The following is a 115,343-nucleotide window of genomic DNA, read 5'->3' as shown; positions in this document are numbered from 1 at the left end:
AATCGTCAGGAATAGTCAGAAAGAACTGCCTGAACAGAAATGTTGCAGTTGCGGAGGCGATGATCGGCAGGATCAGCCCGGGATAGGTGTTCACCATGTTCCAGTTCAACTCGACTGAGACACCGAGCCACGCGAAGATGATATTCAACGGCAGCGCCATATTGGCTGCGGATTCATATGTTGGGACAATGCGCACCTCAATCGGCAGCATCATTGATATGAATATCAGCCAGAAGGCGGTCATTCGGAACGGAAAGCGGAAATAGGTAACGGCAAAAGCGGCAAGCACAGACAGTACCAGCTTACCGATGGTGATGCCGAGGGCCACGATAACCGTGTTCAACAAAAGCTGTCCGAAATTGATGGTTGTCAGAACTTCGAGCGAATTGACCAGAAACTGATCGCCCGGCAACCAACTCATCGGAACCTTCAATACGTCCTGCTGACTCAAGGAACCCGTGACCACCACGAAGTAAAGTGGCAAACAAACCAGCACGATTCCTACTATGAGAACCGCATGGCAAACTGCATCCAGAATCGGTGTGCGTTCATTCATGATTTACACCGCATAATTGACGCGCCGTTCGACCAGACGAAACTGCGCGAATGTGAGGGCAAGAGCGAGTATCATCAGAATGACTGACTGCGCAGCAGACGATCCCATATCCAGATTGACGAAACCATCCTGATAGACCTTATAGACGAGGATCGAAGTCGCCCCGGCCGGGCCGCCTTGTGTGGTGGCATCAACAATCGCAAATGTGTCAAACAGACCGTAGACGAAGTTGATTACAATCAGGAAGAACAGCGTGGGCGCGATCATCGGCAGGGAAATTCGCTGGAAACGACGAATTGGCCCGGCACCGTCAATGGCAGCAGATTCCAGGATCGAGCGCGGCACAGCCAAAAGTGCAGCTACAAGAAAAATATAGTTGTAGCAGATGTGCTTCCACGACGCCGCAAGGATGATGAGGATCATCGCATCGTTGGAGTTTTTCGTGGGGTCCCAACCGATACCCAGCATATGCAGCATTTGTGCGATTGGTCCGACACGTGTGTTGAACAGAAATGCCAACATAATGCCTGCAACTGCGGGAGCGATTGCATAGGGAAGCAGCAGGATCGTGCGATAGGCGCCACGCGCACGAATGACATGGTTGGTCGCAAAAGCAAACAGCAAGGCAACTGAAAGCGTGATTGCGTTCTGTGCCAACGTGAACCAGAGCGTCATTTTGGCCGACATCCAGTAGGACGGGCTGGCGAGCAATGCCGCAAAGTTCGAGAAGCCAACCCATTGCACCGAGCCACCAAACGGATCATTGAGCTGAAACGCCTGAATGAGTGCTCTGAATGACGGAATGAAGAAGAAGAACAGCAAGACGAGCATTTGTGGCGCCAGCAATAGGACTGGCGTTTTCCATTCTCGAAAATGCGCGCGCTTCAGGCCGCTTTCCTGCCGCTCCCCCAAAGGGGAGCGCAGACGGAAAGCACCTCCACCTTGTGCTTTCATTGCTTTATTTTCCTGCGCTCAGCTTTTCAAAGCGACGAAGCACTTCGTTGCCGCGGGTGACAGCGGAATCCAACGCTTCCTGTGCCGGCTTCTGCCCCAATGAGGCAGCCATCACTTCTTCCATAATAAAGATGTTGGCCTGATTGGAATTTCCGAAACGGAAGCCCAGCGAATTATCGGAGTTCGGCTTGCGCATAAGCTGTTCAATCGCAATGGCACGGGTGGGATGCTGCTCGAAATAGCCTTCGCTTTTCAACGCCTCATAGGCTGTCGTCGTAACAGGAACATAACCGGTGTTTTTGCTCCACCACACCTGAGTTTCCGGCTTTGCTAGAAAATCAAAGAATGCGGCAGCGCCTTTATATTCGTCATCGGAATGTCCCTTCATTGCCCACAAAGCGCCGCCGCCGATAACGCTGTTATGTGCGGTACGGTCTTTTTCATGAGGCAGAAATGTTGCGCTCCACGGAAACTGCGCGGAAGCTTCAACGGCAGCATGAGACGCGGTCGATGCAATAATCGTCGAACAGGTGCCAGACGTGAACAGCTGAACCGGCTGAATTCCCTGCCCCGCAATTTCCATCACCCCACTCGAAACGAGATCATGCATACGCTCCACTTGGCGGGTCAGAGACTTGTTGAAAACAAACTCGGTATCGATACCGTCAATGCCATTGCGTTTTGTGCCATAGGGGTAGTCATTTACCGCCGCGTAGTTTTCGAGGAAACTCCACTCATAGTCGCCCGGCAGAGACATTGCGCATTTCGAAACGCCCTTGTCGTGGATCGCATGAAGTTGTTGCGTCAACTCATCCCAGTTATCGGCAGGCTTTTCAAAACCTGCCGCCTTGAAATGATCCTGATTGTACCAGAGGATTGGCGTTGACGAATTGAATGGCAGTGCCTGCAGCTTGCCCTTGTCGGTGTAATAAGCAGCAACCGGCGCAATTACCGTGCTCCAGTCGATGGTGTAACCTTCCTTGGCCATCAGATCGGCGACAGGTATAATCGCTGATGAGTTCAGCATGGTCAAAAATGCGCGCTCATTGGTTTGCACGATGACCGGCGCGCGCTTTGCGCGATAGGCTGCAATCATCGCATTGATGAGTTCTTCATATTTGCCCTTATTGACCGGGACAATCTCATACTCATCCTGAGATTCATTGAACTTCTTCGAAAGTTCATTCACGCGATCATTGAGCACGCCTCCCATTGCGTGCCAGAATTCGATCTGCGTTTTTGCCTCAGCTGTTATGCTGGATAGCATCGAACAGCCCAGCATCAAGGAAGCTACTAAAAGACGCTTCATCGTTTCCTCCCATCTCGATCAAGTGCTTTTAATGTGAGCATACGCTCCGACAAGCGTTTGTCCAGCCCATAATTTGAAACAGCCCGATGATTACGTATTATCACCATTTATATGCATATCTCCATGTCGTCGCGCAAAGGGATATTGCTCTTCCGGGCGCGCCGTGTTTATCATACGCTCACATATCAATCATTTTCTCATGAGTCGTGCGATGGACATTACCCCAATCAACCCTTCGTCACTCGCCTTTGATCTGGTCATTTTTGACTGTGACGGCGTGTTGGTAGACAGCGAAATCATCAGCTGCGGCGCAGTTGCCGATGTGCTGAGCAGACACGGCGTACCAACGGATCTCGATCATGCCTTGCGCACTTTCCTGGGACGCCCGGCATCGGCGGTGACGGATGCCTTCACTGAACAAACGAACAAGCCACTCCCCGACACATTTGTTTCAAGCTGGCGAGAGTATCTTTTTGCGCGCTTCGATCAGGAGCTTGTCGCCGTCGAAGGAATCCGCTCCGCAATCGAAGCCATCCCGCTGCCCCGCTGCGTGGCGTCATCTAGCGATGAGGAACGACTTCAGATATCATTGGGGCAGACAGGTCTGCTTCCACTTTTCGAAGGCAATATCTTCAGTACAACGATGGTTAAAAACGGCAAGCCCGCTCCGGACCTCTTTCTTTATGCGGCCAGACAGATGGGCGTGTCGGCCCCACGATGCGTCGTTATCGAAGACAGCCCCAGCGGCGTGAAAGCCGCCAAGGCTGCGGGCATGACGGCTGTCGGATTTACCGGTGGGAGCCATTATTCGGTACTGGACAATACTGAAACATTGCGTAATGCCGGAGCGGATCACATTTTAACCCATGCTGCCGACCTGCCTTCCTTACTAAGAGATATTTCCGCCGATGGCCGATAACGACAAACCCAGACTCGACGATGCCGCAAGAGCGGGTTGGCTTTATTATATTGCTGGCAAGACCCAGGACGAGATCGCCCAGATGCTGGGCGTTTCACGCCCAACGGCACAGCGATTTGTTTCGCAATGCCGATCCGAAGGGCTGATTACCTTTCGGATGAACCACCCAATTGCAAATTGCATGGAACTTGCAGGGAAGCTGTCGGAGAAATTTGACCTGGCTTACTGTGATGTCGTCCCTTCGGAAGGAACCTGGCCAGAAGGCTCGACGACAGTTCCTGAGGCGGCGGCTGTCTTCATCGAGCGTCAATTGCGATCCAGAACTGCAATTGTGATGGCGCTTGGCACCGGCCGCACCATGCGTGCCACCGTCCAGCGCGTTTCTCCGCTCAATGGCTCTGTCCATCGTCTGGTATCGCTGGTGGGGCATATCGGTATTGACGGATCGGCAAGTCCCTTCGATGCGCTGATCAAGCTTTCGGAAACAGTCAGCGCACAGCATTACCCGCTTCTCTTGCCGCTCTATCTTTCTTCTGTAGAAGAAAGGGATGCCTTGCTAGCGATTGAACCAGTGCGGCGCGTCCACGAACTGGCATCAACCGCCGATCTTTGGCTGACAGGCATTAGTGATCTGGCTGCGGATTCACCACTTGCAAAAGAGGGTTTTCTCAGCCGCGATGAGCTTTTTGAGCTCAACAGGCTCGGCGGCGTTGGCGAAATTTGCGGCTGGGCATTTGATATTGACGGGAAGATCGTCAACGGCGCCACAAATCTGCGGATCACCAGCGTCGCACCGCAGATCAATGTCAGCAGACAGCGCATTTGCGTGGCGTCTGGCGCGCGCAAAGTGCAACCATTGCTGTCGGCGCTGCGTGGCCAAATCATCAACGGACTTATTACCGACGAAGAGACCGCGATGAAGCTATTGGACTGATTTCCCGACTATATGCTGTCGGAAATATCAGTTGAGCCGCAATTCGGTCTCAGGATCAAAGAGATGGACGTTCTCGAGGTCGAGCATGACGTCGAACTCTTCACCGGGTTGGACTTTGTGGCTTGGCGGTAAAGCTGCCACGAGCCTTTGTGAACCCACCGTCCCGGTGACAATCAGTTCTGGCCCGGTGAGTTCTGCGATATCGCATTTCATACGCAATGCTACGCTGTGATCCCTGCGTTCCCGCCCGATTGCTTCTGACCGCACGCCCAGCAGGACCCGCTTGCCATGGGCAACGTTTGGTAGGCTGTTCACTGGAATGCTGGTGTTCGTTCCATCGATCGTCAGCCGATCCCCATTGAAAGTAGCTTCCAGCATGTTCATCGGTGGCGCACCGACAAATGTCGCCACATAAAGGGTTGCGGGTCGGTTATAGACATTTTCCGGCGTATCCAGCTGCTCGATGCGCCCATTGCGCATCACTGCAATGCGCGTCGCCAATGTCATCGCTTCGATCTGATCATGCGTGACATAGACCATGGTGGTCTTCATTAATTGATGCAGGCGCTTCAGCTCGGCGCGCATTTCCATGCGCAGTTTGGCGTCGAGGTTCGACAGGGGTTCATCGAACAGGAATAACTTCGGATGCCGCACCAGTGCGCGACCGATAGCAACACGCTGACGTTGCCCACCAGAAAGCTGTGCAGGCTTTCTATCGAGCAGGTTTTCGATCTGGAGAAGGCGCGCCGCCTCCAGAACAGCTTTTTCCCGTTCTGCTGTCGGCACTTTGCGCATTTCGAGACCGAAGCCGATATTGCGTCTCACATTCAGATTTGGGTACAGCGCATAGGACTGGAACACCATCGCCGTGTCCCTGTCCTTGGGGTGAACACCAACGATAGACCGCTCATCGATGCGAATATCACCGCTCGTTGGCTCTGCCAGACCCGCGATGATGTTGAGCAATGTCGATTTGCCGGAACCGGAAGCGCCCAGCAAAACCAGAAACTCACCACTGGCCAGCGATAGATCGATACCTTTGAGGATATCCGTCGGCCCAAAGCTCTTGCATACATTGCTTATAGTCAGGGTGCTCATGCAAGCGCTCCTTCGATATCTGATGTATAGGCCCGCGGGCTTGTGGAAATTGCCCTGGAGGCGCTGCGTGTGGCGGCGCGCAAACTTGCTTCAACCGGCTGCCCCTTGGCGAAAGACGCAAGGAAAGCCGCATTGAAGACATCGCCCGCACCAATGGTGTCGATAACCGTCACCTGCGGTGCATCCACCGATATAACACTGCCATTACGCTCGACCGCAAAAGCACCATTCGGGCCGCATTTGACGATAAAAAGGGCGCCGTTCGGCATAATCTGCGCTAGACTGCGTGCAGCCTCTATAGGATCAGCCGAATTTCCAAGATTGACCGTCTCAACCTCGTTGAACATAGCGAACTTGCAGCGTTTCAACCATGAGAGCGCGCGGCTTCGGTTCCGTTCAGTCCAACCTTCAACGGGCCAGCCAGTATCAAGGGCCACGTCGATATTGTGATGATCAGCCCAATCAAAAAACTGGTCATATGCATCGGCTAACCGGTCTGTCAGAAAGCTTCCGCACAGCAGCGCCAGACCGCCAGACAAGGCCTGCCCATCAAGCGCTGACAACGTGTCTTCATAGGAGAAATGCGGCAGATGACCGAGCGTCGTGAAAAACGTCCGCTCGCCATCTGGATGTGTGAGGCCGACTGACAGAGTGGTCTTGCCTGAAAACACCGCCCATTGTCGGGCATGATCACCGAAATTCTCGGCGAGCCAACGTCCAAACTGGTCCGAGCCGATATTTGCGGCCATCTGAAACGGCACATCCAGCGCCATAAGCGTCAGCGCGGAATTGCCCGCCGAGCCGCCGACGCGCAACTCATCATGACTGACGATGTTCTCGGTTCCCGGCTGCGGCCAGGCCGCAGTCGGGCCAAGGATCATGTCGACGTTGACGTTGCCGATAATTGCGATTGGCCTCACTCACTCGCTCCGTGTGATCTTGGAAGAGCGTACCGGCGTACCGGCATTTTCGACGCGCTCGTCGGCGAAAGCCATCATAAGCCGCTGTGCCACGGGCAGGATCTCAAATATCGCTGCAATCCCACTCGCTGCTGGTAAGGAAATTGTCACTGCTCCGGGAACAGGCAGCTCACCCGAAGCGTCGAACAGCACCAGTTTCGCACCGGCCTCGACAACAGACTGCGCCATTGCTGTCACCAGCGGTGCGGTCGCATCATCGGCTTTGAACAAGACGATGCCAACCTTTGGCGAGAGCATTTCCATCGGACCATGGCGCAACTGACCGCCTTCCAGAGAATAGCTCGGCACGCGCGAAAGCTCTGTAAAGCCGAGAGCGATTGCCTCCGCAACGCCTTGAAGACTGCGCCCTGACGTTACAATCGTACCGACGTCGGCTATGCTGGCAAGTGCTGTATCAATCGCAACAGTCTGTCGCGATTTCAATACGCTCAGCGCTGAATCCGGATCGTCTCCCAGCGCCGCAAATATGGCCAGATGCAGAGCAAAGCTGATTGTCAGGCTGCGGGTGGCGGCAAATGCCAGCTCTCCGCCGCCATGTCCCACCAGACAATCAACCTGCTTGCCAAGGAACGACCTGGCGTCGAGCGTAAGGCCGAAAATATCGCCATCGCCCTTTTTCTCGGCAAACCAGCGCACGACCTCAGCGCTTTCTCCAGACTGTGATGTGACCAGAACCGTCTTGCCCTCGATGGGCAGGGGCGCACCAAGTTGTTCCGAAAGCGGTATCGCGATTGCATCAATCTTATGGGCGCGATAAAGCGGCTCCACTGCACGACTGACAGCATGCGACCCGCCCATGCCCAACAGCAGCAGCTTACCCGTCTTGCGCAAACTCCGGGCGATCTTTTCAGCCTGCTCCCGATTGTTCTCGAAGGAAATCAGAGCATCGGCGAATTGACGTGCCATTTCCTTATCGATTGCGACAAGTCCTTCAGGACGCTGCTTTTGTGTATTCATTATCATCCTTTCACACCGCCGCTGGTCAGGCCGGATATAAGTGCACGCTGCATCAGAAGGCCGACAATAACCGGTGGCAATGCAGCCAAAACGCCTGCGGTTGCGATCAGACCGTAATCGGAAACACGTCCGCCAGCGAGATCGGCAATGGCAACTGTCAGTGTTCGCGCTCGCTGATCAGAAGTGAACAAAAGCGCATAGAAAAACTCATCCCAGCCGAGCAGGAATGCAAACAGTGCCGATGTTGCAACAATAGGCAATGCGAGCGGCAAGGTGATGATGCGCAATGTCTGGAAAAGACTTGCACCATCAATCATGGCAGCCTGTTCGATTTCCTGCGGTATGCCATCGAAGCCAGATTTCATCAGCCATGTGGTGAAAGGCGCGAGAATGGTGAGATAAACCAGCGAGAGACCAAACACCGAATTAAGCAAACCAAGTTTTGCGAGGACCATATAGAGCGGCACGGCAAGCGCCACCGGGGGCAGCATGTAGGTTCCAATAACCAGTGTCAGCGACCATCCTATGCGCGAGGTTCGCGAAACGGCCCAACCGGCGGGAATTGCAACGAGGATCGCGACCAATGTCGCCATGCCCGCCACTCTGAGACTATTGTACATCGATGCCACGAAGGCTGCGCCAGCGCTGTTCGGCACAGTGGACAACAGAGCCTGATAACGTGAAAAGTCTACCGTCGTGGGCCACCATTTGAGCGGACGCACAGACAAATCCGCCATTGGCGAAATGCTCATGACAAAAAGCCAGAACAATGGCGCGAGGATCACGACTGCCAGCACCAGTGCTGCGAAGTAAACCAAGAGAGTAGCGATTGGGCTTCGACGTTCCATTACGTTGCCGCTCCAGCCGTTTTGCGCACCAGAAATCCATAACCCAAAGCCAGAACCGTAACGATCAGCGTCACAATGAGCGCCAACGACGCGCCCGACCCGGCCCGCTGGAAGGAAAAGGCTTCCTGATAAACCAAAATAGAAAGTGTTCGTGTTGAATTGGCCGGGCCGCCACGCGTCATAATCCAGATGATGTCAAAGACCTTGAATGCCTCAATCGTGCGGAGCACCAAGGCCACCATCAATGGTCCTGCGAGATATGGCAGAATGACAAATCGGAAGCGGTTCAACGGACCCGCGCCATCCACAAGCGATGCGGCCGTTATGTCTCGCGGAACTGCTTGCAGCGCGGCCAATGCAATGAGGGCTACCAGCGGGAAATTCTTCCAGCAGTCGGCAACGATCAGGGCCGTCATTGCTGCTGAGGGTTCACCCAGCCATGACTGGTATTCCGAAATGATGCCAAGCTGGGTCAGCAGTGAATTGAGAGCACCATATTCAGGATTATAGATGAGGCGCCAAAGCGTTGCATTGACCACCGTTGGTAGCGCCCAAGGTAGAATGAGCAAGGCACGTAGAATAGTGCGCCCATAAAACTGCTGGTTCAACAAAAGTGCAGCCAGAACACCAAGAACCATTTCAGCCGTGACCGAGATGAGGGAGAACCAGGTCGTCGTCCAGAAGGCTCGCTGGAAATTAGAGCTGGACAGCATCTTGACGTAATTGGCGATGCCAACAAATTCGCCGCCAGTGCCGACAAGCTTTGCATCTGTGAATGACAGACGAACCGTTTCAAACATTGGCCAGCCGATCACACAGATCATGACGGCGAGTAACGGGAGCATCAGCAACCACGCTCGCGTTGTCATCCAGTTGCCGGACATTGTTTGCACCTCAGCCTGTATAAAAGAAGGGAGTGGATGCATGCGCACCCACCCCCGTCAGCATCTTAGAGTCCGCTGTTTTCAGCTGCGGATTTGAGGGCGTCTTCAGGCGAAGACTGTCCAAGCAAGGCTTCCTGAATGGACTGCTGCAAAGCCGTGGACATTTCTTGATACTTCGGTGTCGTCGGGCGCGGATACATGGCAGCCAGACCGAGCTTTGCAGCTGCAATCAGCTCTTCCTGACCCTTGGCCACAGCCGGATCATCATAGGACGATGCCCAGATTGGCAAAGACAGTTTCGCATAGTCGTTCTGGACTTTTTGCGATGTCATGAAGACGATGTACTTCCATGCGTCGTCGGGATGTTTGCTGGTGGTGGTCACACCTAGCCCCATTGAGCCGTTGACAGCCGAAACCTTGCTCTTGCCATCAACACCCGGCGCAGGCACGACACCCACTTTGCCAACGACCTTGCTTTCTGCAGGATCATTGACCTTGCTGTACATATAGGTCCAGTTCAGAGCGAAAGCGGCGTCGCCATTCTGGAACACCTTGCGCACATCTTCTTCAAGGAACTCTTTCGAATTCGGGTTGCTGAGGCCGGATTTATAGCTGTCCACCATATATTTGAGGGCGTCCAGTCCACCGTCCTTATCGAAGGCAGGCTTGCCGTCTTTCAGGAAGTCGCCCCCATAAGCACTCACCAATGTGGTGTAATCGCAAATTGCGGCTTCCGCCTGCGCCCAGCTCCAGGCAATCGGCGATGCCAGCAAGCCCTTGTCCTTGATGATCTTGGCCTGATCGTTAAGCTCGGCCCAGGTCTTTGGCGGATTGGTGATGCCAGCCTTCTCAAGGATTTCCTTGTTATAGAACAGATACTTGGTGTCCAGGATCCACGGCATGCCGTAATATTTGTCCTGATACTGAACCGTTGTCCACGCACCCGGCAGAACCCCCTTCTTCATCTCGTCCGTAATGCGCGACGAGACATCAACAAGCACATTGTTGCTTGCATATTCGGCTGGCCAAATCACATCGAACAGGACAACGTCATAGCCCTGCCCCGACCCTTGGGCCAGAACCGTTTTGTCATGCAGGCCTTCATAGGGCACGAATTCGAGATTGACCTTCACATCCGGATTGGCGGCCTGAAAGGCGTCCGTCATCGCGCGCACATCTGCTTCGCTATAAGCGGCCTGCGCCATGAACAGAGCGTTCAAGGTCGTCTCGGCAAAAGCGTGAGGGACGGAGAAAGCGGATACGGCCAGCGTACCCAGCAGGATCGTGTGAATTGATTTAAGCATGTTACCTCCCGTTAACTTGACTTAGGCCCGTGCAAAGTGCCCCGCACATTTGCCTCACTGCCACGAATTCAGAGCTGTTGTTCCACCGTTAAATGTTCATGTTCTTTATTAAGTCAAATCCATTGACTTAAACGTGTTATAAATATCTATTGGTGTCAAGAGGGATTGAGGATGCCAAGAAAGAGCGACATTCGGGCCACGAGCGGCACCAACCATGAAGGTACGAGCGCGCATAATCGCCGAGTGATTATTGACGCGCTGCGTCAGAACAGATCGCTTTCACGCGCCGAGCTTGCGCGTGCCACAAACCTCACAAAACAAACCATTTCCAACCTGATTGAAGGCTTGGAAGGCGACGGATTGGTGAGTTCGGAAAATGTCGTCAGGCAAGGTCGCGGACAACCGGCGACACCCTATCGGTTGGTGCCGGAGGGAGCCTTTGCATTGGGCGTCCAGATCGACCGTCATTTGACGCGGATTGTCGTCGTGAACTTGATCGGTGATGAAGTGATGCGGCGGGAAGCCGCCCTGCCCCCCGACAACCCTGAAGAGGGCTGCACTATCATTCTGGAGGAAATTTCCAAAGTACGGGCTGCACTCGCACTTAAGTTTCCTCATGGACACTATCGAATGTCAGGGCTTGGCGTCGCGATGCCCGGGCCCTTCGGCACCCCGGTTCCTGAAGATGACCGTTGGGTGATGAGTGCATGGCAATCTTTCCCATTGATCGACAGGCTCACCCAAAGCACTGGACTGACGGTGACGTTGCAGAACGATGCCACCGCCTGCGCACGTGCAGAAAAAATGGTCGGTCTCGCCGACGGGCTCGATAACGTTGTCTGCGTTTATATTGGATATGGCGTTGGTGCTGGTCTGATATTGAATGGAGAAATCTATACAGGCAGCAAGGGCAATGCGGGTGAAATCGGTACCATGCTGATGGCCAATCGCGGTCCGGGAACGCCGCTGGAACACCACGCCTCTCTCTCGTCACTCTACAAACATCTGCAACTCGATGAAGCGTTGCCCGATCTGTCTGCCGAACTTGAAACCATATTGATGCAGAACGATCCTCGCGTGGAAGCGTGGCTGGAACGGGCTGCTTTGGAACTCAGATCCGCCATCCATACGATAGAGGCGATCTTCGATCCCCAAACCGTTATTCTGTGTGGCGGAGCGCCGAAACTTTTGGCCAATCGGCTGGTAGACCGGATCGAGCCGCTTGTATCTTCCAGCGTTGACTATCCAGTTCGCACGCTGCCGCGTTTATTGGTCGGGATAACCGATATATGGGCGGTTGCTCGGGGAGCGGCATTGGAGCAGATCAGCAGACATTTTGACCCGCGCTTTGCTGCTCTTTTGAAAAGTGGAGCTTCTGCTTAAGGCCAGAGTGACAGGCTTTAGGTTGGGCAAATTGCCATGCAAACCGGCTATAGCCTTATCTTGAACAAACATGCGGTTTCAACTGTTCACATCCAACCATTTTGGCAAACCATGCGCTACGCGACCTGTCTGGGCTGCCAGCGCACAACTTTCAAGACTACCGAAACGCACAGCGCGGCCGGACAGTCCTGGACCGTAATGCGCGTATTTGCCGGAATTGGTCATCAGTGCCTTGGCTGTGACCGGGAAAACCGGCTCCGAAATCGAACACCAGCAGAGATCCGGAATGACCTGAACCCCTGCCGCTTCCAGTCTTTCCAGCGTGCCGTCCTCCCGTGCCATGGCGATAATCTTACGGCCTGCGGTTATGATGGTGGTTGTGATCGCTTTACCGCCTTGTAATGCCTCGGCAAAAGCGCGGCATTCTTCAAGCGAGGCATGTGGGCTGCCGATTGCGATGAGGTCCACAGCATCGGGACCATCGTTCAAAAGCTGCCATCCCGCCGCCATATCGGTTTTCGTGATACGTACCATGTCGGCTGCATGTGAAACCAGATGCGCTTCCGGCGTGACGCCTTCGACATGCAGCATGGGCGCAGCAGAAGTCGTGCCAAACGCGGCACATAAGGCCTTCAAATTCTCTGCTGTCGGCTTGGCATCCTCCAGCCCCCTCAGGAGCGGAATCCGGTCCGGCGAAACCTTGCCCGCCAGATAACCGATCAGTGGCCAGAATGCGTCATCACATGCTTTCGGCATCTCAATATGAACAATGCGCTCCGCAAACCGATACTGATCGAGATAGACACCGGACAGTGGTGCGCGCCCGGTAATCGCAATGCAAAGATCAAGGAAATCCGGATGTTTTGCCGTACGTGCCCCAAGCACAGTATTGGCATAAATGACCGCATTGCTTTCTGCCCATGCGATCATTTCACCCTGTTCCGGAGCCGTATCCAGAAGATATGGCGAGCAGGTAAACGTGTTCTGGCATCCCATCCGCACATAAGCGTCGGCAAGTCGGGCGGCAGGCCGTCCAAAACTTGCAGACACGCCTTGCGCCTGCCAATGCTCGTGATCGACGGAGATGGCATTCATCGTCGTCGGCACACGGACCTTCGCGCCCAAATCCGCCATTTTCTCGGCAAAGATCAAGTTGGCTGGGCTTGCATAAATGCAACCGTCGATATGAGCCTGTGCGACGTCGATCAGGCATTCGGCCCCTTGGTTTGCAGCCATGGCGCAGATGATTTCCATGGCAAGTTTGGTGACTTCCCCTTCTGCGCCCGCCATCATGGCTTGATCTGCATCAGTAAGAACGGGCCCCACTTCCTTCGACGTGGAAAGAGACAAACGAAAACCGGGCGCAGTTATTGCCGCTGGCGTGATCGCGACCTCAGTCTCGTTTCGCAAACGCTCCCACTCATCAGGCGCCAGACGCAGGACAGGCAATGAATGACCAAACATCTTGTCCGCAATCAACGCTCCAAGCGTCACCACGTCTTCAGCCTGGCAGAAGACAAGCGCAGCGGGCGCCATGCCGTTCAACGCAAGATCAAGCAGCACGCCGGAACCCGTGCAGGAACCGCGCGTCGATGGCATCATAAGCACAACGCCCTTGATGCTCTGCCCATGGAGCGGATGGTGCACGTCAATGATCTTGCCCGAAGCGGGATCGACACCGCCCCAGAAGCTGAGCGGCTCAGTTGTCGCGAGGATCGGCCCCTCGGCAGTTCCGGCCAATATGCTTCGGGCTGTTGTGTTCATAGTGAATAACCGCTTGCTGCTGCTATCGTTGAATGGATGCGAAGAACCATACTGGTCTTCCAATTTGGAAAGCGGGTCAAGCGGCTTGTTGTAGGAACTTCCAACGCTCCGATAAGACGGATGCGCAATCAAGCAATCTGGCCACCGGCTTTCAGGACTGCATCTCTCGTATCGACGTCAATTCTGGCGGCCTCGCCGATTGAAACGTCAATAATAGGAATTCCACTCGCCTCAATGACATGCCTTGCACCAATATCGCCGTGAAGAGCAGAAAGCGCCTGAAAAAGCTGGCGTGGTAGAATGCAAGGATTACCCCGCTCGCCCGCGTCAGTGACCGCGCGAATAACAGCATTTCCTTCAAGCTGACGAAAGCAATCAATCATTGTGCGGATGTGATGCGTATTGACCGCGGGCATATCGCCTAGATGGATCATCAGTCCGTCAGACTCTGACGGCATCGCCAAAAGGGCTGTCGTGATCGAACTCGCAATACCAGTTGCGTAGAGCGGATTGTGAACGATTGCGACATCCAGCCCCTGTAGCGCTACCGCGATATCGTCCGCCATATGGCCGGTGACGACGATGACACTGCCGCTGTCGGCTTGCATTGCAACCTCAACGGAACGGCGCACCAATGGTTTGCCGTCAAAAATGGCAAGCAGCTTGTTTGCACCCCCCATGCGTGAGGATCGCCCGGCAGCTAGCACGGCAACTGTGACCGTAATATCCCGCTTCATTTTCGTCCTGCCATCCCGGCGCAGTGCGTGCCGGGATGGCAGCCACTTATCCTAACCTTTGCGTACCACGCTTGTAACGCCCATGGCCATCACGAAACGCATCCACCAAACTGGGAACAGGCAAAAATTCCCGCTCTATTTCCGGCACCGTTGCAATTTCCGCCGACCGACAACGATCCCGAGGTGTTCAGCATCGCCGCAGTTGCAAACTGAAGACCGGGGGCAGATTAATCCAAATCAACACAATAAGTTAGAAAGTAATAAATCCAATTATATAGCATGAACCGGAAATTGCATAAATCCGGCCTCTGCCTTTCATGGTAAGATATGGCGTTAATTTCGTTCACTCAGAACGCAATATGAACCTGCTTTATTCCGACATAATCCAGCATTCGATAGATCTCGTGAGCGATGGAAAAGACCTCCGGTCATTGGAGAAGCGGAGCCTGTAGTGTCAACCGATCTTGAGAAAAAGCAGCGCAGAATGCGCAGTCTTCCGACCATGATCATTGTGGCCAAACATACGCTTGCACGCACATGTGTCGTTAAATTCCTCGCTCACGAACTCGCCGGATGGGACTTCATCGATATGGCTTCGACCGCCGAACTGGCCAAAGCGATTGGCAGGGACGTCGCCCTTATCGCTCTGGATCTGGCGGAGCGTGCAATCGATAGCCCAACCCTGCTGGACGATTTGTTGGCGGCTCAAACCCATTTTCCGGCAGCCTCCATTGCCTTGCTCTCTAATCGGGATGATATCCTCATGGAGTCGGAAGCGATCAAAATGGGAGTACGAGGCTTCTTCACATCGTCTCTTCCGGTGGAAATCGCCTTGGCCGGTGTACGGTTGGTGCTCGCAGGCGGCGTATTCTGTCCGCATCCGCTGGGTGCACAGACCAGCTTTCAGCCGACAATCTCCATCACTGGCAAATCAGCTCTGGAAGAACCAAATGTCAATGATAATGAAACCATGAACCACACTCCCCGACAGGCAGCCATAGCGGGTTTTACACCGCGGGAAGTCGATGTACTTACCGAACTTCAGCGCGGTCATTCAAACAAGATTATTGCGGAAAAGCTCAACATGTCGGGCAATACCGTGAAGATGCATCTGCAACATATCATGCGGAAGCTGCGCGTGCAGAACCGAACAGAGGTAGTGCTTCTGCTTGGCTCAAGAACCTCTCCCGGTATGAACACAGTGCAATAGACAAAGCCAATTTCAGTTCTCGCGGAAAGCGCGATGGAAACTATCAAGCAATGGCCTGACAGCGTAAAGAGCGACGCTGCTCTCGCCAGTCTCGATCAAAGCTTGTACTGGCATTCCGGGGATCATCTCTATGTCCCCTGCCTGCATCAATTCATCATCGGTGACACGGATGGTTGCGGCATAGAAGGGCTGACCCGTCACCTTGTCCAACAGACGATCAGCCGAAACATAAGTGACCTTCCCTTTCAAAAGCGGCACGCGCCGCTGATCATAAGGCAACAGATGCACTTGCGCATTCAGACCCGGATGCACAAGATGGATATCTTCGGGTCTGACATGGGCAGACACGACCATATTGCCGTCCTGCGGCACCAGATCGAGCAACGGTTCACCTGCACCAATCACTCCGCCTGTAGTATGAATGCGCAGATCCATGACAATTCCCGTCTCTGGCGCCTTGATCGCCGTGCGGTTCAACTGATCATCAATGGCGCGATATCGCTCGTTCAATAAAAACAGCTGGTTTTCAGTGTCACGCAGTTCCTTTGCGATCTCATTTTGCCGGTCGCTTTCCAGCTTGATGAGATTGGCCTGCGCCTCATTGATAACCTGATAAGCACGGGAAATCTGAGCCGTCGTTTCTCCGAATTGTCCGTCAAGGTCGGCTTTTTCCCGCGCGAGGTTCAACAGGCTCGTTTTGCGTTCAAGACCTTTCCTGACCAGTGGATCGATCATGTCCAACTGCTGACGTGTAATTTCCACCCGCGACGACAACGCCAGTTTCTGGGCTACCAGACCGGTGATCTCCTGCTTCACCTGCTCCATTTTTTCATGCGTGATGGCGATTTCAGATTGATAGACATCGCGCCGTGCTTCGAAAATTCTGCGTTGCCCCACCACAATCGCGTTTACTGCCGGATTTTTCGAGACAAGCCGCACCAGTTCTGGTGAAAAGGCGAGCTGCGCCTCATTTCCCTGCTCCGCGACCAGCCGTGCGCGGCTTGCCTCAGCATCCCACAATTGACCTTGTACGCCAACAAGCTCCGTCCGCGGCTTGGTATCATCAAGCTTGATCAACACCTGCCCGGAAAAAACCAGATCTCCATTATGGACATAAATCTGCTGGACGATGCCGCCTTCCAGATGCTGAATGGTTTTACGACTGGTCTCTGCTTCGACGACACCCACAGCAACCGCCGCACTTTTGAGCGGTGCAAGAATTGCCCATAATCCAAACCCGGCTAAGAACGTCAGAACGAGCAAGTTTCCTGTCCAGGCAACCCCGCGCAGCCTTGGTCGGGACGTCACAGGTGCTGGCAATGTCTTGCGTTGATTCAGAAGTGTCGGCGGAGACGCGAGCCGCCACAACATCAGCTGTAGCGCAAACAACTCCAGACGGGATTTGAGAACGTTTACGACCCTCAATGGAACGTCGAGATGGACCAGTGCCATGGCATTGCTCCTTCATGGCCCGGTTTTCGCGGGAACGCGAAGGAAAGCGTCGAAAATTTTCTCGCTATCGCCAAAGGCGCTGACCATACCATCACGCATCACGGCGATCTTGTCGGTCACGGGCAAGATGCCCATTCGATGGGTAATGATGACAATTGTAATCTGCCTGCATTTCATGCGCTCTATCGCGTCAAACAGCAGACGTTCGCCTTCATAGTCGAGACTTGAATTCGGATCGTCGAGCACCACGAGAGGTGGATTTCCATAGGCAGCACGGGCCAATCCCAATTGCTGTCGCTGCGCCCGGAGGAGAAGAGCGCCGCCTTCGCCGATATCCGTCTCATACCCTTGCGGCAACCGCATGATCGCTTCATGCAGCCCAACCAGTTTTGCCGCCTCGATCACCTTTTGTGGGTCCGAACCATCAAGCCGACCAATGACATCCTTGATCGCACCGCCGAAAAGCTCAATGTCCTGAGGAAGATAGCCAATGTGACGAGCATTGTCGCAGTGTCGTAGCAGGGAAATGTCGATACCGCCCAAAAGGGCGCATCCGCATGTCGGCCGTGAAACGCCCGCCATAATCCGCCCCAGTGTGGATTTGCCTGAGCCGGAAGGGCCAATCAGTGCCACACAATCGCCCGCCGCCACCTGAAACGACACGCCCCGCAGAATGAAACGATCCGATGTCGGCAACCGATAACCGACATTGTCGAGAACCAGCTGGCCCCTGGGTTCTGGCACAAGAATTGTTCGCCTGTCCTCCCCGGGGACAATCAGCGTGAGCATCCGGTTCAGGCGACTGAACGCGCCGCGAACAAAAGCCAGTGCCCGCCAGGCCCCGATCGCTCCCTCAACCGGTGCCAATCCACGCCCGAGAAGCAGGCTGGCTACAAAAATAATTCCGGGATTGCTGTTGTTTTGAAGCACGAGCCATGTGGCGGCACCCATCATCACAATTTGGGTCAATGTCCGCACTGATTTCGAAACCGCCAGAACCACCTCGGTTCTTCGCGCCACACTGTCCTGAGCAGCTCTGACAGCTTCCGCGTCCCGGTAGATGAGGTGCGCCGCACCGTGCTGCATGCCCATGGCGCGAATAACGCCGATATATTTCAGCGCCATTGTGAAGCGAGAGTGGCTTCGTGCCTGTGCAAGGTTTGCCTGTTCGTTCAATTCCCGTGTCACAAACTCGTTGAGCATCGCCAAAAACAGCAAGATCACAGCGCTGCCCAGCCCGATAGAACCAAGCAGCGGGTGAACCAGAAAGAGCAATGCAAGGAAAACCGGAGCCCATGGGAGGTCGAACAACAACGCGCAGGAGGGTGAATCCAGAAACTGCCGCAAGACCGAAAGGTCCCGATAATGTTCGGCGGCGGCTCCAGCGTCAGCACGTGCCGCATATTCGAACGAGGCGTTCATGACGACAGGGCGCAACTGGTGATCGAGCCAGCTACCAATCCGGGACAAAGCGGCGCGCCGCACGATATCGAGTAGAGACCCAACCACGACTGCCACGGCGATGATGAGCGTCAGCATCAACAGGGTGTCGACACTGCGGCTCGATAGAACGCGATCATAAATCTGGAGGAGATAGATGGAAGGTGCGAGCAGGAAAATATTGTATCCGCAACTATAGGCAAACACCAAACCAAAGGCACCGTAACACCGACGCAGCGCTGCGACCAAAGGGGTCACCATATAACGAGGTTGCGCGAATGCCGCCGTCATCGTCCAATCTCCGTTGACATACCGGGCTTGCACAATCGGTGCGAATGCTCGCAACGCATCTTCAGCTTAGGGGCATAGTCCGGTAAAACGGGAGAGCAGCGGCCTAAGCCGTTGCTCCCGGATCGAATTTCTCTTGTTCCAAGCGAAAACCAACTGCCGATCAGATCGGCATGTGGCTCAGATCAATATCGTGGAAATTGTCGTTAAAGCTATTAACAAAGCTCGCGATATCGTTGGTGGTCGTCGTTGTGGTGTGGGTTTCTGGATTTGAGTGCACGAGTGCAGCCGAGATATCGCCACCACGAGCCATGTTTCCGTTACCACCATTACCGCCAACGCCAGCAAGAATAGTGGCGTGCTGGTCGGCAAGAAGCGAGGTATATTGAACAGCGCTTGTATCGGCAGTCGCAGCGCCTACGTTGCCACCACTGGACGAGCCAAGGCTGCCATTGGAGTTTGCATCACCACCAGCTCCGCCATCACCGTTATTGGTGATATTGGCGAGGAAACCATTGGCTGCATCGGCTCCGCCGCCATGACCGGCATGGCCTGCGTCCCAACTTGCGCTTAACCACGGGGAATCGCCGCTGTGTACATCTACAGTAGCGCCTGCCACGCTTTGGGTATTGGCCACGACTGCACTGGGGTTGTAGTTGATATTACCGTAGTTATAGCCATCAGCACCGTTACCGGCATTGGCGTCACCGGCATGCACGTCACTGAGATGAATTGTGTCGGATACTTGTGGAATAGGCATCGCTTTATTCCTCCCTGTTTTGGCCCCTGCCCTGTTTCGGTTGAACCCCGGTCCTGGTCTCCCAAAGCGCCCATAAGTTGGCGTAACGAAATCGGGCGGCCGACCGCGCTTAAAGAGTGCGCGTATTGTACATGTGCGAATAGCTAGAAATTCGGATATCTACTTTAGGGTGGGTCCGCTTAGGCGGATCATGCATGCAGAAGTGCAAGAATATCGTGAGCAAGCATATCGTGGCTTGTATCCGATAGATTGTCGTGACCACCCGCGCCACCAATGCCAGCCAGTTGAAGTGCATGCTGGTCGACAAGCAGATGATCTACCTGTTGGGCATCAGCCGTTCCGCCAGCTGGAACCGCAATATTGATCGGATGGAAATAGCCGACATTCACATCCACCAGACTTCCGGCCGAAACCCCATTCCCACCGCCTCCCGCAGCAGAATTACCCGTAAAAATAGTATCTGACGCCAGGTTGAACCCGCCGCCACTACCGCCAATTCCGGCGATCTGCGTACCACCCTGATCGAAAATCACATTATTCGTCTGATGTGCATCCGCATTGCCACCAGCGGCTGCGACGGCGATGTTAATGGGCGAGAAGATCGCCACATTCACGTCGATCATGGTGCCTGCGAAAATGCCCGCACCACCATGTCCGGCATAGTTGTCGCCAGTAAATACATAGGTACTACCCGTATCGGTATGCATCGGCGATGCGGATACCGACCCGGCATAGTTATGATCACCGCCAGAGCCGCCAATACCCGCCATCTGGTCTGCACCTTGCAGAAAGGCGGCGTTGTTGGTCTGGTTGGCGGACGCGACAGAATGCGCCCCGCCCGCGACTGCCGTATTGACCGGGGCGAAAACTGCGACATCGGAGCTGACAAGTCCGCCAAGAAAGATACCGTCGCCGCCGCTTCCCGCGTGGTTGGATGTAGCCCCTTCCGTGCTGCCGATAGCGGCATTGCCGCTTCCGCCATCACCGCCCATCCCCGCCATTTCAGCAACATGCTGATTGATCAGGGCACTGTTGAACTGGTCAGCACCAGCTTCGGCGCCCGGACCAGCAATTGCGGTATTTGAGGGCACGAAAACAGCAGAAGCATCGCTACTGATCACACCGACGCTCAGTCCCATTCCGCCACTTCCTGCCGAACTACCGGGGGTACTCGATGCGACATCGAAAGGCAGCCACGTCGGAACGAGTGCCAGATGCCCCGCAGCTGTACCCAACGCTGTGTTTTGCACACTACCGGCATTCAGGCTATCATTTTCGTTGGATATGGGACGCAGCTCAGTCATCACCCTTTCTCCTCACCAGCTTTCGGCCCTCGAGGCTCTCAAGGATCCTTTGTTCCACAGCTATTGTGCCTTGAATTGCCACAAAAGAAGAGCCGGCAATCCGTCTACATCCATATGGGTAGGGTATGTATCGCGGTCGGAACCGATAACGCGCCTGAAAAATATCGTCGGCTAAAAATAAGTTATCTCTTAAGTATTTCCGCTTCCTACAACCTAGGATAATGTAAAAATTGCAAGTGCCGCTTTGAGTAAAGGGGAACGGATATGTGTATATTGCATCTGATCGCTACGGCGGATGTCCCCTTTAGCCCTCTTCGAATTCGGCACTCATTATCTGATGCTCCACATTCTGGGGAATAATCCATGAGCCAATCAGTTCACCCACTTTTGCGTCTGCGAGACGGCCATCACGCGCATGTTACATATGAGGAGCTTTTCTTCGATCTCGTTTATGTCTTCGCGGTTACACAGCTTAGCCACACGCTGCTTCATCACCTGACAGCCTGGAGTGCACTAGAAACACTCGTTCTCTGGTTCGCGGTCTGGCTCGGCTGGCAATATACCTGCTGGGTCACAAACTGGTTTAATCCCGAGCAACCAAAATTGCGCTTTGTTTTGTTCTTCTGTATGGCGCTGGCGCTGGTTATGGCGGCCTCGATACCAGACGCATTTGGCAAAAGCGGTCTTATTTTTGCCGGTTGCTATGTTGCAATGCAACTTGGGCGGACAGGCTTCATCGTCTGGCAATTGGGGAGTGACCACCCGCTGACGGCCAATTACCGGCGAATGCTGGGCTGGCTTGTCATCTCCGGCTGCTTCTGGATCGGCGGAGCCTTGGCAGAAGGTGAATTGCGACTGGCCCTTTGGGTCGTCGCGGCACTTTGTGAATATGTTTCACCGATGATTGGCTTTGCTCTGCCCGGCATGGGGCGCTCGCAGGTCAGCGACTGGACCATCGAGGGCGGACATCTTGCGGAGCGTTGCCAGCTCTTTGTTATTGTCGCGCTGGGTGAAAGCCTGCTGGCGACGGGAGCCACACTTGCAGGTGCAGAAAACTGGAACATTGCCGAGCTATCCGCGATGCTCGCCACTTTTCTCGGCACCATCGCCATGTGGTGGCTTTATTTTGGCACCTCAAGCAAAGACGCGACCGCGCGTATCACGCGAGCCCGCGATCCAGGGAAGATAGGCGCCTATTTCCACTACATTCACGCCATCCTGATATTCGGTATCATCGTGAGCGCCGTGGGCAATGATCTTGCCATGGAGCATCCTGCCGAACACGCCAGCCTCGCTGAAACTCTCGTCATAGCAATCGGTCCCGCCATCTATTTGATCGGCAGTGCCATCTATAAATATGTCGTCTATGGCCGCGTGCCCCTTTCCCATATCGGGGGTGTCATCTTGTTGGCGCTCATTGCACCTTTCGGGCAGAGCGCCGATCTACTCACCCTTGGATGGCTGACAACAGCCATTCTCTTCGGTATCGGCTTGTGGGAAAGTCGCACAAAAAGCCAGAACGCCTTGCACGAAAGCGGCGCCCACCCATGAGGGTGGCCGCCAAGTTCGCCATAACATAGCTGCCTTACCGGATTGCTGCGGCGCATCAACGAATGCGCCGCAGTAGCCTTTCACGGTAAGTATCGACAATTACGGCAAGTATAATCACTGCACCAATGATGATCGGCTTATAATTGTCACCGATGCCGAGCAATTGCAGGCCGGTGGCCAGGACTTGCAAAATGCATGCGCCCGCGAGTGTGCCAACAATGGAGCCTTTTCCTCCGAACAGACTGGTTCCACCGATAATGACCGCTGCAATCGCGTTCAATTCGTAACCAATACCGGCAATCGGGCTGCCAATATTCAAACGCAACAGATAGACAATTGCTGCAATGCCGGCAGTTACCCCCGAAATAACAAATGCAGCAATTTTATACGTATCGGGATTATGTCCCGACAGACGCACTGCCTCGTCATTGGCCCCGACCGCATAGATCATGCGACCGAAGACGGTAAACCGCAGAATGAACCAGCCAACAAAAATCACGGCAACTGCAACGAGAAAGATAGAAGGCAGAAAACCACCGATTATGAGATTACCGAAATCGACGAAGCCTTGCGGCAGTCCGGTAATCGTCGAGTTATTGGACACCACGCGCGCCGCGCCAGCGGCGATATTGAGCATGCCAAGCGTCACAATGAAGGAAGGTATCTTCCAGAAAGTCGACACCTTTCCATTGATAAACCCACAAAGCCCGCCAACTGCAATACAGGCTAGTATAGCAAGCGGGATCGATAGAGCAGGCTCCATACCTGACGTCATGATAAGCGCGCCGATAACCGTACACAACGCCAGTACCGAACCAACCGAGAGATCAATCCCCCCCGTTAGAATGACGAAGGTCATGCCTGCCGCAAGCACCGTATTGATGGCGATCTGGACGAATATCTTCAACGCATTGCCCGGCGTGGCGAAATAAGGCGCGGTGAAGGAAAATACCAGCGTGATCAACAAAAGAGCCAGAAAGACGCCTGCGTCTCGCAACAGGAAACGCTTCAACCTCTGGCGGTCAGTCGCAACGGGCTTCTCGGAGATAGACGGCTTATCTGTCATGCTTGAACATGCTCCTGATAGGCAAGTGAGAGAATACGCTCCTGGTCAAACTGCGACCGCTGCAATTCTCCCACCAGCTTGCCGTTGGAAAAAACGATTATGCGGTGGCACATGCCGATGAGCTCCGGCAAATCCGAAGAGATCATGATGATCGCTTTCTGGTTTGCGGTCAGCATCCAGAGTAGTTGATAGATTTCGCGTCTGGCACCGACATCGACGCCTCGCGTCGGCTCATCCAGTATCAGTGTAGAGGAGCCGCGAAACAGCCATTTCGCAAGAACGACCTTTTGCTGGTTTCCGCCTGACAGATTGCGCACCGAAGTGTCTATCGAGGCCGTTTTAATCCGCAGCTGTTCGATCAGTTTCGTAACGGCAGTTTTTTCCGCGCCTTTGTCCAGCAATCCCCCATGAGAGATTTTTTTCAGATCGGTGATCGTCGCATTTAGGTCCACGGGCATGTCGAGCATCAGCCCCTGGCCCTTGCGGTCTTCGGTCAGAAAGCCAAGCCCATTTCTGACGGCATCCTTGGGGTCGCGAATATTCACCGGCCTGCCGTCTACACGGATTTGCCCGCCGCCTTTTGGATCAGCGCCAAAGATCGCGCGCATAATCTCGGTTCGGCCTGATCCAACCAGACCTGCCACACCAAGAATCTCGCCCCGGCGCACTGTAAAGGACACCGCGATAGCTTGCATCGCTCGCGTGACGTTCTCAACCTCCAAAGCGACCGAACCCGGCCTGATAGACGGATCGAAGCTGTATTCATCCGCGATATCCCTGCCAATCATCATGCGAACCAGATGGGGCACGGTAAGCCCCTGTAATGATCGCGTTTCGACCAAACGACCATTGCGCAACACAGTGACCCGATCGCCGATTTCGAAGACTTCATGCAAGCGGTGCGAAATGTAAATGATCGTTACGCCCTTGGCCTTCAATCTTCCGATAATGGCAAAGAGCCGCTCGATTTCCGGTGGAGTCAGTGTCGCCGTCGGCTCATCAAGGACCAGAAGCTTGCTGTCATAGCCAAGCGCCTTTGCAATTTCGACCAATTGCATTTGCGCGACGCCCAGTTCGGAAACGAGTGTGCGCGGATCGAGGGCCAGACCAACCTCGTCCAGCAACTCAGAAGCACGCCGGTTTAGCGCTGTGCGATCCACAAGACCGTAGCGCCGCGGAAGACTCTCCAGCATCAAATTTTCTGCTATGGAAAGATGTGGGAGCAGGTTGAGTTCCTGATGAACAATCCGAATGCCCTGGACCTGCGCATCATGCGGCGTTTTCGGCTTATAGGGCTGATCATTCAGGAAAATTTCGCCCGTATCCGGTTGATAGATGCCAGCGAGCAACTTGATGAGCGTGGACTTACCGGCACCGTTTTCACCGAGAATGATATGTGTTTCGCCGCGCATCAGTTGCAGGTTGATACCATCCAGAGCGACCACGCCCGGAAAGATCTTGCCAACGTTATCCAGTTTCAAGATCGCGTCGGCTGATTGCATGACTGCTCCTGCCTGCTCCGATAGCGGAAAGCCGCAACGAAATAATCCGCTGCGGCCTCACTATCTTACGCGTTTCTAGAGATCCTTGGCGGTAATCAGCTTGATATCCGTCTTGACCCAACCGGAGAATTTTTCACCCGCCAGCTCTTTAAGGCCATAATCGATACCCATCGCCGCCATCTGAGCGCCAAACTGGTCGATTGTGGCCAGCATTTTGCCATCCTTGATCAGCGGTTGAACAGCAGGAATATTGTCAAAACCGACGACCTTGATCTGGCCCGATTTTCCTGCTGCATCGAGCGCTTTGACAACGCCAAGAGCCATCGAGTCATTAGCCGCCATAACGCCTTGAATATCCTGATACTGCGTCAGGAAATTCGTCATAAGCGTATTGGCTTCTTCCGTTTCCCAATGTGCTGTCTTGGAGTCCAACAGCGTCAAACCGCCTTCGGCAACCGCGTCGTCGAAACCCTTCTTGCGCTCCTTGGCATTGTCGGCCTCTGGATTGCCTTCCAGGATAACCACTTTGCCACCCTTGCCCAGTTCTTTGGCCAGAGCCATGCCGGACAGTTTTGCGCCTTCGCGATTGTCAGGTCCAAAGAAAGCCAGATCAATACCGGCCTGCTTCTTCGCCTCTTCATCAAGCGCAACGTCGATATTGATGACCTTGATACCGGCTTCCAATGCCTTTTTTACAGGTGTGACCATGGCCTTGGAATCCGCCGGTGCCAAGACAATCACATTGAACTGCTGCGTAATGAAATTTTCCACCGCATCGACCTGGGCAGCGAAATCACGCTCGTCTTTCATGCCAACCGCAGCAAAGCTAAACTTATCTGTATTCTTGGCAGCGTATTCTTCCGCACCCGCCTGCATTTGCTTGAAAAACTCGTTTGCGAGCGATTTCATGACAAGGCCAATTTTCGGCTTGTCTGCTGCAAAAGACGGTAAGGACGGCAAAAGCAGCGCGCCTGCTCCGACTGCGCTGGTGGTTAGAAACTGGCGTCGCGAAATCGAACCTAGACCCAGCCCATTAAACATTGAACCTTTAGTCATGAATTCCTCCCCTCGCTTCAGCGTTGAGCTTCAGCATGACTTCAAGGTAGAGCCGGAATCGGAAAACTGTCAAGACTACAGAAAGTGGGGGCTCATAAGTATCGCGCCAGCCTTATCTCATCTCGCAAACCAGAATATTAGCTATTGTCACAAGCTACTGATTGAAAATGCGTACCCTACAAATCTGTCGGGTTTGCCCCAGAATCTGATGCGTAACAGATGGGCGCGCCCATTCTTTGCATAAAACCTCGTTCCGCCTCACGTCAATAAAACCGATCATGCTGGAAAATTCCTTCATCATCAGTATTGCTGAAAATTGATCTCTATCAACAGCTCAATCGTATCGTACTTATTATATTCTATAATATATATAACTTTTATTGTCTCATTTCTTCTTTCTGTAGAGCCGCACTGTTGGTCCTCCGAATAGCAACCCCGTATATTCAAGCGAGACACGGCTACGAACACCAGTCTTCGGGTCAACCAAACGGTCTTCATTACACCGATGTGCTTTAACGTCGCAATAGACACCGTTGGAAAGAGTGAAGACCTTTCGGTCAAACACGCCTTGCGATGCTAATTTATCAGATGCTTTTTGTCCTAGATACTGAGTAGTCAACCCATCCGAGATACCATCTTGATCGGCACAGAAAGACTGATTACACAAAACACCGTTCGCAGGCGAGAACACCGTATCATGCTGAGCAGCGTAGATGAACGGCGAATAAAGGCACGACAAGAGTAGAGTGATGGCCGCCGGGATTATGATTTTCATATCGCAATCCTTCCTTATATCTCAATCGATGGAAAAGGCCTTCCCCGGAAGCGCCCAATCAAAGGAGCTTCCGGGGAAAACGGTACTACCACTTCACACGTACACCGACATTGCCCGTAACCGAGTAACTGTCGCCAAAGTTCTGCAAGCTGGACGCTGTCGCCATCTTCCCGAACACGGAGTACACATCGTTGGCCCACGAGTAATTCGCGGTGACTCCAATTTCACCCCAGGTCTTGTCGATGGAACCTGTGGCAACGCGCTCACCAGACACCATGATGTAGTCCGCTCCGCCTTTCAGCTCCTGATACACATTGATGATACCACCAAGCGTCAACTGGCTCCCAGTTCCATCAGCTGCCTGCCAGTTCGTTGCATAATTGGCGGCCAGCCCAAGCCGTCCAGTCAGGCTCTGCACTGATGGTGTATTCACCGACGCTTTGAAGATGTCGTCATAGTCATCCGTATTGAGCGAAGACCATATCAGCTGCGCCTGTGGCGTCACGCTCCAGCGATCATTGAATGTGAACTCTTTGCCTGCTTCAAGGCTCATGGCATAACCAAAGCTCTTGACACCTGATGCAACCTCCTCGCTAGCAATGTCGGAGTTCATGTCGGATGTATACCAAGTCGCCTTGGCCTGACCGTCCACATAGATGCCGTTATCACCGTACCAGGTCAGCGCACCACCAATGCCATAACCATTGACGTTCACTCGACCGTTACCGACTTGCGACGAAGTATTGATCTGGCTGCGCGTGTAATCCACCCAGGCACTGCCGATCAGAGAGCCGTTATCACCTTCCATGAACTGCCCGTCCACGCCGGCCTCTACTGACCAGTTATGCGAGCCGTAAGTGCTGCCGGTGGCATTGCCATTCGGCGTGTAGAAACTGTAGCCGCCCTGGACTCTGCTCCAGAAATAGGTTGAACGGGTTAAATCGTCAGCATTCTGTCCCTGCGTATCACCCGACTTGGAACCACCGTTCTCACCAGCCTTATAACGTGTGTTGAACGAGGCGAAACCCGTACGGTTCAATGAAGCGAGCGCGCTTGTCGCTGCCGAATAGAGTGGCACACCTGCCTGATATTCCGGTGTACCCGGGTTTGACGGCTTCGTCGGTGTCGGATTGTCCTGAGTTGGATTATCCGGGGTTGGGTTATCCTCCGTCGGCGTATCCGGCGTCAGCTCTGGCGGCTGGTAACCTTGCATCTGGCTACGGAGATACCAGTTGCCATCTGAACCAACTGCCCTGCCTTGCGCATCTGCGCCGCTGCCCTTCTCCAGGGTATAGGCATAAGCACCGCCCACAACAGCCTGTGCGCCACGATAATTCACATAATTACCAATCAGGTTAAACTGGCCGTCTGAGTTTCCTCCGACCGTAATTACCTCAATGCCTTTGTCCGTCAACTCGCCATGAGTACCCGGCTGCAATGCAACAACCTTCACATCCGTCGTGCCGGAGGTGTTGCCTGCGATATTCAAGCGATCACCGGGAGAATTAGTATCGCCATTCAGATTTTCATGCAGAACGAGCCTGCCGCCTTCGCTAGAATAATTCCCATTAACCTCAAGCGTACCAGGCTTGTCGCCGATACCGGGAGACACCTCGCCCTTATTCAGCAAATTGTTCATGGTGCCATCACCGGACAGAATGCCTTCATTTGTGACGTCACTATCGATTTTACCAGGATGCTGATCATTGCCAAGCTGCAACTCGCCATCGGGCTTGATAAGCGTTTCTCCCGTATATGTGTTTTCTCCAGAGAGAATCTGCTTGCCTTGTTCTACGGTAAAGCCGCCATCGCCTTCGATTGTGCCAGAGAATTCGCTGCCATCGCCATTGGTAATGACAATATTCTTGTCGCCAAGGTCCACAAGGCCGTCTTCGCCGCCGCGCAGATGACCAATCTCGATATCGCTTTTGTTGCTATCCTTAACATCGAGCGTGCCATCAACTGTGACGCCATCCGCGTCACTGATATCTCCATCACCTTTCACAATGATGGTATTACCTGCTTCAATTTCCAGCTCGCCAGTGAACTGCTGTTCCGTATCAATCGTAGCAGCGCCGCCGCCTTCGAACTTTACATCGCCATCTCCAGTGATCGGATTGACGACGAATGGATCCGAACGGTCGTATATAAGTGTACCATCGACGACGATATCACCCTTGACACTGCCGTTCGTACCACCATCGCCGATTACGAGCGTGCCGGTTTCGTCGATCTTGGTTCCACCCGTATATGTGTTATCACCCGTCAGATGCTGTGTTCCACCACCGATTTCCAATCTACCATTGCCCTCAATGATACCGGAGAAGACATCACTGTCCTTTCCGTCAGCGATGATCAGCGTCTTGTCGCCAAGTGTCACGCCACCGCCGCCGCCAAGGCTCTGGATGGTGGAGCTATCACCGTTGACTTCGCTGATATCGAACTTGCCATCGTTGGTCAGGCCCGACGAAGCTTCGATGCTGCCGTCACCCTTCAGATGCAGTTCACCGTCTGAAATCACGGTCTGGCCAGTATAATCATTGTCACTGGTCAGCGTCGTAATGCCAGTGCCCTGCTGTGTCAGTCCACCCGGCCCGGAAATCGTGCCGTCAAGCGTGATATCGCTGGACAAATCAACAATCAGCTTGCTGTCTGGATTATCAATATGCACATCGCCAACGATGCTGCCTGTTGCGCCCCTGTCCCCGATCTGCAGATTGCCATCCGTGATGAACGTGCCTCCCGTATAGGTATTATCGCCCGTCAATATGGTCGTGCCGGTTCCGGCCTGTTCCAGAGTACCCGTTCCTGAAATCACCTGACCGAAAACCGGATTATCCGAACGATTGATGACCAGATGAGCGTCATAATCGTCACCTGTACCGACGGTGATATCACCCGTCACGCTGCCCGAGCTGTGACCGTCACCAAGCTGAAGCGTTCCCGCCTCAATCTTTATGTCGCCGGTTATGTCGTTGTCATGGGTGAGGATAAGTGTTCCAAGATCGGTTTTCTCGAAGCCGTGATCACCGGTCAGATTGGAATCGATAGTCGCAACGATGTTGACACTATTAACCGTACCGTCGCCAACGCGAATAATTGGTGTATCGGTGTTGCCAGATGTCGCGAGCTGGAGATCACCTCCTTCAATGAGATAGCCATCATTCGCGTCACCAGAGGCAAACTGCAGACCGCCAGCAACGACCTGCCCATTTGCAGTATTATCGACGGTGACAGTACCCGGCGCGCCGTCAAATTCAGCGAAGCGATTGTTAAGATAGCCGTTGTTCGCACCATTACCGTCTGTCCAGTTGGTTGCGCTGCCAGCGTCCCACGTGCCATCACCACCACCCTGCAACTGGTCACCATTCCAGCGTGCATTGCCGTCCAGCAGCTGTGAATCCAAGCTTACATAGTTGCCGGACGTCGTGATACTCAAATCAACCGGATTAAACCCGCCGGTATCACCAAGTGTCCAGGAACCAGTCACTGAACCACCATATTTGATAATGTGGTAGATACCGGGTCCGAAGCCGCCCAGATTCTCCACATTCAGCACACCGCCGAGAGTCAGATTTCCAGTCACATTGAACAGCTCTGACGAGCTGGCATTGTAGGTGCCAAGAGAAATGTCGGTGATGCTTCCTGCACTCAGTGTCAGATTGCCGCCAATGTTCAGCGTCTGGCCCTGTGTACCCTTAAGATGGCCATTGCTCTGAACCGTCACATTACCAGCAATACTGCCGCTGCCGCTGAGATCGCCGTTACTTGACACAGTGACCGCGCTCGCCCCCAGAGAGTTGTCGACAACCAGCGAGCCGTTGGCTTCAACCGTGCCCGTGAAGCCGCTGCTGTTACCCTTCATTACATAGGCGCCAGGGCTGTCAACCCTCAGAAGGCCAGCGCCGCTGAGTGTATCTGTATCGATTTCGCGGCTCGAATGATCGAATTCCAGCGTAGCACCGCTGGCGATGTCAATCGCGCCCTTGATGTCGCCCTTTGTACCGCTATCACCAATCCTGACTGTTCCCTTCTGGATGGAGGTATCGGCGACAATATCGTCGAGCACCACTAGCGTGCCGTCACCGATTTTGGTCAGACTGCCTTCGGCAGCTCTGACGAGGCTGCTCTTACCCGCAACTGCGTTCGACAAAGTCAGCGTCGTTCCCGAACCCTGGGTATCGATAATGCCGCCGCCAGCGCCCAGCTTGATCTCCTGATCGAGCGTGAAGGTGTTCGTTGCCTGTAATGTGCCGCCAATGAGAAAGAGGTCATTCGATGCGGACCCCAGATTGTTTGCGGCAGCAACCGAAATTGTGCCTCCGTTGACAGTTGTACCGCCCTTATAGGTGTTGACACCGCTCAATGTGAGCGTGCCTGCGCCGGACTTGGTCAGCGACCCGTTGCCGCTGATGATCGCGCTCAGTGCCTTGTCGTCGGAACGGTTGACGATCAGTACACCATTGTCGGTGATAGAGGTAGCTTTGGTGAGCCAACCGTTTGTGCTGCCATTTCCGAGCTGCAAAGTGCCATTCGAAATCGTGACTGCATACGCACCGATATCACCGGTCGCAGTGAAGACGCCATTGCCCTGTTTGTCGAATGCCGACCCCGCTGTACCAGTCATGGCGCCAGCGAATGTCGTATTGCTATTGCCGGTCAAGGTGAGCTTTTTGGCGCCCAGCGCAACCGTGCTGCCAGCAGCCGCTTCAATACCCGACAGGCTGATATCGTTGCCATTAAGGTCGGCGGATGTGCTGGCGGCAAGGGTGAGCGCTCCGCTGCCGAAGGCCGTCGCGCTGCCTGCCTTCACCGAACCGGCCTGAACATTCAGCCCACCGGTGAAACTATTGGCGCCCGACAGGGTCAGAGTTCCGGCAGCCATCTTGATGAGCTGGCCTGCGCCACCGATTGCGGCCGCCGCCGCATATGCATCGCTGCGATTGAAGGCCAAAGTGCCCGCGTTGCTGACAGTACCCGTACCAAGCGCGCCAGTGGTGCCGCCGCTGCCGATATTCAGCCTACCGCTGGCATCGATCGTTGTGGTTCCGGTATAGCTATTGATACCGGTTAGAGTCGTCGTTCCGCCGGCATTTTGCAGAAGATTACCTGCACCTCCGATGGCATTGGCGACCGTGAAACCGCTATCAGTCCGGGAGAAGGACAGTTTGCCGCCGTTGGCAACAGTCACAGCGCCCGCTCCGAGCGTGCCAGTCGTGCCATTGTTGCCAACCTGCAACGTGCCGGCGATGGCAGTTGCCCCAGCATAGGAGTTGTTGCCCGTGAGGACGAGCGTACCATTGCTCATCTGATTGAGACTGCCCGAGCCACTGATCGCATTCTGCAATGTCACGGTGCCGGACCGATTTATCGCCAGCGTGCCATTGTCCGTCACCGCGCTGCTGGTAGCGATGGAACCTGTGGTTCCGCCATTGCCAAGCTGCAAGGTGCTGCCAGCCGCGATGGTCGTCGCGCCTGTATAGGTGTTGTCGGCCGCAAGGATGAGCGTGCCCGTGCCCAATTGCTGCAAACCGCCATTGCCAGTAATTGCTGCAGACTGGGTCACGGCATTGGAATGATTGAAGGCCAGCGTGCCTCCGTTGGCCAATGTGGAATTGCCAATCGAACCCGTAGTGCCACCATCGCCGAGCTGCAAGGTTGCGCCTGTACCGATTGTCGTCAGACCGGTATAGTCATTATCGGCGGTGAGGATGAGCTTACCGCCTGTTCCGAAAACATCAAGCTTGCCGTTGCCGCTGACCTTGGCTGCCTGCGTCAGAGTCTGGGTGGTGTTGAATGCCAGTGTACCGTTGTCAGTTACCGCAGTGGCGTTGGACATGGTGCCGCCATTGGTAAACTGGAGCGTGCCGCCGGAAATCGTCACACCGTAAGCGGCAAGATTGCCTTCCATAATGAAGGTTCCGGTGCCCTGCTTGACGAAGGTGGAGCCAGCCGAAGCGGTGATATTGCCGGTGAAGGTGGTCTGGGTGGTGGAATTGACAGTCATGCCCTTGCCACCCAGCGCAATGGTGCCGCCGCCCGTCAACCCACCCATTGTGACGTTATAGCCGCCGACATCGACAGTTGCGCCGGTGAAAACATCCATCGTGCCAGCGCCGGTGCCGAAAGCGCCCGTACTGCCCGCCAGAAGCGTGCCGCCTTCCACCTGAATATTGCCGGAGAAGGTGTTTGCGCCGGAAAGGGTCAGCGTGTTGCTGCCCATTTTGGAAAAGCCGCCGCTGCCGCTGATGGCAGCCGAAACTGTCAAATTCGCAGTCTGGTTGAAGGCCAGAGTGCCGTTGTCTTGCAGACTGGTGACGCTGAACGACCCGCCATTTTCGATCTGCAACATGCCCTGATCGATCTTCACCGTATTGGCGACAATTTCACCCGTCACTTTCCAGGTTGCAGCACCCGTTTTGGTGAAATTTTCAAAACCATTATAACCCGACATGCCCGCAAACGTGCCACCTGTCGTGTCGCCACCCAAAGCAAGGGTTGCGCCCGTGACACCATCAGCCACCGTAATGCCGCCAACGATGTTGGAGCCATCCCGCAATTCCAGCGTGGCGTTGTCACCAACAATCATGATGGCGCTGGTGGCAGGGCCCGTACCATAGGATGCACCTGCCGTCACCGTGCCAGCATTGACCACATAGGCATCATGGCCAATGCGAATGCCAGCGCCACCGTTGGCGCTATAAGAGGCATCAGCTGTATTCTGTCCACCAGCACCACCGGTAACTGTACCATAATTTTCGAAACGAGAACCAACTCCAACAACCGCGACACCATCGCCACCGCCACCTGCGCCTGCATTGGATTTCGCGGTGCTCCCACCATTGCCACCTATAATCGATGACTTTTGAACGTTGGTCAGTATACCATTGATAAGTGCACCGGCACCTCCACCGCCGCCGCTGCCTACGTCGGTCGTACTACCGCCAGCACCACCCGCGATGGTCAAGCCATCATGCGTAGAGGCTGAACCATTTCTAATAAGCAGCCCGGCTCCGCCTCCACCAGCACCGCCCGCAGCTTTGTTAGTATAAATAGAATTTCCGCCTGCGCCACCCGCTATCGAAGCTGCGCTAGGGTTGACTTCAAGTGCGCCGACACCACCGCCACCGCCGCCGCCGCCAGTGGCTCCACCAGCACCACCGCCGCTTATACCACCGGTACCGCCGCCAAAATCGCCACTCGAAGCGCCCCCGCCGCCGGCACCGACACCAGCACCCGGATCTCCACCATTTCCTTTTTGCCCTCCCGTCTCACCGGCACTACCCCCTTGTCCACCAACTCCAGTTGAGGTACTGCCACCACCACCGCCGCCATCGTAACCAGCCCCACCAGCACTCACTACACCGCCACCCCAGCCATTACCTGCGCCACCCTGCGTCGCGCCCGAGCCACCACCCGCTGTCCCCCGCAAATCCTCAGCACTCGCATAGCTGGTCGGTGCCAGCAGGATAGGCGTGGCAAGGGTGGAGGCGGTGAGCAGCGCCCAGAGAAGCGTGGCGGCCAGAGACGAACCGGCGCGCGTGGTGGGCAAACGGGAGCCATCGGGAACCGCCGTGAGCGCCGACGAAGAGACAAGGCCGCGCGTGTGGCTTTGCAGCGCGCCCGCGACCGGCTTTTGACGAAGCTTGCGCCGTGGCTTTGGCTGAGACTGGTTCATTATCTGCTCCTGATATGTATTCGTTCTTCAAATTGGTGGTGTCAGTGTCGCGCCCCTCTACGGGCATCGGGCACTGACGGTTTCGGCGAGGCTTTCCGGCACTGCCGGGCCTCAAAATTCGACTACTCGCTCACGCCTACGCACATGGTTGCGCGCGCAAACACGCGAAAGCAGCCCGCCGCGACAGGCCCCGCTTTGCGCTTGCGCATGAATGTTCTGATATTAGCGCCAGCGCACCGTCTGGCTGGCCCTTGAGGCGCACCTCGAAAACGGCCAAAAAAACACGAAGACCGCGCATGGCAAAAGCAGCGCATGGCCAATCGTGCGGCCCAAGCGCCGCATCTGCATTATCCCTCAATAAAAATCCCAAACCGGGCCGCTGCAATCTCTCACCTCAAAAACCAAACCGAATGCGGGCGCATCCATCTCCACCGGCACCGGTGGCAAATTTCGCACTCACACCCGGCGTTTTCTTCCTTTGGAATCAACCGCCATCACCTGAACGCGGCCCGCTAAAAGCAATTCTTCCCACGCTTATTCAAGACTAACTTTAGTAAAAAAACTGTGACTATGTTTAGATTCCCTTACAAAAACTGTCAATATTACAACATTTCTGGGTAAGTTATTTGATATTACTAATTTATTGACATAAGTATATTTGGGATTTATGTTGTGTATACTAAATTAGGTTCTGTGAAACATCGTTGTTTCCATTAAGGAATTGGCTTTCGATGACATGGGCCATGATGCCGCGCAGGCGCGCGCTCGGTGCCGGGCATATCTGCCAAAAGGTCGTTTCGCCTGTCGCTTTTCCGCAACAGCGACCGAAGACGAACAGAATCACAGAAAAATGAGGGCGGGTTTGGCTTTGGTTCCGGCACGAAGGAACCAGTTCGCCAGTGCGATTGCCGGTGTTGAGCGCATCAACGCCGATGGGTCCGGCAGTCAATGGTATCGGTGGTTAGATATCGCGGTTCACAAGCGCGCAATAAAATGCGCCGGTCTCACGACCAGCGCGCATATCGCAGATTTTTCAATGACATTCAGGCGGCCAGCCGCATCTCAGGCTGACGAAGGCACTGGACCAGCCGCGCCAGAATGGAAACCGCAATTTCCGCCGGGTTGCTGGCGCCAATAGCAAGGCCAATCGGTCCTTCAATGCGCGCCAGCATGGCATGATCCATACCCGCTATTTCCAGCCGTTGCAGGCGCTTCGCATGGCTTTTGCGGCTGCCCAGCGCTCCGACATAAAAGCAACCCGCCTGCAAGGCAGCAATCAACGCGGCGTCGTCGATCTTGGGATCGTGGGTCATAACCGCGACCGCCGTATAAGGATCGAGCGGATGCGCCGCAAACACATCCTGCGGCCATTCGGCATATAGCGTGCTATCAGGGAAACGTTGCCGCGTGGCAAAGGCCGTGCGCGGGTCGATGACTTCGACATCATAACCCACCATGCGCGCCATTGGCGCCAGCACCTGTGCTATATGCACCGCGCCTATGATGACAAAACGCGGGCTGGGAAGATGCATGTTACAAAACAGCGTTTTATTATCCGCTTCCACAAGGGCCGATACACCATGCGCAAAACTGCGCCCGATGATCGGTTGAAATGCGGGTGGCAGTTCGTCGCCGCTGCGAATAAGCCGGTTCGCGCCCGTTTCCAGATCGGTCAGCACCGCAACAGCCCGCCGCGCCCGGCGCTCTACATTAAGTGCCCGCAGCAGATCGCGGTCGGCGCGCTCGAGATAGATGCGGATTGATCCGCCACAGGACAGCCCTGCACGCCATGCCGTTTCATCGGCAACGCCGGATTCAACCATATCTGGCTTGCCCGTTCTGATGACATCGGCGGCTCTCGCCAGCACCTCCGCCTCCACACAGCCGCCTGAAACCGACCCCTGAAACGCGCCATCGGCATCGACAATCAATTGACTGCCCATCCGTCGCGGTGCGGAACCCCATGTCTGCACGACCGTGGCAAGCGCGACCTCCCGCCCCATCCGCAACCAGTCTTCCGCCAGACCAGGAACATCCTGACTTTCATTGGTCGCGCTAGATATATCAAACAGGTCCATGCGCGCCTCTATCCCAGTTGTTGCTTGATCTTTTCAGGCGTGATCGGAAATTCGTAGAACCGCTTGCCCGTGGCATGCGCAATGGCATTGCCAATGGCCGGAATGATTGGGATCGTCACAACCTCCGCTATGCCTTTGGGCGGCGATGTGTCGGAAAGTGGCGTCAGATATTCCGCCGTCTGGTTCCACACGGCAACGTTTTTCGACCTTGGCAATGTGTAGCGATTGAAATTCCACGTTCCATCGCCCGGCCCATCTTCATAAAGCGGCAACTCCTCCATGAGTGCATGGCCGATCCCCATGGCCAGACCACCCTGCTGCTGGCCCGAAACAAGTTCGGGCACGATGATCTTGCCGGGATCAAGAATACTGTGATGCTGCATGATCTCGACCGCGCCGGTGAAGGTATTGACGTTCAACTCGACAAGGCAGGAGGCAGGAGCATAGGTCGTCACGCCTGCATTGTTGCGCTGCACCGGCGGGAAATTGACCTTGCTGCGATTGATGTATTCATAGCCGCCAGTGGTCATCCGCCGCTTCGTCGCGGCGGAAGCGCCTTCGCCATAGCGGACCGCCAAGGCGTCGATCGGGAGTTCACGCATGCCAGTGCCAGGTATATTGAATTGCGCAGTGGCCCATTCCCAGCGGCTGAAGCAGTGAAGCGCCACGCCTGTTATCAATCCCAGATCATGAGCCTTGCGAGCGATACGCTCAAAGGAAAGCGCCTCCATTCCTCCGCCTACGACACCCCCCGATACAACGCGCATATCGGCAAAGCTGACGTCACCGGCGGATATTTGTCCACCTGCCGGGCCTTCGCTCCAGATGGCGCGGGCCGCTGGCCAGATGGCGTTTTCCAGCAGGAACTGTGCCGCCTGACGTGTACCAAAACTCAGGAAATAGGCGCTGTTGGAAGCGCTCATCGCAGGCAAGGTGGCGGGTACCCAGAACGGGTTTTTTTCCGCTTCATCCTGCTGGGCTTGGGAGATTGTGTAGGGCGAGCGTTCGGCGATGATAGGAAGCTGCGGGAAATCCGTGACACCGAACTCGACATCATCCGGCACCTTGCCGATAATATCACGCACCAGCACCTGCTGGGCGGTGGTCGCTCCGGTGCCTATTTCCTGCACGCAATGCCGCATGGTCAGCCGCCCCTGCGCATCGAACTCCAGTGCAAGCGCGGATGTATCGGCTCCCGTGCCGTAATCCTTCTGTACCTGCGCGAAGCCGATGCCGTAGAGACGCCCCGGATGCGCCGCGTCATAGTCCTTCTTGGCCTGTGCCCGATTGACCCATAGCGGATTGGCTGCGGCTTTCTCCAGCATTTCGGTATTGCGCGGGTCACCCAGCGGTTGCGCGCCTTGCGTGTTCAGATAGCCTGCTTTCGTGGCATTGCGCTGGCGCAGTTCGATGGCGTCAATCGCGAGTTCATTCGCCAGTTCATCGACCATCAATTCGGTCACCGACATGACCTGAAGCGCACCATAGCCGCGCATGGAGCCGGCATCCACGGCTCGGCTCGCCAGAGCGACAGAACTGAAATCCGACTTCGGCAGATAATAAATCGACTGCGCCGCTGTTGCGGCGACCTGCGCGACGGAAAAGGAGTAATTGGCCCGCCCGCCGCCATTGGCGACATACTGACCCTTCATGATTTCAAACTGACCTGTCTTGCGGTCCGCGACGAGAGAAACATCCATATGCATGGAGTGTCGTTTGAGCCCGAGCTGGAATTGCTCATAGCGATCATTGGCGAGGCGCACGGCTTTACCACCGCCATAAAAGGCCGCCATCACGCAATAGAGTGGGAAGATCGAGTGATCCTTCGAGCCGTAACCGACTGTGGTGCCGGAAAGGAGTTTGATCTCATCGACCGGAAAATGCTTGTTGCCCTTGACGATCATTGCGGCAAAACGCGCCGTATCATAGGGCGATTGTACGGCAGCGATGATATGCAGCGTCCGTGTTTGCGCATCGTACCAGGCATTGCCATTGTCCGCTTCCAGCGCAGAAGGGTCAACAGACTGGGAAAATGCCTTGCGATCGAGAACGATCTTGTCGGCATTCTTTCGCGCGACTTCAATCTCTCCGGCTAGTTCATGCGCCGCATTCATCCCGCGACGCATGGGTTCATAAGTCTCGCGCGCCACCTGTTCGAGATCGCGCGCACCTCCACCACGATGCCTGGTCTGTACGGAACGCGGAACGAAGAGACCCGTCTGGCTTTCGTCCGGCCAGACAGGCTCGTCACCCTTGAAATTGCCAAAGATGGTCGCATCCTGAAAAGAGGAATAAACAGAAGGCGACGTCGGGGTTTCACCGCCGATACGCACATAACGGGCGGCACCGTAATGCTTCGGCGGCTTGGGACCGGTTTGCGCGCCATAACGCACGATATCCGGTTCAAACCGCAGCGTCCGTTTTGCGAGTTCGAAGCGCTCGAAATCGTCATAAACGAGCAGAGCCACCGGGTGGCCCAGCAACGGCGGTGTTTCACCTTTCGGAACGAGAAAGTTCCTGCCGAAAAACTCTTCCGCCAGATCGGGTACTTGCGGAACACGGAGACCATGCCGCTCCAGATCTTCATGCATGACCAGACAGTCGGGCTGGAGGTCTTTGCCCAGTGACGATAGATTCAGACCTTCGAACGTGCGGTCGGCATTGGTCGCCTTGATGAAAAACGCGTGCCCCTGATCCTTCGTCCAGCCAGCGATGTCTTTGGCGCGATAATCACGCGCAAAGGTTTTGCCCCCGGTTACCTTGCGTATCGCATCCCAGCGATAGCGTGCCTTTCCGTCGGCACCGATCCAGTCTGCGGCAGCCGGGCCGGATTGGACCTCCAGCGCTTGAGCATTGGGAAGACGCGCAAAGAGGACCGAGATGCCCGCGAACGTACCCAATTTGATGAAATCACGGCGTGACAATCCGGCAGCCATGTATCTATCTCCTTAATCAACCGTGGCGGGATACCATCCGCGATACGGTCAAATCAGTTCCACACATTATCGAACGGAGCGTCGGAATGCTTTGACTTCCCCACCGGTAACCGGATGCCCGCCTTGTCCGCCCCATTGCGCGCGCATCCAGCTGACAAGGGCCGCGATCTCGCTCTCGTCCATCGTATCGGCAAAAGACGGCATGGCGTACATGCGCTGTCGGTCCGTGAATGTCTGGGTGGCGATGCCGTTCAAGATAGTATTGATCAGCGCGTTTGGCCGATCCAGTGCCACGATACCGTTGCCTTTCATGGCAGGCGCGACATTGGGTATGCCTTCGCCTTTCAGGCCGTGACAGCCCGCACAGGCCGAAATATAGGACATTCGCCCTTTGTCCATTTCGCTGCCGGGCGCAGCCTGAAGCGCCTGCGGCAGAGCTTCGGGCGCCGACTTTGCGGCCGGGATATTTCCGTCTTTGTCCGTCAGAAGGTAAGTGGCAATGGCGCGAATATCGTCATCCGCCATGACATTGGTGGAGAAATGGGTCACCGTATTCATATCAGCGAAGGATGTCCCCTGAGGGGCGATACCGGTCTTCAAATATTGGCTCAAGGCGCGGATATCGAAGCCCTGTCGTGTCAGCATCGGCTGGGTAATGTCAGGCGCAACCATGCCTTCCAATATGCCGCCTTGCAAATTGCGCGCAAAGTCGGGTGCCATCATGAGATTGAGCGGCGTGTGACATCCTCCGCAATGAGCCAGCCCCTCAACCAGATAAGCGCCTCGGTTCCAGTCGGCGGAGCGCTGGTCATTGTACGGCGCTTCGCGTTTTGGAAAATTGAAAAGTGCCCAGAAATTTACGAAAGGACGGACAGGCAGACGAAAGATGGCGCTATTACGCTTATTGGCAATAGCAATCGGCGGTATCGTCATCAGATAGGCATAGAGCGCGTCGATATCATCCGGCGTTGTCACCTGGGTGAACAGGAACGGCATGGCTGGATAAAGATTGCGATGCCCCGGTGCGATGCCATACTTCATCACACGATGGAAATCCGCCCGGCTGTACTTGCCGATACCGTAGGTGGGATCTGGCGTAATGTTGGTCGAATGAAGTGTGCCGAATGGGGTTGAAATTGCGACGCCACCTGCAGCCATAGGCCCCTCAGGCAAGGAATGGCAGCCGAAGCAATCGGCAGCTCGCGCCAATTCCTGTCCTCTAGGAACAAGCGCATGCAGTTGTTCGGCAGACAGTGGCGTTTTCACATCGGGAGTGAGGGATGAAGCTCGAAACACTCCAAGAAAGACGGAAAACCCCCCCGCACCGACAATCAGCAGGGCGGCTAAAGCAATGTAATAAAGACGCTTATGTTTCATGCCCCCGCCACTCCGCCCCGATCAACCGACGACACAGCCGGGCGTCGCCAGAGCAACATCGCGGATCGCCTCATAGTAACGAACGTAGCCGGTGCAGCGGCAAATATGGACATCAAGCGCATCTTCAATCGCCGCCTCCAGATTAGCACGCTTCACTGGTTGCCGTTTAAGCTGCTCGATAAAAACGGTTGCGCCGGCAACAAAACCGGGCGTGCAATAGCCGCACTGAAAAGAAAAATGGTCGATAAATGCCTGCTGAATCGACGTCAAAACGCGAACATTACCAGTAGCGTCTCGCTCTCCATGCCCCTCAATCGTAAGGATCGATTTGCCGTCAAAGAAGTGCGCGTCATAGATGCATGTGCGGCTTTCAGTTTTGGTACCGTCAGGCTTCACCTCGATCACGGTACAAGCATGACAAATGCCTTGACCACAACCGAAATGCGTCCCCGTCAAATCGAGATATTCATGTAGAAAATCGACCATTGGCATACCGAGCGGGACATCCATCGGTCCGACCGTGACGCCATTGACCGTAAGGGTAAGTGGTCGTTTCTCCATACTCATCCCAGAACCTGTTGATGATCATCCTACGGGGCATTATTAAGCAAAATCTCAATATTGTATTTGTCATTTCTAATTTAGTTAAATATAATACTATTCCTTTAAATATTATAGGAATTCATCTCGATGATTCACGAAAATAAATTCGATTGGATATTTATTCAATAGAGAAATAACAATTTCGAACTACTGCCAATAATACGGAAAAGCCAGCCCGCGCAGTGAATGTGTCGGATGCAGCTCAGCATATTCAATCGCTCGCCAAGCTTGAAAGGCGCCCATAATGGCGCTCCCCGCCACCAAGTAACAAGATGAAGAATTTCTAATAAAATTCTTTTCTGAATCTGGACAGATAGAAAAACATCAATATTATATTAGATATGCATCACGTATAGAATATAGATGCGACAAGATAGGGATTAGCGATGTATTTTCTGAAAGACCCTGTCGTCGCGCTCTTTGTCTCACTCGCGATTGGTTACCTCATTGGCAAACTGCGCATCGGCCCCGTTCGATTGGGTGGGGTTTGCGGAACATTGTTGGTGGCACTGACCATAGGGCAGCTCGGCGTTCGCATGTCAGCAGACCTGAAAGACAGCGCATTCACCCTCTTTATTTACGCGTTGGGGTTTACAGCAGGGCCGCAGTTCTTTGCCAATATCAGAGGCGGATGGCGTTATGGAATATTTTCCCTAATCGAGGTTGTATGTGTCACCATTCTGGTTGCGACGGCTATCATTCTATTCAAGCTCGATATCGGAACAGCCACTGGTCTATTTGCTGGATCTGCAACGGAATCTGCTGTCATCGGAACAGCGTCACAAGCAATCTCACATCTGGTGATCTCGCCGGAACAAATCGAACAATTACAGGCCAACGTCGCTACGGCCTATAGTCTTACCTATCTGTTCGGCCTCATCGGAATTGTAGTGTTTACCACCCAGCTTGCGCCGATGCTTTTGAAAGTCGACCTCAAGACCGAAGCGCAGGCGCTCGCCCGCAGACTTGGTTCTGAGGACGATGACGAGGATCAGGTTGAGGGCTTGCCCATGTTTGTTGCCCGGGCTTTCAGGGCAGGTTCGCTTGCTGGGCAGACTGTTGGCGACCTGGAGAAAGATTGGAACTGGGCAGTCACGATTGAACGTGTTCGACGACATAGGAAAATTCTTCAAACAGATCCCAGTTTCCTGTTGAATCCAGATGACATTGTCATTGTGCATGGCCGCCGTAACGCGGTGATAGCAGTTCAGGATTTCTTCGGAGAGGAAGTACCTGTACCTGATGGAACCAGCCTGGCGCTTGTTACCCGGGAAGTCGTTCTCATTCGAAAAGAAGCTTTCGGGCGTCAGATCCGTCAATTGCGACAGTCAGCTTCGCCCGATCTAAAACGCGGAGTGTTCATTTCTAACGTGCGACGTTTGGGTCAGACTGTTCCGGCATTGCCGGGTACAGTTCTCCATGAAGGCGACGTCTTGACACTTTACGGGCAGGACAAACCGGTCTCCCGAGCTGTTGAAACTTTGGGCAAGCCGCTGCCAAAAGTCGGCAGTACTGACTTTGTATTTCTCGGCCTCGGTATCGTCGTCGGCCTTCTTTTGGGCCAATTCTCGCTCAGTATCCGAGGTTGGGAGCTATCGTTGGGATCTGGCGGCGGCGCGTTGATTGCCGGCCTTGCTTTTGGTTGGCTCAACATGAGAAATCCAGCACGCGGCGGATTCCCGGTTCCGGCTGCGGAGTTTGCGAAAGATTTTGGACTGGCCGTTTTTATAGCCGCCATTGGACTGAGTGCCGGACCCGATGCAATCGCGCTCATTCTCGAATACGGACTTATCCTCCCACTGCTGGGTCTGGTAGTTTCGTTCGTGCCTGCGTTGGTGTCGCTTTTCGTTGGCTCAAAATTGATGAATATCGATACGCCAATCCTTCTTGGTGCAATCGCCGGGCAGCATTGCAGTACGCCAACGATTAGCGCACTCGTATCACAAGCGGGAAACTCCACACCTGTGATCGGGTACACAGTTACCTATGCCATCTCAAATGTGCTCTTGCCTCTTATGGGACCAGTGATTGTGGGCATTGCTTCGACACTGGGAGGTTAGTTTCATTTCCATACAAGGGAAAGAAATCCGCCTCGCCCCCCCAAACCGCTTACCTGAGAACTTTCTGGTAGCGCTTGATCAACCTGTCACGCTTAAGTTTCGACAAGCGCTGAAGCCAGAAGATGCCGTTAAGCTGATCAATTTCATGCTGATGGCACACCGCAAGCAAACCATCGGATTCTTCGGTCTGCTCATTGCCGTCAATATCCTGATAGCGAATTCGGATGCGAGCATGCCTTTCGACCTTCTCGACAATACCGGGCATGGATACGCTTCCTTCGTCATGAACGATTTTCTCGTCGGACGCCCAAACGATCTCGGGATTAATATAGGTCTTCTCGCTGCCATTGCCGGAAAGTTGCAGCACAACCACCCGTGCCGATACGCCAATATGAGGCGCAGTGATACCGATCCCCGGTGCGGCGCGCATCGTATCCAGCAAATCGCGCGCAAGAACACGCAGATCATCGCCGAAGGTCGCGACAGGGTCGGCAAGCGCTCGCAAACGCGTGTCTGGATATTTGATAATCTCTCTAACAGTCATGTCGCTTCTTTACCCGACTGTTCGGTTCGGCCGCAACCTAATTCGGGTCCGCTCCGACATTCGGTGGATGTCATCACGCCGCAGAAATCACGCGGGAATTTGGCTTTGCAACCCGCCCACCGACAAAGAGAACAAACGCATTCGTATGTTAGCACCGGGGACACGAAAAGGCTCCGGCGCCAGTTCCTGCAAACACAAAATTACCTTCCAAGCCCTACTTCACTTCCTCGAAGTCGGCAGGTTTCCAACTTCCATCGAAAGCGGGCTTGTCTGGTCCATAGATGCGGATATAGGCGAACCAGCCACGACCGGGGACTGTCTTGATCCAGCGACCTTCCTGACCGGCAGGTGCGGTCGGTCCAAAATATAGTTCGGTTGGTTCGCTCTTGCTTGCATCTTTCAATTCAAAGAGCGACCGGAGAGCCGCCTTGCTCTGATCGGTCTGCACTTCCGAACGGGTCTGCGCATCATAGGCTGTCACAGACCAGAAGAGCTTACCGGGTACCGGCTGTGGGATCGAAAGCTTGTAGGTTTTACCGCCATCGAGCCAGGCCCCGGTGCCGTCGCGAGCGCCAAGCCAATAGAGCGACCCTGCGCCGGGCGAACGGCGGAACATGGCGGGAGACGTTACAATAGCTTGGGCAAACCAACGGTCGCGCGCTTCCAAATCGATCCCTGCTGGCGTTTCAAACTGGGCGCTTCCAGGAACAAGGCCGACCCATTCCCATTTGCGGTCGGGCCAGGCAAGCTTGTCAGTGCGCGCTGTGTCGAAAGCTGAAACCAGCATCTGATCCCGGCCCTGGCGGGCGGCCTTCTCCAGAATTTCCTTCATTCGGTCGTCCGGTTTGAACGCCTTGCCCTTTTCAATACCAATTGCCTGAAGCAGGCCGTACATGGGTTCGAACTTCGCGACAATCGGCTCTTGTTGGATAATGTCATTCAGCTTCTGCCAAAACTGGATATTGTCCTCCCATTTGAGAGAAGTGCTATCCAAGTCCATATTGGTCGTATCAACAAATTTGAGTCGCTGCTTCGGATTGGCTAAAGGATAAATCTTGATTGCTTCCAGAGCCTTGAGGGCTTTGTCTTGATCGCCTCCAACAGGTAGCGCCCTTACGGCAAGCAGATTTTTGTAGGTTTGTGTCTTGCCGACGAAATATCCTTTCGGAATCTTGCCCTTATAATCCGGCCCGACGATCAGATGCTTGCCACCTTTGCCCGCATCGGGTCCCGGTATACCCATATCAAGCACCCAGCTTTGATTGTGATCGTTGACGAGACCAATGTAAGCCCCGGCTGGCAACTCCACCACCATCGGCCCCTTGGACACGTCGAGTGTCGCCGAGCCATATGGCGTATCGGAGTTGAGTGTAAAGCCGACCTGACGCGGCCCCGCAGCAGCGCCTCCATAGGCGGCGTTGTCCTCGATCCCGGCAGCGCGATTGCCGTTGAAGATGCCCTCGACCGAAACGGTCGGATACCAGAAGCGATAGGCCACCACTGCCCGCTGCAAACCGGCGTCATCCTGCGCACTCTTGGTCGTTGCAGCGGTGGGATATCCGTTCTCGAACTTGTATGTCGTTGCATCCTGCGCGAAGGCGACGGATGAAAGCGATGCAGCCAGAAAGGCCGCGACAACGATGCGGTTCTTCATCTTCTTCTCCAGGTTTCGATACAATTCAGGTTCACTTCACTTCGGCGAAATCCTCAAGTTTCCACGACTTGTCGAACCATGGCTCCAGCGGGCCATAAAGACGGAAAATCGTGAACCAGGATTTGCCGGGGATCGTTTGAATCCAATTGGATGTGTCGGTTGGCTGTTCAGGCGAGAAGACGATGTCGGTGGAACCATCAGCGTTCTTCTTTAGGTTCTTCTCGCTGGACAGGCTTGGAAACTGCTGGTCTGTCTGCAGCATGGAGCGTGTCTGAGTATCGTAAACGACGACTGACCAGAAATCCTTGACCGGCACATTTGCCGGAACGTGCAGGCGATAGGTTTTGCCGCCATCAAAAGGATTTCCATCCTTGTCGAAGTTTGTCGCCGCATATTGGGAACCTATTCCCGGCATGGCCACTGCCATGGCAGGCGTATTGATCGTTGCAGCATAGTAGAACAGCGTGCGCGCATCGAAGTTTCGTGCCCCGCTTTTGGTCATCCACTCATAACTGCCACCGATGAAAGGTGTTGTCCATTTGCGATCGGGATAGATCATCACCGCTGGATCGCGCGGACGAAAATCTATGTTTCGGGCTGCCGCATTGCCGACCGCGACTGAATCCTCAAGAATCTTCTTCAGTCTCGCATCAGGGGCGAATGGCTTCCCCTTTTCCATGCCGATGGCAGCGAAGATGCCCGTCATATCAGGTCCATACACGCCCGCCGGTTCTTCCTGAATGATCTGGTTGACCTCCTCGAAGAACTTGAAATTATTGGCATGGACAGTGTTCATGGCCCGACCCGACAGATCGATGAACTTCGTTTCTGGAGGGGTGGTGCGCTTTGCCCAAGGATAGGTCCGCAGCTTGGCCTTGAGACTGGCCACGCCCGGCGCTGGATCGCCGTCGTTCATGAAAGCGCGCCCAAACAGAAGATTGCCAAAGGTTGGAGACTGGATCACGAAGTAGCCCTTTGGCTTCTCGCCTTTCCAGCCTGGCGGCACGAATAGATACTTCCCACCCTTACCCTTGTCAGGGCCCGCATTGCCAAGATCGGTCACATAGCGGAACCAGAAGTCATTGATAACGCCCAGAATACCGGGCGGGCTTTCAACCACAACGGGTCCGTCCTTGAGGTCCATCCAGCTAAGAAAGTAGATCGTCTCGGAGTTAGCCGTCAGGAACAATGACTTAGAATCCATCAGCGTCGAAAAGACACCGATAGTTCCGTGTTCAGCGCCGACCTCACGCAGCCCAGTACGGATCGCCACCATGGAGGCGCCGGGAATTCCGTTGAGGAAGGCTTCAATACCGCGACTGAAATCAAGCTGATCCCAAACCTTCTCCGCTGTCTCCACCGTCGGCACACCGTCATTGAACTTCAGCGTGCCGATGCGCGTATCGACTGAATCTGGCGTGACGATCTCATCCGGTATCGGCGTCGTCATCTTGTAATCCTTGGCCAATGTCTGGCTTGACGCCAGACAAAGGATTGCCGCGGTAATCAGAAATTGCTTTCTCATAGCTGTGTTCTCACTTGATGTTCACGACGGGGTCAGGTTTCCAGGTCTTGTCGAAGAAAGCTTTCGTCGGCCCGTAACGGCGTAAAATCGTGAAAAAGCCCTTGTCTGGAATTGTCGCAATCCGCTTCGCATCGACACCCGGATTTTTCGATCCAACGTAAATGTCCGTGGAGCCGTCACTGTTCTGCTTTGCAGTATGCGTCTTGGCTGCGAGGTCAGTGTAGTCTGGCGAATACAATGCAGCGGTGGAGAGCTTAACCCCATTGATGAGGCGAGAAAGACAGAAGATATCCGTTTCAAGGTTCAATCTCCTCAGTTTTGAATAAACTGAGCGGAACCCGGTTAAAAATGAAGCACGTTACGGTAACGAATGCCAGTTCCCCCATACCAATGACTTTAGCTCGCACGTCAAGCGACACAGGTGCACCGTACATCTGAAGAAATATCGCGTTTGTTACTGTAACAAACTTCATTTTCAGCACTTTTTAGATACGATTTTAGCAATATGAATTTAGGGGAATTTTGCTATGTCGGTGTTCATTCGTACAGGTCTTGGTCTGCTGTTCTCCGTCGTCGTGACTAACGGCGTCATGGCGCAAGAACATCAGTCGGTGAATGATGCCAACAATCCTCTGACACCGAAGATTACTGTTAACTTCCATAATTACTATTCAGCCGAGTTATTCGGGTTACCCGGACGTCGGGCCAATCAGTTTCTTCTGCGCGGATTGGTGCCAGCGGACATAGCCGGCCTGCCGCAGTTGTTGCGGTATACATTGCCCATCGCCACGGCCCCTGAGTTTCCCGATGGGTACGTAACGGGATTGGGAGATCTCACGCTGATGGATATTTTCATCCTTCCCAAGCACGGCGACATAACCTTGGGCGCCGGGCCTATACTGGTTATACCGACCGCCACGGACGACGCACTCGGCAACGGCAAATGGCAAATTGGTGCCTCGGGTGTCATCGTTGCCCCACAGAGCTGGGGCCTTTTAGGTGGTCTGGTAACCTATCAGGCATCGTTCGCAGGCCACGGCGACAGAGACAATGTCAGTTTGGCAACCGTCGAGCCGATCATCAATTACAATTTGAAGGACGGCTGGTATCTCCGCTCGACAGCAACATGGAGTTTCAATCTGGAAGACAATGAGGGTTATATCCCGGTTGGCTTCGGTATCGGCAAGGTGTTCGAGCTTGAAAAAGGCATTACAATGAATGCGTTTATCGAACCGCAATATACAGTTTGGCACCAAGGCGACAGTTCGCCGAAGTGGCAGATATTTGCAGGCGTCAACTTCCAGTTTCCAGTTAAGAAGTGACCTCATCACCGCTTTTCGGAAGTGCGCTGCTCGGTCCGCAAGCGCAGCGTACCTATGACGCAATTTCTTTTATGCGGTCGACATGCGGCAAACTGGGCGGTCAGAAAACAGCCGCCAAGTCTTGTTTTAGAATCTCACCGCAAAGCTTGCCTTAACGCCGTGCTGCTGCGCTTTTTCCGCGAGCTGTCCTTGATAATAAAGGCCGAATGATGCCGATAGTGAGAGGCTCATGTCCAGCCCGGCCTCAACCAAGGCGGCTTCTTGTGCGATGGTCGTGCCAGCCACTGAAAAAGCGTCACCGCCTGTGAAGGCCAGCGCAGAGGCGGGCGTCACGTCGCCGAACGCATGGCGCCAACCCAATGTTCCACGTGTTGCAACCTTCGTGTCGCCAACCAGAAACGCACTCGAAGCCCTCAGTCCAAGCGTCGTGAAGCTCGTTTCCGTTGTCTCGTCACCAGCATGAAGCGCAGCAGCCAGACCATTTTCCTCAAAGCTGTCGGTTCGCAAGCTCACATAAACAAGATTGGCAAACGGCTCAAAGGCTACAGCATTTGCATCAAACCGGTAGCCGAGGTCGCCAAACGCCTGAAACGTGCCAGCATGATAAGAGCTGTCCGTATGATCCGAGAAACCGGGGAAAGAAACTGAGCGGTTGAAATCCATCTCATGCCACGTATAGGCAAGACCAGTTCTGATACCCAATGCGCCGGGGCCTCTATCGAAACTCGTACCGCTATAAAGGCCGAGATGGTAATTATCGCTGTCTGCGGAAGATGACCGCGCATCAACCTTTACGCTGGTATGGCTGTAACCAGCCATGATACCGAGACGCCACGCATCAAGCACTGGGGCATCCGCACCAAACAGGAAACCGCCCGTAGAATGGTTCAGCTTTGCGGCATTGCCATTGCCGTCATGGTCGCTCCAAGCACCAAAACCTTGCCCCCAGACAGCCAAGCCCTCACTTTTAAATGCTGCTTCGTCGCTCTGACCGGCGGATACGACGGCCATGGTTGGTGACGCCTCGTCGCTGAAAGCGTAACGCATACGGTTGATGGCCGCATCCCGCACAAAATGACTGTCCTCAATCAGTGCTGTTTTCGCCGAGGCGTGAATTTCCCCAGAAAGCTGATCGAATGCGTTGCGCGCGCTATCTTCGTCAGGGAGTGCAGTAACAGCGGCGTAGGCGGAATTATCACCACCGACGCTTTCAAGCCCTCCGCCGGTCGCACACTGATTTGCAGAATGAGCTACATCGCAGAAAGAGACGGCATTGCGCGTCGCATCGATATAGACATGCGTTGGATCATAAGCGAGCGCCAGGTCAACGAAGGGCATATTCTGATCAAGCGCATCGAATGTTCCGTTAACACCATTATCCGCGTTGATAATGGTCCAACGGCTGTCGGGTGTATAAACGCCAGCGGCTTTCAAAGCGTAGACCGTTCCACCGTTAATCGCGGCCGTTCCAGTTATATTCAACAGATCGCTTTGCAGTGAGGGGTTGATCTCCGCCTGAAAATTCGATCCCGCGTCGAAGATAATATCCCCATCGATCGTCAATGTGCCAATGGAATTGCCGGGTGCAAGTGTGCCGCCAGAGGCTATTGTCACTAACGACCCCGCTCCGGAGCCGACCGTGCCATGACCACCCAGCGTGCCGCTGTTTTCCACATTGAACGTACCGCCCAACACCGCAGCCGACATGCTGCTCTGCGAACCGATAATCAATCCGCCGGCAAGAATCTCGGTCGTACCGGCGAAAGAGGCACTATCACCATCATAGACAAGCTTGCCTTGTCCCGCCTTCACGAAGGTTCCGGTCCCGCTCAGCGTACCCGCATAGGATGCATCCCCTACCTGATCAAAGGTAAATGAAGCTAGAGCACCAATTTGCGCATTCCCTCCGAAGCGTTCCGCAGCCGTGACAAGACCACCAGCATCGATCGACCAGTTCAGCGAAGAGGTGCCGCCAAGGGAGAGATTACCCGAGCCCTGCTTGACCATCGTACCGGATGAACCATTGAGACCGCTTATATTCCCGGCAAAGCTCGCATCGGTAACCTGATCGAAGACTACGATGCCTGAGTTGCCGATGTTGCCGGAAATCGATTGTGCATCACCGATCAGACGACCAGAAACCACCAAACTGTTGCCATAACCATTCTCTGCAACCAGCCGTAAATCACCGTCGCCGATTTTAATCAGGTTCCCTGCGCCCGTGACAGCGCCGGTGACAACAAACCCCGTGTTCGCTGCAACGTCGAAACCGCCGTCTCCGTTCAATCTGATCGCACGTGCAGTTTGCATACTGCCTGTTGTTGCAAGCGTTCCGCCATTAAAGGAAATCGCGCCACCATCGCCAAGAGCGGCGTCATTGGCAACAGACACGGCTCCATCAAGAAGATTTGTTCCCCCACTATAGGTATTGTTACCCGTCAACACGAGCGTGCCCACGCCAACCTTGGTCAAACTGGAGCCAGTACCATCGGTCAGCACCGAGTCTATCCTGGTAGTAACGCCTGCCGACACATTGATCGTGCCTCCGGCTGCAACTCCAAACTCCAGTGTACCGCCGTCGAGCACATAACCATCAGTGTTGAATTGCAGCGTATCGAAACTTTGACTTCCAGCAATGGTGACTGTCCCAGCGGCACCTTGAAAAACACCGACCGAACCCAGCCAGATCGAGTTGAAGCCTCCCGGACCGGGGGTGCCTGTCCAATTGGTGCCATCGCTCGACCAAACTCCCGAACCACCATTGCCATTGCCATGTACGTCCGAACCACCCCAGAATCCCATATTCTGGCTCGAACCGACCACCGCAAGATTAACCTGAGTCGGCGTATCGGATGGGCTGCTATAAACAACACCTTCTGCACCCGTTACCGATGGAGCCGAAATAGCTACCGTATTGAAACTGCCGCTAATCGTTCCGCCACCCGTGACATCAAACAGGCGGTAATATCCCGCAGAAGCAACGTTGGCTGTCAACGTGCCGCCGAGCTGCAGATTACCGGACGCACCCAAGCCATTGAGTATAATATGATCATTCGTGGCACCGCCAACGATGCCGGGCGTATTTAACTCGAATATTGTATTGGAACCGCTGTTCAACGACAGCGACTGAACGGTCAGCGTTCCTGGACTGTTGCCCGCTGAAAGTGTTCCTCCCGAAGCAACAGTTACCGCGCCTCCGATCGTTCCGGAACCACCAAGTAACGCACCGTTACCCACAGAAACCGTCGGAGAGGTGATTGAACCGATTACGATCAGCGAACCGCCGTTCAGTGTTGTTGGCCCTATATAGGTATTGTCTCCCGTGATTGTGGTGATTCCGAACGACGTTACCAAGGCGGTCGTTCCGCCCAAGCCGCTGATGGATCCACCGAAAGACGTAATCGCTCCGGTCAGATTGCCATCGGTGAGCATACCGCCAACGAGCGAAACCGTATTGATCGCTTGGTCGACCCCACCCAAACTCAATATACCCCCGGCATTGATCGTAACGGCGCTGGTTGCACTGAAGGCTTGAGCACCACCGCCGTGCAAAGTGCCACCATTAATGGTGGTCGCCCCGGAAAACGTATTGACCCCAGAAAGCGTGGTGGCTCCAGACGACACAGTGAGCGCGGTTGCTCCATCCAGTTCGCTGATCGATCCACCGAATGACAGAACAGTTCCAACGACAGAACCATCTGTCAATGTTCCACCTCTCAATGCGATGTTGTTCGATGTCTGGGCGACACCGCCAAGATCCAGTGTGCCCGTGGTCGCAACGGTTATATTGCTGCTGCTACTCAACGCATTTGTATTGCCTGCGAGGAGTGTTCCACCATTGACGGTTGTCGTACCAGTATAGGTATTTGATCCTGAAAGCTTAGTTGTTCCAGATGATAAATCTATTGATGCTGCGCCACCCAGTTGAGCAATCGTTCCACCCGATGAATCTACTGAACCTGCCAGCGCGCCATTTCTCAAAATGCCGCCTGAGAGTGAGATATCGTCAATAGCTTCAGCATACCCGCCGAAATCCAATATACCATACATATTGATCGTTGTGACGCTGGTCTTGCTTAACCTATTTGCTCCATCCGCCTGCAAAACACCGCTATCGATAACAGTATCACCGGTATAGGTGTTTGCTCCAGACAGAATTACTGCGTTGGCCCCGGTTTTGATAAGTCCGCCGTCACCTGAAAGCGCTCCGGAAAGCGTATATTCATTGGTGCCACCGGCGGTTAATCCGCCCACGCCAAGCGTGATATCGTTACCGATGTTAAGGCCCGCAGCCGAAGCACGGAGAGCAACGCCATTGCTGGCCGTAATCGACGCAGTACCAAATGCAGAACCATTATCGATTAGGACCGCGCCCCCACTCAAGTCAACGGTTGATACGCCCGTTGCGCCACTCAGGGTCCAGATTCCTTCGAGAACGTTCAGTTTACTAAAATTTATATAATTGGAGAGATTAAGCGAGCCAGTAGAAGGACCGATAATTTCCTTATCGAGTTGTAATGTATTGGCGCCCCCAAAACCTCCATCAACAATCCCCGCCGGGGCGAAACTCAGATTGTAGCCGATAACTCCAAGAGAATTTCCAATCGCCCCAATACCGGCTGTAACGCTGGAGCCAGTATAAGCCGTAAACAGATTTTTACTATCAGCGCCAAGAGACACGCCACCAATAATGTTACCCGAATTGTGGAAGCTGTTGCCAAGACCGGAAATGCCGGAAGCCTCAAATGCAACTCTGCCGTTGATGGTGCCGGAATTGGCAAAAGCGATCTGACCACCACCATAAACCGCGACGGCTGGGCTGTCGCCTGACGCAACGGTTACGCCGGCGAGTGCTGTAGTCGAGATAACTCCGGTATTCGTAATATTGGTTGTGCCTCCAGCGCCATTTTGGACTGCAAGCGCCATCCCAGTCAAACCGGCAAGATTGAATCCCAATAACCCAACCGTGCCTCCAAGTGTTCCGTGGTTCGTGACATTGACATCACTGGCAGAAGCATTACCAACTACCGTGCCTGAACTTAGGACACTCAGTAGACCGAGGAGTGATGGATTGATCGTTCCCGAATTATTCAACGAAACGTTATCACCGGTCAGTGAGAATGCCGTGCCGCCAACCCCTAGAAGCACACCAAATGATGCGGTACTGTCTACGTTCACAGTTATATTGTTCGCTGCTGCGGTATAGCTCGGCGCAAGAGGATTGGCTGGATTGGAGCAGGCAACCGTCGCCCCCGCAGTAGGAATGCCAGGCGCACACGTCGCTTCAGCTTCCTGACCACAGAAAATCGTTAAAATCAGCGCCAGAGCCGAACTCGTGAAAAAGTTCACTCGACGCGACCGAAATGCAACGACCGCAACCTTCAAAATGCCCCCTCGCTCAACAGAACGCTGAGCTTCATTATTCCACTCGCAACTGATCAGACACTTCAACAACTATCGATTGCAGACAATACTCGAAGAAAAGCCCGGCAGGTCGAGTGACCCCGAGGCAAAAGCACGGTCATATTCATAACGCCATGTCAATGCATTCTATACAGATTTCACAATATTCTTATTAGAATGCACCATTACAGAACATATATTTGGACCTGCAAGTTACGCATCCTTATTGGATCGAAATTCGGTCCGTAGCGATCAGAGCAATAATAATTCCAATTTTATGGCTTCCGCCCGATGCAAAGCTCTGTAGCAACCTAATTCATATGCTCATTTTCAGGGATATCTGAGCTGATTTACTCAAAAAGCCTTTGCCGGTTCCTCAACCAGCATGTAGACCCGGCGCTTCCTGCCCCGTGCTCTCAACATATTCGGTATAGCCACCACCATATTGCTGAATTCCATCCGGAGTGAGTTCCAGCACACGATTGGAAAGCGCCGCCAAGAAACGACGATCATGCGATACGAAAAGCATCGTGCCTTCATAAGATGAAAGCGCTTTGATGAGCATTTCCTTGGTATCGAGATCGAGATGGTTCGTCGGCTCATCGAGCACGAGGAAGTTTGGTGGATCAAACAGCATAGCAGCCATAACCAGGCGGGCTTTTTCGCCACCGGAAAGCACGCGGCATTTCTTTTCGATATCATCGCCGGAAAAGCCGAAGCAGCCAGCAAGAGCGCGCAACGGCGCCTGCCCAGCCTTTGGAAAGCGCTGCTCCAACCATTCAAGAATGGTGCTGTCACCGTCGAGAATATCCATCGCGTGCTGCGCAAAATAGCCGAGCTTCACGCTGGCGCCGAGGTTAACAATGCCCTGATCAGGCTCTGTCGCACCGGTGACAAGCTTAAGCAGCGTCGATTTACCCGCACCATTGACGCCCATAATGCACCAGCGCTCACGGCGGCGGACCATGAAATCCAGACCATCATAGATTGTGCGACTGCCATAGGCCTTGTTGACGCCCTTGAGGCTGACCACATCTTCGCCAGAACGTGGCGCTGGCAAGAAGTCAAAAGCCACAGTCTGACGGCGACGCGGAGGCTCCACACGATCAATTTTTTCGAGCTTCTTCACACGGCTCTGCACCTGCGATGCATGGGACGCGCGCGCCTTGAAGCGTTCAATGAACTTGATTTCCTTGGCCAGCATTGCCTGCTGACGCTCAAACTGGGCCTGTTGCTGCTTCTCGTTCAGCGCGCGCTGGCTTTCATAGAATGCGTAATCGCCAGCATAGGAGTTCAGCGAGCCGCCATCGATTTCGATAATCTTGGTCACGATGCGGTTCATGAACTCGCGATCATGCGATGTCATCAGCAAGGCGCCATCGTAATTCTTGAGGAAGGCTTCAAGCCAGATCAGGCTTTCAAGATCAAGATGGTTGCTCGGTTCGTCGAGCAGCATTACATCGGGCCGCATGAGCAGAATACGGGCAAGCGCAACGCGCATTTTCCAGCCGCCAGACAATTTGCCGACGTCACCGTCCATCATTTCCTGACTGAAGCTTAGACCGGCGAGCACTTCGCGTGCTCGTCCATCCAGCCCGTAACCGTCAAGTTCTTCATAGCGGGCCTGAACCTCACCATAGCGTTCGATGATGGCGTCCATCTCATCGAGACGATCAGGATCGCACATTGCCGCTTCAAGCTCGCGCAGCTCTGCCGCCACAACACTGACGGGTCCTGCCCCATCCATGACTTCGGCAACAGCCGAACGCCCACCCATTTCACCAACATTCTGGTCGAAATAGCCAACCGTTACGCCTTTTTCGACGGTGACCTGGCCCTCATCCGGCAATTCATCGCCGATGATCATCCGGAAAAGCGTTGTCTTGCCAGCACCATTCGGCCCGACGAGGCCGATCTTCTCGCCACGGTTCAACGCGGCGGAAGTTTCGATAAATAGAATGCGATGGCTATTCGACTTGCTGATATTGTCGATACGGATCATGAGTGTGAAGGCCTTGTGATAAGTTGGCCTCCCTATGGCATGCCTTGCTCGCGCTGTCACGCGGCATGGTTACTCAGCGACCGGATCAGATCGTCATCAAAGACCATTACATATGCGGCTTTGTAGAAATCGGTACTGTTATGACGTCCGAAACAGGTTCAAAGCAGCATATTGCAGAAGCATGATCGTCTTGCCGTCCCGGATTGTGCCGGAAGCAATCATGCTCAATGCCTCGTCGATATCGACTTCGAGCACTGCAATATCTTCGCCTTCGTCTTCCTTGCCGCCGCCCTGTGAAACGCGATCTCCTGGCTCATATTCTCCAACGAAAAAGTGGAGCCGTTCCGTCACCGACCCGGGGCTCATGAAGGCATCGAAAACCTGCCGCACATCACGTACGCGAAAGCCCGTTTCCTCTTCCGTTTCCGCACGAATGCGCACAGCCGGTTCCGCATTATCCAGCAACCCTGCGGGCGCCTCGATCAGGAGATCGTCGTGCCCGTTCACGAAAGCTGGATATCGAAACTGACGGGTGAGAATGACAGTTCTGCGATGCGGATCGTAGAGGAGAATGGTTGCGCCGTTACCACGGTCGTAGGTTTCTCGCGACTGGCTCTGCCAACTTCCGTCGGCCCGCTGGAATGAAAACGTCGTTTTCTTGAGAACATACCAGTCGTTGGAGAGAAGGGTGACGTCTTCCACCCGAACACGATGCGCAATACTCACAATAACCTCCACACAGACACAATAAATGGCTAGCCGCCGCCAGATTGACGTGTTATTCGTGCAATCTCATGCAGAGTCAAGGATTTTCGTGCAATGAGCGATAGATATGCTGACGACTGAACGGAAGGCCTTGATACTTGAGGTGCTGCGCCGCGATGGTCGAATAGTCGCCAAAACATTCAGCCGGGAATTAGGCGTTTCGGAAGACACAATTCGCCGCGACTTGCGCGAACTTGCCGGCGAAGGTCATCTCTTGCGGGTGCATGGCGGAGCCTTGCCCGCGTCAGCAGCCACTGCGGATTTTGCAACACGTGAGGACGCTGCTTCGGCTGCCAAGCCAATGCTTGGCAGCATTGCGGCTCGACTGATCCGGCCCGGTCAGATCGTCTTCCTCGATGGCGGCACAACAAACATGCAACTGGCCCGCCAATTGCCACTCGACCTCAAGGCAACCATTGTCACACATAGTCCCAATATTGCCGTTGAGCTGACACGTCATCCGCTCATTGAAGTCGAGTTGATTGGCGGCCGCTTGTTCAAACATTCCATCGTTACGGTTGGCTCAGTGGCCGCTGAAGCAATCTCCCGGGTTCGGACAGATGCCTATTTCATGGGTGTGACGGGCCTGCATCCAGAAACCGGCGCGACCACCGGGGACGGCGAAGAAGCCGCCATCAAAAGGCTGATCGCCCGCCAGTCCGCGGAAACCATCGTATTGGCGACCCGTGAGAAACTTGGTGTCGCGTCGCCTTATCACGTCATACCCTTGGCAGAAATCACTACTCTTGTGACCGAGCCGAATCTGCCGCAAGAGATGCTGCGTCCCTTCAAATCCCAATCAATTGATATTGTTCAGCTTTGATGGATGGCATTGCCGGGCGTACCGCTACGATAACACCTCGAGTGATTTCGCGAGTTCGGAAACAAGCGGCGATGGGTCATTGGCCGTATATATCCCAAATTCAGCCACCGGCGCTGAGGGAAGATTGTATCGTCCATTTATAGTCTCGCAATCGGGCGGCACCGCTTCAGAAAATAACACGCCAACCCCCAGCCCGCCCCGCAGTGCCGATAACATGGCAGGCAGGCTTTTCACGCGACAGCCGACGGTCCAGGCAATGCCCGCTTCGGCGAGGGATGCGACCATTCGATCCTGCCAGGAACAGGATGTCTCAAAGAGGACAACAGGAAGCGGACCCGTCTCGTCCACGTCGAGCAATCGGCTCGCACACCAGACCAGCTGATAAGATAGGAAACTCATCGGCGGCTGGGCAAACCGGGCTGGATCCGCAACGACGATGTCGGTCTGCCCTTCGTCAAAGGATCGCGCAAGCTGCGCCGAATTGGATGAACTCAGTTCAATGTCGACCGACGGATGTTTCTGCCTGAACTGGGCAATTGCGCCCGGAAGTCGCGTGACCGCCAGATCTTCAAAGAGACCCAGCCGAATACGGCCGACCAGCTTCTTATCGACCAATCCGCGCTGCATATCCTCGGTCAAAGCAATGACCCTGCGCGCATAAGCCAAAAAGGCTTCTCCCGCTTCGGTCAGCGAAACGCCGCGCGAGGACCGCTTGAAGAGTTCTCTGTCCAGCTCCTTCTCGATCCTCTGCAATTGCATGCTGACGGCAGCCTGCGTGCGCGCAAGACGATCAGCTGCCTTGCTCACTGTGCCTGTTTCAGCCACGGCGATGAACATTCTGAGAAGCCTGAGATCGTAACTCGCCTCCATAATGAATCCTTATACCTTACTAAGAATTATAAGAGTACACGAGGGGCGCGGCCTTTGACAATATGAAATCAGAACAAGGAAATGGAGTTTCAAATGTCCGACTATAAAGACAAACTGGCTGCTTGCGGTATCGATTGGCCCAATCTGGCCCGACCGAACCTGCCTTTCTCACCAACGACGAAAGTCGACAATTTTCTCTATGTCTCGGGCCAGATACCAGAAAAAGGCAGCGACATCGCTTATGTCGGGCAAGTCGGCAGCGAGATTGATATAGAAACCGCGCTCGAGAGCGCGAAGCTCTGCGCAGCGAATGTCATATTCTGGGCCAATGACGCGCTTGATGCTGACCTGGATCGCGTCGTCCGGCTGGCCAAGCTTACGGTCTTCATCAATGCTGTAGCGGGATTTACCGCCTATTCGCAAATCGGCAACGGCGCGTCACAGATTATGAATGCCGTCTTCGATGAACGCGGCGTGCATGCACGCTCTGCAATTGGCGTGGCGGGACTGCCAGCCAATGTGCCGGTTGAAGTCGAAGCCGTTTTCCATATTCGCTGATCAAAGGACCTGCAAATGTCCGTCGTGCATTTTAATCATAGCGGCGCTGGGTTGCCTTCTCCCGAAACCGTTCAGGTGATCGTTGACCATCTGCGTCTAGAGGCGGAACGCGGCCCGATAGAAGCTGGTGCGCTTGCATCGGCCTCCATCGGCAACACCTATCAAGCAGCGGCAACGCTCTTGGGCTGCTCGCCGCAGGATATTGCTTTTGGAACCAGTCATGGCCAGCTTTACGGTAACTTGATCGCCTCGATACCGCTTTCTCCCGGCGATAAGATACTGGTCAGCCGACAGGAATGGATTGGCAATGTTCTATGCCTGCAACGCTCTGCGGACCTGAATGGTGCATCACTTTCATTGATGGCCTCGGACGACACAAGCGCCGTCGATCCTGTAGCGCTCGGTCAAAGCCTCTCGCCGGATGTTCGCATTGTTGCCCTGACCTGGGTAGGCGCGGGAAGCGCACTGATCAACCCTGCGGCAGCGATTGGCGCAGCAATCCGGCAAGCCGGGTCATCGGCGTTTTTCATCATCGACGCCAGCCAGGCAATTGGACAGATACCAATCGATGTTACCGAGTTAGGCTGCGATGCGCTCATCGCGTGCGGGCGGAAATTTTTGCGCGGGCCGCGTGGAACGGCATTGGGGTACATTTCTCCTCGGCTTGCAGACGCAATCGTACCGCGCAGCATCGATAATGTGTCCGCTACTTTAGGCGATGGAAACGTTGTGGTGGCACAAAGCGCACGCGCTTTTGAGTTTGGTGAGGAATCTGTGGCTCTCAAGCTCGGCCTCGGGAAAGCGATCGAACAAGCACTCGACTTGGGCATGGACCGTATCCGGCTGAAGCTCGATCAAAAAGCTGCTCTACTTCGTCAGGCCCTTGCTGAACTGCCAGGTGTCAATCTGCTCGACTTGGGAGCCAACAAAGGCGCTGCCGTCACTTTTGTGATTGATGGCCTCTCATGTGGGAGCGTCAAGCAGCGTCTCGCTGATCAGGGCATCAACATCGGCATGAACGGACCGGGTTACACGCCTTACGATATGTCAATACGCGGGATCTCGGAGCTACTCCGCGCCTCCGTACATTTGAGCACCATCGATGAAGATATCGCTTTGATGGTCAAGGCCGTCAGGTCGATCAGCTGCACCCGTATTTGAGTTGGAACATCAAAATGAATGACAAAAGGCAGACAGCACTTCTTCTGGGTGGAAGCAAAGGACTTGGGTTGGGCGTCGCTGAAGCGCTAGCGAAGCAAGGTGTGAATATTGCGCTCGTTGGCAGAGACAAGGTTGCGATGCGCGCAGCGGAAGAACGCCTCGGCACATATGCGGGTTCGGTGACGTCTTTTACCAGCGATCTGACCGATCCTGCCAGTGTTTCCAGAATGATGGAGAATGTGGACAAAGCCGTTGGCAGCATCGATATCCTGCTTCTCAATGGCGGCGGTCCCGCTCCAGTGGCTGCATCTCAATATGACGAAACCTACTGGAACACGCAGATCAGAAGCATGTTTCTCAGTCAGATTGAAGTGGCCGCTCATTATTTGCCAGCAATGCGTGCGCGCCGTTTCGGCCGGATCATCGCAGTATCCTCGACAAGCATCCGTGAACCCATTCCCAATCTGGCAGCTTCCAATGCATTGAGATCAGCGCTGGCAGGGTGGGCCAAGACGCTTGCCAGCGAAGTGGCCGGAGATGGTGTAACGGTCAATGTGGTGATGCCCGGTCGGTTTGCAACCGAGCGCACCACACGGCTGGACGCGCTGGATGCCGCTGAACGCGGCGTTGATCCAGCCGTTATCGCAGCCGAAAGTCAAAGAGAAATTCCGGTCGGACGTTACGGCACGCCGGAAGAATTCGGCGAGGTCGTTGCGTTCCTGGCCAGCAAGGCGGCAAGCTACATCAATGGTGTGGCACTACCGATTGACGGCGGCCTGAGCCGCTCGATGATCTGACACTCGTGAAGATGCTGCAGAGATTTTGCGCCTCGAACAATGCGCAAAATCCCTGCAAATATCATATCGGCGAGTGCCAGTTGCTTAATGGTGCTGCAGTATCTCGCCGAGAAAGGTCCGCGTGCGCGCATGTGCCGGTGCCCGAAAGAAGGTTTCAGGGTCATTTTCCTCGATGATCTCACCATCAGCCATAAAGATGACCCGGTCCGCCACCTGACGTGCAAAGCCCATCTCATGTGTCACGCAGATCATGGTCATGCCGTCACGCGCGAGCGACACCATTGTATCTAGAACTTCCTTGACCATTTCCGGATCCAGAGCCGAAGTTGGCTCGTCAAACAACATGGCTTTTGGTTCCATACAAAGTGCCCGCGCAATAGCAACGCGCTGCTGCTGGCCACCAGAAAGCTGTGCCGGATATTTTTCGGCCTGATCGCCGATACGCACGCGGTCAAGATATTTACGCGCCGTCGCCTCCGCTTCAGCACGTGACAGCTTGCGCACACGCATCGGTGCGAGGATACAGTTTTCCAGAACGGTTTTATGCGGGAACAGGTTGAACTGCTGAAAGACCATGCCAACTTCACGGCGTACCGCGTCGATGGCCTTCTGGTCTTCCTTGACGGCGTGACCGGCAACAACAATCTCGCCGCCCTGGCTGGCTTCCAAACGGTTGATACAACGGATCAAGGTGGATTTACCTGACCCCGAGGGACCGCACAGGACAATCTTTTCACCCTTGCCTACTGTCAGGGAAACCTTCTTCAAGGCGTAAAAATTGCCGTACCACTTCTCCACGTCGCGCATCATGATCATCGGCTGCGCATCTGACTTGTTCTCATTTGCCACGAGAAGTTTTCCTTTCTTATCTGGAGAGGCCAGCGGCCATGCGTCGTTCAATACGCCTGCCCCACAAGGAGAGCGGCCAGCACATGGCGAAATACATCGCCCCTACGACACCGAACACGAGAAGCGGCCGGTAGATCTGGTTAGAGATAATCGAACCGGCACGGGTCAGTTCGATGAAACCGACAATCGCGGCCAGCGATGTACCCTTCAGAAGCTGGACAAGAAAGCCAACGGTAGCCGGCAAAGATAGTTTAAAGGCTTGTGGCATGATGACATCAACCATCAGGCTGTAGCGATGAAGCCCAAGCGCATCGGCCGCCTCGGTCTGTCCCTTCGGAACGGCTTCAATCGCGCCGCGCCAGATTTCACCCAAAAAGGCAGAGGCATGTGCGGCAAGTGCTATGCCCACAGCCGCCCAGGCAGGTAGATCAAAACCAAGGAGCGGCAGGCCGAAATAGGCAACGAAGAGCTGCATCAGCAAAGGCGTGCCCTGAAAGAGGCCAATCCAGCCGATTGCAATAGCCCGAACCCATGCGAGTTTCGATACCCGCATCAAGGCAATGATGATGCCCGAAACGATACCGCCCGCAAAGGCCATGGCCGTCAGGACGAGCGTCCAGCCAAGCCCCTGCAGCAAATAGGTGAGTTCTTGCAGTCCCATAAGTCGTCCTCCTCAACGCTGCGGATAGCTGAAAGCGCGTCGGCCGATGGCGGCAAGCGACCACATCGTCACCAGCGAGATCACCAGATAAATGCCCGTCAGCGTGAAATAGGTCTCAAAACTGCGAAATGTTTCCGCTTCAATGCGCTGTCCGGCAGAGGTCAGCTCATAGGCGGAAATTGAAGTGCAGATTGCGGTCGTGAGCGTGAGCAAAATGAACTGGCTTGACAGCGATGGATATATCGCCCTTAGCGCCGGTTTGAGAACGATGAGACGGAACACTTCGTGCCGGTGAAGACCGAGCGCCAGCCCGGCTTCCGTCTGGCCTTTCGGAATGCTTTCGACCCCACCACGGATAATCTCAATGGCGTATGCGCCGCCGTTCAACCCAAGCGCAAGAATGGCCGTAAGCGTTGGATTCAACGTTATGCCTGCAAGAGGCAACGCAAAGAAGACGAAGTAAATCTGGACCAGAAACGGCGTATTGCGGATCACCTCGACGAAGGCGGTGACCAGAAAAGACGGGATCGCCATATGTGCGCGCAAGATCGCAACCCCTACGACGCCGATGATGGTGGCGAGTGCCATGCCAACGACGGCCAGGAATAGGGTTCCCAGCGTCCCATACACCAGTGAGGGCCAGGCGTCCGCGACGACGCTGAAATCAAGTGTCATATTCTATCCTCCTCCAGCATGGCACTCAGTCCCAATCCGGTTCCCATTCGAAACTGGAAAAGCGCTCGCCGCGTGCAAGTGCGTGGATCGCCGCCATGTCTTCCGCCGACAGTTCGAAGTCGAAAATATCCCGGTTGGACTTCATGTTTTCTGGCTTGGCGGAACGTGGAATGGCGCCGACATTGTCCTGCTGTAGATGCCAGCGCAAAGTAATCTGGCCCGCAGACTTTCCGTACTTCCGCCCAAGCTGAACAAGGACATCCGAGCTGAAAACCTTGCCCCGCGCTATCGGCTGATAGGCATTTAGAAGCATGTCCGCCCGACGCATACGCGTGAGAAGCTTCTCTTGTGACAGATACGGATGATACTCGACCTGATTGCAGAACAGCTCAGCTTTATGCACATCAAGCGCTTCGTCCAGAAGTGCGACCGTAAAATTGCTGACGCCGATCAGACGGGTCTTACCGCTCGCTTTTGCTTCTGCGAAAGCGGCCAGGGTTTCGCCGAGAGGAACCGTCTTGCTTGGCCAGTGCACCAGAAGCAGATCGACATAATCAAAGCCAAGCCGTTCCAGACTTTCATCCACGCGCCGGGCGACTGTCTCTGGATCAAGCTCGGTAAACCATATCTTCGTCGTGACGAACAGCTCACTACGGGCCACGCCGCTCTCACGAACAGCGCGTCCTACCTCAGCTTCGTTGCCATAACGGATGGCCGTATCGATCTGGCGATAGCCAAGCTCAATTGCCGTGCGGATTGCAACTTCGCCTTCCGGCCCTTTCAGTTCGAACGTGCCCAGTCCGAGGCTGGGAATCTTCACACCCTGAATGGTTTTGGTTTCAAGGCTTTTCACGCTACAACCTCCCCGGTCACTTTTGCCAGTACGTCATTTGATGCTATCAGCGCGCGTCTCGCCCATTCGGTGGCAGACAGACCTCGCGACTGACGATCATTTGGGATTTCGACCGCAACCGGAATATCCGCCGGCAGCGCTTCGAACATGCCAGCGAGATCCAGTTCGCCTTCACCGGGCAGAAGCCGCTCGTGCCGCGCGGCATAGTTCAACTCGTCTCGACTTTCCGGGATTTCGGCGGGAGCATCGCAAATCTGCGCATAGTGCAGCCACTTGCGCGGCACTGCGGCAATTTCTTCAATAGTCGAGCGCGAACGCGAAACGTGCAGCGTATCAATGATAACACCCTGGTTCGGCTGGTCAGCCGCAGTCAACACACGGGTCGCCGCGGCGAGATCGCGGAGTTCGGATTGGGGCATGAATTCCAGGTCCATCGAAAGACCGAAAGGACGTGCGGCCTCGCAAAGCTTCACGAATGAGTGGGTCAGCCGAACCTCGTCAGCATCATCCCCTGCAACGAGAATGGCGCGAGCACCCAATTGCGCCGAACAATCCAGAAACGGCAAATACGGCTCAGGATCAAATTCCGGTCCAATACGGATCATCTCAATGTCGAAGACCTCAACGCCCTTGTCTTCCATAAGGTTGAGAAGTGCTTTCACACGAGCCGGCTCATCCATCAGCGCATAAGCCAGGCCACCCGGGACAGCTGGCATCAGGCGAAAGCCGAGATAATCGTAACCTGCCTCCGCTGCCGCCAGCACAGCTTCTTCCGGCGCGACGCCAAGCCCGGTCAGGAACGAGAGTGATGTCTTTCTGCGGGTCATGCGGCTACCCCGACGGCATTCAGCATCTCCGCAAGCGTGACAGTTCGGTCTTCACGTCCCGCAACATCGACTGCAAGGGTTGCTGCAAGGGTCGACATGCCATCACGCGCCGTAATCAACGGTTTGGCATTTCCATGGATCACATCAACGAAATGATCAAGCTGGTTCACATAGGTCAACGACCCATCACCCGGCCGGTATTCGCGGATCAGCGGATGCTGCCAGTGATCGCTTTCCTCTGCATGCCGCCACAGATACATATCGGAAACGGACAATGCCGCCTTGCGTCCGGCGAGGAAGAGGCAAGGTCCGGGTTGCGCTGGATGATAGAGTGCTTGACCCGACGTGTATTCCCAGGCCCACGGACTGACGGCACCATCGGAAATCAGGAACGTACCAAGCACACCATTTACAAAGCGGATTGAAATGCTTGCAGTGTCTTCCACTTCGAAGCCACGACGCGCCGACGAAGTAAAAGCGCGAATGCTCTCGATCTCGCCCACCAGATAACGCAGCACATCAATGTCATGGATCAGATTGATCAGTAGAACACCGCCACCGAGCTTCCGCCGCCATTCTGTATTGAAATAATCATCCGGCTTATCAAACAAGGTCATGCCATTCACGGCAACAAGGGGACCGAGTTCGCCAGCCTCAATGGCACGCTTTGCCGAACGGATATCCGGGCTGTGACGCCGCTGATGGCCAACAAGCACGGCAACACCTGAACGTTCGGAAGCCTCGACAATCCGGCTGGCCGATGCCAGGCTTTCAGCGATCGGTTTTTCGATCAGGCAAGGTACTCCGCGCTCGATGCAAGCCAGAGCTGCCGGTGCATGCAACTGGTTCGGCAAGGCGATGATTGCACCATCCAGCTTTGCCTGATCGAGCATCGCGCCATAGTCAGAAAAATGCGGCACTGAAAGTCTGGCCGCCATTTCCGCGGCTGCGGGCGTCGGATCGCAGATGGCGGCGATTTCTGCGCGCCGGTTCGAAGTCAGAAGTTCTGCGTGTTCGCGGCCAATCAGGCCAGCCCCCATAAGACCAATGCGTGTCATGCCGTCATCTCCGTCATTGCTCTGAGCGCAAGCCGATAGCCCTTCGCCCCAAAGCCTGCCATCACCGCCGTTGCCGTTCTGGATACGAGCGACTTGTGATAGATTTCTTCGCGCTGATGCACGTTGGAAATGTGCAGCTCGATCTTGGGTCCATTGAACATCTTGAGTGCATCAAGAATGGCAATTGACGTGAACGTATAGGCAGCCGGATTGATGATGATCCCCACCGCTTCCTGACGTGCGGCATGAATGGATTCTATAATCTCACCTTCGAAGTTCGACTGGCGAAATTCAATCGCCACACCAAGCTCTGCAGCATCCGTCTCCAACCAGGAACGAATTTCATCGAGCGTCGTTCGACCGTAGATTTCCGGCTCACGCTGGCCGAGCAGATTGAGGTTGGGACCATTCAAAATGAAGATTTTACGCATGTTCAGACTTTCCGTGGAAGACGAAGGGCGCGACTGCGCAATCGTGGCCGCGCACCCCGTTTCATCATGCAGTATTGGAAATGTGGTCGATGTTATTCGACGGTGTAGGACACACCTTCAAGCTTCTCCGGGAAGTTCGGAAGCTTGTCTTCGCCGAGCCACTTCTTGTTGATCACCTCAAGGCGACCATCGGCCTTGATCTTGTCGATGAACTGGTTCAGCCAGGCGTTGATTTCCTTGTCGCCAAGCTTGGTCGTTACACCCATCCACTGCTCGTTGAAGACCAGTTTCTGCTCGTAGTCATTACCCGGCGCGGCCTTATCCAGATTGATCTTATAGGTCGTGTTGCCACCGATGGCGTCAACCTGGCCAGATACCAGCGCCTGCATCGTGGAGCTGTCATCGTCAAAGCGACGAATATTGCTAACATCACCTAGAAGTCCCGTGATCGCCTTGTCCTGCGCCGCACCGCGCGGCACGCCTATGCGAAGGCTTTTGGCATCTTCAATCTTGGTGATGTTGTTTTTGGCACTCGACAAAAGAATGATCTTCAGGCCGGCATAGGGCTTGGTAAACTGGACAGCTTTGGCGCGGTCCGGATACATACCCATTACGGCCATCTGCAAGTCGACCTTACCGGTCAAAAGGTTTGGAATGCGCGCAGCGACAGCATTGGGCACGAACTCAACCTTGACGCCCATTTCTTCGCCGATCAGTTTCGCAACATCGATATCATAACCAATGTTGTTTCCGGCGGAGTCGATTGAACCCCACGGGGCCTGCTCGCCCATGACGCCTATACGGACGACGCCTGCACTTTTGATTTTCTCCAGAGCCTGCGCGTGGGCTGCAGAAGCTCCGAGCACCATCGCTGCGCCTGCAAAAAGCGCCAGTGCTGCGTTACGAAATGAGAAATTGCTCGGCATTAATAGTCCTCCTCAAGGTTTGTGCCGTGTTGTCCAGACTGCGACTCCTCTTCGCGATCCGAACCTTGTATTCATTTTTTAATTAACCAACCGGTTGGTTGATGTCAATCCATGTGTTATGCCTAACCGCAGATCAACGACTTACGCTCTAGCTGCTGCCCAATGCCTGCCAATGTGGTAAGAGGACAGCCAGTCCGAGGAATCCAAATGACGAATGCCGATACGATGCCAACACAGAACACGCTCGATCCCGGAATTGACCCTGGACAGAGATCGCCGGAGAAACGCAGGCGCCTGCTGCTTGAATCCGCGATAGCGGAGTTTTCCACCCATGGAATCGGCGGCGCTCGGGTGGACCGCATCGCACAACGGGCGAACTCCAACAAGGCAATGGTTTATCATTACTTCGGCAGCAAGGAGGAACTCTACCTTGCAGCGATGGAGCACTTATATGTGGGCATCCGTTCCGCAGAAGAACAGTTGCACCTTGATCCTGCCGATCCCATTGGGGCGATGAAAGCGCTGATCTCTTTCACCTTCCGCTATTACATCGACAATCCAGCCTTCGTACGGATGATCAACACGGAGAACCTGCACGGCGCTGTCCATTTGCAGGCGGCGGCAGACATGGAGGGGCTCAACAGCGCCATCGTCAACAGAGTATCGACGATTATCGAGAGCGGTGTCGCGAAAGGTCTTTTCCGCCATGTGGATCCGCTTGATCTCTATATCTCCATCTCGGCGCTTGGTTTCACCTATGTCTCCAACCGGCATACGCTGAAGGTACTCTTCGGTCGCGAACTTCTTGCAGAAGATGCTATCGATGCCCGCTTGCAGACGATGACCGAGATGATCCTGCGATTTATCGCCGTTGATGAACATCAGATCATCCCCTCCATTGAGCGGTAATGCGCAATGGTCTGTGCTATTCCGTCACGAAGCGACGTGACGGGAATGGCTCCAAGCAAACGCTCATTGTCGGTCTCAGCGATATTCGGCGCCATCGGCACAGGGTCACCAGAAAAATCGATTTCGGCACCGGGTATTTCTGACCGGATAGCCCGGATGACATCAGACAGGTCCTTGCATGCCCCACCCAATGAAAAGGCATGCGCACCATCGTAAGATCGTGTTGCCGCCGCCGCAAATGCCGCCGCCACATCGGCAACGAAAACCATATCCTGCGGCCCGGAATAGCCAATCGTATAAGCATTGCCGCGAACGGCCTCTCGACAGGCAAGTGTTGGGCCTGCGGTAAGCCCGCTTTCCCTGCCCGGCCCATAAACAACGGTCGGACGCAGGCCGATACTGGCAATGCCAGCATCGTACCAATAGGCTCGTGCACTTCCTTCGCATGCGAGTTTGAAAGCACCATATTGCGAAACAGGATGCGGCGTCATTCCGTCGTCAGGGCCAAAGACTGCGGCGCTGCTGGCATAGGCCACCCGCTCGATCCCGTTTGCTTTGGCTGCTTCGAAGACATTCAGCGTACCAATCAGATTGACGGTCGCTCCCAGCACCGGATCGTTCTTGCACGCAGGTGTTAGAAGCGCAGCAAGGTGTACGATAGAGGCGCAGTCCTTGGCAGCCGCCTTTACCGCCTCTGCGTCTGTGATATCGCCTTGATACCACTCTACATGCTCAGCCTCACTGCCGACGATTTCCCGGAGAATGCGTCGATCACTGGTACGGTCGAAGATGCGCACATCGTGACCTTGAGCCTTCAGCGCCTTGAGAATCCATCCGCCCAGAAAACCTGCCCCGCCCGTGATGAGAACCCGCGTCATGCTGCCCCCTTCATGTCGTCTGCGGTCAAAGAGAACGCAGCATCGTAGATATTGCTGATGGGGGAAGACAGAACACCGCTTTCTGTTGCCAGCCGTTCAATCTGCGGCAACGCCGCATGAAGTCCCGGATTTGATGCTCCTTCGATAAGAACCACCACATCGAAGCCGCCTTCATTCATTTCAGCGCGCAACTCGGTTTCCTTGGTACGAACGCTGGAAACCTCACTGCGGGCGATACCGATATGAACGCAAGCAACACCGGGTACGGCAAGCATCTGGTCGGCAAGCGCTTGCGCCTTTGTCCTCAGCCCTTCCTCTCCTTCGCTGGCCGAAAGGTCGAACCGAACCGTCGCCATGCAGCCGCCGTCGCCATTACCGGCAGTCACCAGTCTTTCGCAGGCAACGCGCAAAAAGTTGCGAAAACTGGGAGCGACCGCGGCGGTCCAAGGTGTCGGATTGTTCAAACGTTCGAGATAAGCGGGCGAGCGAAAAGTTTCCACGGTTTCACCCGCGTAAATCGTGCCGAAGACATATCGTGCCGCCGCAGGCGCGTGGAGCCGTTTGCCGGTTCCAAAACCAGGGATCGAGAGACGCTCGGGCATATGTTCCCGAGTATGCCATTCGATATATTCCTCATGTGCACCATCTTCGATGTCGTGCCAGATCGCCAGAAAGGCAGAGCCCTTCAGTCCCATATTCTTCTCCTCCATTCTGCTTGCCCCGCGTCCTCTCCGCTTGACAAGTCGGTCGTTTCCGACCCATTTAGGCTACTAGAATGTTAGTATTCTACTAATGTCAAGCCCAAGATTGGCTCGCGGAAGAGCCAGCGTCGAGCGTCACATCCACATTGGCCGTGGAAACGGCCTGAATATCAGGGAGGAAAGCCATTATGGCAGATCAGGAAATGCCACGCGTTGCGATCGTAACCGGAGGCGCCGGAGGACTCGGATTTCCCATTGCCGCGCGTCTTGCAGCCAAAGGGCACAAGGTCGCGCTTTGGGATATCAACCGCGAGCGCGTGGAGGAAGCCGCTGCAAAGTTGCCGGGCGCCAAGGGATATGTTGTGAATGTGATGGATGCCGCGGAGGTCGAAGCCGCGACCGCCAAGGTAGTTGCAGAGATGGGGCCGCTCGGCATTCTCGTTACCAGCGCCGGACACAATGGTCCTCTGGAGCAATTCGAAAAATATCCACATGACGGATGGCGTTTCGTCATGTCGCTCAATTTGGATGCCGTTTTCTACTGCTGCCAGTCGGCGGTGCGCGAAATGCTCAAAACCGGATATGGCCGCATTGTCAATATTGCCTCCATCGCCGGGAAAGAGGGGAACCCCAACGCGGTCGCCTATTCTGCTTCCAAAGCTGGCGTTATCGGCTTGACCAAGTCCATCGGCAAAGAGCTTGCTCCTACACAAATCCGCGTCAATTGCGTCACCCCGGCGGCAATCGAAACCGAGATGATGAACCAGCTCACGCCTGAGTTCAAAGCCTTTGTAACGGCTAAAATCCCAATCGGCAGGCTGGGTGAAGCCGACGAAGTTGCGGCACTGGTGAGCTGGCTTGCCTCGGAAGAATGCTCGTTTTCAACCGGCGCGGTCTTCGATGTTTCCGGTGGTCGTGCTACATATTGAGGCCGCAAAATGTATAAAAAACATCCTCTCTCCCTCGCCTATCTGACTGTCTTCGGCTGCCCGCCTGTCGAAAACGTCAAAATCGCGGCTTCGTGCGGTTACGACATGGTTAGTCTGCGGCTGATCGCACCGCATGGACTGGACCTCACCCATCCTATTGTTGGTCAAAAGGCGCTGATTCAAGAAATCAAGGCTGTCGCCGCAGACACAGGCGTCTCCTTTTACGACGGGGAAGTGTTTACACTGTTGCCGGAGACCGATGTCGCGTCCTGGCTTCCGGTCATCGAGACAGCCGGTGAACTGAATATGCCGGTGATGCAAATCACCTGCGAGGATTCAGACCCGTCGCGATCTTCGGACAATCTGGCCCGTATCGCCGATGCAGCCGCACAATACGATATCAAAATGGCTGTGGAATTCATGCGCTGGCGTTCAACGGCGACGATCCATGATGCAACGCGCCTTGCCGTCGCGTCAGGTCGCAAGAATGTTGGGCTGTTGATTGATGCGTTGCATCTGTTTCGGTCTGGCGGCAGTCCCGAAGATGTAGCGGCGTTACCGGAAGGGCTGGCACTCTATCTTCAACTTTGCGACGCACCGGCTGAACAGCCCATGGACAATGCTGGCTATATTGCTGAGGCACGAACCGCGCGACTGTTCCCGGGCGATGGCGGCCTGCGACTCAGGGAACTGGTGTCCGCCCTGCCTGATGATGTCGTGATCAGCGTCGAAACTCCGCACAAAGGCGACGCGGAACTTGGTTTCCTTGAACGCGCAAAACAGGGCATGGCGGCGACAAAACGCTTCCTCGACGGCATATAGGTGAAACGATGTCATGTCGCCGGGGGTGTTGCTTCGCCCCCGGCAGACGCGTACATGATTCAATTCATTGAGCTGGAATCTTATTAGGCCCAAAAAGGAAAGGGCGGCAGAAATGCATTCAAAACCGCGATCCTCGCTGGGCGCACGCGTGACTGACAGGTTGCGGCGGGCAATTATTGACGGTGAACTCGAGCTGGGGGATGCTCTGTCGGAAGACAAGCTCGCAACAGCGCTCGGCGATAGCCGCAGCCCCGTGAAGGAAGCTTTCGCTCTGCTGGAGCAACAGGGCCTGATTGACGTGCAACCGCAGAGGGGCACCTTTGTCTTTCTGCCGACCCACGAAGATACTGTGAATCTATGCGAGTTCAGAAAGACAATCGAAGTTGAAGCGGTGCGCCTGGCTATGATGCGTAGACGCAATGAAACGCTGAAAGCAATGCGCGCAGCGGCGAAAGACATGATTAAGGCCTGTGACGCTGGCGATGCTTTGCGCAGCGCCCGGGCAGACGATCATTTTCACGACGCCGCACTGGAAAACTGTGGCAATCCTTATCTGGTGAACGCCTACCATCTTGTGGCCGGCAAAGTAGCAGCCTTACGGTCGCATCGTTCGTCGCTGCCTGCCCGTAAATTTTCCAGCGCCGAGCATCTGGTCATTGTCGAGCTGCTTGAAACCGACCGGATCACCGAAGCGCTCCAACATCTTTCCACGCATATCATGTTGATGGCGGAACGTTACGGCATCGATAACGAGCCAGTGCGGGCACTCGGTGGTCGGGCGGCGCGCAGTGCCAAGCTTGATCGTATCGGGCCACTTCCGGAATAATTCAATCACGGCCAACTTCGCCAAATATCTCTCCGTGCAGCATCAATCCATTCCGCGTGTCATCGTGATCGGCACCATTTCTAGGGTCGCAGTACGGTAATCGCCTTGACTGTCACGGCTCATATGCCAAAAAGAACATAGGCAACTGAAATGGAATGCTATGAGCGCTCTTGAAAAATCGCTGACCATCATCGAGCTGCTCGCCGCTCGTCCCGCGGGTCTCTCCGTCTCAGCGATAGCCCAGCATGTCAATCAACCACCGAGCGGCGTACACCGAACGCTTAACGAATTGATTCGCCTTGGTTATGTTCGCCAGGTTCAAGATCAGGGCGATTACGCACTCACCATGAAACTTGCGGCACTTGGAGTGGGCTTTCTTGGTCGCACCGGTGTTGGAGATGTGGCCCAGCCGATATTGGACCGGTTGGCCCAAACCAGCGGTGAGTTGATTCGTCTTTCGGTGATTGATGGCGACGATCTGATCTGCGTCGCGGTGGCGCAAGGCGCAACGGGCGGCTTGCGCTACGACCCCGGACAAGAGCAGGGCGTTAATGTTCATCTTGCCACAAGCGCCGGTGGTCAGGCATGGCTTGCCTCTATGAGTGATGATGAGGCTTTGCAGCGCGTCGCGCGTCAAGGTCTTAACAATAGTAGCAAGCCGTCCGGGCCTGGGGCTCCAACCACAATCACCGAACTCCTGAAAGTGTTGGCGCAGACACGCAAGCGCGGTTATTCGGTTTCGGTCAACAGCTACATTGTCGGCATGGCTGCAATGGCCGTGCCGGTTCGCAGCAGCGGCGAGGTTATTAGTTGCCTTTCAATCGCCGGACCTGCTGTTCGCATGACACCAGAGCGCATGGCGGAACTTGCGCCGCACCTCACCAGAGCAGCAGAAGAAATCGGTCTCGCAGCAAGCGGATCGCGCTACTTTCCCGGCTTGCACAAGCGAAGCTGAGGCCCGTTCCACAACACCGAACAAGCCCCGAAATGGCAATCCATCTCGGGGCTTCTCTTGTTTCGAAGGCTCCGCATAGAGCTTAACGCAGTGTTGAAACAGGCTCTAGCCGGCCTTGCACAGGCTGAGTTATTCAGACACTGTCCAACCCAGAGGCTCAAGCTTTAGCAAAGCGTCCCGGATTGCCGTGGCGGGCTCTGAACTGAGAATCTCCACAACCGACAACCCCTGATATCCAGAGCTGGCGAGCGCACGGGCTGCAGCCGTGAAATCGACGCTGCCTGTTCCAATAGGGTCGTGCTTCCAGGCGCCTTTACCCGTATCGGACATGTGCAGTATATCGAGATAAGGAACCACCAAGGGAATGGCTTCGCTCAGGTCCTCACTGATGAAATGTGCATTGGCAAGATCGTAACAGATGGTCAGGGCCGGGCTGGAAAATTCTTCCACCCATTTGACCATGCTCTTTGCATCCGGCAATACCCCCATCGGGATGTTTTCCAGAAACACCTTTACCCCAGCCCGCTCCGCATAAGCGACCGTCTTCTCGAGTGAGCCCCGGAGCCAGCCCTCCAATTGAGCTTTTGGCGGCGCATTCAGCGCATTGTATCGCCCCGATACGGAGACAAAGCCTTGCGCGCCGAGTTCATAGGTCGCGTCCAAAAGCTTCTTGTTGAAGCCGACTGTCATATCGCGAATTTCTTCGCGGGGAGAAGCAAGGTTATGATCCAGACTCTGCGCCGTCAGCGAATGGATGGTCAAACCCTCTGTCTCCAGAAACCGACGGATACGCGCATAATCACGTGCCGTCATATTCTGGATGTCGAGATGCGCCGGGCTAACCATTACATCGAAATGCGTGAAGCCAAGCTTTGCCAGACGAGTCAGGGACTCCTCCAGAGGCACCGTCCAGGCATCACTGATCGTACTCACTCCAAGAGGAAACGAGGCCACTTTCTTCTCCCGTTTTTATCGCAGCTTATTTCAAAGGCGAATTTGCAGTCGGAAAGGCGATGGTTGAATGCATGTCCGTCGTGAGCCAATCCGGCCCGCCCTTCGGTGGCCATACGCTTTTAGCAACGGAATCCGCCCGAATCTGACCGCGCTCGTTCACCGACGTGAAAGGCCAGATATGGGTCATGCGTGGTTTGCCGTCGATGCCATACATGCAGATGGACAGCTTTGAAAGTTCAGTGCGTGCTGGCACCGCCGCTTCCCATGCCCGTATCGTCGGCTCGAGACCACCGGTTTTGAGAACATAGGTGCGAAATTCATAGGCCGGACCAAAGCTGCCAGTTTCAACCGGTGGCAGAAAGGGGAATGGCGCATATCCCTCAAGTTCCAGACCGGTCAGCCATTCAGCTGCGCCGAATGGGCTTGCTGCGCGAAGCGTACGCTCTCGCTCGACTTCATAATCAGCGGCGCTCTCGAACCCGCGCAGAACCAGAACCTTGTTCAGCGCTCCGATATCGGCATAAAAAATACCAAGAAGACGTCCCTTGCCCTCACCGGCGAATGTCTCCACTGCCGGTGCAACTTTGGCGGCTGCCCCCATAGTCGTGGAAAGCGTTGCGATCTCATAGCGTTGCATGTTTCTTCCTTTCATTCATAATCACGTCGGACGTCGTGTGGGGTACTTCGGCAAGCGTGCCTGCGGCGTGTTTAGCCACGCGCCATCCAAACACCACGGCCGGACCAATGGTCGTGCCCGGTCCCGGATAGGTTCCGCGAAAGATCGAGGCGAGATCATTGCCACAAGCATAAAGTCCGTGGATCGGTTCACCGTTCTCATTGAGAACCCGTCCGAACTCGTCACCCGAAAGGCCCGCACTCGAGGCCAGATCGGATGGGCGAACTGCCATCGCGTAATATGGACCCTTACCGACCGGTCCAAGACACGGGTTGGGGCTAAAACTGGCGTCGCCATTGAAGCGGTTCATCACCGATGTGCCGCGTCCAAAGACTTCATCCACACCTGTTGCGGCAGAACGGTTATAGGCTTCGACTGTCTTGACGAGCATCTCCGCGTCGCAGCCAATCTTCACTGCCAGTTCAGGCAAAGTCGCGCCCTCAATCACATATCCAGCCTTGAGCATCGCCTTCAGGTTCTTTGCTCCTGGCAAGATCATTCCCATACCGTAGCGATGCAGAAATTCTGTGCCGCAGATCAGATGAGCCGGATTCGTGCCATTGCCGATCTGCCCCATCGAAAAGTCATGATAGGAATTGGATTCATTGACAAAACGCTTGCCAGCAGCATCGACCGCCAGAAGACCCGGTTTCGCGCGGTCGAGAATGATATGAGGCCACACCGCCAATGTGCCATCTGCCCGACGATAGGATGAACATGGCATCCAAAGTGCGGGACTATCACCGCCATCCTCGAAACGTGCACCAATCGCCATTGCCACATCGGCTCCGTCGCCGGTATTGGTAACGGGCGCCAAAGAGTAATCGCGCGCACTTTCAGGGAACAGCCGGTCACGGATTTTCTTGTTCCAGCACACGCCGCCTGTAGCCAGCACGACACCTTTACGTGCCCGTATGCGGCGCAATCCCGATGGTCCCTCCAGCACAGCACCGACAACACGGTCATTCTCAACAAGGAGTTCGCGAATACTCGTTTCAAACAACACCGGCACCTTTGCCCTGCGCAGACTGTAGAAAAGTCGCGCCACCAGTGCATTTCCCATCAAAAGACGTGTTCCACGCCGATAGCGCAGACGGTCAAGCAGATAGCGCCCGACAATCTGGATCGTACTGCGAAAATTGGCAACGGAGCCGAAAGGTGCGAGCAAAGCGCCCAATTCATTGCGCCCAACCATCATCCCGCCAAGCCCCATGAATTCGCGGCGCGGCGGGCGAACACGGTCGAAATCGTCACGCTCCAATAAGCGACCGTCGAATGCAATCGGCCCTAAAGCTCGACCGCCATAGGCAGAACCCGGCCCGTCAAGATAGTCCGGATGTGCAAGCGCGGCCGCAAATTTTACATCTGTGCGACGGTCCAGATCTTCGATAGCCTCACGCCCCGAAGCGAGAAACGCATCGCGGAGACGAATGCCACCCCGATTGGCGACAACACTTTCGAGAAAAGCGCGGGCATCTTCGACAGTATCAGGAACCCCTGCCTCTTCTGAAAGATGTGTACCGGGTACCCATGTTGTACCGCCTGAAGTCGAGGTTGTACCACCAACCCGATCTGTCTTTTCACACAAAAGGACATTTAGTCCCTCCAGAGCACCGACGAGTGCTACTGTCATTCCTCCAGCGCCCGCCCCACAAACCAGCAGATCGACTTCGTCTGATGTGTGCTGATCGAGATCAGATTGCATTTTCTGTTTCCTTGCTGTTGGCCTGTTTGCTCTCAGTTGCTACCCGCTTGGCGATAGTCTCAGCCGCGAGGAAGCCAAAAGTCATTGCGGGACCGAGTGTTATGCCGCCACTTGGGTAGTGCCCACCCATAATGCTGTTCATGTCGTTGCCCGCAGCAAAGAGACCCGGAACCGGCTGACCCGACACATCGAGAACACGCGCGCACGCATCGGTCTCGATACCAGTAAAGGTGCCCAGGCTGCCCGGCACAATTCGCACCGCGTAGAAAGGTCCATTGCAGATGGGGGCGATACAGGGATTGGGTTTCTGATCAGGATCGCCCTGCACCCGCTGGTAAAGCGTTTCGCCGCGCTGAAATTCCGGGTCTTCCCCCATCCCCGCGTGGTGGTTGAAAGCTGTAATGGTCTTATTGAGGCCAGCTACGTCGATGCCGCAGCGTTCAGCCAATTCGGTGACGGTCGAACCTTTGATGAGATAGCCGTTCTTTACCCATTTTCGAAATGGAATAGGGGCTGGCTTGACCGCGCCAAGACCATATCGACGCAAAAAGCGATGATCGCAGATGAGCCATGAGACAACAGGTTGCCCGTTTTGTGTCGCCGCTATCATGTCACAAACATAGTCGTGATAGGGTCCACCCTCATTGGTGAAACGGCTTCCCGATGCCAGCACGGCAATTACACCTGGCTTTCCGCGCTCAACAAGGTGCGGAAAACGACCCACCGCGCCATCATTGCGTGGAACGAGCGACACCGGTGCGTAGGCTGCGCCATGCGCCATATGTTTGGGCACGTGACCACCCACCGTTTCAGCGAGGCGCATGCCATCGCCACTGTTCGTCACAGGCGCAGCAGATGCATGCTCTGTGCCAGCTTGCACATGCGGCAAATGTTCGAAAAGGCGAGCCGTATCATGCGGGAACCCGCCAGTTGCGAGCACAACACCGCGTTTGGCCGTCACAGTAACGAAGTCTTTGTCGGTCTTGAGGACCGCGCCCGTCACACGCCCCTGATCAGTCGTCAGTTCACTGGCTGCGGCTCCCGCCCAAAGTGCAACATCCTTATCGGATGCCGACCGCAATAGTCGTGCGACCAGCGCGTTGCCATTAACGAGTTGCATCGCGCGCCGATGCACAACAAGATCGCGCAAATGTTTCGACACGCGTCGCGCTACATAGCCAAATGCCTTGAGCGAGCGCATAGCGGTCAAGAACATGCGCATGTCGACACCCGATGCGATGCCCATGCCCAAAAACGTCGTCTCAGGAATCGGTGCACGTAGTTTTCCGATCAATGAACCAAGTTCGCGACCGTCATAAGGTGCAGCGACAACCGAGCGCCAACCCGTTGCCGCCTCCGGAGCCTTACCGTGAAAATCCGGGACGCCGCTGCCCGGATTGAAGCGGACCTGCGTGTTACGCTCAAAGAATGAAACCATACGCGGCGCTGCTTGCAGATAGCCGTCGATCATAGCCTCATCATAACTTTGACCCAGAATATGCTTCAGATAGGCTTTGGGGCCATCGGGATTCTCGCCCTTTCCAACCGACACTGCATGCGGCGCATTTGGTATCCAGAGCCAACCACCGGAAAACGCAGTGGTGCCACCGAACACATCGGCCTTTTCAGCAACGATGACCTTGAGCCCAAAATGGGCTGCCGCCACCGCTGCGGAAAGTCCCCCGGCACCAGAACCGATAACGAGGACATCACATGCCACTCGATTGGAAAGAGCCATCGCCTCGTCTTTATCGATGGAGTGATCGGGAGACATATGTACTTCCTATCTGCCAGAAACGCGTGACTATCGAGCGCGGGAATAGAGAGCCGCGATAGCCGCAATCAACAATGGCACGGCAAAAACGATCATCACTGTGGAAAGGCTTGCTCCCGAGCCGATCAGGACACCACCCATCGACGGGCCGACAACCGCACCAAAGCGCCCTGCTCCCATAGCCCAACCAACACCTGTGCCTCGGACGGCAGCCGGATAAAGGCTGGCGGCAAGGCCGTAGAAGGAATTGAAGCCGCCATAGATCGCCATCCCCATAAGGAAAGCCGTGAAGAGTACGATACCCAGCGACATATGTACTGTTCCGAAAACCACCAGAAGGGCAGCAGCCAGAACAAGGAACACCGCACCGACTATGCCTTGCGGAAAGCGGTTCGACAGCTTGCCCATCAGCAGCGTTCCAAGAAAAGCGCCGAAGTTCAGGATTGCGCCGACATAGATGGCATTTTCCAAAGTCAGCCCAGCCTGTGAGGCAAGCTTCGTCACCCAGGAGATAACGAAATAGAGCGATAGGAAGCCCATGAATATCCCCACCCAAAGCCAGATCGTCGGCACCAGACGATTTTCGGCGAAGATGGTCGCAAAACCGGCGGCTTTCTCTTCTGAGGACTTTTGCGGCAGTTGCTTAACCGGCTCCATGCCGAGCTTGGCAAGCACATGATTGGTACGTTGCAGAGCATTTTTCGGCTGCCTGCGGACCAGAAAATCCAGCGATTCCGGTAGAAAGAACCAAACGAATGGCAATACGATCAGTGAGGCAAGCCCCGCACCGATCAGCATCATATGCCAGCCATAGACAGGAAGCAGTGGCGCCATGGCAAGACCGGTAAAAACGGCTCCTAGCGGGTAACCCGCAGTCATGACCGCTACAGCAAAGGAACGCTCCTTTACTGGCGCAAATTCTGCGGCAAGTGCAGCCATCGAAGCCAGGATAGCTCCAATCCAAACACCGATGAAGAAACGCAGAACAACAAGTTCCATGACTGCGGTAACAAAGCCGCTCAGGATCATGGCGACAGTGATTGCCGAGAGAGCTGTAATTGTCAGCGGTCTACGACCCCATCTGTCTGCAAGAGGGGCAACAAAGAAGCAGCCAATCACCATACCCGCAAGGCTTGCAGAGAACACCACGCCAAGGCGCTCTGGTGACAGCGCCCAATCTGCTGAAAGCGCAGGTGCGATGTAGGAGAGAATGACAACATCCATGCCATCGATCGCGTTCAACAAGAAGCAGATGGCAAGGATGATGACTCTCAACGAAGACCAGTTTTGCGAAGCCCCAATGGCTTCTGAAGCGCCAATTTCCGGCTTCGCATGCTCGCTGCCAACTGTTCCTCGCGCACCACTGCGCGTTGCAAGTTTCAGTTTTACGCCGTCGGCTCCGACGGCATCTATGCTGTTCATCTGTTCCTCCTCCAAATCGCATGCGTTCCACACTGCAATGCAGTGCAGTCCACCGTCATGATGCGACGATTGTGCTCTCATGCGTCGAAGGCCTCACGATCCTCACTCCTCCGCGCAAGGATCGTTATACATAAATTTGAATATCATTCCAGAAAATAATTATGTTTCACTTTATTGAATTTACCAGACTTGATGTCGCGGCCAGTGCCTGAACCGCCCTCTCGCGAGGCGTCAGTCGAGCGTTCAATTCCTCGGATGCGATTTCCACGCTTACCGGCACATTTGCTGACAACGCTTCCAGAAATGCACGTAAGTTGATCCCGCCCTGCCCCGGAAACAGCCGACCGCCGCGCGCAACGCGGATCAGCTCGCTATTGGTGCCGATAAAATCTTTGGGCGCATCGCATATCTGAAAATAGTGAATACGCTCAGGCGGGATAAGAATAAGATCTTCGACTTTACCACCCGTCCGATCCCAGTGCAGAGCGTCGGCGAGCACACCGCCGTTGGCTTGACCCGCCTTTTCCACAATGGTCAAGGCCTCGCGTGCGTCCCGCACTCCGGTCCACGGCATAAATTCGAGATCGGCAGTCAAACCGTAGCGGCCAGCAAGCTCTGCAAAACCTGCAAAAGTCTGGGTAAGCCGTTCTGGATCAGGATCGTCACCGGCAACCAGAATATTTGCAGCGCCGAGCGCTGCCGCACATTCCAGAAACGGCAGAAAACCTTCCACATTGGTCTGTGCATTCAAACGCACGATCTCGACATCGCCAACACGTATGCCGGTGTCGGATAGCGCGGATCGGGCTTCTCTCAGAACTGCCGAATCGGTGAGAATGGGATAAGGTCCTTCGCCGCTGGCAGCGGCTGGAAGCAGGCGTAAACCGACACTGTCATACCCGGTTTCCGCCGCAATGCGGATTGCATCTGCTGGAGCAAGATCTGGAATGGTGAGAAATGCGAGTGCGAAATGCCTGCTCATCTCAATCACACCGCACAGAGAAATTCGACCATCAGGTCACGCACTTCGACAAACATATCCGCGCCGGTGATCGTGCCGCAGCCGATTTCGCGGGCGCAAGCCACAAGCGGCGAGATGGCCGGTTTGGTGATCACTTCCCCAACAAACATATCGGACGTTAGCTTTTCACCATCGAATGGGAGAGCATCGCCGTCCTTCATGCCCGCAGGCGTCGCATTCACAATAACATCAAACCCTGTCGGATCAGATGTGCCGACAGTGATTTTCACCAAGCCCAATAAAGAAAGCCTATGGATCAGATTATCTCGGCGTATCTCGTCCATCTCATGAATGGCCAACTCCGAGATACCCGATTGCACAAGCGCATAGGCAATGGCTCCGCCAGCACCACCAGCGCCTGCTAGCAAGACTCGTTTGCCTTCCAGTTTGCATCCAGCCTTGCGCAGGGCCGCAACATGGCCAATCCCGTCAAACATTGCCCCTTCCCAGCCTGTCGGTGTCCGCCGCAATGTATTGACGGAACCCAAGAATGCCGCCGTCTCAGAAAGACGATCTGCCATGACCGTAGCCGCGATCTTGTGAGGAACAGTGACAATAACACCATCCAGATTCTGAAGTGTGCGGGCGCCCTGCCAGAAACTGAGTAAATCTTCAGGCCGCACATGTCCTGGTATGCAGATAGCATTATGTCCCCGAGCCTGAAGCATTTCGGTGACGCCCTGTGGCGATTTAACTTGCGCGATGGGATCACCGACGACCATGTGGAGGCGCAGCGCGCCATTAAGCTCGAGAACCATGCCTTCTCCATTTATAGAATTACATTCAATTTCTGAATAACATACACGAAATAAGCGGTCGAGCAAAAAGCGCCGATTTCTCCGACGCCTGGAACCGGAGTGCGTCCAGCCAGTTTCTTTTGAGCATTCAAAAGGAGAGCGACATGAGCGACTTCGATCTTTATTACTGGCCTGTACCATTCCGTGGTCAGTTTATCCGAGGCATTTTGGCCTTTGGTGAATGTTCCTGGAACGAACACGATTTCGACGAGATCGAAGAAATCATGGGCCTTGCTGTCGAGGAGCAGCCCATAGCGTTCATGGGACCGCCGGTTCTGATCGATCCCCATCACAATTTTGCGGTATCGCAGATGCCGGCCATCGCAATATATCTTGGAGAGCGGCTAGAACTTCTGCCTACGACGACAGAAGGCCGGGCATTGACTGCCAAGATCGTAAACGATGCGAACGATGTGATTGATGAACTGACACTCAATGGCGGACGCGAAATGTGGACGCGTGAGAAATGGAAAGACTTCGTTCCCCGGTTGCAAAAGTGGCTTCGGATTTTTCAAGACACCGGCGAACGAAACGGACTTGAAGCTGATACAGGATTTATGCTGGGATCGGAAAAACCTGGCGTAGCCGATATCGTGACTGCTATCCTCTGGGCGACGATGGCTGATCGGTTCTCGGTCATCAGAACAATAATCGAAGAGACCTCCCCCACAATCATGGGTCATTCCAAACGGATGCAGGCAATCCCATCCCTCGCGGCATTGGACACCAAAAGCTTCAATGCCTATGGCCAAGCCTATTGTGGCGGAGAAATTGAGAAATCGCTCCGAAAGGTTGCTACTTAGCGCTTCCTTGTTCCGTACAACACTTTCAGCTGCTCGATTTTGCCTCTCTTACCTTTCTCAAAAACAGCATTGGATTGCCATTTTTCTCAAAAGCGGGAATGCGCATTCCGCCAATAGCGATCAAACTCTTGGAGCTGTGATCAAAGTGGAGATATCTCCAATTCCTTTGCTACCGCTTCATCAATCGGGGTCTCATATGTCATGAGAATGTAACCAAGCACTGAGTAAAAGCCAACCGTAGCGATCAAATCGAAAACAGCTGCTCGCCCAATTTGAGCGGCCAGCTTTTCTTCAAGATCGAGTGGCAACCGCCTCTTGTCGAAAAGGCAATCGACAGCTTCCGCAATCAGGCCATCTTCACCTTCTGGCGTCGACCGCATGGCTGCGATGCGCTCATCCGATATTCCCAGCACGCGCGCGCGGCTCACATGATGCGCCCATTCGTAAGCTGATCCCATCCGGTGTGCCGAACGCAGAATAACCAGTTCTGAACGCTCCAGCCCCAGTGCGGTGTCTTTCACAATATGCTGGCGCAACGGCGCCCAGGCCCGGACGAGATCCGGATGATATGCCATCGTTCGATATACATTCAAGGCGCCAGCAAAACCGGACCGAAGATCTTCAATGGCTGCGGGCCAGTCGGCATCTTTAAGCGGCGGGCATGGTGTCTCGGTCATTGTTTTCTCTTTGTGATTTAATTTTTTTCAACGGAAGGAGCGTATTTCGCATAAAGCTCCGGAACACGGTCGACCCAGATTCCTGTCGCTGCGCGATAACGGGCAATGTCGTCGAGGTCGAGTTCAACCCTCAGCACATCTTCTCGGTCATGATCAAGATGACCGACCACCCGCCCGTCTGGGGCAATAACACAAGACCGCCCCATAAAGCGCTGATCCCCATGCAGGCCTGCCCGGTTGCAACTTAGAAAATAGACGCCATTTTCCACCGCGCATGTAGAGCTTCTCATTGTGCCATTGATGCACCTTGATGTAGACCCCTTCATTGCCCACAGGCGTAATGACGAGTGATGCATTGCGCATGACACCGGCCAAACGTTGGTCTTTGACCCCAAGACCAACCACCGGCACAACGTTTTGAGCAGCGGCGGCGTCTTTCAGTTGCTGTATCTGCGGTCCATCAAGATCACCAGAGTGATCCAGCCCACGTAGAGTTTCATCGGTATAGAATGCAATCGCCTCGCCCGCCGGCCCCAACGCCCCGAGAAGCGTGTGGAACAATGGCACGAATTCAACGCCATTGTTCTCACAAACCCCGATTACGCCGCCGGGAACGGTATTCGTACCGCGAAACTGCTCAACCAGCGCCGCTCCGCAATGCCCCATCGTCAGCTCCGAATTGCCGCTTCGATTGCAGATGACACCCGGTCGACGATCAAATCAACTTCTTCAGGCTGGATAATATAGGGTGGTGCGAGAAGCACATGATCGCCGCGAACACCATCAATTGTGCCACCCATCGGATAGCACAGAAGCCCCCGCTGCATTGCTTCCCGCTTGATCCGCGCATGCAGCTTCTTGGCAGGATCGAATGGCGTTTTGGAATCCCTGTCGGCTACGATCTCGATCCCACGGAAAAGTCCGCGTCCGCGAATATCGCCTACATGTGCGTTCTGTCCGAGCGCCGCTTCAAGACCGGACTGCAACCGTTCACCCATGCGGACAACATTGTCGAGAATGTCGCTGCCAGTCAGGATTTCCACGACCTTGTCGGCAGCTGCCGCCGCAACCGGATGACCGATATAAGTATGGCCATGCTGGAACAGACCGGAGCCGTCTGCAAATGCACGATAGATGCGCTCCGAGAGAACGACCGCGCCGATGGGCTGATAACCACCACCCAGGCCCTTGGCGATTGTGACCAGATCAGGGACGATACCTTCCTGCTCGAACGCAAAAAGAGTTCCAGTACGCCCCATACCGCACATGACTTCGTCCAAAATCAGAAGGACGCCATACTTGTCGCAAACAGCCCGTATTTTCTTGAAGTAATCGGCGACCGGGCCAACCGCGCCAAGCGTTGCGCCTACAACCGGTTCAGCGACGAAAGCGATGACTTCATCAGCACCCAGCTCAATGATCTTGGCTTCGAGTTCAGCGGCCAGACGCGTTGCATAATCAGCACCATCTTCCTGCGCTTGTTGGTCGCGATAAGAATAGCAGGGCGATACGTGATGGGTTTCCGGGAGGATGGGCTGGAACTGTGCGCGGCGCCAGGCATTGCCGCCTGTCGCCAGCGCGCCAATGGTGTTGCCGTGATAGCTTTGACGACGCGCGATGATGTGGCGGCGTTGCGGCTGCCCGATTTCAACAAAATATTGCCGCGCCATTTTCAAAGCGGCTTCCACCGCCTCGGACCCCCCCGAGACCAGATAGACATGGTCGAGCCCGTCCGGGGTCATGGCGACGAGACGTTCGGCAAGCGATTCCGCCGCATCGGTCGTGAAGAACGACGTATGCGCATAGCTGATACGATCGATCTGCGCCTTCATCGCCGCAGTAACTTCTGCATTGCCGTGACCAAGACAGCTCACAGCCGCCCCGCCCGACCCATCGATGTAACTGCGCCCCTCACTGTCCGTGATATAGATACCGTGACCGCCCACGGCTCTTGGTAGATTGGCGCCAATCGAACGGTGAAGAATTCGTGTCATGTTTCTCTCGATTGCCCTGAAAAATTCAACGACCTGCGTCTGACACATTTGTTGCAGGCTTTTCGCATTATTGCAACATATGTTTTATAGTGTAAAATTTAGGCACAAACGTATTATTTTGGCATCCATGAAACGTTCTGATCAGAGTTCTGTCGACGGCCATCGCGGCATAACGTTCGAAATTATTTGACTTTTTACGCAAGACCGCCAAATTCCATCCAAATCCATCTGACGAAAGACGATACAAATGTTGCATACCGACCCATTGCGGGCGCGCATCATTGCTCGCTTTGACGAAATGTCACATCAGTTGCAGCAAGCCGCCCGATATATTCTGGCGCACCCGCAAGATGTCGCCCTTGTGTCCATGCGGGAACTTGCCCGCAATGCTGGCGTACAGCCTTCCACGATCACGCGTTTGACCAAGTTTCTCGGCTTGGACAGTTACGAAGAAATACGGTCCCATCACGCGCAGGCAATTCGAATCAGCGCCGATGGTTTTGCTGCTCGCGCCCTGCAATACAATGTCGATACGCCGGGCGGCGACACCAACGATCTGGCCCGCAATATGCTTCAAGGTCTGTCGGCCCAGATTGCGCGACTTTGTGAGCCCCAGTCACTCAACCAGTTAAGCGCTGTGGCCGATCACCTCTTGAAAGCCCGTCGTGTCTACGTGCTCGGGCTTCGATCCTGCCATTCCGTTGCCTGGCATTTTCACTATGTGATGTCATTGTTGGGCGACAAGACGATACATCTGGACGGTCCGGCAGGAACCGGCGGTGATGCGCTCATGCATGCAGGCTCCGATGACGCCCTTTTTGCCATTTCAATCAATCCCTATGCACTACAGACATTGGAACTTGCCGAGGCCGCAAGGCAAAAGGATATGTCGATCGTCGCCATCACAGACAGCGAGGTTTCTCCCCTCGTCGCGATCGCAAATCAAAGCGTGCTGGTTTCCACCGAAAGCCAAACGTTCTTTCATACTTTGACGCCCGCTCTTGCAGTTTCAGAGGTACTGTGCGGCCTTCTGGCCAACCGCAATCGTCCTCAGTCTGTTGAGGCACTGACCAATGCTGACCGCTATCTGCAATCCCTGAACATTTACGCAAGCACCATCCCGCACAGAAAACTCTAGACCCGTCCTTCACCGGTATTGATGTTCGCTCCAACAGCTTGATCTGACTAATAAATCGGCATTCTGTACAATTTTCTCGCTCACCATGCGCAAATTTTCATTGCGACAAACAATAAAAAGCATTCTATATTTGCAAGAAGCAGAGAAGGATCAACCTTCAACGCCTCCAACGATAAAGGGAACACATCCATGAAAACGCGTATTCGCCATCTTTTGCTCGGTGCTGTCATCGCTGCCATGTCCATTGGAGCTGCCAAGGCCGAAGACCTCGTCGTTGCCACCGATACCGCCTTCGTCCCCTTCGAGTTCAAGCAGGGCGATAAATATGTCGGCTTCGACATCGACCTATGGGATGCCATCGCCAAGGATCTTGGTGTCACCTACAAGCTCCAGCCCATGGACTTCAACGGCATCATTCCGGCACTTCAAACCAAACAGGTCGATGTGGGCCTCGCCGGTATCACCATCAAGGATGAGCGCAAGCAAGTCATCGATTTCTCCGATGGATATTATGACAGCGGATTTCTGCTAATGGTTCCTGCGGACAGCACAATCAAGGGTGCGCAGGATTTGAAAGGCAAGACCGTAGCCATCAAGACCGGCACATCTGCTGCCGACTATGCCAAGGCAAACTTCAAGGACACCGAACTGCGGCAGTTCCCGAACGTTGACAATGCCTATATGGAACTACAGACGGGCCGCGTTGATGCCGCCATGCACGATACACCGAACATCCTTTACTACATCAACACTGCTGGCGGCGGTAAGGTTAAGGCTGTGGGTGAACAGATGATGGCGCAGCAATATGGCATTGCTTTTCCCAAGGGTAGCGACCTAGTCGCCAAAGTGAATGTGTCGCTCGCCAAGCTGAAGCAAGATGGTAGCTACACCGCCATTTACAAAAAGTGGTTCGGTACCGAACCAAAACTCTGATCCGTCACTGAACGACCTTCGCGCGTCGGGTTTACCGACGCGCATCCTATGGGAGCACACCAATGCAGTTTGACTGGTCGGTGGTCGTGGATGCACTACCCGCCCTTCTGGGCGGCGCACGCCTGACCATCCTGATTGCACTCGCCGGTCTTGTCGGCGGCACTATTCTTGGAACGATTACCGGCTTCATGCGCGCCTATGGCAATTGGCTGCTGAACGCTATTGCTTTTATCTATATCGAGATTATTCGCGGCACCCCCATCGTCGTACAGGTGATGTTCATTTATTTCGCATTGCCAATGGTCGCGGATATTCGTGTGAATCCAATGACTGCGGCCGTGACTGCTATCGTCGTCAATGCTGGCGCCTATATTGCTGAAATCGTTCGCGGTACTTTGCTTTCGGTCAGCAAGGGCCTGAAAGAAGCTGGCCTCGCCCTCGGGCTGCCCATGTGGAAAGTGTTGGCCTATGTCATTGGTCCCATAGCTTTCCGCCGCATGATCCCACCCCTCGGCAATCAGTTCATCGTCAGCCTTAAAGATACCTCGTTATTCATCGTGATCGGCGTCGGAGAATTGACCCGCCAAGGTCAAGAGATCATGGCTTCCAACTTTAGAGCCGTCGAAATCTGGACCGCAGTTGCGATACTGTATCTCATCATGACAGGCGTTCTGACCCTCGCTCTCCGCTTCACCGAAAAAAGGATGCGCATCCTATGAGCATCGTCGAGTTCAAGAACGTTACGAAAACCTTCGGCCCGATCACCGTTCTCAAGGATGTCGATCTCAACATCAATGCCGGTGAGGTGGTTGTCCTGATCGGCCCATCAGGTTCGGGAAAATCCACGCTCTTGCGTTGTATCAACGCATTGGAAGAAATCGATGCCGGTGACCTGATCGTCGACAAGATCAGCGTCCGTGACGGACGCTCACGCGTGCGCCTGATCCGTCAGGAAGCTGGCATGGTGTTCCAGCAGTTCAATCTCTTTCCGCAAATGACCGCACTCGAGAACGTGGCCTTCGGTCCGCGTCGCGTGCGCGGCGTTTCGAAAGCCGACGCAATAGAGCAGGCACAGGCTTTACTGGTCAAAGTGGGATTAGGTGAACGTGGCGGCCATTATCCTTCGGAATTGTCCGGTGGACAGCAACAACGTGTTGCCATTGCCCGCGCCCTGGCTGTGAAGCCCAAACTCATGCTCTTCGACGAGCCTACATCGGCACTCGACCCGGAACTGCGGCAGGAGGTGCTTAAAGTGATGCATTCGCTTGCCGAAGAGGGCATGACGATGATCGTTGTTACACATGAGATTGCTTTCGCCCGGCAAGTGGGCACCAGGCTGATCTTCATGGAGGGCGGCAAGATCACGGTCGATGGAAGCCCGGCTGCATTGCTCGATAATCCCGAAAATCCCCGTCTGCGCGAGTTCCTTCAACATGTCCATTAATGTCTCCAACCGGCTGTCGTCAATCGCGGTCACAGGCACCCCCTTCGAAATTGGAAAAGCATTGGGACAGCATGGCGCAGCAGCTGCGCATCGGCATCTGATCCGTACCCATGCCTGGGCCGTCGTCACCGGGTTCAAGGACAGTGAGCGCGTACAAGAAGCGCTCTCGCTGACGGAAAAGCATTTTCCAAACTATCTTGACGAGTTGACCGGGTTGGCTGACGGCTTGGACCTCCCGTTCGTGGATGTTTTTGCATGGAACTGCCGTGGCGATGTGTGGGCTTTAAGCCCTGACGGTTGTACAACCGTGCAGACACCCGGGGCCAAACCGGGGGTCGCTCACAATGAGGACGGGGATCCCGGACTGCGGGCGGGTTGCGCAATTGCAACCGTTCAACCGAAGCTGGGCCGCACTTTCAGTGCGTTTGTTTATCCCGCTTCCCTTCCGGGCCACACATTTGCGCTCAACGATGCCGGGCTTGTGATGACGGTGAATAATATCCGGTCTCGCCAAAGCGGCAACGGGCTTCCGCGCATGGTACTGACCCGCGCCTTGCTCGATTGTACCTCACTGGATGAAGCCATTGATCTCTTGCGCGTCTCACCGCGCGCTGGCGCATTTCACCTCACCCTCGCCCGTTCAGGTGAACCGGAAATCTTCAGCGTCGAGTTCACGCATGACAATGTATCGGTCATTCCAGTGGCCACGCAGTCCTGCCATGCCAACCATCTGATCCATGAGACCACGATCAAAGAAAAGCAGATCGTGACGGAATCGTCGCAGTCGCGGCAGGAACGTGGGGATGAATTGCTCGCCCTTTGCGGGACGGTATCTGCCGACCCCTTGACCATTCTCCGCGATGTAAAACGGACGGCACTGCCGATCTATCGTATGCAGCCGGACGACCCAGACAATGAAAATACGCTGGCCACAGCAAACTTTGCGATTGGTGGCGATAGTGTTGAGTGCGCCGTTTATGATAATCTCGAATCTTCTCCGCGCTTTCGTTTTCGCAGCGATGCGCTCAGCCCTGTATGAGGTTCATGGATGACCGGTGGCAGTGTATCGACTGATTTCTCACGTCCGCAGACGCTTGAACAGCTGCGTACTTTGACGGTCGATATTCGGCGCGGTGCGGCGGGCCTATCATTAGGCGGTAAATCGCTGGATGTGCTCTCGCGCCTCGTCGACGTGCCAGAACAAACAGCCGTGCGCTCGATCTCTGAACTCGCCGATATTCTAGGCATCAATGCATCGACATTGACCCGGCTTGCACAGCGACTGGGCTATGGCGGCTTTGGTGACCTCCAGAGCATTTTCCGGGAGGCCATTGCGGATGATGAGCAGTATTTTTACAGCCGGCAGGCGGGCAAGCTTATGTCGGTCAAGTCGGAACCCGACGAAGAATTGCATGTCGTCGAGATAATTTCGGCAGAATCGAAAGCAAATATCGATGGGTTTCTTTCGCAATTGGACAATACCCAATTGCGAGAAGCGGCTGCACTGCTGGCCCACGCAGGACGTATTCGCGTTCATGGCGTGAGACAATTTCATGCTTTCGCGAGTTTTCTGACCTACGGACTGTCGATGATCCGCAGTGACGTAGCCTTATTGGATGCGCCACGGCTTGGTGAAGCCGAAAGCATCGCCCAGCTTTCGCATGGGGATGTCATTGTGGTGGCGAGTTGCGCACCCTATACGCGCAATGTCGCCGACGTGGCAAAGGTGGCAGCGAAGCACGGCATTGATGTGATTGCTATCACCGACACGCGTGCGTCTCCACTCGTGGTCCCCTCAAAACATGCTTTTTTCATTCCCCATAATAGCAGCTTCTTTAGCAACAGTATGGGCGCGTATATCGTCTTCTGCGAGGGACTACTCAATCTCGTCGCGCGTGCGCTTGGCGATCAAGCAATACATGCGCTCGCAAAACGCGAAGCACTCATAGGCGACTTGGGTATAGAGAACTGATCCTCTGCTGTGTGGCACCCGCCACACTTGCCGGTCGATAAACAGGGTGAGGACATTCTTGCGTTTCGGCCCCAGCAAAGCCAGTTCATTGCGACTATTCAAAGCGCGCTGCATCATTCAATATGCGTTCGAATAGAGGATGGTATGGCCGAAGTCATGCCTTGCTGATCGTCACGACCGTGATTGTTACCGCGCTATCGTGGCGTTTCATTTCGTATCGAACATGATTTCCTATCCCGCAGCGCGACAGGCGCCGCATTTGCATGCTTTCTCGGCGAAATGTCGGGATCGGATGGAAGCAACGATTGCGCTCATAGTCATTACAAGTGACCCACAATCTCAAAAGACCCTTTGAGCAGAACCGGTTTTCTCTTTTCATTCCTCTCCCTGTGAACAGATTTTGAGAAATTATCGGCATCAAAGACTCATTATTGCATTCCAGAAATTATCCGCTATCATATTTCAATCAAAGTAATCGCATAACAATTAAATGGGAAAATGACGGTGCCAGTGATTGCGGAACTGATTGACCTAATTGGCGCTGACGCGGTGATCGTCGATGCTGCGGAGATGGCGCATGCCACCGAAGACTGGCGCGGACGATATAGCGGCGAAGCGCTTTGCGTTGCGCGCCCGGCAAACACGGAACAGGTTGCGGCTATCGTCGCCTGTTGCAATCGCCACGGCGTGGCCGTTCTGCCGCAAGGCGGCAATACTGGTCTGGTTGGTGGCTCCGTTCCCGCAAAGGATGGCCCGGCGCCCGTTATCGTCAGTCTCGAACGGATGCGCCGCATCCGTAATGTCGACCCCGTGAACAACACGATGGAAGTCGACGCAGGCTGCGTCCTGGCCAATATCCATACGGCCGCAAACGATGCCGGGCGTTATTATCCGGTCAGCCTCGGTGCTGAAGGTTCCTGCCAGATTGGCGGCACCATCGCGACCAATGCAGGCGGCACATCGGTGCTGCGTTATGGCAATACCCGCGAAAACATCCTCGGCCTCGAAGCGGTACTACCCGACGGCTCTGTCTGGTCCGATCTCAAGGCATTGCGCAAAAACAATTCCGGCTATGATCTGAAGCATCTTTTCATCGGGTCCGAGGGCACGCTTGGCATTATCACCGCAGCCGTTCTGAAGCTGCATCCGCAGCCGATCCGGCACGTGGTGGCCTGGGCTGGACTTTCGAGTGCGCATACCGCCGTCAAGCTTCTGACGACTGTGCAAGAACGCTACGGCGCGAAGCTTTCCGGTTATGAACTGATGAATCGTCTTCAACTCGATCTGGTGGTGGAAAACGTCCCGCAACGCCGCTCGCCGGTCGATACCGAGCATGACTGGCATCTGCTGATCGAACTTTCCGATAGCGGTGGCGAGGATGATCTCGACGCAGCGCTTGAAACCCTGCTTGGAGAGGCTTTCGAAGACGGTTTGATTGAAAATGCCGTCATCGCCAGCAGCGAAGCCCAGCGCGCCGCCATGTGGGAAGTACGACACAGCGTTTCCGAAGCCAATAAGAAGGCAGGCGTCGGGCTGACGACCGATTGTGCCGTGCCGGTCGCAGCGACCGCAGAGTTCATTGATCGCGCAAGCACTGCGGTTCGCGCTCTCGCGCCCAATGCCTCGCTTGTCATCGTCGGCCATCTGGGCGACGGCAATGTGCACTTCATTCCATTCTTCACCTTCGACGATTGGAAAGCGTTGGAAAATCGCGATGCGATTGCCGCCGATATCCGCCACGCCGTCAATGACGCCGCCTTTGCTCTGGGTGGCACATTCAGCGCCGAACATGGTGTCGGACAGGTCTCGCTTCAGGAAATGGAGCGTTACAAGACAACCACCGATCTGGCCCTGATGCGGGCCGTGAAGTCGGCGATCGATCCGAAAGGATTGTTCAATCCCGGCCGTCTCATACCGCCAGCAAGAGCGGGTACTGACACGACCGGCCAATAAAATCCTCCAGAGCCGACAGTCTGTCGGGTTCAGCACTGCTTTGAAAGGGAACAATATGACAATCAAGAATTCCATCTGGTCGCGCCGCCAGTTTCTGAAAACCACCGCAGTAGGTGCGGTCGCTCTCGCAACGCCAGCGATCTGGACGCCATCACGCGCCCAGAGCAAGCGCATCGTCGTGCGTGATGACGGCGGCATTTATACCAAGGCTTACGGCGCCGTTTTCTACCGTCCGTTCCAGGAAGCAACCGGTATCGAAGTTGTAGGCGTTCAGGCCAATGCGGAACCGACCGCGCAGATTCGTTCGATGGTTGATGCCGGGTCCTACACCTGGGACATGGCCAAGATCAGCGAACCGGCTATCCTCATGCTGACTGCCGGAGACAAGAAATATCTCGAAAAGCACGGCCTCGAAAGTGAAGCCGTCATCGCCAGCTTGCCGAAGCAGTACCTGTCGGACTACGGCGTGGGCAACAATGTTTACACCACCGTTCTCGCCTATCGCACAGATGCTTTTGAGGGTCGTGAAGCACCAAAGTCCTGGTCGGACTTCTTCAATCTGGAGAAGATCGAAGGCCGCCGTGCGCTGCGCAAGCACCCGTTTGACACCATCGAACAGGCGCTGATGGCCGACGGCGTGGCCAATGCCGATGTCTATCCATGTGATCTCGACCGCGCCTTCAAGTCGCTCGACCGCATCAAGAAGGACGTTTCAGTATTCTGGACCAGCGGAGCGCAGGTTGAGCAGATGCTGATTTCCGGCGAAGTGGACATGATCCCAACCTGGGTGTCGCGTGCACAGTCGGCCCAGTCGGGCGGTGCGCCGGTTGAAATTGTCTGGGACCAGAACATCTGGGGCCTTGATAATTGGGCGATCCTCGCCGGAACGCCGAATGCCGACGCTTGCCGGGAATTCATCAAGTTCGCTTCTGATCCGAAGCGTCAGGCCCAGCTCGTCGAATATTTCGCCGCCGGCGTTACCCAGCCTGAAGCTTTCGACATCATTGATCCAAAAGTCGCGCAGAACTGCCCGACCTTCCCGGATCACATCAAGAATGGCGTCAAGATCAATGCCCAGTACTGGTACGACAATCAGGACAAGGCCATCGAACGTTATAATAGCTGGCTCTTGAGCTAACCGGAGCAACAGGTCCGGCGCCAGCCGGGCCTGCCACTTCGAGCAGATACCATGTTCGGTAAAACAAAAACTTAGAGCGCCGATCCGGTACAAACGGATCGAAACGCGCTCTAGCCCAGCGGAATTGCCATGTCTTCATCCAGCCTTACCATTCAGAAACTCGCCAAGCGCTATGGCGATTTTATCGCACTTGCCGAAACGGACCTTCTCGTCCCCGAAGGCGAGTTCCTGACCCTGCTCGGCCCATCGGGATCGGGTAAGACAACCCTTCTCAGCCTGATTGCAGGCCTCGCCCGCCCGGACAATGGCGCGGTGCTGATCGGCAATGAGGATGTGACCTATAGCGCACCGCATCTGCGTGATATTGGCGTGGTGTTCCAGAACTACGCTCTGTTCCCGCATATGACCATTCTGGAGAACATCGCGTTTCCGCTGAAGATGCGCAAAGTGGCCGCCGAAGAGGCCCGCAAACGCGCAACCGAAGCGCTGGAGATGATCCGTCTTCCGCATATTGCACAGCGTTACCCGAAAGAACTTTCTGGCGGCCAGCAGCAGCGCGTGGCACTTGCGCGCTGCATGGTTTACCGCCCTTCGATTATCCTGATGGACGAGCCGCTTGGCGCGCTCGACAAGAAGCTGCGCGAACACATGCAGCTTGAAATCAAGCGCATTCACCGTGAGCTCGGTGCAACAATCATCTATGTGACACATGATCAGGAAGAAGCGATGACGATGTCAGATCGCATCTGCTTGATGAATTCCGGCAATATCGAACAGCTCGGCACGCCTGCCGACCTTTATTTCCGGCCAAAGACGCTATTTGTCGCCGACTTCCTCGGTGAATCGAACCTGCTGCCCGCGACGGTTGAAAAGATCGATGGTGACGAAGCGATTGTCCGCATCGGCGCCAAGGGGGTTGAGGCCCGGGCGCTCAGCAACGGTCCAGTTCAGCCGGCCGCATCCATCCATGTCATGATCCGCCCACAAAACCTTGCCGTGACGCTGGCAAGCGAAGGCGAAGCTTCGGCACTTCGCGCTACCGTAACCGATGTTATGGTGACGGGCAGCCTGACCAAGATCTACATGCGCGCTGAAGACGATACCCTCCCCGAACTGGTCGCCGCTTTCCCGACGCGCATCTCCGGTCGCGCCTTCCAGATCGGCGACGCATTGGCACTATCCTGGCACGGCACCGACGCGGTCACCATTGCCGGTAACGGGAAGGCCTGACCATGACCGCTCTCCCAACCCGTTCCAGCAAACAGCCGATGCCGCTCTGGATCAAGCGACTGCTCATGATCGCACCGCTGATCGTGCTTTTGCTCGCATTCCTCGTCTATCCGGTCGGCAAATTGCTGTCGTTGAGCTTTGTGGGCCGCGACGGCTTTTCGCTCGCCGCCTATCAGCAGCTTTTTGCTTCCAGCCTTTATCTCAATGTCCTGTGGATCACGCTCAAGATCTCGTTGGCGACCACCGCACTTTCCGTCTTGCTTGGTTATCCGGTGGCCTATCTGATCTCGACAGCGGGCCCCAAGGCTAAAAGTTGGCTGATTTTCCTCGTGCTACTGTCCTTCTGGACAAGCTTTCTGGTACGCGCTTTCGCATGGGTGGTTATTCTTGGCCGCAATGGCGCTATCAACCAGTTCCTGCTGGCGATTGGTGTCATCGACCGTCCGGCCAACCTCATCTACAGTCTCGGCGCGGTTCTCGTCGGCATGGTCCATGCCATGCTGCCGCTCGCCGTCATGACCATGCTGTCGGTGATGGAAAACATCGACCGCAATCTGCCCCGCGCCGCCTCGACGCTTGGAGCCCGTCCAGGTTCGGCCTTCTGGACGGTCTATTTCCCGCTGTCCATGCCGGGTGTAGCAGCGGCAGCCATCATGGTTTTCGTCACCTCAATCGGCTTCTTCATCGTACCATCGCTTCTGGGGGGTCGCTTTGAAACCATGATCACCCAGCTCATCATCGATCAGGTGCAGCAGACGCTGAACTGGGGGTTGGCTGGCGCGATATCTGTGCTGCTTCTGGTGGTCGTGCTTGCGGTCTTCATCATCTATGACCGGATTTTCGGCTTCCAGAGCCTGACTGGCGAAACAGCAACTGCCAATGTGAACCGCGACACCGCTGCCCGTCGTGCGGGTGCCAGATTTCTCGCCATTATCGGTGATATCAGTGACCGGCTGATTGCGCTTTTCCCCGGCAGCCGCAAAAGCTCCGACGCGGAGAAATCACCGAAACTGCTGAGTGGTTTTGTCTGGACATTGCTGATCCTCATTAGTTTGCCAGCCATCATGATGATCCCCATTTCGTTCAGCGCTTCCGGGCTCAACTGGCCGCCTTCCGGCTTTACCATGCAGTGGTATGAGCAGATGTGGAACACACCAGTCTGGTCACAGGCGCTGTGGCGGTCGCTGGTTGTGGCTTTCGGTGCCGGTATTTTATCGATGCTGATCGGTATTCCCGCGGCCTTCCTGCTGGCCCGCGCCAATATTCGCGGCAAGGCGGCAATCCTCGCCTTCGTGCTCTCGCCCATCGTCGCTCCGCGCATCATCATCGCGGTCGGCTTGTTCTATGTCTTCGCAGAACTCGGACTGGTCGGAACCTCCATCGGCCTCATTATCGGTCATACCGTGGTGTGTGTTCCCTATGTGGTCATGACCATGGTTGCGGTGCTCCGCAATTATGACACACGCCTCGACCTCGCAGCACAAAGTCTGGGCGCGAGCCCGGTCAAGAGTCTTGCCTATGTCACCTTCCCTATGCTGGCCGCAGGCATGTTCTCGGCATTCCTCTTTGCCTTCGCGACTTCCTTCGACGAACTCACAATCGCACTGTTCTCGTCGGGCGGTTTGAATTCAACCCTGCCAAAGCAGTTCTGGGATGAAGTGACCCTTCAGGTATCACCGGTCATCGCTGCGGTATCGACGTGCCTCCTTGTCTTTATCTCGGTGCTGATTTTCGTCGCCGACCGTTTGCGTCAGCGCAGCATGTCGCGCTGAACCAATTATTGAATCCGCATGAAAGGACTATCCATGATCAATTCTTCCAGCCTTCGCGGCATTTTGCCTGCCCTCGTCACGCCGGTTCAAAGCGACGACACGATCGACCTGAAGGCCACCGAAGCGCTTTTTGCCTGGCTCGACCAGCAAGGCGTCGACGGTGTCGTGCCGCTCGGCGGTACGGGTGAGTACGGCGCACTTTCGCGTGGCGAACGCAACCGTTTTGTCGAGCTTTCGGCCAAGGCCATGGAAGGCAAGGGCCCGGTCGTCGCGGGCGTGCTCGACCCCGGCTATCATGACGCCATTGCTTCCGCCAAGGACTTCGCGGCAGCTGGTGCTGATGCTCTGCTGGTTATCACGCCTTACTATACCAACCCGACACAGGCTGGCATTCGCGACTATTTCCTGCGCTATGCGGACGAGTCGCCCTTGCCGATCCTGCTCTATGAAATTCCATATCGCACGCGTATCGCCATCGATCCGGAAGTGACACACGAGTTGTCGCGCCATGAACGCATCATAGGCATGAAGGCCTGCAACACCGACATGTATCACTATCTGCGCGTAGTAGCAGGCGTTGATGCTTCGTCCTTCGCAGTGCTCAGCGGCGAAGACCACCTGTTCCCGCTGCATGTTGCAGCCGGTGCGACGGGCGGTATCGTCGTGACGGCAAATCTGCTGCCGCGCGTCTGGCGCAAGATGTTCGACCTGGCAAGTGAAGGCAAGACCGCCGAAGCGCTGGCATTGCACCGCGATCTGATCCCGTTGATGAACCACGCCTTCGCGGAAACCAATCCGGGCCCGATGAAGTCCGTTATGGATCTGATCAATGTCAACGCGCCGACCATGCTTGCGCCGCTGCGCCAGCCGAAGCCCGAATTGAGCGAAGCGCTCAAGAAGGAATATGCACGTCTTCTGGACAAATACGAAAGATCGCCTGTCGATCTTGCTTCTTGAGCAGTTAGTTAGGCAAATACGAATATGAGGTCAGGTTTCACAACCCGACCTCTTGAGCGCAGGGCTGAACGGTCCTGCGCTTTCGCAGCAAATAGAAAACGAAAGAACCGATATGTCGATGCAGGCAGATACAGGGAAAAAGTCGGGAGAGACAGGCCGCGAGGAAGCCGATCCCAAGCGCTCGTCCCTGTTCGTCGGATCGACCGAAAAGACGTTTCAGATCCTACACGCCTTCGACGGGCCGCAGCGGCAGATGCCGCTTTCGGAAATCGCGAAACTGGCTGGGCTGGATCGAAGCGCAGCGCAGCGTCTGGTTCACACACTGGAGACGCTTGGTTTTCTGCGTCGCGTCCATAATACGCGTAACTACGCCCTGACCTCCAAGGTTCTCCAGTTCGCCTATAACTATCTCTCCGCCCATGAAGTCCTGCATAAGGCAGCACCCTATCTGCTGGAGATCAGCCGCACGGTCGGCGAAACCGCCAACCTTCAGGAACTGGACGGGACGGAGATTGTCTATGTCGGTCGCTTTCCAGGCCAGCACCTCGTCAATGTCGACATTATGGTCGGCAGTCGCCTACCCGCCCTTTTCACGGCATCAGGAACCGTCATCCTGTCCCACCGCTCGCCGGAAGAGCAGGAAGAAGTCTTCGAACGCTCCGTATTGAAGTCGCTGACGCCTTATACGGTAACGGACAAGGGCCGCTTGAAGGCCCGTATTCAAGAGGCGGCCGAAAAGGGCTATGCCATCGTGGCCAATGAAACGGTTCTCGGCGATATTTCGGTTGCCGCCGCTGTAACCGACGAACGTGGCCGCGCCGTTGCAGCCGTCAATATCGCCGCGCCGACCACAAGATGGTCGCTCGAACGCGTCGAAGCCGAATTGGCACATCATGTTCAGGTGGCCGCAACGTCGATCTCCATGTCGAAGTTCATTCGCTAGGACCAGATTAGCGTCGCTTTAACCACCTGCTGCGCTTTGGGCATGCGTCGTGGCTCTAGCATCAGTTTCGTTTAGCCAGCGCGACGTTGAGGTCGTGCTTGCCGAGTGCGGTATGCATCTCGTTTCAGACTGAATAGCCTCGTGCCACCACACCCCGCTACCGCTGAGACGGTGAATGGAAGAAGTTTTCCCCGCCTCAAGATTTCGTCATGCAGATGCGGCCGCCAGCAAGGCTGCGGTCAACCACCTTCCCCATTGAACAACATCGTCCAGAGTTTCTATGAGGTCGTGACGGACTTCGATCAAAACGCCAGGTAATTTCCGGCTATCAGCATGGGTCGGCACTGTGTAATCTTCGTCTGGATGGATATTATACGGTTCATTATCTCCAATAATTAAACCTGTTTCCTTCTCCAAGGCAGCGATCAATGCGCGGCCAAAGACTTTGGCTTCTCCATATAGAATACCCGCATGCCATGGCCTGACCGTTCCGCTATAAACGGGTGTAAAACTATGCACACCTACAATAATCGTGGGTTGGCTCTGTTCAGCCCGCCCATCCAGTCTGCGCCTGACGGCATCAGCAAAAGGGCGAAACAAAGTGTCGATGCGTTGCTGGCGTTCGACTTCACTTAGCCCACGGTTTCCAGGAACAGGCGTAGCCTCGCTGATTTCTGGAATGGCGGAGGCCACATGTAGCGGCCGATTGCAGTCTATGACCAAACGCGAGTAATTCGTCATAAAAAGCGGTGCATCGAGTGCGGCACTCAGTTGCTGGGATAGGGCATTTACGCCGATATCCCAAGCGATGTGTCGCTGCCTTTCCTCATGCGACACGCCCAGATCACCAAGCGCGCGTGGTATGCGGTTGGACGCATGTTCGCACAGAAGCAAAAAAGGCGATTTCCCATCGGGATTGACAACCGCATATGGCGGCGGTTCGTCAATCGCTAATAGTGGTTTCGCTGGATCATGACGCGCCGCCATAGCCGAAAATCTCGTTTCGTCTTTCATAGCTTGTCCCGCATCAATAGACAGCTGCATAGCGATTACAAAGTTCATCAGGCGTATGCCCGGAAACGATACTGATCTCTTTCCGTTTCATTGCGAGGTAACAATCAATGAAATCCTTTGAGAACCATCCCGTTACGGTCGTGTCCTGTTGAAGTGCCTCGAGCGCCTCTTCAAGGCTGGCCGGCAGCCTCCGGATGCCCAGTCGCTCGCGTTCCGCATCTGTCATGTCAGCCGGATCGGAATTGGTGAGCGGTGGCTGTTCAAGCTCGGCCCGGATACCCTCAAGGCCTGCCCGCAACAGAACCGCGAGCGACAGATGCGGACTCGCGCATCCATCTGCGGCTCGAAATTCCATATTGAACTGCCGTGCCGGATTGCTTCCCGGTAGATCGAGGGTCGGACAAATCCGCAGCGTCGCCTCCCGGTTCTTTTCGCCGAGGCAGGTGTAAGCCGCACTCCAATGATGCGGCACAAGCCGCAGATAAGACAATACCGACGGCGCCGTAAAGGCCACGAGTGCTGGAAGATGCTTGATAACGCCAGCAGCAAAAGATCCGGCTATTTTCGAGAGCCTGCCAGGGCGATCAGGATCAAAAGTTACGGGATTGCCATCAAGATCGGTGAAGCTGACATGGAGATGGACACCATTGCCGACCCCATCCGCCGAAATTTTCGGAGCAAAGCTGGCATGCCAGCCGAAACTGGCAGCAACTTCACGTGTGACCGCCCGAATTGTGGCCCCACGATCCGCCGCAACAAGAACGGGCGCGGGTCGGCATGTAATTTCGAATTGATCCTTGCCATATTCTGGCAGGAACATTTCCGGTTCAGCCCCAGCCTCTTCCAGAGCCTGCATCAACAGGGAAGGAAAGGCGCCCGTGCGACGTTGCGCACGCAAACCAAAAGCTGGCGCATCTGGCCAATCTGCACCGACGATCTGAAATTCCTGTTCGACCGCGCTCACGACACGAAGGCCGGCTTCACGTTCATACGCCTCAATCGTCTCCTTGAGGAAAGTACGCACGCAACAATCCCACGGTGAACCGTCGAGATGGGTAATATCGGCATGGTAAAAATGCAGCGGTGTTTCGTCTGTAAGGCAAGAAACACGGACGCGGCTCTCTGCATCCGGCATCAGACGCAGGTCACCTTTCGAGCCCCAGGGATTGTCTCCCGCAATTTCATCGAATGGTGTCAATGCCAGGTTGGCTGGCACCCAGCCCACACCCTTGCGCAAGTAACTGTCGAGTTCGCTCGCTGCAAAGCTGCGCCCACGCGTAATGCCACAAAGATCAGTCGTGACGATGGTAGCAAGCTCCATGAGGCTCGCATCGGCTTTCGTGCGATTATCCATCTTTTTTTCCCGGAATTCGATGTCAGGACTTGAGTGCATTGAGCCGCGCGAGAACGGTCTCAGTATCGGTGATCCAGCAATAGCCAGCATAAGCGTTGAGTGCGGCTTCGTGACGTTCCTGCGTGTAGGTTGCGCAGGCATCATGCACGACCGTGACGAGATAGCCCCGGTCGGAAGCGTCGCGTACTGCCATGTCGACGCATTGATCGGTGACAACACCGGCAATGATAAGGTAGCGGGTGTTGAGATTACGCAGTACGTAATCGATATTGGTCGAGTTGAAGACGCCGGACGAGGTTTTTGGTAGAACGATCTCGTTCTCAATCGGCTTCAACGCGTCGATCACTGCCCCCTCAGGCGCATCTTTCGGCACATGCATGTCAGACAGTTTATGATCGAGCGAACGATCACGACCATCATTTGTCAGGCTCTGGATGATCGTGTGGAGGATATTGCACTCGGCAGCGCGCGCTGCATCGAGGATGCGCTTTTGATTGGGTACCACCAAATCGCGCAGGCGGCGATGATAGTAGCTGTCAGCATCCTGCGGGTGCGTCGGATCGAGATTGGGCTCGCACCAGATGCGCTGCATATCCACCAGCAGCAGAGAGGTCATGTCCCGCTCGTAAGCGCTTTCACGGCGCAAAAGATCGCTGCCGAATTTTACTTCGATGGAAGCCATCGTCTTCTCCTCATGAGATCAGTCGGTCGAATGCGCTCACTTGCTTGGTTTGAGCGCGTCTTCGGTAATTGCATAGCTGCGGCGCAGTTCTTCCAGCCGCTGGATGCGTTTCAGCGATGTGGCTGAAAAGCGTGTAGTGAGAGCAGCGATCAACGCTTCAGTTTGCGCCATGGCAGGCACCATGGTGTCATAGGGTGAAGCTGTATCGACCGGTGCCGTAAGTGTGATCGCGGCAAACTCGGCAATGGGAGAAAGCCACCGATCGGTGAATAGAATGATTTTTGCCCCCTGATCGGCAGCGTGCCGTGCAAACCGGATGGTACCGGTTTGATATCGACGATAATCATAAACGAAGAGCGTGTCCTTGCGTCCAAGGTCAATCAGACGATCAACCTCATCCGCTTCCGCTCCGTTGATCCAGTGTGTATCGGAACGCAGTTGTTTCATATGGGCCCACAACATGCCGGCCAACATGCCACTAAAACGCCCACCCAAACAGTGAATGCGCGTACTGGTATCGGCCGCCGCATCCACGACCGCTTCAAAATCATGCGCAGGCATGGTCGACTTGGCAGTCCCCAGCGCCTGAATGCTTGCATCAAGAAAATGCTGATAGAAATTGTTCTGCCCTGGTGCAGGCTTGCGCGTATCCATCATTGAAAGAGGAGAGCTCATGCGTTCCTGCACTTCACTGACAAGTGCGGCCTGAAATTCCGGATAACCGCTGAAGCCAAGCTTATTCACAAGTCGCACAACAGTCGGATCGCTGACCCCGGCAACTGATGCCAAATGTGCGACTGTGTTGAGCCCCGAAGCCGGATAATTCGACAGAAGTTCACGTATAATTTTCAGTTCCGACCGCGTGAAGTCGATAGCGCCATCGGTCAACCTATCCCTGACACTCATGCCATTTCCCCCATCAGACAATGTGTGCGCCTTCGCATATCCGGGATCATTGAAAGAAGATTGGTCGTGTAAGCATGCTGTGGCGAGCCAAACAGATCTTCCGTCGCGTTGATTTCACAAATTCGGCCCTGTTGCAGCACCGTAATACGGTCACAAATCTGGCGAACGACTGGCAAGTCATGGCTGATGAAAAGAATTGTCAGCGATAGTTTTTGCTGCAAATCCTTCAACAAGTTCAATATCTGCGCCTGAATAGACACATCCAGCGCTGAAGTGGGCTCGTCACAGATAAGAAAGCGCGGCCGGCTTGCTAAAGCCCGGGCAATGGAAATGCGTTGCCGCTGGCCACCGGAAAACGCAAGGGGATATCGCCGCGCGGCTGTGGCATCAAGACCCACGGCATTCAATAGCTCCAGCATGATTGGTTCGGCCTGACGGCGACTGGTTGCAAGCCCGTAATGTACCATCGGCTCGGCTATGATGTCCCCAACCCGCATCTGCGAGTTAAGAGAAGAATAGGGGTCCTGGAACACCATTTGCGTGTCACGTCTGATCTGCTGACGCACCGGAAAAGGAGCAGCGAAGACATCCTGACCGCCGAAAAACATCTGGCCATGGCTTGGGCGCGTCAGTCCTGCGAATATACGCGCCATGGTCGACTTACCCGATCCGGACTCCCCGACAAGCCCCATCACCTCGCCCTGTCGAATGTCGAGATTGATGTCATGCAGCGCCTTGAAGCCGCCCGATGCCTTGCCAAAAAACAGGCTCTTGCCGCCGTAGACCTGTTCCACGTGGCGCAACTCAACCAAAGCGTCATTGATCGATGAAGCGCCGCCCGCATTCCCTTGCAACAACCATTGCATGGCAATATCGATATTCTTTGGAGCGCCAGCGACCGGAAACCGATCAAGCTTGACGTCGCCGCGCGGCACAACGGAGATCAGCGCACGACTATATTCGTGCTGGGGCGTTTCGAGAACCGCTTGCGTGTCGTTCAGTTCAACGATCTCTCCCGCGCGCATGACAGCCACCCGGTCGGCGATCTGCGCGATGGCCCCCATGTCATGGGTGATGAGCATGACGGCGACGCCACGCTCCAAAGCCAGCTTACGGATCAACTCCAATATCTGCGCCTGAACGGAAACATCGAGCGCTGTGGTAGGCTCATCCGCAATAATCAGTTCCGGTTCTGAGCAGAGTGCAAGTGCAATGACGGCGCGCTGGCGCATGCCACCGGAAAATTCATGCGGCCAGTCTTTTATGCGTCGCGCAGGCTCTGGAATTCCGACCACTTCAAGCTGACGGATAGCCTCTGCCTTTGCATCCGCCTTCGACATCGGACGATGGGTCCGGATCGTATCGACCAACTGACGTTCGATAGTGAATAGTGGATTGAGACTTGTCAGCGGGTCCTGAAAAATTGTTGAGATGCGTTTGCCACGCAAAGCCTGCATAGCCTTGATATTGCGTGCATCGATGATGTCACCCGAAAGTCGGACTTCACCTGCACTGATGAAGCCTGGAGCCTGCAACAGGCCGGTAATGGCCGCCCCGACAGTCGACTTTCCGGCCCCGGATTCACCGACTATGCCAAGAATTTCGCCTGCGGCAATGTCGAATCTGACATTGCGTACCGCGCTGAACGTGCCGTGGCGGCTGGGAAAATCGACGCAAAGATCACGGATCGATAGAATGGGAGGCTTTGAAGATACCATCGCTCAAACCCCTCTTGGATTGAGTGCGTCGCGCAGCCAGTCGCCAAGCACGTTGATCGCCAGTGCGAGCGCCAGAAGCGTGACTGCGGGGAACAAAAGTATCCACCATTCCCCGGCAAAGAGAAAATCCTGACCGCTACGAATGAGCGTACCGAGCGATGGTTGGGTGGCAGGCAAGCCTGCACCAAGATAGGACAATGTTGCCTCGGTTATAATGGCGAGCGCCAAAGAGATGGTGGCAATCACCAGAATGGGGCGCCGCACATTGGGCAGAATATGGCGGGCGAGAATGATGCGGGTCGGTAGCCCCATCATGAGCGCAGCCTGAACATACTCACGTTGTTTTTCCACCATCACCGCCCCACGCACGGTACGCGCATAGGAGACCCAACCTGAAAAGCCGATTGCCAGTATAAGAACATAAACGGCCATCGTATCGCGTGCGCCAGGTGGCAAAAGCGAACGGGTCAGTCCAAAAATGAGCAGTGCTATCAGGATCGCCGGAATGGACAGTTGTACATCTGCAATGCGCATGATGATCGCATCGATGCGTCCTCCGAAATAGCCGGAAATCAATCCTAATGTGACGCCAATACTCATCGAAAGCAGGACTGCCGCCAAACCAACCAGCAAGGATACACGAGTTCCATAGAGGGTCGCAGACAGGATATCGCGACCCTGATCGTCCGTACCCAGAATATAGAACTGGTTGGAGAACTCATTGATGCTCCACGGTGGAGTATTGGCTGACAGCAGATCGAGCTGCGCCGGATCGAGGATGTCCTGGGGCGCCAGCAACGGTGCGCCGACGGCAGCAATCAGTATCAGAACCAGAACCACCGTCGCAAAAATCGCACCCGGTGAACGAAGATAAGCGTAGCCTATGTCCGAACGAAAGAAGCGCAGAATTGACGTCATTTCACACCTCCCGCAACCCGCAGGCGTGGGTCGATGAGATAGTAGATGCAATCAACCACCATATTGATCGTCACGAAGATCAGAGATGTCAAAAGGAGATAGGTTGCCATGATCGGCACATCGGAGAAATTGACGGAATTGATGAAGAGAAGTCCCACACCCGGCCATTGAAATACGGTTTCCGTGACCACAGCAAAAGCAATGATCGATCCCAATTGCAGTCCCGCAACAGTTACGACCGGTACCATTGTGTTCTTCAAAGCATAGGAGAAATAGATCAGTCGCTGCGACAAGCCGCGTGCCCGGGCAAATCGAATATAATCCGAATGCATCACCTCCAGCATTTCCGTTCGCACCAGCCGCAAGATGAGTGTCAACTGGAAGGTTGCAAGAGAGATCGCAGGCAGGATGATTGCCAGCCAACCGGATTTCGTCAGCAGACCAGTCGTCCACCAGCCGATTTTAACCGTGTCGCCGCGTCCAAAAGCCGGTAGCCAACCGAGCCGAACCGAGAATATATAGATCAGCGCAATACTGATCAGGAAATTCGGCAGCGATACGGCAACCAGCGATCCCGTCATGGCAAGCTTCGAAAAGATGGAGCGCGGACGCAATGCAGTCAACACACCAAGCGCGATGCCCGCCGCCATGGCTATGACAAATGAAAGTACGGCGAGTTCGAGAGTTGCTGGAAGCCGTTCGATAATCAAATCCAGTACGGGACGTCCGACGCGCGTTGAAACACCAAAGTCTCCATGCAGGATCGAGACAATGAAACGCCAGAACTGAATATAGAAGGGTTGGTCGAAGCCGAGCTCTGCGGCAAGCCGAGCGCGATCCTGCGCAGTCGCATCCTGTCCCAGCATATTTTGCAGCGGATCGCCGATAAAGCGAAACGCGGCAAAGGACAGGAAGGCTGTGATTAACATGACTGGCACAGCCGATCCCAGTCTGCGCAGGAGGAAGGCGATCATTTGTCTACCGATATCGTCTTGACGAAGAGACTGTTGGACAGGTTCGACGTGATGTGAATTTTCTTCGCCGAAGCACGAGCCAGCATCTGCGCATGGATCGGCAAATAGAAGCTTTCGTCCTGAACGACCTTCCAGATCTCAGCGATCGTCGCATTACGCTTTTCGATATTGGCTTGCGTACCCAGCGTCTCGATCTTGGCATCGATCTCGGCATTGTTGAAGTTCACAGCGCTCCACGCACCGCGTCCTTCGCTTCGGGAGTGCACAAGATTGTCGAACACATATTGAGAGTCGAAGGTCGAAGCCCCCCAGCCCATCAGGTAGAAATCCGTTTTGCCATTGGCGACCATTGGGAACACCACACCGGCGGGCTGCACATCGAGATGAACCTTGATCCCAATCTTAGCCATCATGCCGACAATAGCCTGACAGATACGTTCATCATTGACGAAACTGTCATTGGTACAATTGAGCGTGACCGAGAAGCCGTCGCCATATCCGGCTTCGCTCATCAGTTGTTTGGCCTTCTCGATATTGACCTCGGGCAACTTGCCCATTTCTTCCGTATAGCCATTGATGAAAGGAGGCGCGATGGTTCCGATCGGAATGGACTCACCCCGCATAATCGCCTTACCAATAACACTGCGATCAATTGCGATGTTCATCGCCTGACGCACTCGCTTGTCAGCGAATGGATTTCCCTTCGCTTCACCGTAAGTGAGCTTGTCGGCCCCCATATTGACGCCAAAAAAGATGGTACGGTTTTCAGGCCCCCTGACCACGCGCAGTTCCGGATTCTGTTCCAGCTTGGCAATGTCCTGCGGGGGAACGTCCTGCAGGAAATTTACCTCTCCGCTGATGAGTGCCGAAACGCGCGTGGCTGGCGACTGGATGGGGGTATATACAATGCGATCAATATCGAGAGGAAACTGGCCTATACCCCAATATTTATCATAGGCTGCCAGTTCAGTGCGACGGTCTGCTTCACGACTGACAAGACGATAGGCTCCTGTGCCGTTTTCGTTGCGTGCGGCATAGCTTTCCTTGCCAGCCTTGAAATCCTGCGGGGATGCGGCATCATTCTTTTCCGCCCAGGCTTTGTTCATCATGAAAATATTGACAAGATTGTTGACCAGCAGCGGGCTCGTGCCTTTGGTCTTGATCTGTATCGTATGCTCGTCCTTGGCAGTTACGCTATCGACCGCCGTCAGGAGCGAGCGTACGTTTGATGTTGGTGCCATGGCACGCTGAAACGAAAAGATGACGTCGTCAGTGGTGAATGGCGCACCGTCATGAAAGGTAACATCCGGGCGCAGTTTGAACTCCCAAATGTCGGTCTGGTCGGGCAGCATCTTCCATTCGGTCGCCAAAACGCCAATCAATTTGCCGTCGTCAGACCGAGCCACCAGCGGCTCATAGATCTGATGGTTGAAGGCATGGGTTATACCCTCATTATAGGCGTGGGGGTCGAGCGTCTGCACGTCCGACGCACGCGCCCAATTAAGCGTTTCAGCCGTTGCCGGCAGTGCTGTGGCCACCAAAGCCGCCATGCCTGCGGAAGCGACGAGATAAGCGAGACGCGAGCGCTTTGTGCGCATCTGGACTGGATTGAAGAAGTTCATCACGATACGATTTCTCCGTTGACGCCAGTGGCGCCGGAAAGGAACTATGCCGAAATTTCAAGTGTTTATGATCGCCTAGGCGACACCACACCAATCAAGAATAGCGGCAGCCATAACCTTGGTGGTCATCTTGATGGACGCCACATCGGCCCATTCATCAGCCGCATGCTGGTTCGCACCGAATGGGCCGTAACGTATGGGTTGGACGCCCGCGACCGCATAATGCGCACCGTCTGTCACACCGATAGAACCGCGCAACGCCGTTGGCTTGCCAAGGCTGGAACGCCTGTCAGTAACGATCTTGACCAATTGATGGTCGGCTGCCGTATTCATCGGTGGAAAGTGGAGATCATAGAGATCCCATTTCACGTCGATCGGATTTTCGCGCAGCCACGGATCGGTGGCGCAGAAATGCGCCACGAACTGTTCAAAATCCGCACGAATTTCCGCACTGGCTTCATGCGGCATGAACTTATGATCAATATCGATGACGGCGACATCCGGCACTATGCCAGGATTTGTCATGATCATCGGCAAACCGTCCGCACCAAGGCCAGCGCCGATCCGCACCGATCCCACGCCAAAATGATTGATGCCCGGAGCCATCATGGGATGACTTTTCACGCGGGCGTTGGCGGCTTCATAATCGCGCAACGCGACAAGGAAGCGCGTAGCCATATCGGCAGCGCTGATCGGTGGGGCCTTGCGGTTTTCCTGATGGGGTTGCGGATACATACCAGTGAAACGATAAGCGGAATGACCTTGACGTCCGCGAATGGTAATACGGAGCCACTCCAGGCCACCCTGGCTGATAAAAATCTCGTCACCACCCGGCTCTGCGATAATAGCAGCCGGCGCCAGATAACCCGCCTTGACCATGGCTTTCGCACCGAAGCCACCAGCTTCCTCATCGACGACAGAATGCAGTGAGACCTTACCCTGAAGCGCGATACCCGCTTCTCGGATCACCCGCAGTGCTTCGATGCAGCAGGCCATGCCAGCCTTCATATCCATCGTGCCGCGACCGAGCACTTTACCGTCTCGAACATCGCCGCAAAACGGGTCGTAGCTCCACTCGCGGACATCACCGACCGGAACGACGTCGATATGACCGCACAAGATCAAATCACGGTCGCCATTACCGACTGCTTCCGTCTCAGCCAGAAGATTAGGGCGCCCCGGCAAAGCGTCAAATGTCTTTATTGCAAGGTGGCTACCAGACAGTTCGCGCGCAATCAGCGCCTGCACTTCGGCTTCACGTCCCTCTTCGGGCAGGTCCTGAAATTTTGGATTGACGGAGGGAATTCTAACCAAATCACTGGTCAATCCCACGACCCGATCTGACCGGGCATCCAACCGCGCCCAGACATCGGCGACAGCGTCCTCAACTCTCATCTGCATCGTTCCCTCCTCGCGACTTTTACCACGGCCAATTCAAAGTCAAGCCGTAGCCCGGAGAAGGCTTTTCAATGCCCTTTCATCTCCAGCGCGATTTGAAACTCAGTATGAGTATCAGAAAAATAATGTCAATAAAATTTCATTATTGATAAGAGAAATTTTAAAAGAGGATTTTATTACATTTTGGTCGACACCCTGATTAGCCAGCATTGAGCTGGGCAATCAGGTCCGAAAAGCGTTCACCCTGAACAGCAATGTGCATACGCAACGCAGCCGAGGCGTCTTCGCTATTGCCCGACAAGATGGCCTTCACAATCCGGTCATGCTCCTCAAATGAGGCTCGCATTCGATTTCGCAATCGCAACTGCAAGCGACGGTAAGGACGCAAGCGGCGATGGAGCGCCTCACACTGCTCTTTCAAAAAGCCGTTATGGCTCGCGGTATAAATGGCTGCGTGGAAAACGTCATTGTCGTAATAATAGGCGTCCGGGTCCTCCGCTTCAGCGGATTTGGTACAATTCAGATGCGCCTCCATGAGCATCAAGCGGTCATTTTCGGTATGACGACGCGCCGCTTGCGCACCAGCCATGGCCTCCAGTTCAGCCATTACTTCGAACATTTCATAAATGCGCTCAGGTGCTGGCTCTACAACTATCGCACCCCTGCGCGGGCGAATTTCAATGAGGCCAATCGCACTCAGCTGCATCAACGCTTCACGTATCGGTGTGCGCGAGACACCAAACTGCTGAGCCAGCCGCACCTCATCCAGACGTTTTCCAGATGAGTAGCCCCCACTCAGAATTTCGTTTTCGATCTGATCACGCAATTTCAGAACAATATTTTCTGACATGGAACATCCTGTTCTAGGGAGTTAATTCTTGTATACAATCTTATTGACTTTGCATGCAAGAGGGATAAGCATAGGATGCACCTGACAGGACGACCAAGCAGTTCAGGCGTCGGCACAGATTAAGGCAAAATCGTCCAACCTTCTCAATCCGCGCCATCGGAGTAGGTTTATGAGCAGCATTTCCTCATTTCGCGACATGATTGATGCGATCGCAGACCGTGGCCGTCGACTGATTGCAAAATCACCGCGCCCCTCGCAGAAGCAATCAAACTTTGAACTGCTGATGCTGCACTGTGAGCATCTCCTCTCGAGTAAGGGAGAAGCTTCGGGCCTCGCACTAGCGCAGGATATACTGACCGGCTGGGAATTGCTCGGCAAAGACGAGCAGCGTAAATTCATGAGTGCCCTTCTTGATAAATACGGCGCCAACACTGCTCGTCTTGATAAAGCCATCGACGATTACCGTGCATCGCCAAATCCCGATGCTCTTTCCAGACTGCATGACGCGGCGGAACCAAGACGGCAAGAACTCATTCGCAGATTGAATGCAGCCCCAAGGGGAACAGCTTCGCTGGTCCTGATGCGCGATGCACTTCTGCATATGCAGACATCGATGCCCGAGCTTGGAGCGGTCGATTCAGACTTCTCACATCTCTTCACATCCTGGTTCAACCGCGGTTTCCTGCAATTGCGCTCCATTGATTGGACCACACCCGCACACATCCTTGAAAAAATCATTCGCTACGAAGCCGTTCATGCCATTGGCGACTGGAATGAGCTCCGAAATCGGCTAGCGCCATCGGATCGGCGGTGCTTCGCATTCTTTCATCCGCAACTTGCGGATGAGCCTTTGATCTTTGTCGAAGTAGCGCTCACGCGATCGATTCCCGACAAGATCGGCCCTTTGCTTGATAACAAGCGCGAAGCAATCGCGGCAAACGATGCCGATACGGCGGTATTCTACTCCATTTCCAACTGTCAAAGCGGTTTGCGAGGCATTTCCTTCGGGAACTTTCTGATCAAACAGGTCGTCGAAGAGTTGCGTCGTGAACTGCCAGCACTCAAGAATTTTGTCACGCTCTCGCCCGTACCTGGGTTCGGGCGCTGGCTGAAGACCGCGAGCGTCGAAAGCGACACCACACTGGAGCTTGACCGACTGCGACAACTTCTCGAAAATGCAGGTTGGGACAACAACGAGACTTTGACAGCCGAAATCCACCCGCTGTTCTTGCGCGCGGCCACGCATTATTTCCTGAATGCTCGCACCGCCAATGGACGTCTTATCGACCCGGTCGCCCGCTTCCATCTTGGCAACGGCGCCAGGCTTGAACGTCTCAATTATCTCGGAGATGTTTCCGCAAAAGCAATGCGGGAATCGCACGGATTGATGGTCAACTATCTTTACAAGCTTGATGACATCGAGCGCAATCATGAAGCCTATGCAGAAAGAGGAGAGGTCATCGCTTCTGCAAATCTTCGCAAACCAGCTTCCATTCAGCCGCCTATAAAGGCAGCCAAAAATTCCCTGGGAACAACATATGCCTAATCACCTGTTTGACGCCATCCGCAACGCAATTTCCACGACCGACGCGATCTTCATCGAGACGCAAGCAGAGAAAATCTGGACATATGGGGATATGCTGGCGTTATCGGCGCGCCTTGCCAATGTATTGGTCGAGCGCGGCGTTAACCCCGGCGACCGCGTAGCCGTTCAAGTTGAAAAAAGCGCCGAAGCTTTAATGCTTTATCTGGCCTGTTTGCGGTGCGGCGCGGTCTATTTGCCGCTGAACACAGGCTATACCGTTGCCGAACTCGACTACTTTTTTAACGACGCCAAACCAGCCCTGGTGGTGGTCTCACCGCAAAATGCGGAAAAACTGGCCGACACGGTCCACGCCTGCGGTGCGGTTCTTGAAACGCTCGACGATACAGGCGGCGGTTCATTGATGGACCGTGCAAACGGTACCGGAGTGGAATTTAAAGATGTCGACCGCGGACCAGACGATCTTGCCGCCATTCTTTACACATCAGGCACAACAGGACGCTCGAAAGGCGCGATGCTCAGCCATGACAATCTTCTCTCCAATGCTTTGACATTGCGCGATAGCTGGCACTTTACCGCTACAGATCGGCTCATCCATGCATTGCCGATTTTTCACACACATGGCCTGTTTGTAGCAAGCAACGTTACCCTGATTTCCGGCGCATCGATGTTTCTGTTGCCGAAGTTTGATCCAGACCAGATCATATCCCGTCTGCCCAAAGCAACCGTTTTGATGGGGGTTCCGACGTTCTATGTGCGCTTGTCACAGGACGCGCGTGTAAACCGCGAAAGCACTGCTCATATGCGGCTCTTTATCTCAGGGTCGGCACCTCTTTTAAACGAGACCCACCAGACTTTCTTCCACAACACAGGGCATGCCATTCTGGAACGCTATGGCATGACAGAAACCAATATGAACACCTCCAATCCCTATCAGGGGGATCGTATTGCGGGAACAGTGGGCTTTCCACTACCTGGCGTGAATATACGAGTGGTGGATATGGAAAGTGGCAGGGAACTTCCAGTGGGAGAGACGGGAATGCTGGAAGTCAAAGGACCAAACGTATTCAAAGGCTATTGGAACATGCCTGCAAAGACCAAAGAGGAGTTCCGTGACGACGGCTTCTTCATCACTGGCGATCTCGGCCTTATCGATGAAAAAGGTTATGTGAACATTGTAGGCCGCGGCAAAGATCTCGTAATTTCCGGCGGTTACAATATTTATCCCAAAGAAATCGAAAGCGAAATCGATCTGTTGGATGGGGTACTTGAGAGTGCAGTCATCGGTGTACCACACAGAGATTTTGGCGAGGGCACGACAGCTGTTGTCGTGAAAAAGCCCGGTTCTGCGTTGGAAGAAAAGCATGTATTGATCGCTTTGAGCGAGCGTCTGGCCCGCTACAAGCTGCCAAAGCGAGTTCTATTTGTAGAAGAATTGCCGCGAAACACCATGGGCAAAGTTCAAAAGAACATACTTCGTGAGCGTTACCGCCAGCTCTATGAATAAGGGCATAGCTTTTGGCAGTGCTAACGTCGCATTTTTTCAACGCAGCAAATCTAATTACGCTGCTTGCCAATCAATATTACATCACCGCAGCCTTCCGCAGATGTATTATTGAATAATATTTCGGCTTAGCATTGTGAAAGCGCCAATATCACTATACCTGAGTATAGGTTGGCTGAGGCATCATGGGTATCTATCCTTGTCGTGGGAGCGCAAGCACGACTAAGGAGTATCTGATGAACGATATATCTCGACGTGGAGCATTACTGGCATTGACGACTGGAGCAGCAGTTGTTGCAACGGGTGCAATTGCTGCTGAAACACCACAACCACGCAGACCCGGACTCGGCGGAAACGATCCTGGACCGAGAAACGTCGTTAAGGATCAGCTTAGTCCCGACATGCTCAACCAGCCAGCAACTGACTCTGGTACGATCCCCAATCTCAAGTTCTCATTTGCCGATGCACCCACAAAACTCTATCCGGGTGGATGGACAAGGCAGGTGACTGTCCGCGAGTTGGGCATATCAAAAAGCATTGCGGGCGTAGACATGCGCCTCAACTCGGGTGGAGTTCGTGAGTTACATTGGCATAAGGAGGCTGAATGGGCTTATATGCTATACGGCAATGCCCGAATTACAGCAGTCAATGCTACGGGTGAGAACTTTGTCAGCGATGTCGGACCAGGCGATTTGTGGTATTTTCCTTCAGGTATCCCACATTCCATCCAAGGCCTTGGTCCCGATGGCTGCGAGTTTCTTCTTGTTTTCGACGACGGTGGTTTTGATGAAGATAGCACCTTTCTACTAACAGACTGGTTCAACCATATTCCACCCAACCTGCTTGCGAAGAATTTTGGAGCCCCGGTCGAGGCATTTGAAAACCTTCCCAAAGAGAGCGAACGTTACATGTTCCCTCTGCCAGTCCCAGCCTCCAGCGCTCAAGATGATCGGCCAACCGGAGCGAAAGAGGTGTCTGACCGGCTCAGTCACCGTATGATGGCTCAGGAACCGATTAAAACACCTAATGGAACTGTTCGAATAACCGACTCCAGCAATTTTCCTGCATCGAAAACTATTGCTGCTGCTCTTGTCGAAATCGAGCCTGGCGGCATACGTGAACTCCATTGGCATCCAAATACGGATGAATGGCAGTATTACATTGAAGGGCAAGCCAGAATGGGGGTATTCGCTGCAAACGGCCATTCAAGGACATTTGATTATGCAGCGGGTGATGTCGGCTATGTTCCCTTCGCTATGGGACACTATGTCGAGAACACGGGCAAAACCACGCTCCGCTTTCTGGAAATGTTCAAGAGCAGCTACTATGCGGACGTATCACTAAACCAATGGTTGGCACTGACGCCTTCGGAACTGGTTCAGGGACATCTTAATCTCGATCCGAAGAAGGTCACATTCAGAAAGACGAAAGAACCTATTATCTGAACACGCCAGATGCGGACCGGAACAGCCGGTCCGCATGTTTAAAACTTCTCGATGGATGCTACTTTACGTACGAGTTCGGCCAGAGATTTCGCTTTCATTTTCCGCATGACAGAAGCTCTGTGCACTTTTATTGTGATTTCTTGCACATTTAGGTCATAAGCAATTTGCTTGTTCATTTTGCCTGCAACAACAGCCTTCATGACTTCAGACTCTCTTGGCGTTAATTTGCTTGCAAGGCCCCGCACCCGGTCGACTTCTTCACGCAAAGCAAGTCGCTTTGAGTATTTGCTCAAGGCTTGGCTGACTGCATCCAGGAGAACTTGCAGTCGGAAGGGCTTCTCCAGAAAATCCGATGCTCCAGCCTTGAGGGCTTTAACCGTCATGGGGATATCCCCATACGCGGTCATGAATATAATGGGCATAGCGTTTCCAACCCGCTCCAGGTGCTCTTGAATTTCCAGCCCACTCATCTCCGGAAGGTTCACATCTAAAAGGATGCAGCCGATGCCTATTAATGGTATTGACCTTAAGAAGGATCGTGCAGATCTATAATAAATAGCGCGAATGGATTCCTCTTCAAATATATCCGATAAAGAGTCGCATATATCTTGATCATCATCTACAA

96 protein-coding genes (2 of these 96 only partly in view) are annotated in these 115,343 nt (G+C 54.6%); 32 read left to right on the top strand and 64 right to left on the bottom strand.

Going from position 1 to position 115,343, the window contains the following annotated elements:
* The 3 genes in view from ugpE to FGI60_RS07505 are tightly spaced (at most 4 nt apart) and all read right to left on the bottom strand, a layout consistent with a single transcriptional unit that may run on beyond the window.
* Positions 1-556, bottom strand: partial view of a sn-glycerol-3-phosphate ABC transporter permease UgpE gene (gene ugpE, locus FGI60_RS07515; protein ID WP_138784624.1) — the 5' portion only. 329 nt of this gene lie to the left of the window's left edge; 556 of the gene's 885 nt are visible here — the first part of the coding sequence; it begins with the start codon at positions 554-556; the stop codon falls past the left edge of the window.
* A gap of 3 nt (positions 557-559) precedes the next feature.
* Positions 560-1,510: an ABC transporter permease subunit gene (locus FGI60_RS07510; protein WP_138784623.1), complete on the bottom strand. Its 951-nt coding sequence runs from the start codon at positions 1,508-1,510 to the stop codon at positions 560-562.
* A 4-nt stretch (positions 1,511-1,514) separates the two neighbouring features.
* Complete coding sequence (locus FGI60_RS07505) at positions 1,515-2,819, bottom strand: extracellular solute-binding protein (protein WP_138784622.1); 1,305 nt, start codon at positions 2,817-2,819, stop codon at positions 1,515-1,517.
* A 211-nt stretch (positions 2,820-3,030) separates the two neighbouring features.
* Between FGI60_RS07505 and FGI60_RS07500 the strand changes: the two genes are divergently transcribed.
* Positions 3,031-3,738 (top strand): HAD family hydrolase, encoded by a 708-nt coding sequence (locus tag FGI60_RS07500; protein WP_138784621.1) that lies wholly within the window; start codon positions 3,031-3,033, stop codon positions 3,736-3,738.
* A complete protein-coding gene (locus tag FGI60_RS07495; RefSeq protein WP_078337301.1) occupies positions 3,728-4,672 on the top strand; it encodes a sugar-binding transcriptional regulator in 945 nt (314 codons plus the stop codon). Before FGI60_RS07500 ends, FGI60_RS07495 begins: the two co-directional genes overlap by 11 nt.
* A gap of 27 nt (positions 4,673-4,699) precedes the next feature.
* On the opposite strand, the gene FGI60_RS07490 is transcribed toward FGI60_RS07495, so the two are convergent.
* The 6 genes from FGI60_RS07490 to FGI60_RS07465 form a co-directional block, all read right to left on the bottom strand.
* Entirely contained in the window at positions 4,700-5,770 is a 1,071-nt protein-coding gene (locus tag FGI60_RS07490) for an ABC transporter ATP-binding protein (RefSeq protein ID WP_138784620.1), read from the bottom strand.
* Positions 5,767-6,690, bottom strand: a complete 924-nt coding sequence (locus FGI60_RS07485) for a carbohydrate kinase family protein (protein WP_138784619.1) — start codon at positions 6,688-6,690, stop codon at positions 5,767-5,769. The genes FGI60_RS07490 and FGI60_RS07485 overlap by 4 nt, the downstream gene beginning before the upstream one ends.
* Entirely contained in the window at positions 6,691-7,707 is a 1,017-nt protein-coding gene (locus FGI60_RS07480; protein ID WP_138784618.1) for an SIS domain-containing protein, read from the bottom strand. It lies immediately after the preceding gene.
* Positions 7,708-7,709: 2 nt separating this feature from the next.
* Positions 7,710-8,555: a carbohydrate ABC transporter permease gene (locus FGI60_RS07475; protein ID WP_138784617.1), complete on the bottom strand. Its 846-nt coding sequence runs from the start codon at positions 8,553-8,555 to the stop codon at positions 7,710-7,712.
* Positions 8,555-9,439, bottom strand: coding sequence for a carbohydrate ABC transporter permease (locus tag FGI60_RS07470; RefSeq protein ID WP_138784616.1), 885 nt, complete (start codon positions 9,437-9,439; stop codon positions 8,555-8,557). The genes FGI60_RS07475 and FGI60_RS07470 overlap by 1 nt, the downstream gene beginning before the upstream one ends.
* A 65-nt stretch (positions 9,440-9,504) precedes the next feature.
* Positions 9,505-10,743 carry an extracellular solute-binding protein gene (locus FGI60_RS07465; RefSeq protein WP_138784615.1) on the bottom strand — a complete coding sequence of 413 codons (1,239 nt, stop codon included), beginning with the start codon at positions 10,741-10,743 and terminating at the stop codon, positions 9,505-9,507.
* A gap of 171 nt (positions 10,744-10,914) precedes the next feature.
* On the opposite strand from FGI60_RS07465, the gene FGI60_RS07460 reads away from it, so the two are divergent.
* Complete coding sequence (locus FGI60_RS07460; RefSeq protein WP_138784614.1) at positions 10,915-12,126, top strand: ROK family transcriptional regulator; 1,212 nt, start codon at positions 10,915-10,917, stop codon at positions 12,124-12,126.
* Between the two features lie 78 nt (positions 12,127-12,204).
* On the opposite strand, the gene lhpI is transcribed toward FGI60_RS07460, so the two are convergent.
* Together lhpI and FGI60_RS07450 are read right to left on the bottom strand one after the other, a co-directional pair.
* A complete protein-coding gene (lhpI, locus tag FGI60_RS07455; protein ID WP_138784613.1) occupies positions 12,205-13,890 on the bottom strand; it encodes a cis-3-hydroxy-L-proline dehydratase in 1,686 nt (561 codons plus the stop codon).
* Between the two features lie 128 nt (positions 13,891-14,018).
* Entirely contained in the window at positions 14,019-14,627 is a 609-nt protein-coding gene (locus FGI60_RS07450; RefSeq protein WP_138784612.1) for a nucleotidyltransferase family protein, read from the bottom strand.
* Between the two features lie 502 nt (positions 14,628-15,129).
* Here FGI60_RS07450 and FGI60_RS07445 point away from each other — a divergent pair.
* A complete protein-coding gene (locus FGI60_RS07445; RefSeq protein WP_138784664.1) occupies positions 15,130-15,837 on the top strand; it encodes a response regulator transcription factor in 708 nt (235 codons plus the stop codon).
* A 12-nt stretch (positions 15,838-15,849) separates the two neighbouring features.
* Here FGI60_RS07445 and FGI60_RS07440 read toward each other — a convergent pair whose 3' ends face one another.
* From FGI60_RS07440 to FGI60_RS07425, 4 genes are all read right to left on the bottom strand, one after another.
* Positions 15,850-17,289: an HlyD family type I secretion periplasmic adaptor subunit gene (locus FGI60_RS07440; protein ID WP_138784611.1), complete on the bottom strand. Its 1,440-nt coding sequence runs from the start codon at positions 17,287-17,289 to the stop codon at positions 15,850-15,852.
* Positions 17,290-17,301: 12 nt separating this feature from the next.
* The gene (locus FGI60_RS07435; RefSeq protein WP_138784610.1) at positions 17,302-19,020 is read right to left on the bottom strand and encodes a type I secretion system permease/ATPase; all 1,719 of its coding nucleotides are present in this window, start codon (positions 19,018-19,020) and stop codon (positions 17,302-17,304) included.
* Positions 19,021-19,180: 160 nt separating this feature from the next.
* Positions 19,181-19,777, bottom strand: coding sequence for a PE-PGRS family protein (locus FGI60_RS07430; RefSeq protein ID WP_078337318.1), 597 nt, complete (start codon positions 19,775-19,777; stop codon positions 19,181-19,183).
* Between the two features lie 188 nt (positions 19,778-19,965).
* Complete coding sequence (locus FGI60_RS07425) at positions 19,966-21,081, bottom strand: hypothetical protein (protein WP_138784609.1); 1,116 nt, start codon at positions 21,079-21,081, stop codon at positions 19,966-19,968.
* Between the two features lie 363 nt (positions 21,082-21,444).
* Between FGI60_RS07425 and FGI60_RS07420 the strand changes: the two genes are divergently transcribed.
* Entirely contained in the window at positions 21,445-22,632 is a 1,188-nt protein-coding gene (locus FGI60_RS07420; protein WP_138784608.1) for a low temperature requirement protein A, read from the top strand.
* 55 nt (positions 22,633-22,687) lie between these two features.
* On the opposite strand, the gene FGI60_RS07415 is transcribed toward FGI60_RS07420, so the two are convergent.
* The 9 genes from FGI60_RS07415 to FGI60_RS07370 form a co-directional block, all read right to left on the bottom strand.
* On the bottom strand, positions 22,688-23,698 hold the full coding sequence (locus FGI60_RS07415; RefSeq protein ID WP_138784607.1) for an ABC transporter permease: 1,011 nt from the start codon (positions 23,696-23,698) through the stop codon (positions 22,688-22,690).
* On the bottom strand, positions 23,695-25,200 hold the full coding sequence (locus FGI60_RS07410) for a sugar ABC transporter ATP-binding protein (RefSeq protein WP_138784606.1): 1,506 nt from the start codon (positions 25,198-25,200) through the stop codon (positions 23,695-23,697). The genes FGI60_RS07415 and FGI60_RS07410 overlap by 4 nt, the downstream gene beginning before the upstream one ends.
* 75 nt (positions 25,201-25,275) lie before the next feature.
* Positions 25,276-26,256: a sugar ABC transporter substrate-binding protein gene (locus tag FGI60_RS07405; RefSeq protein ID WP_138784605.1), complete on the bottom strand. Its 981-nt coding sequence runs from the start codon at positions 26,254-26,256 to the stop codon at positions 25,276-25,278.
* 385 nt (positions 26,257-26,641) lie between these two features.
* Positions 26,642-27,031, bottom strand: a complete 390-nt coding sequence (locus tag FGI60_RS07400; protein WP_138784604.1) for a YcgJ family protein — start codon at positions 27,029-27,031, stop codon at positions 26,642-26,644.
* An 85-nt stretch (positions 27,032-27,116) separates the two neighbouring features.
* Positions 27,117-34,709 carry an autotransporter outer membrane beta-barrel domain-containing protein gene (locus FGI60_RS07395; protein WP_171058725.1) on the bottom strand — a complete coding sequence of 2,531 codons (7,593 nt, stop codon included), beginning with the start codon at positions 34,707-34,709 and terminating at the stop codon, positions 27,117-27,119.
* A gap of 1,043 nt (positions 34,710-35,752) precedes the next feature.
* Positions 35,753-36,787, bottom strand: a complete 1,035-nt coding sequence (locus FGI60_RS07385; RefSeq protein WP_138784601.1) for an XdhC family protein — start codon at positions 36,785-36,787, stop codon at positions 35,753-35,755.
* Between the two features lie 8 nt (positions 36,788-36,795).
* On the bottom strand, positions 36,796-39,723 hold the full coding sequence (locus tag FGI60_RS07380; protein ID WP_138784600.1) for a xanthine dehydrogenase family protein molybdopterin-binding subunit: 2,928 nt from the start codon (positions 39,721-39,723) through the stop codon (positions 36,796-36,798).
* 66 nt (positions 39,724-39,789) lie between these two features.
* Positions 39,790-41,100, bottom strand: a complete 1,311-nt coding sequence (locus FGI60_RS07375; protein ID WP_138784599.1) for a cytochrome c — start codon at positions 41,098-41,100, stop codon at positions 39,790-39,792.
* Positions 41,101-41,121: 21 nt separating this feature from the next.
* A complete protein-coding gene (locus FGI60_RS07370) occupies positions 41,122-41,667 on the bottom strand; it encodes a (2Fe-2S)-binding protein (RefSeq protein ID WP_138784598.1) in 546 nt (181 codons plus the stop codon).
* Between the two features lie 422 nt (positions 41,668-42,089).
* Here FGI60_RS07370 and aspT point away from each other — a divergent pair, with 422 nt between their 5' ends.
* Positions 42,090-43,763 carry an aspartate-alanine antiporter gene (gene aspT / locus FGI60_RS07365; RefSeq protein WP_138784597.1) on the top strand — a complete coding sequence of 558 codons (1,674 nt, stop codon included), beginning with the start codon at positions 42,090-42,092 and terminating at the stop codon, positions 43,761-43,763.
* Positions 43,764-43,812: 49 nt separating this feature from the next.
* Here aspT and FGI60_RS07360 read toward each other — a convergent pair whose 3' ends face one another.
* The 4 genes from FGI60_RS07360 to FGI60_RS07345 form a co-directional block, all read right to left on the bottom strand.
* The gene (locus FGI60_RS07360; RefSeq protein WP_138784596.1) at positions 43,813-44,307 is read right to left on the bottom strand and encodes a peptide deformylase; all 495 of its coding nucleotides are present in this window, start codon (positions 44,305-44,307) and stop codon (positions 43,813-43,815) included.
* Between the two features lie 214 nt (positions 44,308-44,521).
* A complete protein-coding gene (locus FGI60_RS07355) occupies positions 44,522-45,961 on the bottom strand; it encodes a DUF1254 domain-containing protein (protein ID WP_138784595.1) in 1,440 nt (479 codons plus the stop codon).
* 31 nt (positions 45,962-45,992) lie between these two features.
* Entirely contained in the window at positions 45,993-47,486 is a 1,494-nt protein-coding gene (locus tag FGI60_RS07350) for a DUF1254 domain-containing protein (protein ID WP_138784594.1), read from the bottom strand.
* Positions 47,487-47,496: 10 nt separating this feature from the next.
* Entirely contained in the window at positions 47,497-47,793 is a 297-nt protein-coding gene (locus FGI60_RS07345; RefSeq protein WP_210238423.1) for a DUF1214 domain-containing protein, read from the bottom strand.
* 220 nt (positions 47,794-48,013) lie between these two features.
* Here FGI60_RS07345 and FGI60_RS07340 point away from each other — a divergent pair, with 220 nt between their 5' ends.
* On the top strand, positions 48,014-48,808 hold the full coding sequence (locus tag FGI60_RS07340) for a hypothetical protein (RefSeq protein ID WP_138784592.1): 795 nt from the start codon (positions 48,014-48,016) through the stop codon (positions 48,806-48,808).
* A gap of 126 nt (positions 48,809-48,934) precedes the next feature.
* Here FGI60_RS07340 and FGI60_RS07335 read toward each other — a convergent pair whose 3' ends face one another.
* From FGI60_RS07335 to FGI60_RS07325, 3 genes are all read right to left on the bottom strand, one after another.
* On the bottom strand, positions 48,935-54,193 hold the full coding sequence (locus FGI60_RS07335; protein ID WP_138784591.1) for an autotransporter domain-containing protein: 5,259 nt from the start codon (positions 54,191-54,193) through the stop codon (positions 48,935-48,937).
* Positions 54,194-54,587: 394 nt separating this feature from the next.
* Entirely contained in the window at positions 54,588-56,213 is a 1,626-nt protein-coding gene (locus FGI60_RS07330; protein WP_138784590.1) for an ABC-F family ATP-binding cassette domain-containing protein, read from the bottom strand.
* Positions 56,214-56,351: 138 nt separating this feature from the next.
* Entirely contained in the window at positions 56,352-56,939 is a 588-nt protein-coding gene (locus FGI60_RS07325) for an NUDIX domain-containing protein (protein ID WP_138784589.1), read from the bottom strand.
* Between the two features lie 106 nt (positions 56,940-57,045).
* On the opposite strand from FGI60_RS07325, the gene FGI60_RS07320 reads away from it, so the two are divergent.
* Positions 57,046-57,801, top strand: a complete 756-nt coding sequence (locus FGI60_RS07320) for a DeoR/GlpR family DNA-binding transcription regulator (protein WP_138784588.1) — start codon at positions 57,046-57,048, stop codon at positions 57,799-57,801.
* Positions 57,802-57,825: 24 nt separating this feature from the next.
* On the opposite strand, the gene FGI60_RS07315 is transcribed toward FGI60_RS07320, so the two are convergent.
* On the bottom strand, positions 57,826-58,671 hold the full coding sequence (locus FGI60_RS07315) for a LysR family transcriptional regulator (protein WP_138784587.1): 846 nt from the start codon (positions 58,669-58,671) through the stop codon (positions 57,826-57,828).
* Positions 58,672-58,764: 93 nt separating this feature from the next.
* On the opposite strand from FGI60_RS07315, the gene FGI60_RS07310 reads away from it, so the two are divergent.
* From FGI60_RS07310 to FGI60_RS07300, 3 genes are read left to right on the top strand one after another with little or no spacing between them, the layout of a single operon-like run.
* Positions 58,765-59,229 carry a RidA family protein gene (locus tag FGI60_RS07310; protein ID WP_171058724.1) on the top strand — a complete coding sequence of 155 codons (465 nt, stop codon included), beginning with the start codon at positions 58,765-58,767 and terminating at the stop codon, positions 59,227-59,229.
* Between the two features lie 15 nt (positions 59,230-59,244).
* A complete protein-coding gene (locus FGI60_RS07305; RefSeq protein WP_138784585.1) occupies positions 59,245-60,390 on the top strand; it encodes an aminotransferase class V-fold PLP-dependent enzyme in 1,146 nt (381 codons plus the stop codon).
* Positions 60,391-60,404: 14 nt separating this feature from the next.
* Positions 60,405-61,187 carry an SDR family oxidoreductase gene (locus tag FGI60_RS07300; RefSeq protein WP_138784584.1) on the top strand — a complete coding sequence of 261 codons (783 nt, stop codon included), beginning with the start codon at positions 60,405-60,407 and terminating at the stop codon, positions 61,185-61,187.
* A gap of 84 nt (positions 61,188-61,271) precedes the next feature.
* Here the strand turns inward: FGI60_RS07300 and FGI60_RS07295 are convergent, their stop codons facing one another.
* The 8 genes from FGI60_RS07295 to FGI60_RS07260 all read right to left on the bottom strand — a co-directional run bounded on the left by FGI60_RS07295 (position 61,272) and on the right by FGI60_RS07260 (position 67,467).
* Positions 61,272-62,003 (bottom strand): amino acid ABC transporter ATP-binding protein, encoded by a 732-nt coding sequence (locus FGI60_RS07295; RefSeq protein WP_138784663.1) that lies wholly within the window; start codon positions 62,001-62,003, stop codon positions 61,272-61,274.
* Between the two features lie 49 nt (positions 62,004-62,052).
* Positions 62,053-62,697 (bottom strand): amino acid ABC transporter permease, encoded by a 645-nt coding sequence (locus FGI60_RS07290; protein ID WP_138784583.1) that lies wholly within the window; start codon positions 62,695-62,697, stop codon positions 62,053-62,055.
* Positions 62,698-62,709: 12 nt separating this feature from the next.
* Positions 62,710-63,372 (bottom strand): amino acid ABC transporter permease, encoded by a 663-nt coding sequence (locus FGI60_RS07285; protein ID WP_138784582.1) that lies wholly within the window; start codon positions 63,370-63,372, stop codon positions 62,710-62,712.
* Between the two features lie 25 nt (positions 63,373-63,397).
* The gene (locus FGI60_RS07280) at positions 63,398-64,225 is read right to left on the bottom strand and encodes an aldo/keto reductase (RefSeq protein ID WP_171058723.1); all 828 of its coding nucleotides are present in this window, start codon (positions 64,223-64,225) and stop codon (positions 63,398-63,400) included.
* Complete coding sequence (locus FGI60_RS07275; protein ID WP_138784581.1) at positions 64,222-65,052, bottom strand: sugar phosphate isomerase/epimerase family protein; 831 nt, start codon at positions 65,050-65,052, stop codon at positions 64,222-64,224. Before FGI60_RS07275 ends, FGI60_RS07280 begins: the two co-directional genes overlap by 4 nt.
* Positions 65,049-66,110, bottom strand: coding sequence for a Gfo/Idh/MocA family protein (locus FGI60_RS07270; RefSeq protein ID WP_138784580.1), 1,062 nt, complete (start codon positions 66,108-66,110; stop codon positions 65,049-65,051). The genes FGI60_RS07275 and FGI60_RS07270 overlap by 4 nt, the downstream gene beginning before the upstream one ends.
* Positions 66,107-66,541 (bottom strand): type II 3-dehydroquinate dehydratase, encoded by a 435-nt coding sequence (gene aroQ / locus FGI60_RS07265; RefSeq protein WP_138784579.1) that lies wholly within the window; start codon positions 66,539-66,541, stop codon positions 66,107-66,109. Before aroQ ends, FGI60_RS07270 begins: the two co-directional genes overlap by 4 nt.
* Positions 66,542-66,633: 92 nt before the next feature.
* A complete protein-coding gene (locus tag FGI60_RS07260) occupies positions 66,634-67,467 on the bottom strand; it encodes a transporter substrate-binding domain-containing protein (RefSeq protein ID WP_138784578.1) in 834 nt (277 codons plus the stop codon).
* Between the two features lie 207 nt (positions 67,468-67,674).
* Here FGI60_RS07260 and FGI60_RS07255 point away from each other — a divergent pair, with 207 nt between their 5' ends.
* A complete protein-coding gene (locus tag FGI60_RS07255) occupies positions 67,675-68,376 on the top strand; it encodes a TetR/AcrR family transcriptional regulator (protein ID WP_171058722.1) in 702 nt (233 codons plus the stop codon).
* Here the strand turns inward: FGI60_RS07255 and FGI60_RS07250 are convergent.
* Together FGI60_RS07250 and FGI60_RS07245 are read right to left on the bottom strand one after the other, a co-directional pair.
* Entirely contained in the window at positions 68,349-69,254 is a 906-nt protein-coding gene (locus tag FGI60_RS07250; protein WP_138784576.1) for an NAD-dependent epimerase/dehydratase family protein, read from the bottom strand. The genes FGI60_RS07255 and FGI60_RS07250 overlap by 28 nt on opposite strands.
* A complete protein-coding gene (locus tag FGI60_RS07245; protein ID WP_138784575.1) occupies positions 69,251-69,949 on the bottom strand; it encodes a hypothetical protein in 699 nt (232 codons plus the stop codon). Before FGI60_RS07245 ends, FGI60_RS07250 begins: the two co-directional genes overlap by 4 nt.
* A gap of 194 nt (positions 69,950-70,143) precedes the next feature.
* Between FGI60_RS07245 and FGI60_RS07240 the strand changes: the two genes are divergently transcribed.
* The 4 genes from FGI60_RS07240 (at position 70,144) to FGI60_RS07225 (ending at position 73,487) form a co-directional block, all read left to right on the top strand.
* Positions 70,144-70,884 carry an SDR family NAD(P)-dependent oxidoreductase gene (locus tag FGI60_RS07240; protein WP_138784574.1) on the top strand — a complete coding sequence of 247 codons (741 nt, stop codon included), beginning with the start codon at positions 70,144-70,146 and terminating at the stop codon, positions 70,882-70,884.
* Positions 70,885-70,893: 9 nt separating this feature from the next.
* Positions 70,894-71,706 carry a sugar phosphate isomerase/epimerase family protein gene (locus FGI60_RS07235; protein ID WP_138784573.1) on the top strand — a complete coding sequence of 271 codons (813 nt, stop codon included), beginning with the start codon at positions 70,894-70,896 and terminating at the stop codon, positions 71,704-71,706.
* 112 nt (positions 71,707-71,818) lie between these two features.
* Positions 71,819-72,532: a GntR family transcriptional regulator gene (locus FGI60_RS07230; RefSeq protein ID WP_138784572.1), complete on the top strand. Its 714-nt coding sequence runs from the start codon at positions 71,819-71,821 to the stop codon at positions 72,530-72,532.
* A 160-nt stretch (positions 72,533-72,692) separates the two neighbouring features.
* A complete protein-coding gene (locus FGI60_RS07225; RefSeq protein WP_138784571.1) occupies positions 72,693-73,487 on the top strand; it encodes an IclR family transcriptional regulator in 795 nt (264 codons plus the stop codon).
* A gap of 129 nt (positions 73,488-73,616) precedes the next feature.
* On the opposite strand, the gene FGI60_RS07220 is transcribed toward FGI60_RS07225, so the two are convergent.
* The 7 genes from FGI60_RS07220 to FGI60_RS07190 form a co-directional block, all read right to left on the bottom strand.
* Positions 73,617-74,441, bottom strand: a complete 825-nt coding sequence (locus FGI60_RS07220) for a sugar phosphate isomerase/epimerase family protein (RefSeq protein WP_138784570.1) — start codon at positions 74,439-74,441, stop codon at positions 73,617-73,619.
* A 25-nt stretch (positions 74,442-74,466) separates the two neighbouring features.
* Positions 74,467-75,078: an NIPSNAP family protein gene (locus tag FGI60_RS07215; RefSeq protein ID WP_138784569.1), complete on the bottom strand. Its 612-nt coding sequence runs from the start codon at positions 75,076-75,078 to the stop codon at positions 74,467-74,469.
* Positions 75,065-76,822 carry an FAD-binding protein gene (locus FGI60_RS07210; RefSeq protein WP_138784568.1) on the bottom strand — a complete coding sequence of 586 codons (1,758 nt, stop codon included), beginning with the start codon at positions 76,820-76,822 and terminating at the stop codon, positions 75,065-75,067. The genes FGI60_RS07215 and FGI60_RS07210 overlap by 14 nt, the downstream gene beginning before the upstream one ends.
* Positions 76,812-78,596, bottom strand: a complete 1,785-nt coding sequence (locus tag FGI60_RS07205) for an FAD-dependent oxidoreductase (protein ID WP_138784567.1) — start codon at positions 78,594-78,596, stop codon at positions 76,812-76,814. Before FGI60_RS07205 ends, FGI60_RS07210 begins: the two co-directional genes overlap by 11 nt.
* 30 nt (positions 78,597-78,626) lie before the next feature.
* Positions 78,627-80,018: an MFS transporter gene (locus tag FGI60_RS07200; protein ID WP_171058721.1), complete on the bottom strand. Its 1,392-nt coding sequence runs from the start codon at positions 80,016-80,018 to the stop codon at positions 78,627-78,629.
* 166 nt (positions 80,019-80,184) lie between these two features.
* On the bottom strand, positions 80,185-81,000 hold the full coding sequence (locus FGI60_RS07195) for a sugar phosphate isomerase/epimerase family protein (RefSeq protein WP_138784565.1): 816 nt from the start codon (positions 80,998-81,000) through the stop codon (positions 80,185-80,187).
* 5 nt (positions 81,001-81,005) lie between these two features.
* Positions 81,006-81,797 (bottom strand): shikimate dehydrogenase family protein, encoded by a 792-nt coding sequence (locus FGI60_RS07190; protein ID WP_138784564.1) that lies wholly within the window; start codon positions 81,795-81,797, stop codon positions 81,006-81,008.
* 143 nt (positions 81,798-81,940) lie between these two features.
* On the opposite strand from FGI60_RS07190, the gene FGI60_RS07185 reads away from it, so the two are divergent.
* A complete protein-coding gene (locus FGI60_RS07185) occupies positions 81,941-82,639 on the top strand; it encodes a glutathione S-transferase (protein ID WP_138784563.1) in 699 nt (232 codons plus the stop codon).
* Positions 82,640-82,779: 140 nt separating this feature from the next.
* Here FGI60_RS07185 and FGI60_RS07180 read toward each other — a convergent pair whose 3' ends face one another.
* Genes FGI60_RS07180 through FGI60_RS07170 form a run of 4 tightly spaced genes read right to left on the bottom strand, consistent with a single transcriptional unit; the run spans position 82,780 to position 85,310 of the window.
* Positions 82,780-83,316, bottom strand: coding sequence for a carboxymuconolactone decarboxylase family protein (locus FGI60_RS07180; protein WP_138784562.1), 537 nt, complete (start codon positions 83,314-83,316; stop codon positions 82,780-82,782).
* Between the two features lie 17 nt (positions 83,317-83,333).
* Complete coding sequence (locus FGI60_RS26790) at positions 83,334-83,585, bottom strand: nitrilase-related carbon-nitrogen hydrolase (protein ID WP_210238422.1); 252 nt, start codon at positions 83,583-83,585, stop codon at positions 83,334-83,336.
* Positions 83,470-83,982 (bottom strand): carbon-nitrogen hydrolase family protein, encoded by a 513-nt coding sequence (locus tag FGI60_RS07175; protein ID WP_210238431.1) that lies wholly within the window; start codon positions 83,980-83,982, stop codon positions 83,470-83,472. The genes FGI60_RS26790 and FGI60_RS07175 overlap by 116 nt, the downstream gene beginning before the upstream one ends.
* Before the next feature lie 2 nt (positions 83,983-83,984).
* Positions 83,985-85,310, bottom strand: coding sequence for an aspartate aminotransferase family protein (locus FGI60_RS07170; protein WP_138784561.1), 1,326 nt, complete (start codon positions 85,308-85,310; stop codon positions 83,985-83,987).
* Positions 85,311-85,557: 247 nt separating this feature from the next.
* Between FGI60_RS07170 and FGI60_RS07165 the strand changes: the two genes are divergently transcribed.
* From FGI60_RS07165 to FGI60_RS07110, 12 genes are all read left to right on the top strand, one after another.
* Entirely contained in the window at positions 85,558-86,448 is an 891-nt protein-coding gene (locus tag FGI60_RS07165; protein WP_138784560.1) for a MurR/RpiR family transcriptional regulator, read from the top strand.
* A 189-nt stretch (positions 86,449-86,637) separates the two neighbouring features.
* Positions 86,638-87,381 carry a glutamine ABC transporter substrate-binding protein GlnH gene (glnH, locus tag FGI60_RS07160; RefSeq protein WP_138784559.1) on the top strand — a complete coding sequence of 248 codons (744 nt, stop codon included), beginning with the start codon at positions 86,638-86,640 and terminating at the stop codon, positions 87,379-87,381.
* Positions 87,382-87,443: 62 nt separating this feature from the next.
* Entirely contained in the window at positions 87,444-88,100 is a 657-nt protein-coding gene (gene glnP, locus FGI60_RS07155) for a glutamine ABC transporter permease GlnP (protein WP_138784558.1), read from the top strand.
* Positions 88,097-88,825: a glutamine ABC transporter ATP-binding protein GlnQ gene (glnQ, locus tag FGI60_RS07150; RefSeq protein ID WP_138784557.1), complete on the top strand. Its 729-nt coding sequence runs from the start codon at positions 88,097-88,099 to the stop codon at positions 88,823-88,825. Before glnP ends, glnQ begins: the two co-directional genes overlap by 4 nt.
* On the top strand, positions 88,815-89,864 hold the full coding sequence (locus FGI60_RS07145) for a C45 family autoproteolytic acyltransferase/hydolase (RefSeq protein ID WP_138784556.1): 1,050 nt from the start codon (positions 88,815-88,817) through the stop codon (positions 89,862-89,864). Before glnQ ends, FGI60_RS07145 begins: the two co-directional genes overlap by 11 nt.
* Before the next feature lie 9 nt (positions 89,865-89,873).
* On the top strand, positions 89,874-90,797 hold the full coding sequence (locus tag FGI60_RS07140; protein WP_138784555.1) for a MurR/RpiR family transcriptional regulator: 924 nt from the start codon (positions 89,874-89,876) through the stop codon (positions 90,795-90,797).
* Between the two features lie 504 nt (positions 90,798-91,301).
* The gene (locus FGI60_RS07135) at positions 91,302-92,750 is read left to right on the top strand and encodes an FAD-binding oxidoreductase (protein ID WP_138784661.1); all 1,449 of its coding nucleotides are present in this window, start codon (positions 91,302-91,304) and stop codon (positions 92,748-92,750) included.
* Between the two features lie 55 nt (positions 92,751-92,805).
* On the top strand, positions 92,806-93,888 hold the full coding sequence (locus FGI60_RS07130; RefSeq protein WP_138784554.1) for an extracellular solute-binding protein: 1,083 nt from the start codon (positions 92,806-92,808) through the stop codon (positions 93,886-93,888).
* Between the two features lie 129 nt (positions 93,889-94,017).
* Entirely contained in the window at positions 94,018-95,118 is a 1,101-nt protein-coding gene (locus tag FGI60_RS07125; protein ID WP_138784553.1) for an ABC transporter ATP-binding protein, read from the top strand.
* A gap of 2 nt (positions 95,119-95,120) precedes the next feature.
* Positions 95,121-96,890, top strand: a complete 1,770-nt coding sequence (locus tag FGI60_RS07120) for an ABC transporter permease subunit (RefSeq protein WP_171058719.1) — start codon at positions 95,121-95,123, stop codon at positions 96,888-96,890.
* 33 nt (positions 96,891-96,923) lie between these two features.
* On the top strand, positions 96,924-97,847 hold the full coding sequence (gene dapA / locus FGI60_RS07115) for a 4-hydroxy-tetrahydrodipicolinate synthase (RefSeq protein ID WP_078337375.1): 924 nt from the start codon (positions 96,924-96,926) through the stop codon (positions 97,845-97,847).
* Positions 97,848-97,965: 118 nt separating this feature from the next.
* Positions 97,966-98,790: an IclR family transcriptional regulator gene (locus FGI60_RS07110; RefSeq protein WP_113534295.1), complete on the top strand. Its 825-nt coding sequence runs from the start codon at positions 97,966-97,968 to the stop codon at positions 98,788-98,790.
* A 207-nt stretch (positions 98,791-98,997) separates the two neighbouring features.
* Here the strand turns inward: FGI60_RS07110 and FGI60_RS07105 are convergent, their stop codons facing one another.
* The 10 genes from FGI60_RS07105 to FGI60_RS07060 form a co-directional block, all read right to left on the bottom strand.
* Entirely contained in the window at positions 98,998-99,852 is an 855-nt protein-coding gene (locus tag FGI60_RS07105; protein WP_235889755.1) for an N-formylglutamate amidohydrolase, read from the bottom strand.
* Positions 99,818-101,158 (bottom strand): glutamine synthetase family protein, encoded by a 1,341-nt coding sequence (locus FGI60_RS07100; RefSeq protein WP_138784552.1) that lies wholly within the window; start codon positions 101,156-101,158, stop codon positions 99,818-99,820. The genes FGI60_RS07105 and FGI60_RS07100 overlap by 35 nt, the downstream gene beginning before the upstream one ends.
* A 22-nt stretch (positions 101,159-101,180) precedes the next feature.
* A complete protein-coding gene (locus FGI60_RS07095; RefSeq protein ID WP_138784551.1) occupies positions 101,181-101,840 on the bottom strand; it encodes an isochorismatase family cysteine hydrolase in 660 nt (219 codons plus the stop codon).
* 36 nt (positions 101,841-101,876) lie between these two features.
* A complete protein-coding gene (locus tag FGI60_RS07090; protein WP_235889754.1) occupies positions 101,877-102,728 on the bottom strand; it encodes a MurR/RpiR family transcriptional regulator in 852 nt (283 codons plus the stop codon).
* A gap of 14 nt (positions 102,729-102,742) precedes the next feature.
* Positions 102,743-104,464 (bottom strand): dipeptide ABC transporter ATP-binding protein, encoded by a 1,722-nt coding sequence (locus tag FGI60_RS07085; protein WP_138784549.1) that lies wholly within the window; start codon positions 104,462-104,464, stop codon positions 102,743-102,745.
* A gap of 3 nt (positions 104,465-104,467) precedes the next feature.
* On the bottom strand, positions 104,468-105,382 hold the full coding sequence (locus FGI60_RS07080) for an ABC transporter permease (protein WP_094513491.1): 915 nt from the start codon (positions 105,380-105,382) through the stop codon (positions 104,468-104,470).
* Positions 105,379-106,356 carry an ABC transporter permease gene (locus FGI60_RS07075; RefSeq protein ID WP_138784548.1) on the bottom strand — a complete coding sequence of 326 codons (978 nt, stop codon included), beginning with the start codon at positions 106,354-106,356 and terminating at the stop codon, positions 105,379-105,381. The genes FGI60_RS07080 and FGI60_RS07075 overlap by 4 nt, the downstream gene beginning before the upstream one ends.
* Complete coding sequence (locus tag FGI60_RS07070; protein ID WP_235889761.1) at positions 106,353-107,978, bottom strand: ABC transporter substrate-binding protein; 1,626 nt, start codon at positions 107,976-107,978, stop codon at positions 106,353-106,355. Before FGI60_RS07070 ends, FGI60_RS07075 begins: the two co-directional genes overlap by 4 nt.
* 75 nt (positions 107,979-108,053) lie before the next feature.
* Positions 108,054-109,379, bottom strand: a complete 1,326-nt coding sequence (locus FGI60_RS07065; RefSeq protein WP_235889753.1) for a M20/M25/M40 family metallo-hydrolase — start codon at positions 109,377-109,379, stop codon at positions 108,054-108,056.
* A gap of 196 nt (positions 109,380-109,575) precedes the next feature.
* Positions 109,576-110,226, bottom strand: coding sequence for a GntR family transcriptional regulator (locus FGI60_RS07060; protein ID WP_138784547.1), 651 nt, complete (start codon positions 110,224-110,226; stop codon positions 109,576-109,578).
* Positions 110,227-110,395: 169 nt separating this feature from the next.
* Here FGI60_RS07060 and FGI60_RS07055 point away from each other — a divergent pair, with 169 nt between their 5' ends.
* The 3 genes from FGI60_RS07055 (at position 110,396) to FGI60_RS07045 (ending at position 114,718) form a co-directional block, all read left to right on the top strand.
* Positions 110,396-111,772, top strand: a complete 1,377-nt coding sequence (locus FGI60_RS07055) for a malonyl-CoA decarboxylase (protein ID WP_138784546.1) — start codon at positions 110,396-110,398, stop codon at positions 111,770-111,772.
* Entirely contained in the window at positions 111,765-113,276 is a 1,512-nt protein-coding gene (locus FGI60_RS07050; RefSeq protein ID WP_138784545.1) for a malonate--CoA ligase, read from the top strand. Before FGI60_RS07055 ends, FGI60_RS07050 begins: the two co-directional genes overlap by 8 nt.
* A gap of 233 nt (positions 113,277-113,509) precedes the next feature.
* Positions 113,510-114,718: a cupin domain-containing protein gene (locus tag FGI60_RS07045; protein ID WP_138784544.1), complete on the top strand. Its 1,209-nt coding sequence runs from the start codon at positions 113,510-113,512 to the stop codon at positions 114,716-114,718.
* A gap of 38 nt (positions 114,719-114,756) precedes the next feature.
* Here the strand turns inward: FGI60_RS07045 and FGI60_RS07040 are convergent, their stop codons facing one another.
* Positions 114,757-115,343, bottom strand: the 3' portion of a protein-coding gene (locus FGI60_RS07040; protein ID WP_328592646.1) for a response regulator transcription factor. Its footprint extends 37 nt past the window's final position; 587 of the gene's 624 nt are visible here — the last part of the coding sequence; the start codon falls outside the window, past its right edge; its stop codon occupies positions 114,757-114,759.

It is taken from the genome of Brucella haematophila (assembly GCF_005938105.1).
GTDB classification, from domain to species: domain Bacteria; phylum Pseudomonadota; class Alphaproteobacteria; order Rhizobiales; family Rhizobiaceae; genus Brucella; species Brucella haematophila.
Note: the sequence above shows the minus strand (reverse complement) of the source record. Positions and strands in the feature narration are given on the sequence as shown.

Coding starts and splice junctions, on each gene's coding strand:
- FGI60_RS07045 (WP_138784544.1), top strand. CDS start 113,510: ATGAACGATATATCTCGACGTGGAGCATTACTGGCATTGACGACTGGA.
- FGI60_RS07275 (WP_138784581.1), bottom strand. CDS start 65,052: ATGACCCGCAGAAAGACATCACTCTCGTTCCTGACCGGGCTTGGCGTC.
- FGI60_RS07465 (WP_138784615.1), bottom strand. CDS start 10,743: ATGCTTAAATCAATTCACACGATCCTGCTGGGTACGCTGGCCGTATCC.
- FGI60_RS07255 (WP_171058722.1), top strand. CDS start 67,675: ATGACGAATGCCGATACGATGCCAACACAGAACACGCTCGATCCCGGA.
- FGI60_RS07395 (WP_171058725.1), bottom strand. CDS start 34,709: ATGAACCAGTCTCAGCCAAAGCCACGGCGCAAGCTTCGTCAAAAGCCG.
- FGI60_RS07060 (WP_138784547.1), bottom strand. CDS start 110,226: ATGTCAGAAAATATTGTTCTGAAATTGCGTGATCAGATCGAAAACGAA.
- FGI60_RS07215 (WP_138784569.1), bottom strand. CDS start 75,078: ATGCAACGCTATGAGATCGCAACGCTTTCCACGACTATGGGGGCAGCC.
- FGI60_RS07410 (WP_138784606.1), bottom strand. CDS start 25,200: ATGCAATCAGCCGACGCGATCTTGAAACTGGATAACGTTGGCAAGATC.
- FGI60_RS07125 (WP_138784553.1), top strand. CDS start 94,018: ATGTCTTCATCCAGCCTTACCATTCAGAAACTCGCCAAGCGCTATGGC.
- FGI60_RS07185 (WP_138784563.1), top strand. CDS start 81,941: ATGAGCGACTTCGATCTTTATTACTGGCCTGTACCATTCCGTGGTCAG.
- FGI60_RS07315 (WP_138784587.1), bottom strand. CDS start 58,671: ATGGAGGCGAGTTACGATCTCAGGCTTCTCAGAATGTTCATCGCCGTG.
- FGI60_RS07480 (WP_138784618.1), bottom strand. CDS start 7,707: ATGAATACACAAAAGCAGCGTCCTGAAGGACTTGTCGCAATCGATAAG.
- FGI60_RS07495 (WP_078337301.1), top strand. CDS start 3,728: ATGGCCGATAACGACAAACCCAGACTCGACGATGCCGCAAGAGCGGGT.
- FGI60_RS07475 (WP_138784617.1), bottom strand. CDS start 8,555: ATGGAACGTCGAAGCCCAATCGCTACTCTCTTGGTTTACTTCGCAGCA.
- FGI60_RS07380 (WP_138784600.1), bottom strand. CDS start 39,723: ATGGCTGCCGGATTGTCACGCCGTGATTTCATCAAATTGGGTACGTTC.
- glnP (WP_138784558.1), top strand. CDS start 87,444: ATGCAGTTTGACTGGTCGGTGGTCGTGGATGCACTACCCGCCCTTCTG.
- FGI60_RS07100 (WP_138784552.1), bottom strand. CDS start 101,158: ATGGATAATCGCACGAAAGCCGATGCGAGCCTCATGGAGCTTGCTACC.
- FGI60_RS07200 (WP_171058721.1), bottom strand. CDS start 80,018: ATGAACAGCATAGATGCCGTCGGAGCCGACGGCGTAAAACTGAAACTT.
- FGI60_RS07430 (WP_078337318.1), bottom strand. CDS start 19,777: ATGCCTATTCCACAAGTATCCGACACAATTCATCTCAGTGACGTGCAT.
- FGI60_RS07285 (WP_138784582.1), bottom strand. CDS start 63,372: ATGACACTTGATTTCAGCGTCGTCGCGGACGCCTGGCCCTCACTGGTG.
- FGI60_RS07425 (WP_138784609.1), bottom strand. CDS start 21,081: ATGACTGAGCTGCGTCCCATATCCAACGAAAATGATAGCCTGAATGCC.
- FGI60_RS07400 (WP_138784604.1), bottom strand. CDS start 27,031: ATGAAAATCATAATCCCGGCGGCCATCACTCTACTCTTGTCGTGCCTT.
- FGI60_RS07050 (WP_138784545.1), top strand. CDS start 111,765: ATGCCTAATCACCTGTTTGACGCCATCCGCAACGCAATTTCCACGACC.
- FGI60_RS07235 (WP_138784573.1), top strand. CDS start 70,894: ATGTATAAAAAACATCCTCTCTCCCTCGCCTATCTGACTGTCTTCGGC.
- glnQ (WP_138784557.1), top strand. CDS start 88,097: ATGAGCATCGTCGAGTTCAAGAACGTTACGAAAACCTTCGGCCCGATC.
- FGI60_RS07195 (WP_138784565.1), bottom strand. CDS start 81,000: ATGAGCAGGCATTTCGCACTCGCATTTCTCACCATTCCAGATCTTGCT.
- FGI60_RS07120 (WP_171058719.1), top strand. CDS start 95,121: ATGACCGCTCTCCCAACCCGTTCCAGCAAACAGCCGATGCCGCTCTGG.
- FGI60_RS07095 (WP_138784551.1), bottom strand. CDS start 101,840: ATGGCTTCCATCGAAGTAAAATTCGGCAGCGATCTTTTGCGCCGTGAA.
- FGI60_RS07075 (WP_138784548.1), bottom strand. CDS start 106,356: ATGATCGCCTTCCTCCTGCGCAGACTGGGATCGGCTGTGCCAGTCATG.
- FGI60_RS07435 (WP_138784610.1), bottom strand. CDS start 19,020: ATGACGGCGGCATTCGCGCAACCTCGTTATATGGTGACCCCTTTGGTC.
- FGI60_RS07405 (WP_138784605.1), bottom strand. CDS start 26,256: ATGACTAAAGGTTCAATGTTTAATGGGCTGGGTCTAGGTTCGATTTCG.
- FGI60_RS07450 (WP_138784612.1), bottom strand. CDS start 14,627: ATGAAGCGGGATATTACGGTCACAGTTGCCGTGCTAGCTGCCGGGCGA.
- FGI60_RS07470 (WP_138784616.1), bottom strand. CDS start 9,439: ATGTCCGGCAACTGGATGACAACGCGAGCGTGGTTGCTGATGCTCCCG.
- FGI60_RS07240 (WP_138784574.1), top strand. CDS start 70,144: ATGGCAGATCAGGAAATGCCACGCGTTGCGATCGTAACCGGAGGCGCC.
- FGI60_RS07190 (WP_138784564.1), bottom strand. CDS start 81,797: ATGGTTCTCGAGCTTAATGGCGCGCTGCGCCTCCACATGGTCGTCGGT.
- lhpI (WP_138784613.1), bottom strand. CDS start 13,890: ATGAACACAACAGCCCGAAGCATATTGGCCGGAACTGCCGAGGGGCCG.
- FGI60_RS07375 (WP_138784599.1), bottom strand. CDS start 41,100: ATGAAACATAAGCGTCTTTATTACATTGCTTTAGCCGCCCTGCTGATT.
- FGI60_RS07065 (WP_235889753.1), bottom strand. CDS start 109,379: ATGCAGATGAGAGTTGAGGACGCTGTCGCCGATGTCTGGGCGCGGTTG.
- FGI60_RS07130 (WP_138784554.1), top strand. CDS start 92,806: ATGACAATCAAGAATTCCATCTGGTCGCGCCGCCAGTTTCTGAAAACC.
- FGI60_RS07210 (WP_138784568.1), bottom strand. CDS start 76,822: ATGCAATCTGATCTCGATCAGCACACATCAGACGAAGTCGATCTGCTG.
- FGI60_RS07055 (WP_138784546.1), top strand. CDS start 110,396: ATGAGCAGCATTTCCTCATTTCGCGACATGATTGATGCGATCGCAGAC.
- FGI60_RS07510 (WP_138784623.1), bottom strand. CDS start 1,510: ATGAAAGCACAAGGTGGAGGTGCTTTCCGTCTGCGCTCCCCTTTGGGG.
- FGI60_RS07140 (WP_138784555.1), top strand. CDS start 89,874: ATGACCGGTGGCAGTGTATCGACTGATTTCTCACGTCCGCAGACGCTT.
- FGI60_RS07385 (WP_138784601.1), bottom strand. CDS start 36,787: ATGGACCTGTTTGATATATCTAGCGCGACCAATGAAAGTCAGGATGTT.
- FGI60_RS07350 (WP_138784594.1), bottom strand. CDS start 47,486: ATGAGAAAGCAATTTCTGATTACCGCGGCAATCCTTTGTCTGGCGTCA.
- glnH (WP_138784559.1), top strand. CDS start 86,638: ATGAAAACGCGTATTCGCCATCTTTTGCTCGGTGCTGTCATCGCTGCC.
- FGI60_RS07490 (WP_138784620.1), bottom strand. CDS start 5,770: ATGAGCACCCTGACTATAAGCAATGTATGCAAGAGCTTTGGGCCGACG.
- FGI60_RS07170 (WP_138784561.1), bottom strand. CDS start 85,310: ATGACACGAATTCTTCACCGTTCGATTGGCGCCAATCTACCAAGAGCC.
- FGI60_RS07250 (WP_138784576.1), bottom strand. CDS start 69,254: ATGACGCGGGTTCTCATCACGGGCGGGGCAGGTTTTCTGGGCGGATGG.
- FGI60_RS07505 (WP_138784622.1), bottom strand. CDS start 2,819: ATGAAGCGTCTTTTAGTAGCTTCCTTGATGCTGGGCTGTTCGATGCTA.
- aspT (WP_138784597.1), top strand. CDS start 42,090: ATGTATTTTCTGAAAGACCCTGTCGTCGCGCTCTTTGTCTCACTCGCG.
- FGI60_RS07355 (WP_138784595.1), bottom strand. CDS start 45,961: ATGAAGAACCGCATCGTTGTCGCGGCCTTTCTGGCTGCATCGCTTTCA.
- FGI60_RS07085 (WP_138784549.1), bottom strand. CDS start 104,464: ATGGTATCTTCAAAGCCTCCCATTCTATCGATCCGTGATCTTTGCGTC.
- FGI60_RS07330 (WP_138784590.1), bottom strand. CDS start 56,213: ATGATCCGTATCGACAATATCAGCAAGTCGAATAGCCATCGCATTCTA.
- FGI60_RS07080 (WP_094513491.1), bottom strand. CDS start 105,382: ATGACGTCAATTCTGCGCTTCTTTCGTTCGGACATAGGCTACGCTTAT.
- FGI60_RS07295 (WP_138784663.1), bottom strand. CDS start 62,003: ATGATCATGATGCGCGACGTGGAGAAGTGGTACGGCAATTTTTACGCC.
- FGI60_RS07460 (WP_138784614.1), top strand. CDS start 10,915: ATGCCAAGAAAGAGCGACATTCGGGCCACGAGCGGCACCAACCATGAA.
- FGI60_RS07500 (WP_138784621.1), top strand. CDS start 3,031: ATGGACATTACCCCAATCAACCCTTCGTCACTCGCCTTTGATCTGGTC.
- dapA (WP_078337375.1), top strand. CDS start 96,924: ATGATCAATTCTTCCAGCCTTCGCGGCATTTTGCCTGCCCTCGTCACG.
- FGI60_RS07145 (WP_138784556.1), top strand. CDS start 88,815: ATGTCCATTAATGTCTCCAACCGGCTGTCGTCAATCGCGGTCACAGGC.
- FGI60_RS07320 (WP_138784588.1), top strand. CDS start 57,046: ATGCTGACGACTGAACGGAAGGCCTTGATACTTGAGGTGCTGCGCCGC.
- FGI60_RS07340 (WP_138784592.1), top strand. CDS start 48,014: ATGTCGGTGTTCATTCGTACAGGTCTTGGTCTGCTGTTCTCCGTCGTC.
- FGI60_RS07110 (WP_113534295.1), top strand. CDS start 97,966: ATGCAGGCAGATACAGGGAAAAAGTCGGGAGAGACAGGCCGCGAGGAA.
- FGI60_RS07105 (WP_235889755.1), bottom strand. CDS start 99,852: ATGAACTTTGTAATCGCTATGCAGCTGTCTATTGATGCGGGACAAGCT.
- FGI60_RS07360 (WP_138784596.1), bottom strand. CDS start 44,307: ATGACTGTTAGAGAGATTATCAAATATCCAGACACGCGTTTGCGAGCG.
- FGI60_RS07310 (WP_171058724.1), top strand. CDS start 58,765: ATGTCCGACTATAAAGACAAACTGGCTGCTTGCGGTATCGATTGGCCC.
- FGI60_RS07225 (WP_138784571.1), top strand. CDS start 72,693: ATGAGCGCTCTTGAAAAATCGCTGACCATCATCGAGCTGCTCGCCGCT.
- FGI60_RS07300 (WP_138784584.1), top strand. CDS start 60,405: ATGAATGACAAAAGGCAGACAGCACTTCTTCTGGGTGGAAGCAAAGGA.
- FGI60_RS07175 (WP_210238431.1), bottom strand. CDS start 83,982: ATGGGGCATTGCGGAGCGGCGCTGGTTGAGCAGTTTCGCGGTACGAAT.
- FGI60_RS07245 (WP_138784575.1), bottom strand. CDS start 69,949: ATGGGACTGAAGGGCTCTGCCTTTCTGGCGATCTGGCACGACATCGAA.
- FGI60_RS07165 (WP_138784560.1), top strand. CDS start 85,558: ATGTTGCATACCGACCCATTGCGGGCGCGCATCATTGCTCGCTTTGAC.
- FGI60_RS07440 (WP_138784611.1), bottom strand. CDS start 17,289: ATGGCACTGGTCCATCTCGACGTTCCATTGAGGGTCGTAAACGTTCTC.
- FGI60_RS07180 (WP_138784562.1), bottom strand. CDS start 83,316: ATGACCGAGACACCATGCCCGCCGCTTAAAGATGCCGACTGGCCCGCA.
- FGI60_RS07070 (WP_235889761.1), bottom strand. CDS start 107,978: ATGAACTTCTTCAATCCAGTCCAGATGCGCACAAAGCGCTCGCGTCTC.
- FGI60_RS07445 (WP_138784664.1), top strand. CDS start 15,130: ATGATCATTGTGGCCAAACATACGCTTGCACGCACATGTGTCGTTAAA.
- aroQ (WP_138784579.1), bottom strand. CDS start 66,541: ATGCGTAAAATCTTCATTTTGAATGGTCCCAACCTCAATCTGCTCGGC.
- FGI60_RS07370 (WP_138784598.1), bottom strand. CDS start 41,667: ATGAGTATGGAGAAACGACCACTTACCCTTACGGTCAATGGCGTCACG.
- FGI60_RS07415 (WP_138784607.1), bottom strand. CDS start 23,698: ATGACAGATAAGCCGTCTATCTCCGAGAAGCCCGTTGCGACTGACCGC.
- FGI60_RS07290 (WP_138784583.1), bottom strand. CDS start 62,697: ATGGGACTGCAAGAACTCACCTATTTGCTGCAGGGGCTTGGCTGGACG.
- FGI60_RS07230 (WP_138784572.1), top strand. CDS start 71,819: ATGCATTCAAAACCGCGATCCTCGCTGGGCGCACGCGTGACTGACAGG.
- FGI60_RS07205 (WP_138784567.1), bottom strand. CDS start 78,596: ATGTCTCCCGATCACTCCATCGATAAAGACGAGGCGATGGCTCTTTCC.
- FGI60_RS07420 (WP_138784608.1), top strand. CDS start 21,445: ATGAGCCAATCAGTTCACCCACTTTTGCGTCTGCGAGACGGCCATCAC.
- FGI60_RS07270 (WP_138784580.1), bottom strand. CDS start 66,110: ATGACACGCATTGGTCTTATGGGGGCTGGCCTGATTGGCCGCGAACAC.
- FGI60_RS07260 (WP_138784578.1), bottom strand. CDS start 67,467: ATGCCGAGCAATTTCTCATTTCGTAACGCAGCACTGGCGCTTTTTGCA.
- FGI60_RS07305 (WP_138784585.1), top strand. CDS start 59,245: ATGTCCGTCGTGCATTTTAATCATAGCGGCGCTGGGTTGCCTTCTCCC.